Consider the following 115,343-nt stretch of genomic DNA (forward strand, 5'->3'; position numbering starts at 1 on the left):
CGCGACCACCGCCACATGGTGCCGGGGTGGCCGCCGCCCCGGCACCTGAGGGGACTCTCCGCACCGGATGCCGACCGCGCCCAGTACAGTGGGCGCGGAAGCATGCGCCCGTACGCCAAGGGCTGAGCGGCGATCTTTAGGTGGTCGTGTTTGTCGGTTCGAATCCGACCGGGCGCACCACGACCGAGGGCTCGGCTCGCATCCCGCGAGCCCAGCCCTCCGGGCGAACGCCTCAGCCCAGCAGTTCCCGCACCACCGGCACCAGCGCCCGGAACGCCCTCCCCCGGTGGCTGATCGCGTTCTTCTCCTCCGGGCTCAACTGCGCGCACGTCCGCGTCTCGCCGTCCGGCTGGAGGATCGGGTCGTAACCGAAGCCGTTCGTGCCGGCCGGGGCGTGGCGGAGGGTCCCGCGCAGGCGGCCCTCGACCACGCGTTCCGTGCCGTCGGGGAGGGCGAGGGCGGCCGCGCAGGCGAAGTGGGCGGCGCGGTGTTCCTCGGAGATGTCGGAGAGCTGGGCGAGCAGCAGTTCGAGGTTGGCCGTGTCGTCGCCGTGGGTGCCGGACCAGCGCGCGGAGAAGATGCCCGGGGCGCCGCCGAGGACGTCGACGCAGAGGCCGGAGTCGTCGGCGACGGCGGGGTGGCCGGTGGCCTGGGCGAGGGCGTGCGCCTTGAGCAGGGCGTTCTCGGCGAAGGTGACGCCGGTTTCCTTGACGTCGGGGATGTCGGGGTAGGCGTCGGCGCCGACGAGTTCGTGGCTGAGTCCGGCGTCGGCGAGGATCGCGTGGAGCTCGGTGATCTTCCCGGGGTTGCGGGTGGCGAGGATCAGGCGGGTCATGCGCCCAGTATCTCCGTGGCGGTGACGGCGCGGGCGCCGTGGGGGGTTCCCGCGGCGCCCGGGGGTCGGCGTCGGTTCAGGAGGTGCAGACCTTGCCGAGTTCGGTCGCGGCGTCGGTGACGGGCTTGATGTCGGGGGTGGCGTCGCCGTTCTCGACGGAGGTGCGGACGCTCTCGACTCCCTTGGAGAGGTCGTCGACGGCCTTGGAGAGGTCGGCGTTGTCGGTGGTGTCCTTGAGGTTGCCGAGTTCCTTGTCGATGTCGTTGAGGGCTTCGGTGAGCTGTGTCGGGTCCTCGGAGGCGGTGGAGACGGCCTGGGAGAGGCGGTCGACGCTGGTGGCTATGGCGTCGGCGGTCTTGACGCAGTCCAGGGCCTTGTCGAGGGCACCGCAGCCGACGGCTCCGGTGAGCGCGACGGCGGTGACGACGGCGAGTGCGATACGGCGGCTGCGCATGGAGCAGTCCCTCCCCTGTTCTCGGACGGGCGTACGGTTCGGCCCGTACGCCCGTACCTGCTGTGACGCCGGCAGTGGCGTTCTTGGTTGCTTCTTTACCTTCGGAGGGCGGCGGCGCCCGGGGTCACCGTCCGCGTGGGGTGCCGGCTCCCTGGCGGTGGGCGCCTCGGGGCTCGGGCCGGGCGGTGCGGCTCACTCGCCGAGTGCGGTGGCGAGGGCGGCGGTCTGGAGGGCGGCGAGGTCGGCGCAGCCGCCGGTGGCGAGGTCGAGGAGCGCGTTGAGCTCCTTGCGGTCGAAGGGTTCGGCCTCGGCGGTGCCCTGGACCTCGACGAAGCGGCCGTCGCCGGTGCAGACGACGTTCATGTCGGTCTCAGCGCGGACGTCCTCCTCGTAGCAGAGGTCGAGGAGGGGCGTGCCGTCGACGATGCCGACGGAAACGGCGGCGACGGTGCCGGTGAGGGGCTTGCGGCCGGCTTTGACGAGCTTGTGGGCCTGGGCCCAGGAGACGGCGTCGGCGAGGGCGACGTAGGCGCCGGTGATGGCGGCGGTGCGGGTGCCGCCGTCGGCCTGGAGGACGTCGCAGTCGAGGACGATGGTGTTCTCGCCGAGGGCTTTGTAGTCGATGACGGCGCGCAGGGACCGGCCGATGAGCCGGGAGATCTCGTGGGTGCGGCCGCCGATCCTGCCGCGGACGGACTCGCGGTCGCCGCGGGTGTTGGTGGAGCGCGGCAGCATGGAGTACTCGGCGGTGACCCAGCCTTCGCCGCTGCCCTTGCGCCAGCGGGGGACGCCTTCGGTGACGGAGGCGGTGCAGAAGACCTTGGTGTCGCCGAACGCGATGAGGACGGAGCCCTCTGCGTGCTTGCTCCATCCGCGTTCGATGGTGACGGGGCGGAGCTGTTCGGGGGTGCGGCCGTCGATACGAGACATGCGGTGAGCCTATCCGTACGCGCGTGAGGGGCCCGTTCCGGTGGTGAACGGGCCCCTCACGGGTGAGACCTCTCCGGGGTGGACCGGGGTCCGCGGTCAGCGGTCAGCGGTCAGCGGTCAGCGGTGCGGTCTCGCGCGGGTGGGCGGGGAGGCGGCTCGCGCGGGGGTCACATCATGTCTTCGATGTCCGCGGCGATGGGGTCGGCGTCGGTGCCGATGACGACCTGGATGGCGGTGCCCATCTTGACGACGCCGTGGGCGCCGGCGGCCTTCAGCGCGGCTTCGTCGACCTTGCCCGGGTCCACGACCTCGGTGCGGAGGCGGGTGATGCAGCCCTCGACCTCTTCGATGTTCTCGATACCGCCGAGCCCGGCGACGATCTTCTCAGCCTTGCTGGCCATGTCTTTCTCCCTGCGTTCGAGAGGCCCGTTCGGGGCGCTCAGCGCTGCCTCGGCCCACCGTCGGTCCGTTTCGTCACGGTAATGCACGGTTGGCCCATCTTCATGAGCGGGTGACCGCCACCTGCCGAATGATGACGATCACTGGTGCCCGCTTCCGTGACGGACCTCGATCGGACCACGGGGGAACCGGGCCGGACCGGGGCCGTACGAAAACTGGTCTACACCAGTCTGCAACACCTGCCAAACCAGGTGACTTCCGGGAGGACGCCGATGAGCACCGAGAGCGCGGCCGTACCGCGGCCGACGTGGCGGCACAGGTCGTTCCAGGTGCTCCAGAAGATGGGGCGCAGCCTGCAGCTCCCCATCGCCGTGCTGCCCGCGGCCGGCATCCTCAACCGCCTCGGGCAGCCGGACGTCTTCGGAGACCAGGGTCTCGGCTGGACGAACGTCGCCAAGGTGATGGACGGGGCCGGAGGGGCGCTGCTGGATTCCGGCCTCGGCCTCCCGATGCTCTTCTGCGTGGGCGTCGCGATCGGCATGGCGAAGAAGGCGGACGGCTCGACGGCGCTCGCCGCGGTGGCGGGTTTCCTCGTGTACTACGGCGTGATCCAGCAGTTCCCGGAGGAGTGCGTCGATCCCGCGACGCCGGCGGCGACCGGCTGCCGGGCCGTGGACGGTTCGATCACGGCCTTCACGTACCAGAACCCCGGTGTCTTCGGCGGGATCGTGATGGGGCTGACGACCGCCTACATCTGGCAGCGCTATCACCGTACGAAGCTGGTGGACTGGCTCGGCTTCTTCAACGGCCGCCGGTTGGTGCCGATCATCATGTCGTTCGTCGCGATCGCGTTCGCCGCGCTGTGCCTGTGGGTCTGGCCGCCGATCGGCGCGGGGCTGGAGAGCTTCAGCAACTGGCTGCAGGACCTGGGGTCGTGGGGCGCCGGCATCTTCGGGGTGGCGAACCGGGCACTGCTGGTGGTGGGGCTGCACCAGTTCCTGAACGTGCCGCTGTGGTTCCAGTTCGGCTCGTACACCAAGCCGGACGGCACGGTGGTGCACGGCGACATCAACATGTTCCTGAACGGGGACCCGAACGCGGGCCTGTTCACCACGGGCTTCTTCCCGATCATGATGTTCGCCCTGCCGGCCGCGGCGCTGGCGATCACGCACTGCGCGAAGCCGCACCGGCGTGCGGAGGTGGGCGGCCTGATGATGTCGGCGGCGCTGACGTCGTTCGTCACGGGCATCACGGAGCCGCTGGAGTACTCGTTCATGTTCGTCGCACCCGTGCTGTACGCGATCCACGCGGTGCTCACCGGTGTCTCGATGGCCGTGACCTGGGCACTGGGCGTCAAGGACGGCTTCTCCTTCTCGGCGGGCTTCATCGACTACGTGATCAACTGGGGCCTGGCGACGAGACCGTGGCTCATCGTGCCGATCGGCCTGGGCTTCGCGGCGGTGTACTACGCGATCTTCCGCTTCGCGATCACCAAGTTCGACATCAGGACGCCGGGGCGCGAGCCGGACGAGATCGGTGACGAGATGGAGCGCGAGGTCACGAAGTAGAGGTGCCGTGGACGAGCGGCGAAGCAGGTGACAAGTAACCCGCCAGGGGCGGTACCGCACCGGGCGTATCCCACTCTCGTGGGCTTCGCCTGGGCCTCCGGCACGGCGGCGTCGATGGCCGGGCCCATCTCCCAGGCCCGGCCGGGGCCACGGTCGGCGGGGGTGTGCACGTCGAGTTCGGCGCGGAGCTGGGTGACGAGCGGTTCTGCGAGCTCTGGCATGCCGCGGAAGCGATCGCGGGGGCATTGTGCGAAAGCTGTTTTGCGAGAGGTTGTGAGAACGAAGATCAGGGGCAAACCGGACACGGTCCGGCGGGGGTCTCCGTTCTCTCAGAACTACTCATTCCTGCGAACCGGACGAGCTACATCCGGGTCCGCGCGTACGCCTGCAGCGCGTCGCGGACGAACGTCGCCCCCGCGGCATCGTCGTACATGCCGGCGAAGCGAGGGTCGTCGACGTACATGTCCCCCAGACCCTTCACCATCTCGATCGAGCGCTCCCGGTCGCCCTCGGCCGTGGGGGTACCCGGGATCTGACTCAGCCACTGGACGTGCCGGGCAGCCAGTGACTGAGCGTGTTCCGAAGTCGGAGAAACCCCGGCCTTCACCGCGGCGACCCATGCGGCGACGAGGTCCTCGGTGGCCTGCTTCCAGGCCCGCTGCTGGTCAAGGGACTTGCCGTGCCACCAGTCGTTGCTCACTTGGAACGCGCGCTCGCCCCAGCGTGAGATCACCTCGTCCCTGTAGCCGTCGTTGAACCCCGCCAACATCACGTCCAGCTGCGGTTCCGCCCCCGCCTGCAGGGCCTCCAGCGTGTGACGCCCGGACCGGATCTGCCGTTCGATGCGCTCCCGCTCCTCTTCCAGCGCGGCGATATGGGCGCGGAGCCCGTCGCACCTGTCCACCTCGTCGGCCAGGACCTTGGCGATGGCCGGCAAGCCCATGCCGAGCCGACGCATGAGGAGGATCCGCTGGAGCCGGGCGACCGCGCCCGGGTCGTAGTAGCGGTACCCGTTCGCGCCGACCCGGGACGGAGCCAAGAGCCCGACGCGGTCGTAGTGACGCAGGGTGCGGCTGGTGATGCCGGCCCTCGTCGCGAGTTCCTGGATCGTCCACTCCATCGTTCCAGTGTTGCCCGCGGCGTTACCCGCGGCGGAGCGTGGCGGCGATGATCTCCGAGCTGTCGGCGTGCAGGGCCTGCGCCGCCGTCTGCCCGGTCGCCGCCAGGTAGGTGTCCACCAGCCGGTTGCCCGCGGCGTACCCGGCGCCCATCGGCAGTCCCACCGGGGCGAGGCCGAAGCGCTCGGCGCTGGGGTCGCCGTGCACCCAGGCAGTGAAGTTCTGCATGCCTGTCACGTCGAGCCCGGGGAGCACTTTGGCGAAGATCTGGTCGTCGCGCAGGTGCGGCACGCCGATGCGGGTGGGGCCGAGCTCGTCGCCGTAGAGCTGTCGGGCGAAGGCGTCGGCCAGGCCCTCGGAGACGATGTGATCGCCGACCGTGACGGTCATCGGGTCCCACACAACCCCGCCCGGGCCGAACCGCAGGTTGTGGTGGAGTTCGTGCACGGCGGTGGCCTCCAGCCGTTCCACGTTCTCGGGGAAGGGCCAGAGCGTGATCACGATGTGGCCCGGGATGCCGCCGAACCCGGTCACTCCTTGGCAAGGACCCATGAAGTGCCCGTCACCCGGATCGCCGAGCACGAACAGCACGGTGATGTCCGGGGACCCCAGCCCCGGCGTCGCCTCCAGCAGCACGGTGAGAGCGTCGTCGAGGGCGCGTTGCATTCGCTCCCAGGCCCCGGCCGCCGCCAGGGTTTCGAGCGCGTCGAGGCAACGCTCCTCGTCGCGGTCGATGGGGAACCCGGACGCTTCGAGGTGCATGGCCACCAGGTCGACCTCGCCGGGGTGGTAGCGGTACATGCCCCTGGTGGGCTCCAGCATCGAACGCAGCAGGTCAACGCGGTCCGCGACCGGGGCCAGCAGGATCCGCCTCATGGCGGAGCAGGTGTCAAGAACAGTGATCGACATGGCCCCGATGCTAGGAGTTGACGCAGCGTCAAGGTCAAACGACCGGCGCCCTTCGTCGAGGTGCGGCCGGCATGTCGTCACCCAGTTCCGTCATCACCGGCGGTTCTCCGCTGCGATGGACTCACGAGCCGCCGACCGCGGCCCAGATCAACACGATCATCCGCTCCGCACTGCACCAAGCCGACGAGCGCGCCTTCGCCGAGGTCGCCGCCCGGCTCGCGCGAGCCGAGGGCGTTCCCGCCGGCTGGACACGCTGGTCTTCACCGACCCGACCGGTGACCAGGCCATGCAGGGCGACGCGGCGGCACCAGCACACACCACTCTGCCCCCTCGCTACGCCGTCCCGGCGAGGGGGCCGATCTTCGACCTGAAAGCTACTGGCGGGTTGCCTGTCACCTGGTTCGCCGCTCGTCAACGGCACCCCAAGCAGCGGGACGCGGGGCGGAGGTCCCGGCGCGGGGCGTACCCGGGGTCGGGGCGCACCGGGGGTCGGTCGGTGCTGGACCACGCGGCTCGGGCGGGGCGACGACGGGCTCCGGCAGCGGCGGTGCCGGGGCCCGGGCGGGGGCGGCAACGCGGCGCGGCCGGGGGCGACGACGAGGTGTGCCGGCATATGACCGAGGCCTCGAAAATCGCAGGTTCCTTATCTTTCCCTCACGTGCTACAACTGGTCTACACCTCTGACTGGTGTAGACCATGCGGTCCCTACCACCGCATTCCCTGAGACGCCGCCGTCCCCCTCTTCCCCCGGCCGGGCGGCGCCTTGCCCACTGGAGGAAGTTGTGACCACGGCCACCGTCGACACGGCGCCACCCGCGAAGAAATGGGGCTCCGGCCTGTTCCAGGGCCTGCAGAAGGTGGGCCGCAGTCTGCAGCTGCCCATCGCCGTGCTGCCGGCGGCGGGCATCCTGCTGCGCCTCGGCCAGCCCGACGTCTTCGGCAAGGAGGGCCTCGGCTGGGACAAGGTCGCCTCGGTGTTCGCCACCGCCGGCGACGCCGTCTTCGCCAACCTGCCCCTGCTGTTCTGCATAGGCGTCGCGATCGGCTTCGCCAAGAAGTCGGACGGGTCCACCGCGCTCGCGGCACTGGTCGGCTTCCTCGTCTACAAGAACGTCCTCACGGCGTTCCCGGTGACCGAGGCCGTGGTCAACACCACCGCCAACAAGGGTGTCGACGTCGCCGCGACGTACAACAACCCCGGTGTCCTCGGCGGCATCGTCATGGGTCTGCTCTCCGCGGTGCTGTGGCAGCGCTACCACCGTACGAAGCTGGTGGACTGGCTCGGCTTCTTCAACGGCCGCCGGCTCGTGCCGATCATCATGGCCTTCGTCGGCGTGCTCGTCGGCGTCTTCTTCGGTCTCGTCTGGGAGCCGGTCGGCAACGTCATCTCCGACTTCGGCACCTGGATGACCGGCCTGGGCGCGGGCGGCGCCGGACTGTTCGGCCTGATCAACCGGGCGCTGATCCCGATCGGTATGCACCAGTTCGTGAACACCGTCGCCTGGTTCCAGATCGGCGACTTCACGAACGCCGCCGGCGAGGTCGTCCACGGCGACCTGCACCGCTTCTTCGCCGGTGACCCGGAGGCCGGTCTGTTCATGACGGGCTTCTTCCCGATCATGATGTTCGGTCTTCCGGCCGCCGCCCTGGCCATCGCGCACACGGCCCGCCCGGAGCGCCGCAAGGCCGTCACCGGCATGATGCTGTCGCTGGCGCTGACGTCGTTCGTCACCGGTGTGACCGAGCCGATCGAGTTCTCGTTCATGTTCATCGCGCCGCTGCTGTACGCGATCCACGCGCTCCTCACCGCCGTCTCGATGGCTGTGACCTGGGCGTTCGGCGTCCACGCGGGCTTCACCTTCTCCGCCGGCCTGATCGACCTGGGGCTGGGCTGGAACAAGGCGACGAACCCCTGGCTGATCATCCCGATCGGTCTGTGCTTCGCGGTGGTCTACTACGTGGTCTTCCGCTTCGCGATCACCAGGTTCAACCTCCCGACGCCGGGCCGCGAGTCCGACGAGGAACTGGCCGAGCTCGAGAAGGCCGAGGCCAAGTAGCAGCCACGGCCGACGCACACGCAGGCCCCCGCTCTCCTCTCCGGAGCGCGGGGGCCTGCGCCCGTTCGCCGGCTGCACGCCGACCGGCCGCCGGTACGCGGTCTGCCACCCCTGCACCCGCCCGGCCGGTTGCCCCGGCCGCCCGTACACGCCGCCCGTGGTCGGCCCGCGCACCCGTCGTCGGTCCGCGCGCTCAGTCCTCCGCCGCCGGTACGCACAGCACCGGGACCCTCGAGAGGTGCAGCAGCTTGTGCGGGGTCGAGCCGAGGAGGGCGCCGCGCAGTGGGCTCTCGCCGTAGCTGCCGACGACGATGACCCGGGCGTCGTGGCGTTCGGCGGCGTCGAGCAACGCGTCCGCCGGTTTCTGGTCGAGGATCTCGACCGCCGTGGGCACCCCCGCGTCGTCGGCCGCCGCGACCGCGTGGGCGAGAGCGGCCCTGCCGGACTGGCGGACGGCGTCCAGATGGGTCCGGTACTCCTCGCCGAGGGCGCCCGGGGGTGCCGCGCCGAAGACGAGAATCAGTGGCTCACCGAAGGCGGCGGCCACCTCGATGGCCACCCGCAGCGCCCGCACCGAGCCCGGTGACTCGTCGTATCCGAGAACGACGGCCATCTCACGGCCCTCCGGATCCGTTCGTGCGGGTACCGGGCCCTGCGCCCGCTCCGGTGCCGCGCGCCAGGTCGGGGTCGCAGACCCCCGGGCGCTCGTGCCAGAAGCGCTCGCTCGTCAGCCGGCGCGCGATCATGATCAGCAGTCCCACCACGACGATGAAGATGCCGATGACGAGCGGCGGACCGACCCCGAACCACGAGACGCCGCTGTAGGAGTTGGCCGGGTCGGACATGTCGATGACGGACTCCACCAGCAGCCACAGCAGCAGCACGGCACCGATCACCGGTCCGAGGCCGATGAGCAGGAAGTTGCGCACGCTCTCGGTGAGATGGCGCCGGTAGTAGACGGCGCAGGCGATGCCGGTGAGCGCGTAGTAGAACGCGATGAGCAGCGAGAGCGCCGTGAGCGAGTCGAGCAGGGCGTTCTCGCTGATCCGGCTGACGACGAGGTACCAGACGACGGCGACGACCGCGACGGCCCAGGTGCTGACGTGGGGCGTGCGGAAGCGCGGGTGGATCCGGGCGAAGACGGAGGGAAGCGCGCCGCGTCGGGCCATGGAGAGCCCCGTGCGGGAGGCCGGGATGATCGTGGTCTGGGTCGAGGCGAGCGCGGACGTGGAGACGGCCAGCAGGACGAGCCAGTCCCAGCCGCCGAGGACCTGCCCGGCGAGCGAGGCGAAGATGAACTCCTCCTCGGAGGCGTTCTCGGCGAGGTAGGCGGGTCCGGCGTAGGCGACGACCGCGATGGTGACCGAGAGGTACGTGCCCAGCAGGATGATCGTCGACCAGATGCCGGCCCGTCCGGGGGCGCTGGCGGAGTTCTTGACCTCCTCGGTGAGGTTGACCGCCGACTCCCAGCCCCAGTACATGAAGACGCCGAGCAGCAGGCCGGCGGTCAGTGCGGCACCGCCCGCGCCGAAGGGGTTCAGCCAGTCGAGCCGGGGCTCGACGCCGCCGAGCGAGCTGGTGCCCGTGTACACGCGCTGGACGGCCACGACGGCGAACGCCAGGAGCGACGCGACCTGGGCCAGGATGAGCACGTTCTGGACGTGTGCCGACGCCTCGGTGCCGATGACGCAGATGGCGGTCATGACGAGGATGACCACTACGGCGAGCAGTTGGCGTACGAGGTCGTTGGAGGCCAAGCTGTCGAGCCCCACGGTGAGCAGCCCGAAGCCGACGGCCACGTCGGCGAGCGATCCGACGACGAGCACGCCCGTCATCATGATCGCCCAGCCGCCGAACCAGCCGGCCCAGGGGCCCATGGCGCGGGTGACCCAGGAGAAGGTCGTCCCGCAGTCCTGGTCGACCCGGTTGAGGTAGAAGAAGGCCGATGCGATCAGCAGCATCGGCACGAAGGAGGCGAGCACCACGCCGGGCGCGAAGACGCCGACGAGCGCCACGACCGAGCCGATGACGGCGGCCAGCGAGTACGCGGGCGAGGTCGAGTTGATGCCGATGACGAGCGCGTCGAGGAAGCCGATCGCGTTGTGCTTGAGCTCTCCGGGTCCTTCCCGGCTGTGCGAGCTGGGCGGCGGAGGGAGGGTGTCCTTGACGTCATCGGCCATGTTTCCTCGCAGATCAGGACGATGTGTCGCTTTTGATGCGAGTTTAGCCGGACGGGTCACTCCCGGCCTGCGGAGTGGATCTCCCACGCCCCGGAGGGGTGCCGGCGCCGCGACCGGGTGTCAGGACCACCCGGTACGGGGCGTGGCACCGGGCCCGGAGCGCACGGCCCCGGCACCGCTCGGTACCGGGGGCCGGGACGCTCGTGCCGCGGCGCGCCTCACACCTCGTAGACCGCGCCCGGGGCCGCCAGTTCGACGGGGCCCTCGTAGACCTCGCGCGCGTCGGCGAGATTGCGCTCGGCGTCCGTCCACGGCGGGATGTGGGTCAGTACGAGCCGCCCGACCCCGGCGCGGGCGGCGTGGGCGCCTGCCTCGCGGCCGTTGAGGTGGAGGTCCGGAATGTCCTCCTTGCCGTGGGTGAAGGCCGCCTCGCAGAGGAAGAGGTCGGTCCCGTCGGCGAGATCGACCAGCGGGTCGCAGACACCGGTGTCGCCGGAGTACGTCAGGGAGCGGCCGCCGTGCTCGACCCGGATGCCGAAGGTGTCGACGGGGTGCGCGACCTTCTCGGTGCGCACGGAGAAGGGGCCGATCTCGAAGACGCCCGGCTTCAGGGTGTGGAAGTCGAAGACCTCGCTCATCGACTTGTCGGAGGGGGTGTCGGCGTAGGCGGTGGTGAGCCGCTGCTCCGCGCCCTCCGGCGCGTACACCGGGATGGCGTCGCAGCGGCCGCCGTCGTGGCGGTAGTAGCGGGCCACGAAGTACGCGCACATGTCGATGCAGTGGTCCGCATGAAGATGACTCAGGAAGATGGCGTCGAGGTCGTAGAGACCGATGTGGCGCTGCAACTCGCCGAGGGCACCGTTGCCCATGTCGAGGAGCAGCCGGAAGCCGTCGGCCTCTACGAGATAGCTCGAGCAGGCCGATTCCGCGGACGGGAACGACCCCGAGCAGCCGACGACGGTGAGCTTCATGGAGCTTGAACCTCCGTGGACGGTCGTCCGGTGGACGGGGAACGTGGGCGGGTGGCGGGGTGCCGAGGCGTGCGCAGGGGAGGTCGTGCGGTGCGTCGAGCGTAAGGCGCGAAAGGGTTGAGCGCTCCTTCGCACGTGCCCGTTGTGGGGGAACTCACCTGCCCTGTCACCGGATAGGACGACGCGTGACCGGCGGGCGCGCGGCGCGCGCGGCACGGGATGCGCGCCGGTACGGTCTGGTGTATGGACACGTCGTGGTGGCTCGCGCTGGGCGCGGTGGTGGCGGTCGCGCTGCTGGCGGCCGTGACGCGGGTGAGGCCGGCCGGCCGTACGAGGAAGCCCCGCGGGAGACCACCGGGGAGGGTGCCGGCGAGGCCGCGGGGGCGGGCCCCGGGCGGTCGGCCCGGCGGGCCGGCGGAGGGCGGCGCGCGGCCCGGTCCGGCGCGGCGGCCGCAGCCGGGCGAGATCTGGTGGGCGGACGTTCCGTTCGAGGACGGGCCCGGCTCCAAGGACCGGCCCTGCCTGGTCCTGTCCGTGCACGGGGGCGCGGCGCGCGTCGCCAAGATCTCCAGTCGCTATCACGACGAGCGGCCGGGCGTGATCCCGCTCCCGCCGGGCACGGTCGGCGACGCACACGGACGCCCGAGCTTCCTGGAGACGGACGAGCTGCGTGACGTCCGGGTACGGGACTTCCGCCGGCGGGTGGGCGTGGTGGACCCGCTGTTGTGGGACCAGCTGCGTCATCTGTGACGCGCGGTCGGGGCCGCACGACGCCGCGAGCGGAACGGCCGCGCCGTCGTCCGGGGCCCCCGCGAGGCGACCCGCCCGCGCCGCCCGGGACCGGGGGCCGGGCCCGGGTCCCGAGTCGGCGTCGGCGTCGGGGCCGTGTCCGGCGTCAGGCCCAGAGCTGTCCCTGGACGGCTTCGATCGCCGCTTCGGTGGTCGGGGCCGTGTAGACGCCCGTGGAGAGGTACTTCCAGCCGCCGTCGGCCACGATGAAGACGATGTCCGCGGACTCCCCCGCCTTCAGCGCCTTCCTGCCCACGCCGATCGCCGCGTGCAGGACCGCGCCGGTGGAGACGCCCGCGAAGATGCCCTCCTGCTGGAGGAGCTCACGGGTGCGGGTGACGGCGTCGGCCGAGCCGACCGAGAAGCGGGTCGTGAGGACGGACGCGTCGTACAGCTCGGGGACGAAGCCCTCGTCGAGGTTGCGCAGGCCGTAGACGAGATCGTCGTAACGCGGCTCGGCGGCCACGATCTTGACGTCGGGCTTGTGCTCGCGCAGGAAGCGGCCAACGCCCATGAGGGTGCCGGTCGTACCGAGGCCCGCGACGAAGTGGGTGACCGACGGAAGGTCGGCGAGGATCTCCGGGCCGGTGGTGGCGTAGTGGGCGCCCGCGTTGTCCGGGTTGCCGTACTGGTAGAGCATCACCCACGACGGGTTCTGCGCGGCGAGTTCCTTGGCCACCCGCACGGCCGTGTTGGAGCCGCCCGCCGCGGGCGACGAGACGATCTCGGCACCCCACATCGCGAGGAGCTGCCGGCGCTCCTCACTGGTGTTCTCCGGCATGACGCAGACGATCCGGTAGCCCTTGAGCCTGGCCGCCATCGCCAGCGAGATGCCGGTGTTCCCGCTGGTCGGCTCCAGGATCGTGCAGCCGGGCGTGAGCCGGCCGTCCTTCTCGGCCTGCTCGATCATGTAGAGCGCGGGGCGGTCCTTGACCGAGCCGGTCGGGTTGCGGTCCTCCAGCTTGGCCCAGATGCGGACGTCCTCGGAGGGGGACAGCCGGGGCAGCCGGACGAGGGGCGTGTTGCCGACCGCGGCGAGCGGGGAGTCGTAGCGCATGGGGTGATCCGGCCGATCAGGCCATACCGCCGGCGACGGCCGGCAGGATCGTCACGCTGTCGCCGTCGGACAGCTTGGTGGAGATGCCGTCGAGGAAGCGGACGTCCTCGTCGTTGAGGTAGACGTTCACGAAGCGGCGCAGCTGCTCGCCGTTCGCCTCGTCCACGATCCGGGCCTGGATTCCGGGGTGCCGGGTCTCGAGGTCGGCGAACAGCTCGGCGAGCGTGTCCCCGCTGCCCTCGACGGCCTTGGCGCCGTCGGTGTAGGTGCGGAGGATGGTCGGGATGCGGACCTCGATGGCCATGGCGTGGGCTCCTGTCGGGAGGGACGTAAGGGCGTTGCGTACGGGCGCGCGGCTCGGCCCCCGCGCAGGGGCTGGTGCTGGACTGCTGCGTTCGTGGGCCGTGGGCTCAGGCCGTACGGCTGTCCGCGCAGCGCGTACAGATGGCGCTGGAAAGGCGGCACAGGTCGACGTGCAGGCGCGCCACGAGCAGCGGCGTGCCCGGCGTCTTCTCGCTCACGTCGTGGGGAACCATGCGGTCATCGTAACGATTCCCCATCCGGCCCCCGGCATGTGATCTCGCATCGTGGACTCTATCCGTCCGTCTGGCGGACGGATGCCGTCAGTACGCCTCGACGACCTCGACCTCCTCCTCCGTGACCTCGCCGTCGAGGATCCGGAAGGAGCGGAACTGGAACGGGCCGGCGTCGTCGGTGTCCGCCGTGGAGACGAGCACGTAGTGGGCGCCGGGCTCGTTGGCGTACGAGATGTCGGTGCGGGAGGGGTACGCCTCGGTCGCCGTGTGGGAGTGGTAGATGATCACCGGCTCCTCGTCCCGGTCGTCCATCTCCCGGTAGAGCTTGAGCAGGTCCGACGAGTCGAACTCGTAGAACGTGGGCGAGCGGGCGGCGTTGAGCATGGGAATGAAGCGCTCGGGCCGCCCCTCGCCGACGGGCCCCGCGACCACGCCGCACGCCTCGTCGGGGTGGTCCTCGCGGGCGTGGGCGACGATCCGGTCGTACAGGGCCTGGGTGATGGTCAGCATGAGGACGAGAATAGGCGGAGGGTTCCCGGTTCTGAGATCCGGGGACCATGGGGTGAGACCGAGAGCGGGGCGCCGGTGGCGAGGCGCCGCCAGGGGGCTCCGGCACGGCGGGGAGGACCGGCGGACCCTCACCCATTTCAAGATCCCTCAGCCGAGACCTGCCTCACCCGTCCACAACCTCCCCCGACAGAACACCTAGGTCGCCGCAGGGCCGGCCGGGTCCGGCGCGGGCTCCCCGTCGGTCACGGCGAGCAGCGCGTGCACCGTGGACTCCATCGTCCGGCGGGCGGCTTCGGGGTCGAGCCCGCTGCTGCGCCAGTGGTACCAGGCGCCCCATGTGGTCACCGCGTCCAGCCCGTTGAGCAGGTCCGCCCGGCGGTTCCCGGACAGCCGGTCCAGTTCCTCGGCGAAGACCTCGGTCAGCCGACGGCGGGCGAAGTCGAGCACCTGGCGGGTGGCGAACTCGACCCGCTCGGACGGGTTGTCCAGCCGCATCATCGTCAGCCGCGCCGGAGTGATCCACTCCAGGATCCGCGCCCGCTGCTCGACGAGCGCGGCCACCCTCGACCCTCTGGGCCCTTCGGTCGGCAGGGGCCCGATCCGCGCGGCCAGCTGGTCGAGCCGCCGGGCGATGGCGGTGTCCTGGAGCTGGCCCATGTCGGCGAAGTGGTGGAACACCAGGCGCCGTGACACCCCGGCCCGCTCGGCCACCCGGTCCGCGGGGAACTGCGTCTCCCCGTCGTCGAGCAGCGAGAGCATCGCGTCGGCGATCTTCTCCCGGGTCCGGCGCCCGCGTTCGGTACGTCCGTCCTGGGCCGGTCCGCCGCCGGCGTCCGGGCGTACGCCTCCGCTTCCCGGAGCACGATCCCGCGCCTGCCGGTCCGACTGGTTCACCTGGGCTCCTCCCTCTCCGCGTTGACATTGTTGCACTCGTGATGCAACCGTGCCGCTTGCACACCGAGTGCAATAACTTGGGGCCCCATCGCGGGCCGCCGCACGAGCGGGCCCGTAGGGCCGCCGCACGAGAGGGACGGCTTCCTGATGCTCCTGGCCGTTGGGCGCTGGTGCGCCCGCAGACCGAGACGGACCGTGGCCGCCTGGCTTCTGCTGCTCGTCGCCCTGGCCTCCGCCGTGGGGGCCTTCGGGAGGGTCACCAGCGAGGCCGTGACGATCCCGGGCAGCGACAGCCAGGCGGCGCGCGACACGGCCGGGGCGTTCGACGACGCGGCCTCGGGCCGGCAGCCCGTGGTCCTGTACGCACCGGCGGGCACCGCGCCGCTCAGCTCCTCCGGGCAGCGCCGGGCCGTCGAGGAGGCGGCGCGGGCGGTCGAGGGCGTCGACCACGTCGTGGCCGTCACCACCCCGTACGAACCGGGGGGCGGCGGCCTCGGCGCCGACGGCCGCACGGGCCGGCTGACGGTCGAGCTCGACGTCGGCGGCCGGGACATCACCCCGGAGACCACCCGCGCCGTCACGGACGCGGCCGCCCCCGCCGCGCGGGCGGGGATCGAGGTGACGGCCGGGGGTGATCTCGCAGCGGCGGCCGACAAGGGCTCCACCGGGCACAGCGAGATCATCGGCCTGGCGGCGGCGTTCGTCGTCCTCGCACTGGGGTTCGGGAGTCTGGTCGCGGCCGGGGTCCCGCTGCTCACGGGAGCGGTCGGGCTGGGCGCGTCCCTCTGCCTGATCGGCCTGGCGGGCCATCTGATGGACATGCCGTCCTCCGGCGCGACCATCGCGGCGATGATCGGCCTCGGTGTCGGTATCGACTACACGCTCTTCTGTCTGACCCGGTTCCGTGAACTTCTCGCGGCCGGCGTGGGCGTCGAGGACGCGGCGGCGCGCACCACGGCCGGTTCCGGCAAGGCCGTCGTGTTCGCGGGCAGCGCGGTCGTCGCCGCGCTCGCCGGGCTCGCGCTGGGCGGACTTCCCCTGCTGCACGCGCTGGCGCTCGCGCCGGGCATCGCCGTGCTGGTCGCGATGGCGGCGACGCTCACGCTGCTGCCCGCGGTGCTGTCGTTGATCGGGCCGCGGCTCACCCCCGGGGTGCGGGCCGGACGGACGGTGCGCGCGGCACGGCGGGCGAGGGCCGAACGCAAAGCGCCGGACGACGAGGCGCCGTACGAGAAGACGCCGGGCGACGAGGCGCCGCGCACCGACGCGCCGCACCGGACGCCGGACGACGAGGCGCCCGGCGCGAACGCGCTGCCGCAAGCGGAGGATCGGGGCGAGCGGCGGGAGGGACCCGCTCCCGCCGGGTGGGGCCGGATCGCCGCGTTCGTCGCCTCCCGGCCGTGGCGCTGCCTGCTCGGCGGGCTCGTCCTGACCGGCGTGCTCGCCGCCCCGGCCACCCAGTTGACGTTCGGTCAACTGGACGCGGGCGACAAGGCCGTCGGCACGGCGAGCCGCACCGCGTACGACCGCGTGGCCGACGCCTTCGGCCCCGGCGCCAACGGTCCGCTCCAGGTCGTGTCCACGCTGCCCGCGCCCGCCTCCGGCCCGGACGACACCCGGATCACGTCCGTCACGGCCGCCCTGCGCACGACCGGCGGCGTCGCGTCCGTCGGGCCCCCCCAACTGGACGCGAGCGGCACCCGTGTGCGCTGGCAGGTCATCCCCGCCACCGCACCGGCCGACCCGGACACGGTCGCGCTGGTGCACCGGCTGCGGGACGAGACCCTGCCCGCGGCCACCGGGGGAACCGGCCTGGTGACCCATGTCGGCGGGGCCACGGCCGCCCAGGCCGATCTGAACGAACGGCTGACCGAGCGGATGCCGTTGGTCGTCGGTTTCGTGCTCGCCGTCGCCGCGCTGCTCCTGCTCGTGGCCTTCCGCTCCCCGGTCGTGGCGTTGAAGGCCGCGCTGATGAACCTGGTCTCGGTCGCCGCCTCCTACGGCGTGCTCACGGCGGTCTTCCAGTGGGGACGGGGCGCGTCGCTGATCGGGCTGGAGGGCCCGGTGCCGATCCCGGGGTACGTACCGCTGCTGATGTTCGCCGTGCTGTTCGGTCTGGCCATGGACTACGAGGTCTTCCTGCTGAGCGCCGTGCGCGCGGCGTACCTGCGCGACGGGGACAACCGGGGCGCGGTGGTCTCCGGACTCTCCGGAACGGGCCGGATCATCACCTCCGCGGCACTGATCATGGTCAGTGTCTTCCTCGGCTATCTGCTGTCCGACGACCCCGTGGTGAAGATGTTCGGCATCGGGCTGGCCACGGCGGTCGCTCTGGACGCCACCGTCGTACGCGGCGTGCTCGTGCCGTCCACGATGGTCCTGCTCGGCCGGGCGAACTGGTGGCTGCCCGGCGTCCTGGACCGGCTGCTGCCGCGGCTGGCGATCGAGGACGACGGCCACGACGGCGCCGTGCCCCCGGCTTCCCCGGCCGGCGACGCGCCCCTGGCGGACGCCCGGAGCACGTCGTGACGCGGCGCCGGGCGGACCGCGGACGGCGACTGCTGTGGAGGTGCCTGGTGGCGGCCGTGCTGCTGGTGGCCCTGCCGGCCGCCGACAGGGTCTCCGCCGCCGTCGCCGAGAAACGGCTCGCGGAGCGGATCGCCGCACGGCAGCAGGCGTTGGCGGGGGCACCGCGGGTGAGCATCGGCGGATTCCCGTTCCTGCTGAGCGCGGCGCGGGGGTCCTATCCGAGGGTCGGGGTGCGGGCGGACGCCGTGACCGAGGAGGGCAGGCCGGTGCGGGCGTCGGTGGAGCTGCGCGACGTAGCCGAGCGGGGCGGCGGGTACACGGCCGCGTCCGTGGACGCCCGCTTCACGGCACCGTTCGATTCCCTGGGAGCGGGACTCGGTGCGGGCGCGACACTCTCGGCGGACGGGACCGGTCGGCTGCGCGTCGACGGTGAGCTGCTGGGCCTGCCGCTGACCGTCGTGGCCGAGCCCCGGCTGACCGGGCGCACGATCACCGTCGTGCCCGTCGCGGCGTCGTTCGCGGGCCGCCCGGTCGATCCGTCCGGCCCTCGGATCTCGGCGGCCTTCGCCGCCAGGGAACTCGTCGTCCCGGACCTGCCCGCCGGTCTCGCGCCGACCCGGGTGTCGGTCGGCGAGGCGGGGGTGACGCTCCACGCCCGGGGGAGTGACGTCCGGCTCGTGTGAACCGGCGGCCGGTCACCGCCCGTCGGCACCCGCTCCCCCACGAGGCCGAGCGCCCGGCGCCCCGGCCGTTGGGCGTTCGTCCCGACGGCATCGGGCCGTGCCGGGCGGAAGTCGCCCGGCACGGCCCGATGACCGGTGCGGATGGAGCGTGCCCTACTTGGCCGCGTCCGCGTACTCGGCGGGACGCTCGGTGAGCTGCGGGTTGCGCTTCTTGAGGATCGCCCAGCCGACCGCCAGTCCGATGCCCCAGACCGCGCCCACGACCAGGGAGATCCGGGAATCCTTGTCGTAGGCGATCATGCCGGTCACGGCGATCAGGAAGATCAGGGCGACCCAGCTGAACTTGGCACCGCCGGGGGCCGGGAAGGACGAGGCGGGCAGGCTGCCGGCCTCGACCGCGCGGCGGTAGCGGATGTGGCTGACGAGGATCATCATCCACGTCCAGATACCGGCGGCGGTGGCCACCGAGACGACGTAGCCGAACGCCTTCTCCGGGACGACGTAGTTGAGGACGACGCCGATGCCCATGAGCGCGACGGAGACGGCGATGCCCACGGCCGGGGTCTTGCGGGCGTTCAGGCGTCCGAAGGCCTGCGGGGCCTCGCCGTTGGACGCCAGGTCGCGCAGCATGCGGCCGGTGGAGTACATGCCGGAGTTGCACGAGGAGAGCGCGGCGGTCAGCACCACGAAGTTGACGATGCCGGCGGCGAGCGGGATGCCGATCTTGTCGAAGGCGTGGACGAACGGGCTCTCACCCGCGGAGAACTCGGTCCACTTCACGACGGAGAGGATCACCACGAGGGCGCCGACGTAGAAGATGATGATGCGCCAGGGCAGCGTGTTGATGGCCTTGGGGAGCGTCTTCTCGGGGTTCTCGGACTCGCCGGCGGTGACGCCGACCAGTTCGACGGCGAGGTAGGCGAACATGACGCCCTGAAGGGTCATCAGGCTGGAGCCGATGCCGTTCGGGAAGATGCCGTCGTGCGCCCAGAGGTTGGAGGCCGCGGCGGTGTCACCGGCGTCGGAGAAGCCGAGGGTGAGCACGCCGAGACCGATCACGATCATGCCGATGATCGCGGTGACCTTGACCATCGAGAACCAGAACTCGACCTCGCCGAAGATCTTCACCGAGATCAGGTTGACGCCGAAGAGCACCACCAGGAACACCAGGGCGCTGACCCACTGCGGGATCTCCGGGAACCAGAAGTGCATGTAGATGGCGGCCGCGGTGAGTTCCGCCATGCCGGTGACGACCCACATCAGCCAGTACGTCCAGCCGGTGACGAACCCGAAGAACGGGCCGAGGAACTCGCGGGCGTACTCCGCGAAGGAGCCCGAGACGGGCCGGTACAGCAGGAGTTCGCCCAGCGCCCGCATGATGAAGAAGATCACCACGCCCGCGAGGGCGTACATCAGGATGATGCTGGGTCCGGCCTTGGCGATGTTCGCCCCGGCACCCATGAAGAGGCCCACGCCGATGGCGCCGCCGATGGCGATCATCTGGACCTGTCGGCTGCCGAGCCCTCGCTCGTAGCCTTCCTGCGGAGTGCCCCCGGCCTCGCCGGCGTGCTTGTCGACCTGCAACGAGGTCATGGTTGATGCGCCTTTCTCCATGCTGATCCGCGCCGACTGGACTCGGCTGCGGACCAGGTCCTGATCCCCCCGGATACCGATGGAGTGCCACCGGCGGTCTGCCGGTCCAAGCGCTCCCGGGGACATGGGTGGCGTCCCCGGCAGGTCGTGAAGATTTATCACGGTGGCAACGTTGATCGATCCGGGGCGATGTGGCGCACCCCACAGGGAGAAGCGGACAATTCACCCTTGTTGCGGCAAACGCGGGTGCCCGAGTGATGTGATCGTTATCCGGATTTGAGCGTCCGTTGAGCGAACATCGGGTGTCTCGAAGGGGTTCACAGCTACGGCCGGTGACGCATTTTGCGTCCTGGCGCGCCGTCCGCTACGGGCCGTGACGAGAGCGCCGCGCTCGCACGTGCGTCACCCCACGGCCGCCCGCGTCACCTCAGCGGGCCCGCGCACCCGACGCGGCAGCCGCCCCTGCGGCCGCCGCCCCTCCGGCAACCCGCCCGCGGCCGGACCGGCTACGGCATCAGGGTCTCGACCAGCGTCTCCTGCAGCGCCCCGAGCCAGAGGTACGCCATGACCATCGGTTTGCGCGGATCGGTGTCCGGCAGCCGGTACAGGTCGCCGGTCTCGTCGTCGTCGGTGACCTCGAGCCGGGTGCCGATGGTCAGCCGCAGGTCGTTGAGCGCCCCGAGCCAGTGCAGCGAGTCCTCGGGGGTGAGTTTGAGGACGGCCCCGCCCTCTCCCGTCGCGGTGAGCGCGTCGAGGTTGCGGACGACGGCGAGGGCGTCGTCGCGCTTGCGGGCGCGCAGGTCGTTCTCCGTGAAGCGGCGGAACTCGGCCGAGAACTCGCGGAGTTCCTCGTCCTCGCCCTGCTCGGTGTCCGGCTTCGCGTACGCGTCCGGGAAGAGCCGCGCGAGCGCGGGGTCGGACGGGGGCTCGCTCGGCCCCTCCGCGAAGAGCGCGGCGAGCGGGTCCGCGTCCTCGGCGGGCTCGTCACCCGGGCCGATCAGCTCCAGCAGCTGGACGGCGAGCGAGCGCAGGATGGAGATCTCGACCTCGTCGAGCGCGACGGCCGCGCCGCCGCCCGGCAGCGCCTCGAACTGTCCTGCCATCACTGACGTTCCTGGGAGAGCGTGGCCCACAGCCCGTATCCGTGCATCGCCTGCACGTCGCGTTCCATTTCCTCGCGGGTGCCGCTGGAGACGACCGCGCGCCCCTTGTGGTGGACGTCGAGCATGAGCTTGTGCGCCTTGTCCTTGGAGTAGCCGAAGTACGCCTGGAAAACGTAGGTGACGTAGCTCATCAGATTGACCGGATCGTTGTGGACGATCGTCACCCAGGGAACATCGGGTTCGGGTACGGCGAACGTCTCCTCGGCCGACCGGGTCTGCTCGATCTCTAGGGGCACAGTCACTCCACCCATGCTGCCACCCGAGGGGGCCTGTCGCACAAACGCCCCCGGCCGATCCGACGACATCTCGTCACTTTGACGAAATCTGCGCTAGCATCGCACGTATGAACACTGCGGATCTGGGTCTGCCGGTCTCCGTGCCGTCGACCGCGCTCTTCACCGACCAGTACGAGTTCACGATGCTGCAGGCGGCCCTGAAGGCGGGCACCGCGGACCGCCGGTCGGTCTTCGAGGTCTTCACCCGCCGGCTGCCCGAGGGCCGCCGGTACGGCGTGGTCGCCGGCACCGGTCGCGTCCTGGACGCCGTGGAGAACTTCCGCTTCGACGAGAGCGTGCTCGCCTTCCTCCGGGACCACGGCATCGTGGACGAGCCGACGCTCCAGTGGCTGGCCGGCTACCGCTTCGGCGGCGACATCCACGGCTACCCGGAGGGCGAGGTCTACTTCCCCGGCTCGCCGGTCCTGCGCGTGGAGGGCTCCTTCGCCGAGTGCGTGCTGCTGGAGACCGTGGTCCTGTCGGTCCTCAACCACGACTCGGCGATCGCGGCCGCCGCGTCCCGGATGTCGGCCGCCGCCGCGGGCCGCAGGCTCATCGAGATGGGTGCCCGGCGCACCCACGAGCTCGCCGCCGTCGCCTCCGCGCGCGCGGCGTACGTCGGGGGCTTCCACTCCACCTCCGACCTCGCCGCGGGCTTCCGCTACGGCATCCCCACGGTGGGCACCAGCGCGCACGCGTTCACCCTTCTGCATGACACCGAGCGGGACGCCTTCCGGGCCCAGGTCGACTCGCTGGGGCGCGGCACCACCCTGCTCGTCGACACCTACGACGTCGCCGAGGCCGTCCGTACGGCCGTGGAGATCGCCGGCACCGGCCTCGGGGCCGTGCGCATCGACTCCGGGGACCTGCTGATGGTCGCCCACCGGGTCCGCCGGCAGCTCGACGACCTCGGCGCCCGCGACACGAGGATCGTGGTGACCTCCGACCTCGACGAGTACGCCATCGCCTCGCTGGCCGCGGCACCCGTGGACGCCTACGGCGTGGGGACGCAGCTGGTCACCGGCAGCGGCCAGCCGACCTGCTCGATGGTCTACAAGCTGGTCGCCCGGGCCGAGTCGGCCGACCCGGACGCGCCGCTCGTACCGGTGGCGAAGAAGTCGACGGGCGGCAAGCTGTCCGTGGGCGGGCGCAAGTGGGCCGCCCGGCGGCGGGACGAGTACGGCGTCGCCGAGGCCGAGGTGCTCGGCACCGGCCCGGTGCCGGAGTCACTGGTCGACGGGCAGCTGCTGACGGAGCTGGTCAAGGGCGGCGAGGTGGTCGCCCGTGAGCCGTTGGACGCGGCGCGCGAGCGGCACATCGAGGCACGCGCGGCGCTGCCGATCTCCGCTACCCAGCTGTCCCGCGGTGAGCCGGTGATCCCCACGGAGTACCTCATGTGAGCCGGATGAACACGAGGAGAGCCGAGAGACGACTGCGACGGCGCTAGCAGGCAAAGGCCCTCTCCCGCAAGGCGGTTGAAGTCTCTACCCTCGGAACGTTGCCGCCCGACCGTTTCCCCCGCCCGCCGCATCCACCGAAGGACACCCGCCATGCACCGCGCATTGATCGTCGTCGACGTTCAGAACGACTTCTGCGAAGGGGGCAGCCTCGCGGTGGCCGGGGGCGCGGACGTCGCCGCCGCCATCACCGACTACATCGGCCAGGCCCAGCCCGGCTACCGCCACGTGGTGGCCACCCGCGACCACCACGTCGACCCGGGCGGCCACTTCTCCGAGCAGCCGGACTACGTCGACTCGTGGCCGGCGCACTGCGTCGCCGGGACGGAGGGCGTGGGCTTCCACCCGAACTTCGCCCCCGCGGTCGCCTGCGGATCGGTCGAGGCGGTCTTCGACAAGGGGGCCCACGAGGCCGCGTACAGCGGCTTCGAGGGCGCCGACGAGAACGGCGTGACGCTGGCGGAGTGGCTGCGCTCCCGCGACGTGACCGAGGTCGACGTCGTGGGCATCGCCACCGACCACTGCGTGCGCGCCACCTCGCTGGACGCCGTGCGCGAGGGCTTCCGCACGCATGTGCTGCTCGACCTCACCGCCGGGGTCTCGGAGGAGACGACGGACCGGGCCCTGGAGCAGATGCGGCGTGCGGGCGTGGAGCTCTCCGGCAAGCCGGTGGTCTGACGGCCTGACGGCGCTCCCCGCCTCCCTGCTGTGGCGCGGCCCCGGCACTACGCCCCGCCCGCCGGGCGCAGCAGGGCGCGGATGGGGTGCCAGAGCTCCTGGGTGAGCGGCTCGTGGGTGCGCCAGAGCAGCCCGTCCGGATGGTGCAGCACCGCCGTGATCTCGTCCGGCGTCGGTGGCTCCGCGTTACCGCGCAGATACACCGCCCGCAGCCCCAGGTTCCGCAGTCGCGTCAGGGCGCGCGCACGGTTCGCCGCGTGCACCAGCACACGCACCGTACGGCCGCCGCCTGCCGGGTCGGGCAGACCTATCGCGACCACGACACTGCCTCCTGGCAGCTTGCAGAAACCTCCGCCGGGCACGCCGCATCACTCCCCCGTGAGCTCGCTGTCAATAAGAACTTCGTCAGACGCACCTAAACACGATCGGCCGCCGCCCGCTAGAGGGCATCGGCCGATCACGCTCTGACCTGGCCTTTTAGCGATGGATCAGCGAGGAGGGACCCGCTTCCGGCTCCCCTTCGGGACATCTCGCCCACTCCGGGGTCGGGCGAGCGTCAACAAACGGCCACCCCGGCGCAACCTGCTCTCCGGACTCCGACCACCGTCGCCGGGGCCGATCACCGCGGACGGCGGGCCGCTCCGGCCGGGCGCCGGGAGCGGCCCGGCACGGCGAAGCGGGGTGCCCGCGCGACGAGCGCGCGGACACCCCGCTCCCTGTGCCGTGCTACGGCCTACTTGACCGAAGGACCGACCTGGACCGTGATCGTCTGGCCGCTCTTCGGCTCCTTGACGATCGAGATCTTGGTGTTGGTGTTCGGGACCTGAACACCGGCGGTCGGGTTCTCCTCGAACCAGTAGACGCCCTTGCGGTCGTCGAAGACCGAGTTGCCCTTGTGGGAGGCGATCCGCACGGGGACGTCCGCCTTGTGCAGGGTGAGCGCGTCCGAGCGGAAGGTGCTGAAGGTCGAGTCGAACGCCTGGATGCGGTTGCGCATCAGCGTGCCGTCGGCCCACTTGAGGGCCTTGGGGTTGGCGTCGACCGGCAGGATCAGACCCTTGCCCGGGTGCTGGCTCGTGTTGTTGTCCTTCTGGGAGGTGTCCCACAGCCAGACGAGCAGACCGTTCTGGTACGGGTAGTGCTCGACCCAGCCGTCCTTCGGCGCCTTGAAGCCGAAGTTGTACGGACCGACCTTGAGGGTCTGGTCGTACGAGACGTACTGGCGGTTCTCGGCGAGGTAGTACTGCTCGTACTCGTCCGTGAAGGACTCACCGATGCGGGAGAAGCCCTTGGCGGTCCAGCCGGCCGCCTCGGTCTCGGCGTTGTCGCTGAAGACCGGGGCGCCGTCCGCGGTGACGACGATGCCGTCCGCCGCGAAGCCCTTGCCCGCCACGCCACCGTCCGTCTGGTAGCGGAAGCGGACGTCGACCTTCTTGCCGGCGTACGCGTCGAGCGCGTACACGAGCTTCTTGTGCGCGCCCGACGGGCCGGTCAGCGCCGGCTTGTCGGAGGCGTCGCGGGTGATCGGCGCGCCGTCGGCGGTGCCTTCCACGGCCTCCCAGTTGGCGCCGCCGTCCGTCGACACCTCGGTGTAGAGGTAGTCGTAGTCGGCCTCGATGTCCCACCAGCCGGTGAGCTCCAGGGACGCCTTGGACTTGCCGGTGAGGTCGACGGAGCGGGTGAGGGTGTTCTTGAGGTCGTCACCCATGTCGCTCCACCACTGCATGGAGCCCTCGGCGGGCTTCACGATGCTGGTGGTGACCTTCTTCTTCGGCAGCTCGACGACGAGGGCCTGCGGGTTCTTGGTGTTGTACTCCGCCACGCCCAGCTTGTGGGCGGACTTCGTCGCCGCCTTGGCCTTGGTGTAGTTGAGCCAGCCGAGCTGCAGCTTGTCCCAGGCGTTCATGTCGCCCGGCAGGTCGCCGATGGCGTCCCGGCCGGTGCCGAGCCAGGAGCCGGACGACATCAGGGACCAGAACCCGGTGGAGTTCTCGCCGCCGCCGGAGGTGTCGTACAGGTCCGGCAGACCGAGGTCGTGACCGTACTCGTGGGCGAAGACGCCGAGGCCGCCGTTCTCCGGCTGCATGGTGTAGTCGCCGACCCAGATCCCGGTGCTGCCGATCTGGGTGCCGCCGGCCTTGTTGTTCGCCGGGCCGGTCTTGCCGGCGTCGGTGCCGTAGGCGTACCAGCGGTGGGCCCACAGGGCGTTCGCGCCCTCGGCGCCGCCGCCGGCCGACTCGTCCTCGCCCGCGTGGACGATCTGGAAGTGGTCGATGTAGCCGTCGGCCTCGTTGAAGTTGCCGTCGGCATCGAAGTCGTAGCGGTCCCACTGGTCGTACTGCGCCAGGTCGGCCTTGATCTGGGCGTCGGTACGGCCCTTGGCCTTCTGGTCGGCGGTCCAGGCGGTGACGCCGTCACGGACCGCGTCCCACACGTTGTTGCAGTTGGACTGGCCGCAGTAGTTGGAGCCGTAGCGGGCCTCGTTCCAGTCGACCTTGACCCAGTCCGAGACCGTGCCCTCGACCGAGTACCGGCCGGAGGAGGTGCGCTCGTAGTAGGTCTTCAGCGAGTGCTTGGGGTTCCCCTTCTTATCCTTGCCCTCGCCGAAGTACAGGTCCTGGAAGTGCTGCCGGTTGTAGTCCTTCTGCCAGGCGGTCGAGTTGTCCACCTTGCGGTCCGGCTGCGCGATCTTGTTGTGCAGCGGACCGGGGGTGCCGCCGAACTTCTGGACGGGCGGCTTGGGGCCGTCGCCGTCCGGGTCGAACATCGTGGTGTCGTCGACCTTGTCGCCGAACTCCACCAGGATCGTGAAGATCTTGTCGGTCTTCTCCCGGCCCAGCTCGACGTACTTCTTGTCGTCGAGCTTCACGACCTTGGACGCGCCGCGCTTCTGCACGGTCGCGTCCCCGGATATGACCTGCTCCAGCGCCGCTTGGCGCTGCTGCTCCTGCTGCTTGCTGAACGGACCCTCGAGATCGTGGTCCACGTGGCCCTTCTGGGCCTTGTTGTGGTCGGAGCCGGGCGCCGGATCGTGGCGCTCGACCCCGGGGGCCCCGGAGGGCCGGTTCTCGGCCTGGGCGGTGGTGAGTGCCGCGGCCGTTGCCCCTGTCGTGGCCAGTGCCACGAGCACCGCGGACGCTCTGATCGCCCGTCGCTTGCCTGTCACTTGAAGGTGTCCTCCCCCGCGCGCCGGCGTACCGCGGGTCCAAGGAATGTGGGGTGGATCCGCTCGCGGCAGCGCGTCACAAGTGACGACATTCGACCGGAGTTGACGGAGAAAAAACAGACCTTGACTTGAACAGGCCAACTGCACTATGCAGTAGTGCAGTTCCGAATAGCGGACGCACTCCACGCGTGCACGACCGGGTCCGCCGCGGCGGCCCTCCCGTGACCCGGCCGTCCGGTCAACAGGCGCATCCGCCCGGCCGGTTGCCGAGACACGTGACTCGATGCGCCCCCAGTGCACCGGTACCGTGGGTTAGGTCACGCTTACTGCCGGTTCCGCTCGGGCATCCACCCTCGTAGGGTCGCCGGACAGGGCGACCCGTTGCGACACACCACCGACATCGCCGCTTCGAGGGACGGAAACCGTCATGCCGCGTCCGACTGCCGCACAGCTCGCCTACGGTTCGGCCACCGTCGTCGTCTCGACCGTCGCCATGCTTCTCGTCTCCCGTGCGACGACGGCGCTCGAGGTCGCCGTCGTCGGGGTCACCGCCCTCGCCCTGGGCCTGCTGGTCGCCGTGAGCGTACCGGTGCCGGACAGGGCGAAGGCGGCGCGCACGGCCGGTCGAAGCCGTGCGGCCGCCGTCGAGGACCGCTCCCTGCCCGCGGAGTCCTCCTCGCGGGTGCCCGTCGCCCACGCGGCGGACCGGCACCGCGTCGGGCAGCACTCAGGACGCCGTTGACACCACCACCGTCTTGGCGGCCTTGTCGTGCAGGCCCTGCTTGTACGGCTTGTCCACCAGGATGAGGATCAGCAGGATCAGCGGCCACAGGCACGGGCAGCAGATCAGCTGCGGCAGCCAGAGCACCGCGGCGCGCGTCAGGGAGGAGCCGGTGTCCGGCGTGCTCCCGTCGTTGAGCATCGCGACCCGCATCTTCATGAGCCGCTTGCCCAGGGTCTGGCCCGACTTGCGCACCATCAGGGTGTCGTAGCCGACGTACGCGATGATCGAGATGAGCTGGAACACCCACTGTCCGCCGGTGTTGCTGTTCGCCACCCAGTCGTCGAAGTCGTCGCCCGACGCGACCCTGTTGTAGATCCCGAACGGGATGCCGATGATCAGCAGCGGGATGGCGACGATCAGCCAGTCGACGATGCGCGCGAGGATGCGCTTGCCGGAGTCGGCCAGCGGGGGCATCCCGTGCAGCGGATCGCCGCCTCCGTAGGGGTCGCCCCCGTAGGCGTGCGGATCGTACGGCGGAGGCGGCCCCCCGTAGGGCGAGCCGTACGGGGAACCGGCCCCGGGCGGCGGAGCCCCGTGCGGGCCGCCTCCGGGCGGTGGGGTGCCGTAGGGACCGCCGCCACCGGGAGGGGGCGCACCGTAGGGCCCCTCACTCGGCGGGGGACCACCGGGAGGCGGCTGCCCGCCCGGCGGTGGACCGCCCGGGGGCATGGGCTCCTGCGGCCCTTGCGGCTCCTGGGGCCTCTTGCGGAACGGATCGTCCTCGGGTGGCGGTCCGGGCGGCTGGTCGTTGCTCATGGGGGCAGTGCACCCCGCCCCGCCGGGCCCCGCAACGGCTCACGAGCCGTTCGGGGGACGGCAGGGCCGACGGGACCAACGGGCCGTCAGCCGGCCACGAAGGTGTGCGCGGCCTTGTCGTGCCAGCACTGCCGCCAGGGCCGGTCGAAGACGCACCACAGCACGTTGAGGACGCCGACGACGAGCACGCCCAGGACTCCGTGCACCAGCCAGCGCAGCAGGGCCGCCACGAACGACGGCGGCTCGTGCGACTCGATGTCCCGCACCTGGAGCCCCAGCAGCCGCTTGCCGAGCGTGCGTCCCCACCGGGCGGTGGGCAGCGCCTCGTAGAGCGTGCCGAGCACGAGCATGGTGATGAGCGAGAGCCCGAGGTGGAAGGCGGTCGTGCCGTCGATCAGCCAGACGGTGACCGTCTCCCCGGACAGCTTCGCCGCCTGGATCTTCTCGTCGATGTGCGCGAGCGCGGCGGAGACGAACGGGTACGACGCGGCGCCCACGAGCCCGCCCAGCACCGCGGTGTCGATCAGCCGGGCCCCCAAGCGCCTGCCGAGCGGCGCGGGCCGGGCCGAGGCCTGGGCCTGGGCGGCCAGCAGGAACGGATCGCTCACCGGGGGCTTCCAGGGAACGACCGGCGGCTCCTCCTCCGGTGTCTGCGCCAGCCGGTGGACCTGCTGCGCCCAGGAGGCGGACCCGCCGCCCGACCCCGCGGACACCGGCGGCTGCTGCGGCCGGCCGGCCGGCGACTGCCGGGGCGACGGTTGCTGGGGCTGCTGCGGCTGCTGCGCGGGGGGCGCCGGCTGCTGGGCCGGTACCTGCGGCTGCGGCGGCGCCTGGGCGGGGGCCTGCGCCTGGGCCGTGGGCGGCTGCGGGGAGGGCGTCATCGTACGGATCGACATCGTGCCCTCGGCGTGCGGCGTGCCGCGCTGCGGCCGCTGGTCCCGGTTCGGGACCGTGCCGGACGGCACCGGCCGCTCCGGCTCCTCGGCGGGCCCGCCGACGCTGCGCACACCCGGCAGGGCGCCACCGGTCGGGTCCGGCCCGGTGCCCGCGGACTCCGCCCGGTCCTCGTCGGCGAGGGCCGGCCTGCCGGCCGCCCGGTCGAACCGGACGCCGGAGGGTCCGCCGCCCTCGCCGGCGCCCGCTCCCGCCGGGCTCCCCGTGAACGGGTCCTGTGCCGTGGCGCCCGGCCGGTCCCAGGCCTGGCCCGCGACCGGCGCCGAGGCGTCCGCACCGGAGCCCGGCAGGCCCCCGGCACGCGGGTCCTGGGGTCCGGAACCCCAGGAGACCCGGCGGTCGCGGTCGCCGCCGAAGCCCGTCTGGCGCGAGGCGTCGGCCTGCCAGGCGGCGGACGGATCGGGGCGGCCGCCGACCGGATCCGGGTCCTCGTCCAGGAAGACGGGACCGGTCTCCTCGACTGCGGGAACGGGCGGCGGTACCGCCTGGGGCGGTACGGAGGTCGCGTGTGCGGAGGGCGGGGACGCCGGCATCGTCTCGCCGTCCTTGGGCGCCGGACGGCTCGTGCCCGGCACCCACGCCGTGCCGTTCCAGTACCGGACGTAGCCCGGAATGGACGGATCGGGGTAGTAGCCAGGCGTGGGGCTGCCGTCGCCGGTTGCCGGGGTGGGGGCGCTCATCACCGTGGTCCCGTATCTCCTGGAAGACATCGAGGGAATCGAGGGGGTCGATTCGAGGGTCCACATCTATCAGACCGCCGCGCCGTGCTGGGCCCGTCCCGGCGTAAGGCCCACTTTCCGGTAACGCTGTGCCGCACTGCCGCGACCGTGCGGCAGGAGACTGAGAAGTTGGTGGCGGAAGTCGCGTAATAGTCGGCGGGGATGGCGCTCTCTCCCTGCGTGGTCCGCTCCAGGGCCTCGTACCAGGAAAGGAAGTCGCAGTCTCATGCACACCGTGGTGGAACGCGAGCTGGAGCTCAAACTGGTCCTGTCGCCGGAGCGCAGTGTCCCCGTGCCGGCCAGGCTCACCTACCGGGGAGATGACGCGTATGCCGTGCACATCACCTTCCACATCGGGTCCGAGCAGCCCGTGCACTGGACCTTCGCCCGTGAACTCCTGGTGGAAGGGGTCTTCCGGGCGTGCGGGGAGGGGGACGTCCGGGTCTGGCCGACGAAGGACGGCGGGCGGAGCGTCATCCACATAGCGCTGAGTTCGCCGGACGGCGACGCCCTGCTGGAGGCCCCGTCCGCGCAGCTGTCGGCGTGGCTGGAGCGGACGCTGCGGGCCGTGCCGCCGGGGACGGAGTCCGAACACCTGGGGTTCGAGGCCGGGCTGGCGGAGCTGCTCGCGCCGGCCCCGGCGGACGGGCTCCACGGCCGCGACCCCTCGCCGGCTCTGGGCGGCGACGGCACCCGGCCGGCGGAGGAGTCGAAGGACGGTGAGGCGTAGCCGTGGGGCGGCCGCGCGGGGGACGGCCCGGCGGTGCCGGGAGGAGCGGGGCCCCGGACGCGCGTGACCTTCCCGGCAGACCTTCCGGTCCGGGCACCGCGACGCGTCGCGAAAGCAGCCGGGACCTTCGCCACACGCTTCAGACGTAGGTGTGGGTGATGAACTCGAGGGAATGGCCGTCGGGGTCGTCGATGTAGACCCCGCGGCCGCCGAAGTGGTGGTTGATCCGCTGCGGCTCCGCGTGTGCCGGGTCGGCCCAGTAGGGGAGCTCGCGCTCCTTGATCCGGCCGAAGATCTCGTCGAACTCCTCGTCGCTGACGAGGAAGGCGAGGTGCTGCGAGACGATCCGCGAGCCCGGCTGCTCGTCGAGGTAGTCGAGGGTGACGCCGTTGGCGAGCGGGACGCTGGCGAACGGGCCGAAGGGCTTGGGCTCGGGTGCGTCGATCAGGCCGGTGAGGAAGCGGGCGGCCGCGAATCGGTCGCGGCTGTGGACGATGGTGTGGTCAAGACGTGCGGGCACGGCTCCTCCTTCTTCATCGTGTCCCCTTCACGCTATGCGGTGTGCCGTGCCCCTTCCATCCGGCTCCGGTCCCGTTCCTCGTGGTCCTTCGGACCTAGAACAGCTTGCCGGGGTTGAGGATGCCGAGCGGGTCGAAGGCGTTCTTGATCGCCTGCTGCAACTCGACGCCGACCGGGCCGAGTTCGCGGGCGAGCCACTCCTTCTTCAGGACGCCCACGCCGTGTTCGCCGGTGATCGTGCCGCCGAGCTCCAGCCCGAGGGCCATGATCTCGTCGAACGACTCGCGGGCACGGGCGGATTCGTCCGGGTCGTGGTGGTCGAAGCAGACGACGGGGTGGGTGTTGCCGTCGCCGGCGTGGGCGCAGACGCCGATGGTGAGGTCGTACTTCTCCGCGATGGCCGCGGTGCCGTCGATCATCGCGGCGAGCCGGGAGCGCGGTACGCAGACGTCGTCGATCATCGTCGCGGTCTTGACGGCCTCCAGGGCGGTCAGGGACAGCCGGCGGGCCTGGAGCAGCAGCTCGGACTCGGCCGCGTCCTCGGCCGGGACGACCTGGGTGGCGCCCGCCGCGGCGCACAGCTCCCCGACGGCGGCGAGGTCCGGCCCGGGGTCGGGGGTGTCGAACGCGGCGAGGAGCAGCGCCTCGGTGGTGTCCGGGAGGCCCATCTGCGCCATCTCGTTGACGGCCCGGATGGTCGTACGGTCCATGATCTCCAGCAGCGACGGCGTGTGGCCGCGTTCCATGATCGCGCAGACGGCGTCGCACGCGGTGGCGGCCGAGGGGAACTCGGCGGCGAGGACGAGCTGCTGGGGCGGTTTGGGCCGGAGGGCGAGCACGGCCTTGACGACGACGCCGAGGCTCCCCTCCGAACCGACGAAGAGCCGGGTGAGGTCGTAGCCGGCGACTCCCTTGGCCGTGCGGCGGCCGGTGCTGAGGAGCCGGCCGTCGGCCAGGACGACCTCGAGACCGAGGACGTACTCGGCGGTGACGCCGTACTTCACACAGCACAGTCCGCCGGAGGCGGTGCCGATGTTGCCGCCGATGGTGCACATCTCCCAGCTGGACGGATCCGGCGGGTAGTACAGCCCGTGCTCGCCGACGGCGCGTGAGAGCACGGCGTTGACGACACCGGGCTCCACGACGGCGATCCGGTCGACCGGGCTGATCTCCAGGATGCGGTCCATCTTGACGAGGGAGAGGACGATGCAGCCGTCGGAGGCGTTGGCGGCGCCGGACAGGCCGGTGCGGGCCCCCTGCGGTACGACGGGGACGCGCAGCTCGGTCGCGGTGCGCATGACGTGCTGGACCTGCTCGACGGTGCGTGGCAGCACCACGACGGCCGGGGTGCCCGCGTCACAGAAGCTCGCCATGTCGTTGCTGTAGGAGGCCGTGACGTCGGGGTCGGTGATCAGGGCTTCGGGCGGGAGGTTCTCGCCGAGCCGGGAGAGGAGATCGTCCATGATCCCAGATTCGCACCGGGGGCCATCGGTGTGAACCCGTCCGCGATCCGCGTCGCTCCGCCGGGTGGGCACTTCGTACGGGACCGGAGGGTGGCGCACAGTGATCGCCATGAAGAAGCGATACACGCCACTTGCCAGGAATGCCGTGATCGCGTCGCTGGTAGCCGGGGCGGTCGCCACCGGGATCGTGGTCCTCGGCCCGGGCCGGGACGGCGGGCCGCCGTCGCCCGCGCCGGGTCCCGCGGCCCGGACGGTGCTGGCGGAGGGCCCCGGAGCGGCCCTGTCCGCGACTGAACTGTCGGCACTGATCGCGGGGCAGGAGCACCGGCTGGCCGGGAGCCCCGGCGACCATCTGTCGTGGGCGGTGCTGGGCTCGGCCTACCTGGCACAGGGAGCCCTCCTGGGTGACCGTACCGACTTCCGCCGGGCGGAGAAGGCACTGCGGCGTTCGCTGGAGGCGCTGCCGGGAGAGAAGGGCAACGCGGACGCCCAGCTGGGGATGGCGGCGCTGGCGAACGCGCGGCGGGACTTCGCCACGGCGAGACGCTGGGCCGAGAGCGTCCGGGCGCGGTCGCCGGAGCAGTGGACGGCGTATCCGGTGCTGATCGACGCGTACAGCGGGCTCGGCTCCTACGCGGCGGCCGCGCGGGCCCTGCACACGCTGGAGGAGCTGCGCCCCCGCACCGTGCAGACCCTGATGCGGGGCTCCCAGGTCCACCGGGACAACGGCCGGCACGAGGACGCCGAGGCGCTGGCGGACGAGGCGTCGTCCCGGGCGGGCGGCAAGGCGGAACGGGCCGCGGCGCTGTACCGGCTCGGCGAGCTGGCCTGGGAGCGGGGCGAGCCCAAGCAGGCGGCGGCGTACTTCGACACGGCGCTTCAGCTGGAGCCCGGCCACCATCCGTCCCTGGCGGGGCGGGGACGGGCCTCGGCGGCACTCGGACGCACCGACGACGCGCTGCGGGACTACCACGCGGCCATCGAGCGGGCGCCGATGCCGGAGTACGCGCTGCAGGCGGGTGAGCTGTACGAGTCGCTGGGCATGGCCGGCGAGGCGCGGGCGCACCACGAGAAGGTCCGCCGGCTGGCCGCGAAGGCCCGGAAGTACGGGGTGAGCGAGGAGGTGACGCTCGCGCGGTACGAGGCCGACCACGGGCTGGCGAAGGCCGCGGTGCAGCGCCTCGCGCAGGAGTGGAAGCGGGGACACCGCAGTGCGCACGTCTCGGACGCCCTGGGGTGGGCGCTGCACCGGGCGGGGCGGGGGAAGGAGGGGCTGAAGTACCTGAAGCGCGCGACGACGCGGGGGCTCCGCAGCGCGCTGTCCCTGTACCACCAGGGCGAGGTCGAGCGCTCCCTCGGTCAGGACGGTCCGGCGCGCCGGCACCTTCGCGAGGCGCTGCGCCTCAACCCGTACTTCTCGCCGCTGCTCGTGCCGCGGGCGAAGCGCGCGGTCTCGGTCCTGGGCAACCCGCCTCCCGGCGGCCCCGTGGACGTCGAGGGCGAGCCGTGGACGACGGACGAGGAGCTTCCGCCGGAGGACGACGGGCAGAGGGAGGAGGACGGGCCGGCGGAGGAGCGTGAGGAGGGCTCGTCCCGACGGCCGGACGGGGACGCCTCCGGCGAGCCCCGGGGCACCGGGTCCGCCCGGCCCCGCGAACGCGACTCCCGGGACCCGCGGGGGGCCGGGGAAGCGGGGGAAGCCGGGGATTCCAGGGATTCCAGGAATTCCAGGGAGGCTCAGGCCGGCGAACCGTCCGCAACGGCTTCGCGCCGTTCGTCGCCGTCCGGGGAGTGAGACCGCCCCACCGCTTCCGGACGGTCGCGTGCGGGCCGCCGGGGCACGGGCGGCGGCAGGGCCGGGGCGGGCGCAGCGGGACCGGCGGTCCCCGCCGGACGTCCGGGGGCGCGGGCCTCGGGGGGCGTCCGGGGCGGGCGAGACGGTGAGGCCCGGCAGACGATGTGCCCGTCCCGGGCGCGGGGGGATCGTCCGGGGCCAGGGGCGTCCGGGACCGACGGGCCCCGCCGGACGTCCGGGGGCGCGGGCCTCGGGGGGCGTCCAGGGGCGCGGGCCTCGGGAGGCGTCCGGGGCGGGCGAGACGGTGAGGCCCGGCAGACGATGTGCCCGTCCCGCGCGCGGGGGGATCGTCCGGGACCAGGGGCGTCCGGGGCCGGCGGGCCCCGCCGGACGTCCGGGGGCGCGGGCCTCGGGAGGCGTCCAGGGCGGGCGAGACGGTGAGGCCCGGCAGACGATGTGCCCGTCCCGCGCGCGGGGGCTCGCCCCGGGCGGGCGGTGACCGCTCGGCAGGCCCCGGGGGCCGCCCGGGCACGGGGGGTGGCGGCAGAGGGCGTGCCCGTCCCGGCGGGCCCCGCCGGACGTCCGGGGGCGCGGGCCTCGGGAGGCGTCCAGGGCGGGCGAGACGGTGAGGCCCGGCAGACGATGTGCCCGTCCCGCGCGCGCGGGGGCTCGCCCCGGGCGGGCGGTGACCGCTCGGCAGGCCCCGGGGGCCGCCCGGGCACGGGGGGTGGCGGCAGAGGGCGTGCCCGTCCCGGCGGGCGGGCGGCCCCGCGGGGAGCACCGCCCGCGACCCCGCGAGGGGCTCAGAGCACCGCCGTGCCGATCAGGGCGTTCCGCGGGATCAGACGGGCGAGGGCGGGCTCGTCGAGGCCGGAGGTGCCGGGCGGACGCATCGGGAGGACCATGTAGCGGGTCTCCGAGGTGGAGTCCCAGACCGTGACGCGGGTGGTGTCCGGGAGCCGGACCCCGAACTCCTCGAGCACCGCGCGGGGTTCGCGGACGACGCGGGAGCGGTACGCCTCGCTCTTGTACCAGCTGGGGGACGGCCCCAGCAGGCGTACGGGGTAGCAGGAGCAGAGCGTGCACACGACGACGTTGTGCGTGTCCGGCGTGTTCTCGACGACCCGCAGTCGTTGCGGCTGGACCCCGCCCGCGGACAGGCCCAGTTCGGCGACGCCGGCGGTGCCGTCGGCGAGGAGCCGGGCGCGGAAGTCCGGATCGGTCCAGGCGCGCGCGACGACCCGCGCGCCGTTCGCCGGGGAGGCACCTGACAGGAACGCGTCCAGGGTCTCGTCGAGCGCCGCGCCGGCCACGAGCCCGCGTTCCTCCAGCAGCGTCTCCAGGCGGCGTACCCGCCGGCTGATGTCGGCGTCGGTGTGCTGCCCGCCGGTCATGGCCGTCCGTCCTCTCCGCCGGCCTGCTCCCGGGGCGTCCCGGGAGTCAGGGCGGCCTCGGCCCGGTGCCCCGGGTCGTCCTCCAGATAGCTCTCGAACAGGTCCAGGACGACCTGGTGATCGCCCTCGCCCCACAGCTCGCGGGCCGGGAAGCTCACCGCGTACACCTGCTCCAGCGGCGCGTCACCACGCCCCTGTGCGTTGCGGTCCGCGAGCAGTGCCCGGCCCTCGGGCTCGACGACGGTGCCGCGCTTGCCCCGGGCGTAGCGCGGCAGGCGGGTGTGGTGCGGGGGGTCGTGGTGGACCGTGCGCACGAGTGCCCCGGCGGCGAAGCGGTCAGTCATCGAGTTCGCCCGCCTCGATCACGCCCTTGCGCTCCAGGAGCGTACGGATCGCGAAGAACCAGCGCTCGTAGTAGGACGCCGCCAGGTAGTCGGCGGGCGCCATGGACTCGATCGCGTCGCGGAACTCGTCGAGGTTGTAGACCTTGCCCGCGATCAGCGCGGAGTTCAGCGCGAAGACCCGGGCCTCCCAGTCGGCGTGGAAGGGCTCGGTGTCGTCGGCGGTGTCGACGGGCCCGAAGCCCTGCATCCCGCCGACGTCGTTGATCCTGGCCATGTGGCGACCATAGCCCCGTACCGCGGACGCCGCGCGGCCCCACGGGTCAGGTTCCGTGGGGCCGCGGGGACGGAGCCGGACTCCGTACGGGCTAGAGGTTTCCGCGCTTCTCCTGCTCGCGCTCGATCGCCTCGAAGAGCGCCTTGAAGTTGCCCTTGCCGAAGCCCATCGAACCGTGTCGTTCGATGAGTTCGAAGAAGACCGTCGGCCGGTCCTGCACGGGCTTCGTGAAGATCTGGAGCAGGTAGCCGTCCTCGTCGCGGTCCGCGAGGATCTTCAGCTCACGCAGGGTGTCGATCGGCACCCGGGTGTCGCCGACCCACTCGCCCAGCGTGTCGTAGTACGAGTCGGGGGTGTCCAGGAACCGCACCCCGGCCGCGCGCATCGTGCGCACGGTGGCGACGATGTCGTTCGTGGCGAGCGCGATGTGCTGGACGCCGGCCCCGCCGTAGAACTCGAGGTACTCGTCGATCTGCGACTTCTTCTTCGCGATCGCCGGCTCGTTGATGGGGAACTTCACCTTCAGCGTGCCGTCCGCGACGACCTTGGACATCAGCGCCGAGTACTCGGTCGCGATGTCGTCGCCGACGAACTCCTTCATGTTGGTGAAGCCCATGACGTTGTTGTAGAACGCCACCCACTCGTTCATCCGGCCGAGTTCGACGTTGCCCACGCAGTGGTCGATGGCCTGGAAGGTCCGCTTGGCCGGGGGCTGGACGATCGGGTCGGCGGGCGAGAAGCCCGGCAGGTAGGGGCCGCTGTAGCCGGACCGGTCCACGAGGGTGTGGCGGGTCTTGCCGTACGTGGCGATGGCGGCGAGGACCACCGTGCCGTGCTCGTCCTTGAGCTCGTAGGGCTCCTGGATGCCGCGGGCCCCGTGCGCGGTGGCGTAGGCGTAGGCGGCACGGGCGTCCGGCACCTCGATGGCCAGGTCGACGACCCCGTCACCGTGCTCGGCGACGTGCTCGGCGAGGAACCGGCCCCAGTCGGTGGACGCCTTGATGACGGAGGTGAACACGAAACGGGCGGCGCCGTTGGTCAGGACGTAGGAGGCGGTCTCCCGGCTGCCGGTCTCCGGCCCCGCGTAGGCGACCAGCTTCATGCCGAAGGCCGTGGAGTAGTAGTGGGCGGCCTGCTTGGCGTTGCCGACGGCGAAGACGACCGCGTCCATTCCCTTCACCGGGAAGGGGTCGGCCTGCCTGCCGGTCTCAGGGGTGTGATCCAGGGTCTCAGTCATGGCGGCAGACTCCCGCCGATCCACAAGCTGCGCAATAGTTCGTGTATCTGCTGCGCAATATGCTTAGTCGGCGTCCGGTTTGTTCGGGCGACCTGTACAGGATGACCACTCAGGAGGCTGGTGTGGCGATCGATCATCTGGACGGCCGGCTCATCGTGCTGCTCGCCCGCGAGCCGAGGATCGGGGTCCTGGAGGCGTCCCGCCGGCTGGGGGTCGCGCGGGGCACCGTCCAGGCGCGGCTGGACCGGCTCCAGTCGAACGGGGTCATCCGCGGCTTCGGCCCGGACGTCGACCCGTCCGCCCTGGGCTACCCGGTGACCGCGTTCGCGACGCTGGAGATCAAGCAGGGGCAGGGGGCCGACGTACGGGCGCATCTCGCCACGGTCCCCGAGGTGCTGGAGCTGCACACGACGACCGGCCACGGCGACATGCTGTGCCGGCTGGTCGCACGGTCCAACGCGGACCTCCAGCGGGTGATCGACCGCGTCGTCGGATTCGAGGGCATCGTGCGGGCGTCGACGGCGATCGTCATGGAGAACCCCGTACCGCTGCGGATCATCCCGCTGGTGGAGCAGGCGGCGGAGGACGCCCGCTGACGTCCGGGGCGCGGCGGGGCGCCGCGGACGGGGTGCGGTGAGGCGGGATGGGGGACGTACGCCGCGGCCGGGGCGGGACGGGGCCGAGGGCTGGGCCGTCCGATTCCCGCCGGCCCGTCAGCACTTCGGGATGTCGCCGCCCTTCTGCAGCGACTTGAGCGACGAGACAGCGTCCGTCAGCTCGGTGACGGGGATCAGCGTCATGCCCTCGGGCAGCTGCTCCTCGGCGATGGCGCACTCCGCCTTCGGTACGAGGAACACGGTCGCGCCGTCGCGCGCGGCGGCCTGGGTCTTGAGGGCGACTCCGCCGACCGCGCCGACCTTGCCGTCGGCGTCGATCGTGCCCGTACCGGCGATGTTCCGGCCGCCGGTGAGGTCTCCGCCGGCGCCGTCGCCCGCGAGCTTGTCCACGATGCCGAGGGAGAAGAGGAGCCCGGCGCTCGGGCCGCCGACGTCGGCGAGGTGCAGGGTGACCTTCACCTTCGCGGGGTCCTTCTTCAGGTGGCCCAGGGCCGCGTCGACCGCGCTGTTCTGGGACTTCCGCATCTCGGCGGTGTTGTGCTTCTGGATCTCCTCGTCGGACTGCCCGGAGGGGTACACGGAGTCGTGCGGCAGCACGGCCCGGTCCTTGCGGACCCATGCGTCCGCCACGTCGCCGAGATCGACGTCGACCGAGGGCCCGGTCGCCACGATGGTCGTCATACGCAGCTGCCCCTGGGTCGGCCGTACGGGGGCCCCGGTGATGGTGATCACGGGCTTGCCCCGGTCGGTCCCCAGCACGTTCGTGGTCTGCCCGGGCTGGGCGACGGTGAACGGCAGGGGCGCGAGCGCCGCCACCGCGAGCAGCGCGGCGACGGGCACGGCGCAGACGGCGAGGGCCCGGGGACGGGAGAGACGCGAGAGGCGAGTGAACACGCTGTCAATGTATCGGTCCGCCCGGTGCCCCCGGACCGGGGCCGGGACCGGTCCGACCGGGGACGCAGCACCACCTCGGCGCGGCGGCGCATCCTCGGCGCGGCGGCGCTTCACCGTCGCGGCGGCGCTTCACCGTCGCGGCGGGGCTCCTTGCACGACAGGGGCTCCTCGTACGACAGGGGCTCCTTGTACGACAGGGGCTCAGCGCAGCGCGTCAGCGACCTCGCGGGCCGCGTCGACCACGCGGGGGCCGACGCGTTCGGGGACCGAGTCCGCCAGCATGACGACACCGACGCTGCCCTCGATGCCGGTCACCCCGACGAGCGCCGCGGCGGCCCCGCTCGCGCCCGCCTCCAGTTCGCCGTGCGTGAGGGTGTACGCGGGCTCGGTGAGACCTCCCTGGCGGGCGGCGAGGATGGCCTTGCCCGCGGCTCCCCGGTCCAGCGGGTGGCGGAACCCCGCCCGGTACGCCACGTGGTAGTCCGTCCACGTCGGCTCGACGACCGCCACCGCGAGCGCCTCCGCCCCGTCGACCAGCGTGAGATGGGCGGTCGCGCCGATGTCCTCGGCGAGGGAGCGCAGCGCCGGCAGCGCCGCCTCCCTCACCAGCGGGTGCACCTGACGGCCGAGGCGGAGCACACCGAGTCCCACCCGGGCCCGGCCGCCCAAGTCGCGGCGGACCAGGGCGTGCTGCTCGAGCGTGGCGAGCAGACGGTAGACGACGGTCCGGTTGACGCCCAGCCGGTTGGACAACTCGGTCACGGTCAGCCCGTGGTCGGTGTCGGCGAGCAGCTTGAGGACGCGCAGTCCTCTGTCGAGCGTCTGGGAGGTCTCCGCGGTCACGACGCCCTCTCCTTCGAGGTGAGTGCGGCGACGCTCTCGCGGCCAGCGGCACCGGTCCCATTCGGCGACGCACGGAGAGGCCGCCGGCAGGCCATGGCACACCGGCTGCGCTCCGCGGCGGCGCTGCCACGGGGCGTTTCATTTGCGGGGACAGTAGCGAGCCGGTTCGCTCAGCGGAAGACCTCGTCCAGAATCCGGGCGTCGAAGACCCGTGCCGCCCGCTATCGGTACGCAAGTCGGGACGACCAGCGACTTCGACCGACACGTCCCTCTTCGGCCTCCGCCGAAGAGGGCTTTTCCCCCACCCCTCGACAGGGCGCGGACGCCCGGCCGGGGGCACCGCGGCGGACGAACTCGGCGCGTGCGGGGCGGACTTGCGGGGCGCGCGGATCGGGCGGACGGGAGCCACGGAGAGCGGGGGGAGGCCCCGGGCGGGGGAGGCTCGGGGCGGGCGTGCGGAAGGGGTGCGCTACGGCGTACGACTGCTGCACCGCCGGCGTACGCGGTGCCGCGCGCGAGGACCGCGCGGCGGACCGGCGCACGGAAGCGCGAAAGGGCCCGGGCGGTCCGCCCGAGCCCCGTCGACGCATCCGCGCGCTCACCGCGCAGCCGTCGGCGCGTCCGTGCGCCGACCACACAGCCGTCGACCCGCCCCTGCGCTCGCCACGCGGAGGACGGCCACTCCCTGCGCTCACCACACAGCGCCGGCCCACTTCTCCCTCACCACGCGGCGCCGGCCCGTCCCTGCGCTCGCCACGCGGAGGACGGCCACTCCGTACGCTCACCGCATACGCGTGGCCCACTCCTGGACCTTCTTGATCCGCTCCCGGATCTGCCCCGCCGTCGCCTCCGCGCTCGGCGGCCCCCCGCACACCCGGCGCAGCTCGGTGTGGATCACGCCGTGCGGCTTGCCGCTCTGGTGGACGTACGCGCCCACCATCGTGTTCAGCTGCTTCCGCAGCTCCAGCAGCTCCTTGTGCGAGACCACCGGGCGGCGCTCCGCGGGCAGTTCCAGCAGATCCGCCTCGGCGTCCGGCTTCTTGCGGCTGTGCGCGATCTGCCGCGCCTGCCGCTTCTGGAGCAGCAGTTGCACCTGGTCCGGCTCCAGCAGGCCCGGGATGCCCAGGTAGTCCTGCTCCTCCTCGCTGCCCGGGTGGGCCTGCATGCCGAACTCGGCGCCGTTGTACATCACCCGGTCGAAGACGGCGTCGGACTCCAGCGCCTCGAAGGGCAGCATGTCCTGCTCGCCGGTGTCCTCGTCCTGCTGCTTGTTCGCCTCGTCCATCTCCTGCTCGGACTCGGCGTAGGGGTCCTCCTCCCCTTCCTTCTTCGGCCGGTCGAGCGCGTGGTCCCGCTCGACCTCCATCTCGTTCGCGAAGCTCAGCAGCATCGGGATCGTCGGCAGGAACACCGACGCCGTCTCACCGCGTCGCCGCGACCGGACGAAACGACCCACGGCCTGGGCGAAGAAGAGGGGCGTGGAGATGGTCGTGGCGTACACGCCGACCGCGAGCCGGGGGACGTCGACGCCCTCGGACACCATCCGGACGGCGACCATCCAGCGGTCCTGGTTGTCGCTGAACTCGTCGATGCGCTTCGACGCGCCCGCGTCGTCGGACAGCACGACGGTCGCCTTCGTACCGGTGATCTCCCGGATGAGCTTTGCGTAGGCGCGCGCCGAGTCCTGGTCGGAGGCGATGACGAGACCTCCCGCGTCGGGGATGGCCTTTCTGACCTCGCCCAGCCTCTGGTCGGCGGCGCGCAGCACGTTCGGCATCCAGTCGCCGCGCGGATCGAGCGCGGTGCGCCAGGCCTGCGAGACGGCGTCCTTGGTCATCGGCTCGCCCAGCCGGGCCGCGACCTCGTCGCCGGCCTTGGTGCGCCAGCGCATGTTGCCGCTGTAGGACAGGAAGATCACGGGGCGGACGACACCGTCGGCGAGGGCGTTGCCGTAGCCGTAGGTGTAGTCCGCGGCCGAGCGGCGGATGCCGTCGTTGCCCTCCTCGTACGTGACGAAGGGGATGGGGTTGGTGTCGGAGCGGAAGGGCGTGCCGGTGAGGGCGAGGCGGCGGGTGGCCGGTTCGAACGCCTCCAGGCACGCCTCTCCCCACGACTTGGAGTCACCGGCGTGGTGGATCTCGTCGAGGATGACGAGGGTCTTGCGCTGCTCGCTGCGGTTGCGGTGCAGCATCGGGCGTACGCCTACGCCGGCGTAGGTGACGGCGACCCCGTCGTACTCCTTGCTCAGCGGGCCGGCGCTGTAGTCCGGGTCCAGCTTGATGCCTATGCGCGCGGCCGCGGCCGCCCACTGCTTCTTCAGGTGCTCGGTCGGCGCGACCACGGTGATCTGCTGCACGACGTGGTGGTGCAGCAGCCAGGAGGCGAGGGTGAGCGCGAACGTCGTCTTGCCGGCGCCGGGCGTCGCCACCGCGAGGAAGTCGCGGGGCTGTTCCTGGATGTACTTCTCCATGGCGCCCTGCTGCCAGGCGCGCAGCTTGTTGGCCGTACCCCAGGGGGCACGGCCGGGAAAGGCGGGTGAGAGGTGGTGGGAGGCGGTAGTAGACACGGTCTCCGGTTCGAGGCAGGGCTACGGCGTTACGTACGACAACCGGGCCACCCTACCGGTGCGGTCACGCCCGGGCAGGCCTCACCGGGCCGCGACGGTACGGGGTGAGACCCGCCTCACAGAACGGTCCGTGCGCCGGGACCCGTCGGACCGCCCTCGTTCACAGGGTGCGCAGCACGGCCCCGATCAGAGCCGGATCGGACATCTGGCCGGCCGCGACGGACACGACCAGGTCGTACGCCCGGTCCTGGTCGACATTGACGGGGTCGGCGCCGTTGAGGGCGAGGAAGACCGCCGTCGACAGCCACGCCGTGCGCTTGTTGCCGTCGACGAAGGGGTGGTTCGACGCGATCGCGTGGAGCAGGGCGCCTGCCTGCTCCCACAGGTCCGGGTACGCGGCCACCCCGTACATCCGGGAGCGCGGTCGGTGCACGGCGGACTCCAGGAGACCGCCCGCGCGGAGCTCCGGCGGGTGGCCGCCGAAGGCGAACCGGGCGATCGCCGTCACCTCGCTCACGGTGAGGTGACGCGTCTGGGTCGTGGTCTGGTGGGTCATTCGCCGAGCCTCCTCAGCAGGCCCGCGTGCTGCTGGGCCAGTCGCCCGGCCAGTGCGGCCAGCCGCTCGCTCTGCACCCGCAGATAGTGGTGCACCGCATCGTGCGCGAGCTCCTCCGGGGTCCGGCCCTGGGCGTCGGCGAGGTCGTGCAGTTCGTCGCGTTCCGCGTCGGTGAGGATGATCGTGAGCTCGTGCATGGCCCGATGCTAAGCGCGGCCGGTTCCGGCCGCGCGGTGAATTCCTGGCGTCCGGCGGCGCCCCGAGCGCCGCTGCCGCCCGCTCCCGTCCGCTCGTTTGCGTGCCGCTCCCGGCGGACGTCCGGGGCGCGCCGGCCCGGGGGCGGGCCCGCTGCGCCGGGGTGCGTCGAGCCGGGGACGGTCCGGTGCCGGGGCCGAGCCGGACCGGAGCCGTCCGGGACCGGCGGCGGGTCGGCCATCGGACGGAGCGGGACCGCTGGGCGTCCGAGCCGGACCGGAGCCGTCCGGGACCGGCGGCGGGTCGGCCATCGGATGGAGCGGACCGCTGCGCCGGACCGGGCGGCCGCCCAGCGCCGGCCCGGCTGCCGACCGGGCTACACGGCGTCAGGCGGGGCGGCGCTCGTGCAGCCGGGTGGCGACCCAGGCACCGAGCAGTGCGACCGCCGCCATGGGCAGGAACACCGCGGCGAAGGCGGCCGGGTGGGCGACGCTCTCCGCCCCCGCAGCCGCGACCGCACCGTGGCCGCCCGCCGCTCCCCCGCCCAGCGCGGCGAAGGCTGCGCCGCCCGCGGCCAGCAGCAGGACGTTCGACAGCCCGTCGGAGATCTGGAGCGCGGCGGAGTTCGTACCGGCTTCCGCGGGGGCGGACAGCTTCAGCAGCAGCACGCTGGTCGAGGAGATGACCAGGCCCATGCCGAAGCAGCCCCAGCCCCAGGCGACCCCGACGACCCACACCGGCACGGACGGGATCAGCACGCTCGGTGCCGCCGCGATCGCCGCCGCAACGAGCACCATGCCCGCCACGGTCAGCCGCTCCCGGTACGGCTCCAGCCTCGGCCGGGACTGGACGAACGAGCCCAGCGCCCACGTCGCCCCGCCCACCGCGAGCGACAGGCCCGCCAGCGTCGGCGACAGCCCGCGCTGGGTCACGAGCATCAGCGGTACGAAGGACTCCGCCGCGATGAACGACCCGGCGGCCACACCGCGCAGCAGCACCACCGACGGCAGCCCGCGCGCCGAGCGGAACGTGCCGCGCGGCAGCAGCCCGAGCGCGGCCGGCACGAGCAGCGCTGCACCCGCGACGGCCGGGGCGAGGGAGAGCCACCGCAGGTCCTGGGCCGCGTACTGGAGCACTCCCGCGCCCAGCGAGATTCCGAACGCCAGCCGGATCCTGCGCCGGTCCAGCGCCGGGACGGGCGCCTCCGGATCCACCGGACCCGACGCCCGCCGCCGTATCGCGGGAGCGGCGAGGGCGAGCGGGACGACGACGAGGACGGGGATGCCGACGAAGACCCAGCGCCAGCCGAGGTGTTCGGTGACCGTCCCGGCCGCGAGCGGACCGACGACGGAGGGGATCACCCAGCTCGCGGCGAACGCGGCCATGATCGTCGGCCGCAGGTGCTCGGGGTAGGCCCGGCCGACGACGACGTACAGGGCGACGATCACCAGGCCGCCGCCGAGTCCCTGGACCGCCCGGCCGGCGATGAAGTACCACATCGTGGCGGCAGTGCCGGACAGCAGCAGACCCACACCGAAGGCGGCGATCCCGGCGGTCAGCGGCCCGAGCGGCCCTCTGCGGTCGGCCCACTGCCCGGCCAGCACCATCCCGAACAGGCTGGTCGTGAAGTACGCGGAGAAGGCGAACGCGTACAGCGGCACCCCGTCCAGCTCCCGCGCGGCCACGGGCATGGCCGTACCGACGGCGGTCGCCTCGAACGCGATCAGCAGGACGACGGACACGACGCCGACGCTGAGGGCGCGCAGGCTGCTCCCGAGCACCCCGCCCGTTCCGGCCTCGTCCGTACCGGCAGCGGTGCCGGTCCCACCGAGGCCGTCGCGGGCCTGCTTGACCGCCGCGTCGCCGGTACCGGCCGCGTCACGAGGTTCGAGCGCTGTCATGCGCTCCAGAGTAAGGGGCATGGTCGGACATGGCCCCTGTCGTGGGACGGGCTTCGGATCGGCCGTTGGTCCTAGGCCTCGGCCGGGCGGGCCGGTAGCCGGGCTCGCGGGATCGCACCGGTTCCGTTCCGGTCGGGTCCCCGGCCGGGTGGGCGCGGCCGGCGGGGCAACCGGTGCGAGTACCGCGTCGCGCACCGCCCGGGCCCGGCGCCCACTCCTCCCGCGGGGCCCTTCATGAACGCCGTGTGGCAGTCGCATTGCAGCCCCCGCCCGAACCTTGAGCGCCCTCTCCTCCGCCGCCTACGGTCGACGCATCGAGGAACACAGGACCGTGTGCCCGAGTGGTTGAGGGGCTCGCCTGCAAAGCGAGTTACGTGGGTTCGAATCCCGCCACGGTCTCCACGCTTGAACGCGCGATCACGACCGCGCAGTGCCCGGAGGGCGGACGGCGCCGGCCCGGGAGTGACGAGGGCCGGCTGCGGCGCCGTCGTGGCAGGCGGCACATCCGGGTGTACTCGCCGAGCCCCGGATCACTTTCGCGCGGTCCGGGCCACAGCCTCGGATGTGATCGCAGCCCGGCCCATGGGGTCCTTGGCGACGTCGTACAAGAAGCGTGCAGCGTCGACATCGCCTGGGTGAGGGCGTCCGAGAACTCCCCGGCCGTCTTGGAGATGAATCCGCGCGAGACGCTGGCATTGACTCCGGCCCATTCGGCCCTGTCGGCCTTGGCCTTCATGTCGTCGCGCGCCCGCTTCTCCAGAGTCGTCAGGTTCTTGACGACCGTGCCCCAGTCGCCGATCGCGGTGTTCAGCTGCGACAAGTTGGCGTGGCGGAGCGCTTCGAGGTCCATCAGCGCTTCGTCCCCTCGTCAAAGCCCTTGTCGAGGGTGGCGATGCTGCTGACGGTCGACGCGATGTGGTACTCGTCGCCCGCGTGGGCCTTCTTCGTGAAGTCCATGTGGTTGGAGATGTGGGCGCAGGCGTCCAGCAGAGTGGTCAGGGACTTCTCCCACCGCTCCTGGACCGTGTCCAGATCCCCCGAGCTCGAACTCCTGCGCCTTGAGGTCCTTGGCGGCGTTCTGGCTGCTGGACCAGGCGTCACGGCCGTAGCGGCCGAGGTCCGTGAACAGTTTGAACGCGCTGTCGCCGACCGAGGCCAGGTCCTGCTGGTCGACCTTGAGATCACCCTGCTGCCCGCCGCCGGCGCCTGTCTCGTTCGGCACCTGGTTCAGTTGCATGTGCGAGGAGCTTCTGCTGCCGGCGTCGGCCTTCAGCCGCTCCCATTCGTCCCACGCCATCTGGTGGGCTCCTTCCCCCGTACGGACAAGCAAGAGGTCGACGTTCCGCCCAGGAAACCGCAAAGCGTCCCGGACACGTCAAAGGTCGAGCCTACACAAGCAGTTGGAACGGGAGATCGCGCTACTTCCGCATGGCCATCGAGCACGCCCCGCCGGTTCGAGGAGCCGCGTCGGGCACGAGCAGATCGCGAGGGCCCGCGACGTGCCGGAGCCCTCGGCGGAATCCGGGGTTCGGGCGCCGCGCGTCCGGGGCACCCGCTAACGGCGCCCCGGCCAGGCCGTGTTCAGCACGCCCACACGGCGGGACAGGCGACCGGAGCGGGCCCGGCGGCTCCTACGGCGTGGCCACCGCCGCCTGCGGGCGGATCGGGAGGCGGTTGACCGGGCGGCCCGTGGCCGCGCGGACGGCGGAGGCGACGGCTGCCGGGGAGGTGACGACCGGGACGGCGCTGGCCGCCTTCGCGCCGAAGGGGGCCACCACGTCGCGTTCCTCGACGAGTTTGACGATGCGGATGTCGGGGGCGTCGAGGGCCGTCGGCAGGGCGTAGCCCGTCAGGTCCGGGTGGCGGACCAGGCCGCGGGCCGTGCGGAGGTTCTCGGTGAGCGCGGCGCCGATGCCCTGGGTGACGCCCGCCTCGATCCGGGTGGCGAGCTGGGCGGGGTTGAGGACGCGGCCCACGTCCTGGGCGACGGCCATCTCCACGACGCGCACGGAGCCGAGTTCGATGTCGACGTCGACGACCGCGCGGATCGCGCAGAAGGCGAGACCGACGAAGGCGTCGCCCTGGCCGTGGTCGTCGAGGGGTTCGGTGGGGTGCGGTCGGCACTGGGCGGTGGCCCAGAGCTCCTTGCCGTCCATGGCCTCGGTGACGGTCGTGGACAGGACGCCGTCGTACGAGGTGATCTTGCCGTCGGTGATCTGCAGCAGCTCGGTGGACATGCCGAACTTGTGCGCCAGCGGCTGCAGCAGCTGAGTGCGCACCATCTTCGCCGCGCGCTCGACCGCGCCGCCGGAGACCCAGGTGTGCCGTCCGTGGGCGGCCGGGCCCGCCGGGGGCTGGTCGGTGTCGACGGAGGCGACGTGCACCTCCTCGATGCCGAGCGTCTCCTGCACGATCTGACGGGCGAGGGTGGAGAAGCCCTGCCCGGTCTCGACGGCCGCGCAGATGACCGTGGCCACGCCGTCCTGGACCTTCACCGTGGCCGTGGACACCTCGTCGGTGCCTTCCGCGCCGAGCATGTGGACCATGCCCAGCGCGTAGCCCACGCCGCGCCGCACCGCGCCGGGCTCGCCCGCGCCCTCGGGCCCGCCGGGCAGCAGCCATGCCTCCTCGGGGGTGTCCTTGGGCAGCGGCGGGAGCGGGAAGTCGCGGACGGCCTGCAGCAGTTCGGCGACCGGCGCTGGGCAGGTGACGGTCTGGCCGGTGGGCAGGATGTCGCCGGTGGCGAGCACGTTGCGGAGGCGGACCTCGGCCGGGTCCTGGCCCAGCTTCGCGGCCAGCTTGTCCATCTGGGCCTCGTAGGCGGCGCAGACCTGCAGCGCGCCCTCGCCGCGCACATGGCCGGAGGGCGGGTTGTTGGTGCGGACGGCCCAGCCCTCGATGAAGGCGTGCGGCACGACGTACGGGCCGCAGGCGAAGGCGACGGCGGCGGCGAGGGACTCCGAGGAGGCGTCGGCGTACGCGCCCGCGTCCAGCAGGATCTGCGCCTCGACCTTCAGCAGCTTGCCCTCGGCGTTCGCGTGGTGGCGGTAGCGCAGCAGCGTGGGGTGGCGGTGGGCGTGGCCGAGGAAGGACTCCTCGCGGGTGGCCGCGAGCTTGACCGGGCAGCCGGTGCGCAGGGCGAGCAGCCCGAGCGGGATCTGGAAGCCCGGGTCCTCCCGGTCGCCGGTCGCGCCGGGCACACCGGTGACGACGACCTTCACGCGCTCCTTGTCCAGGCCGAAGCAGGCGGCGGCGAGGTCACGGTCGGTGTGCGGGTCGGTGGAGGCGGTGTACAGCTCGACGCCGCCGTCGGGGCGCGGCACGGCGAGGCCGGCCTCGGCGCCGATGGGTGCGGGGTCCTGGCGGCCGATGCGGTAGAGCCCCTCGACGACGACGTCTCCGTTGACCTCCGGGTCGCCGTAGCTCAGCGGGATGTGGCGGATGAGATTGCCGTCGGGGTGCAGCGGTTCGGCGGCGAAGGCCTTCTCGGGGTCGGTCACCGGTTCGAGTACTTCGTACTCGACGGTGATCGCCGCCGCGGCGAGGCGGGCCGTGTCGGGGTGGTCCGCGGCGACGGCCGCGATGGCCTCACCGTGGTGGCGGACGACGTCCGAGGCGAAGACGGGCCGGTCGGCGACCCCGCGTCCGTAGGCGGCGTCGCCGGGTACGTCGGCGTGGGTGACGACGGCCCGGACGCCGGGCATCTCGGCGGCCGCCGAGGTGTCGATGGCGGTGATCCGGGCGTGGGGGTGCGGGGAGCGCAGGAGCGCCGCCCAGAGCAGGCCCTCGGCCCAGAGGTCCGCGGCGTACGGGAAGGTGCCCTCGGTCTTGGCGCGGGCGTCCGCCTGCGGGAGGGAGGCACCGATGCCGTGAGCGGGTGGTTCCTGCTCGGGACCGTCGACCGCCGGGGCCGCGATGGCCGCGTCGTTGCTCACACCATGCCTCCGTCGTGCGGGTGGGGCTGCACACTACCGGCGCCCGGAGGCGCCTGGTGCGGGATGCGGGCCCCGTCCTGGGGCCCTTCGCGGGGCTCGTCGCCCTCGGCGGCCGCGGCGGCGCTCGCCTCGCGCTCGGCGACCACCTCGCGCACGGCGTCGAGGACGCCCCGGTAGCCGGAGCAGCGGCAGAGGTTGCCGGAGAGGGCCTGGCGCGTCTCGAGCTCCGTGGGGGCGTGGTTGCCCTCGAGCAGGTCGTGCACGGTCATCGCCATGCCGGGGATGCAGAAGCCGCACTGGACGGCTCCGCACCCGGCGAGGGCACGCTGCACGTCCGAGGGCTCGCCGTCCGCGGCCAGGCCCTCGACGGTACGGACCTCGGAACCGGCCGCCGTCGCCGCCGGCACCAGGCAGGAGGCCACCAGCCGGCCGTCGACCTGGACGTTGCAGGCGCCGCACTCGCCCTGGGAGCAGCCGTCCTTGGCGCCCGCGAGGCCGAGGCGCTCGCGCAGCACGTAGAGCAGGGACTCGCCGATCCAGGCGTCGGTGACGGGCCGGTCGGCGCCGTTCACCCGCAGGACGTACGAGGAGTGCGGGTGCTCGTCGTTCGGCGTCGTGCGGGCGGCCGCGAGGGACTCGTCGGCGCCGGACGCGTCCGGGGCGGCGGCGTGCTCGTCCGCGGGCGTGCCGGGGTCCTGAGCGGCCGTGTCGGACGTGCCGGCCGCCGGGTCCCCCAGGTCCTCGGAGCCCTCGTCACGGCCTGCCGCGACGGGCCCGGTCTCGGCGGCGGCGGCCGTTTCGGGCCGGTCCTCCGAGGCCGTTCCGCCCTGCTCCGGGGCGGGCCCGCCGTCGGACTCGTCGCCCCCGGGGTGCGCCTCGTCGTCCCGCGGCCCGTGCCGCCCCTCGTCGGGCTGCTCGGCGCGGGGTTCGGCGGGGGATCCGTCCCGTTCGCCGTGGGCGGGGTATCCCTCGGTCGTCCAGGGGGCGGGCGCGCCGCCGGGGAGGGTGGCGTAGCCCGCTCCGGGCACCGGCGTACCGGCGGCGGGCGTCCCGCCGACGGGGGTGCCCTCGGCCGGCGTGCCGCCGTCGGGTGTCGTGGCCCAGGGGGCGGGGGCGCCGCCCGGCAGGGTGGCCGGCGGGGTGCGGCCGCCCCACTGGGCCGCCAGCGCGGACGTGGTGAACTCACCCGATTCCTCGGGGATGTCGCCCTGGGCGACGGGGATCGTCCACTGGCCGGTGAGGTCTCCCGTGGCCGGTGCGGCGGCGGGGCCGGGCGAGGGCTCGTCCGCCTCCGGGAACGTCCACTGTCCCGTGGCGTGCGGGTCGTGGCCCCCCTGGGGGCCGTGGCCGGGGTGCGCCTCGTGGCCGTCGTGCGGCCCGTCCTCGGCGCGCGGGTCCCGGGCGCCCTGCGGAGCGCCGTCCGGGCCCTGGGCGCCGTACGCGCCCTGCGGGCCGTACGCACCGTGCGGTCCCTGACCGCCCTGCGCACCGGGGCCGGCGTACGACTCGTGGCTGGCGTACGGCTGATGCCCGGCGTACGGCTCGTAGGGGTTCTGCGACTGCGGTGCGCCCGGCGCCGGCCAGTGCTGCGGCCCGTCGCCGTCCGACGCCTGCTGCGGGACGGTCCAGCCGCCCGCGGCAGCCGGGCCCTCCTGGGCCGCCGAGGGGATCTGCGGAGGCACGTAGCCGTGGCCGGGTGCGGCGAGCGGTGCGTCGAGCATGTCCTCGGGCGGGAGCCGGACGAAGGCCGTGGCCTCGGCGTCGTACTCGCCGCCCTGCGGGATCGGCTGCCAGCCGCCGCCGCGCGGGGCGTCGTCCCGGGTCTCGTTCTCCTCGGAGCTCACGACAGCGCCCTCCCCAGTGCTCGTCGGGCCAGCGCGGCGACCACGCGCCGCAGGTGCAGGACCGCGGGCGGCAGCTGCTCGTCGCCCTCCTGGTCCGGGATGCAGGCGGCCGCCACGTACTCGCCGAAGGCCGCCAGCGCCTCTGGGGCGAGTCCGCGCTCGCCGTCCCAGTCGATCAGCGAGGCGATCCAGCGCTCCGCCTCCAGCGGGCGGAGCGGCATGGGGGCGATCGCGCCGACCGCGCAGCGCACCCCGCGCCGCGCCGGGTCGAGGACGACGGCCACGGACGCCGTGGCCCGGCCGGGGCCGGTACGCCCGGTCGCCTTGAGGAACACCTGCGGGGCGTGCAGGAGCGGCACGCGCACGAAGCCGATCAGCTCGGCGGGGCCGAGCATCTCGCGGCCTGCCAGCAGATGGGAGACGGGGATCTCACGGGTCGCCCCGTCCGGCCCCGCGATCACCAGGTCCGCTTCCAGGGCGGCCAGCACCGGCAGGGTGTCGCCGGTGGGCGCCGCGGTGACGATGTTGCCGCCGAGGGTGCCCGCGTTGCGGATCTGCGGCGGTCCGGCGGCCCGGGCGGAGGCGGCGAGCGCCGGGATGAGGGCGGCGAAGTCGGGCCGGCCCATCCTGGAGTGGGTGAGTCCGGCGCCGAGGAGGGCATGGCCGTCCTGGTACTGCCAGCCGCGGATCTCGTTGATGCGGCCGAGGCCCACGAGGCCCGCGGGCCTGAGCCGGCCCTTGTTGACGGCCGCCATCAGGTCCGTGCCCCCGGCGACCGGCACGGCGGCGGGCATGGCGGTGAGCGCCGCCACGGCCTCGTCGAGCGAGGCCGGCAGCGTCACGGACTGCGCCGCCTGCGGTGCGTGCGTGGTCAACCCAGCTGCCCCTTCCCGGTGTCCCGGCTGTCCGCCTGTGTTGCCGTACCGTACGTGCTCACAGCCCGGACGTGGCAACTCTGGCACATTCTCCGAGCGGTCCGACGCGGGGGTCCACGAAGGATGCATCCGTCCCGGACTTCCCTTTGCGGGGGAAATGCCCGAATTGCTACGGCATTGCCGTCACAAGCGGATTGCCGGTCGAAGGCATTCCTTGTACGACTTTTCCCCGTGGGCCTCCACGGTCCCAGGGAGCCGTATCCGGAACACCCCGTTGGGGCAGGGCTCACACGTTTGGGGGCGCCCCCTCGATCGGGCGTCCGAGCACACCCGGTCGCCTCTGCCACGGCAACGGGCCCCCGGGCGGCCGGTGGTCGACGCCGAGCGCGTCAAGGCGGGCGCGGTGGACGGCCATACGCCGCTCGAAGTCGGCGAAGTCCCGGTCGGCGGGGGCGGGCAGCGCGGACCAGGCGACCTCCGCGAAGGCGGCGAGGCGGGGGAAGACCTGGTAGTCCACGCGGGAGCGGTCCTGCATCACCTCGGTCCAGACGTTGGCCTGGGCACCGAGGACACGGGCGGCCTCCGGCGTACCGGCGAGCTGGGGCGGAACGGGCTCGAAACGGAAGACGTCCTCCAGGGTGCGCACGTACCCGATGGGCATCGGCTCGTCCTCGCCGGCGGCCTGCCGGTGGTCGAGATAGACCTGCTGCTCGGGGCACATGACCACGTCGTGCCCCGCGCGGGCGGCGGCGATCCCGCCCGCGTAGCCGCGCCAGGAGGAGACCGCGGCGCCCGGGGTCAGCCCCCGCTCCACCGTGCCGCCCTCCAGGATCTCGTCCCAGCCCATGAGCCGGCGCCCCCGGTCGGCGAGCCAGCGGTCGAAGTGCCGGACGAACCAGGACTGGAGCTCGTCCTCGCCGGCGAGACCCAGCTCCGCGATGCGGGCCTGCGCGGCCGGGGACGCCTTCCACTGGTCCTTGAGGCATTCGTCGCCGCCGATGTGCACGAACGGGGAGACGGAGGCGGGGAAGAGCTCCAGCACCTCCTCGAAGACCCCTTCGTAGAAGCGGAGGGTGGCCTCGGTGGGGGCGAGGACGTTCGGGCTGACGCCCCAGCTGTCCCAGACGGACAGGGCCGTGGTGTCGACCACGTCGGTGTTCCCGAGTTCCGGGTACGCGGCGACGGCGGCCTGCGAGTGTCCGGGGACGTCGATTTCCGGAACGACGGCGATGTGCCGCTCGGCGGCGTACGCGACGATTTCGCGGATGTCGTCCTGGGTGTAGTAACCGCCGTGCGGCGTCTCGTCCCAGAGCTCGGAGGCGCGGTGTCCCCACTTCGTGCGGGAGCGCCAGCCGCCGACCTCGGTGAGGCGCGGGTGGCGCCTGATCTCGATGCGCCAGCCCTGGTCGTCGGTGAGATGGAAGTGGAACGTGTTGAGCTTGTGCGCAGCGAGCAGATCGAGCATCCGCAGGACGTCGTCCTTGGGCCGGAAGTGCCGGGCCACGTCGAGCATGAGACCGCGCCAGCGGAAGCGCGGCGCGTCGTGGATGGTGACGGCGGGTACCTCCCACTCCCGCTTCCCGGCCACGGGAGCACGCCGGAAGGCTTCCGGGCCGAGCAGTTGCCTGAACGTCTGGGCCCCCCAGAACACCCCCGCCTCGCTCGCCCCCTCGATGGCGACGACGAGACCGTCCGCCGTGAAGCGGTACGCCTCCGGGCTGCCGAGTTCTTCCGCGAGCGAGGGCACGATGCGCAGCAGGACGCGGTTCCCGCTGTCCGTGTGCGGCGGGAAGGGGTGGCCGGTGGCCGCGCCGAGGGTCGAGCGCAGCCAGCGCGCGACCCCCTCGGTGCCGGTGCGCGCCTCGATCCCGGTCTCCGCGTCGACGACGTACCCGGTGCCGCCGCCCGGCAGCGAGGCGGCCATGCGGGCCGGAGCCGGAATCAGTTCCGCTCCGGGACCCGGGAAGTGCGAACGCTCGCTCATGTCCTCAGTCCTTCACCGCGCCGCCCAGTCCGGAGACCAGACGCCGCTGTACGAGTACGAAGAAGACGAGTACCGGGACCGTCATCACGGTCGACGCCGCCATGATGCCGCCCCAGTCGTTCTCGTCCGGTTTGAAGAAGACCAGCAGTGCCATCGGCAGGGTGGACTGCGAGGTGTCGCTGATGATGAAGGACTTCGCGAACAGGAAGTCGTTCCACGTCGAGATGAACGAGAAGACGCTCGTCGCCACGAGGCCCGGGAAGACCAGCGGGAAGAGGATCTGCCAGAGGAACCGGGTACGGCTCGCGCCGTCGATGTACGCGGCCTCCTCCAGCGCGTCCGGTACCGCACTGACGAACCCGCGCAGCATCCAGATCGCGAACGGCAGCGAGAAGGCGATGTGCGGAAGGATCAGCGCGCCGAGGGTGTTGAGCTGACCGAGGTCCCGCATCAGGAAGAACAGCGGGATGGTCAGCGCCTCGATCGGCACCATCTGCGCCACCAGGAACATCACGAGCAGGGTCGTGCGGAACCGGAAGCGGAACCGGGTCACCGCGGTCGCCGCGAGAAACGCGATGAGCGCGGAGGCGATCACGACGGTACCGGCGACGAAAAGGCTGTTGAGGAAGTAGCGGCCGAATTCCTGCTGTTCGAAGACGCGGCGGAAGGAGTCCAGGGACGGTGCGAGCGTCCACGGCCGTGCCTCCGTGGACTGGATCTCACCTGCGGGTTTGAAGGCGGAGAGGACCATCCAGTAGAGCGGGAAGGCGACGGCGGCGGCGACGGTCAGGGCGGCCGCCTCCGCCGCGAGACGCCAGGGCCGGCGGATGCCTGTCCGGCAGATGCGTGCGGGACCGGTGCCCCGCGGGGACGGCGGACTCACAGTTCCTCCCCCTGACGGCGCAGCAGCCGCAGATGGATCAGCGTGACGGCGAGCAGGATCAGCAGCATCACGACGCCGATCGCCGATCCGACGCTGTACTGCGAGGACGCGAACGCCTTCTGGTAGGCGTAGACGTTGAGGACGAGATTCTGTCCGGCGATTCCGCCGCCGTTCGTCATGACGTAGATCTGGGTGAAGACCTTGAAGTCCCAGATGACGGACTGGATGGTCACCACGACCAGGATCGGGCGGAGCATCGGGGCGGTGACGGAACGCCAGGTGCGCCAGTGCGAGGCGCCGTCGAGCGAGGCCGCCTCGAGGACTTCCGAGGGGATCGCCTTGATGCCCGCGTACACGGTCACCATCACGAACGGGAACGAGCACCAGACGACTTCGAGGAGGACGAGGGCGAAGGCGCTGTACCGGCCGTAGGTCCAGGAGAAGTCGCCGAGCCCGAGCACCTTGTTGACGGGACCGAAGTCCGGGTCGAAGAGGAACACCCAGACGGTCGACCCGGTGACCGCGGGCGTCGCCCACGCCCCGAGGGCGGCGAGCATCAGCGCGAGCCGCGGCAGTGCGCGCACACGGGTGAGCAGCACGGCCAGCGCGCACCCGACGGCGAGGGTGGCGACGACGCACGCGGCGGCGAAGACGACCGTCGCGAGGAGGACCTGCCAGAACTGGCCGTCGGAGAACAGCGCCGTGTAGTTGCCGAAGCCCTGGAAGGACGTCGGTTCCCCTCCGCTGACCTGGGCCTGGGTGTACTCCAGGAACGAGATCAGACCGAGTTGGTAGATCGGGTAGACCAGCAGCCCGCCCAGCACGACGAGCGCGGGCGCGAGGTAGAGCCACGGGGTCCGGCCGCCGTGGTCCCCCGGGCCCGTCGTCCTGCGGGCGGCGGGCGGCCGCCCGTCGCCTTCGCGGACGCGGACGCGGACGCCGGCGGCACCCGGCCGCGGCGAGGGCACGCGGGCGGCCTCGGGCCCGGACCCGGCACGATGCCCCGCGGCGGCGCCGTGCGGCGCTGAGCCGCCGGCGGAGCCGGAACCGGAAGCACCGGGCCCGCCGGGGGACCCGGAACCCGGGCCCTCCGCACCGACCGGTGACCCGCCGCCCTCGGCACCGGTCCCGGACGGGCCGTCGCCGGAAGCACCGGGCCCACCGGACCACGCGGGCGCCGGGGCGGCGCCGGGCTCGGGCCCGGGCTCGGACCCGGGCTCGGACCCGCCCGCGGCGGGTTCGGGCGGCTGCGGCCCCGTCGTCGCGCGCTTCACCGGTCAGCCCGCGGACGCGAAGGCCGCGTCCATCTTCTTCGCCGCGTCGTCCGCGGCCGAGGCCACGTCCTTCTTGCCGCTGACGATCTCCTGGAACATCGTCGGCAGGACGAGCGACGCGTCGATCTGCCCCCACCCGGGCGAGGCCGGGACGAACTCGGTGCCGGCGGCGAGGGTGTCGATGAACGGCTCGACGAAGGGCTCCTTCGTCGCCGCCCGCGCCCGGACGTCCGTGTACGTCGGCAGGAAGCCCATCGCGTCGAACAGCTTGCCCTGGGTCTCCTTGCCGGTGAGCGACTTCATGAGGTCGACCGCGAGGGTGCGGTGCGAACTGCTCCTCAGCACACCGATGTTGTTGCCGCCCGCGAAGGCAGGGGCGATCGATCCTGCGGTGACGCCGGGCAGCGGGACGACCGCGTACTTGCCCTTCACCTTGCCCGCCTCGACCGCCGCGTGGCTGAAGTCGCCGCCGATCGCCATCGCCGCCTTGCCGGAGGCGAACGCGGTGACGGTCGCGTTGCCGCCCATCGAAGCGCACTTCGCGGCCGGGCAGTTGTCGTCCCCGAACAGCGAGGTGTACGCCTCGATGCCCTTGCGGGCCTGCGGGCTGTTGACGGCCGCCTTGTACGTGCCGCCGCTCTCCGTCGCCAGCTCGCCGCCGTTCGCCCAGATGAACGGCATGGCTCCGTAGGTGTACGCACCGCCGACGGCGAGTCCGTACAGCTCGGGCCGCGCCTTGCGGACCTTCTTCGCCACGGAGACGAGCTCGGCCTGCGACTTGGGCGGCCGGATGCCGAGGTCCTCGAACACGTCCGTGCGGTAGTACAGGGCGCGGACGCCGACGAAGAGCGGGGCGCCGTACACCTTGCCGTCCACCGTCACCGACTCCCTGGCGGTCGGGTCGGTGTCCTTCCTGTCCGCCCAGGCCCCGAACTCCTCGGTGATGTCGGCGAGTCCGCCGTCCCTGACGTAACCGGCCGTGTCCGTGTTGCCGTACTCGATCAGGTCGGGCGCGCTCCCCGGGTCGTTGAAGGCCGCCTTGATCCGCTGGGCGCGGGTGTCGACGGGGATGTACTCGACCTCCACCTTCGCGTCCTTGTGCTCGGCCCGGAACGCCTTGATCGCCGCGTCGACGACCTGCTCCTTCGGCTTGTTGTTGACCTCCTGGAACAGCCAGACGCGGAGCATGCCGCTCCTGTCGTCGGTCCGCGCGCCGTTGCCGGACGTCTGCGGGGCGCAGCCGGTGGCGGTGAGCCCCGCCAGGGCAAGTGCGGTGACCGGCGCGGCTATTCGGGCAGGAAGCTTCATGGCGGGGTCCCCTCCGGCAAGTTGTTGCAACATACGCAACGCACGTTTCGCGGTGCACAACACGCAGGAGGTTAGGGCTGCCCCCACGGAGCGACAAGAGGTCTCAACCACTCTGTGACCGGCGGACGCACCCCGTGCAACGGAGGCCGGGGCGGACGGGGCGGACGGGGCGAACAGGGCGGACGGGTGCCGGGAAAACACGAACGGCCCCGGGGCGCACAGTCGTGCGACCCCGGGGGCCGTTCCCGAGCCGGAGGGAAGTCCGGAGGCCGGCGGACCGGCCGTCCGGCTACTTCTTGTCCTTGCCGCCCTTGTCCTTGTCCCCGCCGGCACCCATGGACTCGTAGATCTCCTTGCACATCGGGCACACCGGGTACTTCTTGGGGTCGCGCCCCGGCACCCAGACCTTGCCGCACAGTGCCACCACGGGAGTGCCGTCGAGGGCGCTCGCCATGATCTTGTCCTTCTGGACGTAATGGGCGAAGCGCTCGTGGTCGCCGTCGCCGTGCGACACCTGGGGTGTCGGCTCCACGAGGGTGCCCGTACCTGCCCCGCGCTCGGGCTCGAGAGTGCTCATAGGTGCCAAGGGTACTCAAGCCGCGCGGATTCAGTTCAGCGACGGGTCGTCCGGATAGGTGGCCACCATCGCCAGTTCGTTGCGCTGCCGGCGGAGCACGGACCGCCACAGCGCCTCCGGCCGCGGTGAGGACACGTCGCCGGGCTCGGACTCCACGACGTACCAGGCGCCCTCGTTCAGCTCGCCCTCCAGCTGGCCCGGGCCCCAGCCCGCGTACCCCGCGAAGATCCGCAGCGAGCCGAGCGAGGAGGCGAGCAGTTCGGGCGGGGCCTCCAGGTCGACGAGGCCGATCGCCCCGTGGACCCTGCGCCAGCCGAGGGGGCCCTCGTCGCCGGGGATGACGGCGATCCCGAGCGCGGAGTCGAGGGAGACGGGGCCGCCCTGGAAGACGACGCCGGGCTCACCGGCCAGACCGGCCCACGTTTCCAGGATGTCGCCGACGCCGACGGGGGTGGGCCGGTTGAGGACCACGCCGAGGGACCCCTCCTCGTCGTGGTCGAGCAGGAGCACCACCGCGCGGTCGAAGTTCGGGTCCGCGAGGGCCGGAGTGGCGACGAGCAGCCGCCCTGTGAGCGAGGACACCTCGGTCATGGGAGACATGATCCCGCATCTTCCCCCTCCGCGGGGAGCGGGCGTCCCGGTCCGGACCGACGCAGCTCAGGGCGCACCGCGGCAGCGGGAGGGCGCGCCCGCGGAAGCCAAGCGGATGGTGACCCTCCGGAGGCGCGCCGAAACAGAATGTATTGTGCCGAATTCATTACACCTGTGGTGTGCCCTTGGCCTTACGAGACAGGGGTAGGAGGGCCTTAACCTTTTCTCTGGCCCCTGCCCGACCTCCTCCCGGCTCCACAGGGAGGACCCTCCGGAACGCGAGATTCATGACCGGCACAGACGATGTACTGCTTGTCCACGGCGGAACCCCGCTGGAGGGCGAGATCCGCGTCCGCGGCGCCAAGAACCTGGTGCCGAAGGCTATGGTCGCCGCGCTGCTCGGCAGCGAGCCGAGCCGGCTGCGCAACGTGCCCGACATCCGCGACGTGCGGGTGGTGCGCGGGCTGCTGCAGCTGCACGGTGTGACGGTGCGGCCCGGTGACGAGCCAGGCGAACTGGTGCTCGACCCGACGTACGTCGAGAGCGCGAACGTCGCGGACATCGATGCCCACGCCGGTTCCTCGCGCATCCCGATCCTGTTCTGCGGCCCGCTGCTGCACCGGCTCGGTCACGCCTTCATCCCGGGTCTGGGCGGCTGCGACATCGGCGGCCGGCCGATCGACTTCCACTTCGACGTGCTGCGGCAGTTCGGCGCGAAGATCGAGAAGCGGGCGGACGGGCAGTACCTGGAGGCCCCGCAGCGGCTTCGCGGATGCAAGATCCGCCTGCCGTACCCGTCGGTCGGCTCCACCGAGCAGGTGCTGCTGACCGCGGTGCTGGCCGAGGGCGTCACGGAGCTGTCGAACGCGGCGGTGGAGCCGGAGATCGAGGACCTGATCTGCGTCCTGCAGAAAATGGGCGCGATCATTTCGATGGACACCGACCGGACGATCCGGATCACCGGCGTCGACCGCCTCGGCGGCTACACCCACCGGGCGCTGCCGGACCGGCTGGAGGCGGCGTCCTGGGCCTCGGCGGCGCTCGCGACCGAGGGCAACATCTACGTGCGCGGTGCGCAGCAGCGCTCGATGATGACCTTCCTCAACACGTACCGGAAGGTCGGCGGCGCCTTCGAGATCGACGACGAGGGCATCCGCTTCTGGCACCCGGGCGGCTCCCTCAACGCGATCGCGCTGGAGACGGACGTGCACCCCGGCTTCCAGACGGACTGGCAGCAGCCCCTGGTGGTGGCGCTGACGCAGGCGGCGGGCCTGTCGATCGTGCACGAGACGGTGTACGAGTCGCGGCTCGGCTTCACGTCGGCGCTCAATCAGATGGGTGCGCACATCCAGCTGTACCGGGAGTGCCTGGGCGGTTCGGACTGCCGCTTCGGCCAGCGCAACTTCCTGCACTCGGCCGTCGTGTCCGGCCCGACGAAGCTCCAGGGCGCGGATCTGGTGATCCCCGACCTGCGCGGCGGCTTCTCCTACCTGATCGCGGCGCTGGCGGCGCAGGGGACGTCCCGGGTGCACGGCATCGACCTGATCAACCGCGGCTACGAGAACTTCATGGAGAAGCTCGTGGAGCTCGGCGCGAAGGTCGAGCTGCCGCGCGGCGCGGTCGTCTGATCTCACCCCCACCTCTCCGAGCGCCGGTCCGGCCGCCCTACGGCCACCGGCGCTCGGCGCGTTCCCGTACGCGACGAAGCGGGGCGCGCCGGACCCCGCACGGGGATGGCACCCGGCTTCCGCACGCGACCGCGGGCACCCGCCCCCGTGGTACCCGGCCGCAGGCACGCGCCTCCGTGTACCGCCGCACGCAGGCCCCGTCAGTACACGCGCGTGGCCCCCGGCGTACACAGCCGCAAGCACGCACCCCCTGCGCCGCACGCAGACCCTCCCCCGCACCGCCACGGACAGGCCCCGTCCGCACACGCCCGTGGCCCCCGGCGTACACACCCGGCCGCAGGCGAGCCCTCCGTACACCGACCGCCGGCACCCGTGCCCCGTGCGCGGCCGTCCACGCGCACCGACGGCCAGAAGCGGCGCCGGCCGAAAGCCCGCGACGGGTGAAAACGGCGCTCACACAGGCCGTAAGCCGCACGCCTGGGCGCGACGAGCCGCCCACGGGGGCCGTACGCCCCGCCCCGGTGGGCAACGCCGGCCCCTGCGCGGCGAGGCTCGGCGGCCCGGCGCGCGAGGCGTGACCTGGGCGACGGGGCCCGTCACGGCCCCGGACAACACAAGGGCGGCCACCCCCCGACGGGAAGTGGCCGCCCTCGCGGTCTGAGGCTTACTTGCCCTTCGCGGCTTCCTTGAGCTTGGAGCCCGCGGAGACCTTCACGCTGTAGCCGGCCGGGATCTGGATCGGGTCGCCGGTCTGCGGGTTACGAGCGGTGCGAGCGGCACGGTGGGTGCGCTCGAAGGTCAGGAAACCGGGGATGGTGACCTTCTCGTCGCCCTTGGCGACGATCTCGCCGACGACCTCGGCGAAAGCGGCCAGCACAGCGTCGGCGTCCTTGCGGGTCACCTCGGCACGGTCGGCCAGCGCGGCCACCAGCTCACTGCGGTTCATGTTCTTACTCCCGTGTTCTTCTTGCCTGTGAGGCGTGAGATCGAAGCCGATGCTGCCAGGGCCCTCGGACAGTTCCCCGGACCCGGGTCTGCTGTCAGACCCTCGCGCCCAATTGAGCATCCTGCCCCCACCAGCGGCGGGAAAGCCAATCCGGCACCCTCCGGAGTCACACGAAAAGCGCCACTGGCTCGTTCCGGTGACGTTCCGTCGACTCCGTGCGGACTCCACGGAGCCGAAACGGTCCGGAGGAGCCTCCGGAGGACCGGCCTCCGGAGTCGTGCGGCCCGTCGCGGGCTCATGGTCCGCCACCCTAAGGGCGGATTTCCGGGCCCGCGACTCGCGACGCGCCGGACTCAGGACGGGGTGGGGCCCGTCACGGCCGCGCCGGCAGCCCTCGCGGCGTCCCGGACGGCCCCGGCGACCGCTCCCGCGACCTTGTCGTTGAAGACGGACGGGATGATGTAGTTCGGGTTGAGCTCGTCCTCGGTGACGACGCCCGCCAGTGCCGTGGCCGCGGCGAGCATCATCTCCGTGTTGACCGTGCGCGACTGCGCGTCCAGGAGGCCGCGGAAGACACCCGGGAAGACCAGCACGTTGTTGATCTGGTTCGGGAAGTCGCTGCGGCCGGTGGCCACAACTGCCGCGGTCTGGCGGGCGATTGCCGGGTCCACCTCGGGGTCGGGATTCGCGAGCGCGAACACGATCGCGTCGTCCGCCATCCCCGCGACGTCCTCCGCCCCGAGCACGTTCGGGGCGGAGACGCCGATGAACACGTCGGCACCGCGCACCGCTTCCTTCAGCGTGCCCGTGACGCCCTCGGGGTTGGTGTTGTCGGCGATCCAGCGCAGCGCCGACCCGGGGGCGGCGTCCACGAGGTCCTCGCGGCCGGCGTGCACGACACCGTGGATGTCGGCCACGACGGCGTGCTTGACGCCCGCCGCGATGAGCAGCTTCAGGATGGCCGTACCGGCAGCGCCGGCGCCGGACATGACGACCCTGACGTCCCCGACCGCCTTGCCGACCACGCGCAGTGCGTTGGTGAGGGCCGCGAGCACGACGATCGCGGTGCCGTGCTGGTCGTCGTGGAAGACGGGGATGTCGAGGGCCTCGCGCAGCCGTGCCTCGATCTCGAAGCAGCGGGGAGCGGAGATGTCCTCCAGGTTGATGCCGGCGAAGCCGGGGGCGATGGCCTTGACGATCTCGACGATGGCGTCGGTGTCCTGGGTGTCCAGGCAGATCGGCCACGCGTCGATGCCGGCGAAGCGCTTGAAGAGGGCCGCCTTGCCCTCCATGACGGGCAGGGCGGCCTTCGGGCCGATGTTGCCGAGACCGAGGACGGCGGAGCCGTCCGTCACGACTGCGACGGAGTTGCGCTTGATCGTGAGGCGGCGGGCGTCCTCGGGATTCTCGGCGATGGCCATGCAGACGCGGGCCACACCCGGGGTGTAGACCATGGAGAGGTCGTCACGGTTGCGGATGGGGTGCTTCGACTGCATCTCGATCTTGCCGCCGAGGTGCATGAGGAAGGTCCGGTCGGACACCTTGCCCAGGGTGACGCCCTCGATACCGCGCAGCTTCTCGACGATCTCGTCCGCGTGCGTCGTCGAGGTCGCCGCGATGGTGACGTCGATCCGGAGCTTCTCGTGGCCGGACGCGGTGACGTCGAGACCGGTGACCGATCCGCCGGAGGACTCGACGGCCGTGGTGAGCTGCGAGACTGCGGTTCCGCTCGCGGGCACCTCCAGCCGGACCGTCATCGAGTACGAGACGCTGGGCGCCGTTGCCATGGCCGAGTTCCTCTGCTTTCCCTAGCTTCGTTGCCGCACCGCCCGGTGGTGGCCGGGCGGGGCCATCCGATGGTCGCACCTACCTGCCAGTAGCAGGTAATACTGGTCGTTTTGGTTTCGGAAAACTTTTTCCACCATACGAGAAGCTATGGAAAAACAGAAGAACGGATGAGCGGCGCAGGAAAGAGCGCCGAACGGAAGAGGTCCGCGTCACCGTGGCGACGCGGACCTCTTGCCGATGCTCTGGTGACACCGACCCGCCATGCTCGCCTCGCGGCAAGTGGTCCCTCTGAGGGACGAAGGTTGGGCCCGGGGGCTTGGATCGAGCCGGTGCCACACACAGGCTAACAAAGAGTCCCAGAAGGTGATTCCCCGCTCGGCGAGTTGACCCCCGTTCGGTCGCTCGCCCCACCTCGTCCGGCCCCGCGTTCCGTCAACCGGCCCGCAGTCCGTCAACGGATCCGGGCGGCCCCCCGTTCCCTCGACAGGAAGGGCGGCCTGCGGTTCCGCGACATGTCGGCTGGTTCCTCAACACGTCGGGGCGGGCCCTCAGTCCCTCAGCAGGTCCGGGACCCCGTCCGCGTCCGGCTCGTCGCGCCGGCCCGAGACCACGGTGAGCTGCTGGGTGGCACGGGTGAGCGCCACGTACAGCACCCGCAGGCCGGCCGGCGACTCGTCGGCGATCTCGGCGGGCGAGACGACCACCGTCGCGTCGTACTCCAGGCCCTTCGCCTCCAGCGAACCGAGGGCGACCGCGCGGTCGCCGAGGCCCTCGAGCCAGCGGGCGGCCTCCGCGCGCCGGTCCATCGCGACCACGACACCGACGGTGCCGTCGACCTCGTCCAGGAGGCGCTCGGTCTCCTGCCGCACGGTCCGCTCGAGGTCGTCACGGGCCACCGCGAACCGGGGCCGCAGGCCCGTCGAGCGGACGGCGCGGGGCGCCACCATCCCCGGCATGGCCAGCGTCAGCACCCGGGCGGCGAGCTCGGCGACCTCGGAGGGGTTGCGGTAGTTCACGGTGAGTTCGAAACGGCGGCGCGGCCGGGTGCCGAGGGCGTCGTCGCGGGCCTCGGCGGCCTCGTCCGGGTCGGACCAGGACGACTGGGCGGGGTCGCCCACGATCGTCCAGGTGGCGTGCCGGCCGCGGCGGCCGACCATCCGCCACTGCATGGGCGTGAGGTCCTGGGCCTCGTCGACGATGACGTGGGCGTACTCGGTGCGCTCCGCCGCCAGCCGCTCGGCCCGCTCGCGCTGGGACTCCTCGCGCTGCGGCATCAGCTCCTCCAGCCCGGTGAGCTGGTCGAGAGGATCGGCCTCGCGCTTCTTCTTCGGGCGGACGGGGGTGCCGAGGATCGCCTGCAGTTCGTCGAGGACCGCCACGTCGTGCACGGACCGTCCCTCGCGTCTCAGGCTGCGGGCGAGTCTTCGCACCTCGCCGGGGTTGAGGACCCGGCGTGACCAGCGGCCGAGACGGCGCTCGTCGGCCATCGCCGCGAGCACCCCGAGCGGCGTCAGCTCGGGCCACCAGGCGTCCAGGAAGTCGAGGAACGAGTCCTCCGTGCTGACGTCGTCGTCGAAGGAGGAGCGCAGCTCGGCGGCGAGCTCCGGGTCGGTGTGCCGGCCGGCGGCGCCCGACTTCGCGTACAGGGCGTCCAGCAGCAGTCTGCGGGCGCGCGGCCGCAGCAGGTTCACGGGCGCGGTGCCGCCGAGGACGTTGTGGCGGATGCGCTGGAGCTCGTCGGACTCCAGTTCCAGCCGGCGGCCGAAGGCCACCACCCGCAGCCGGTCGGGGGTGTCGCCGAGCTCCAGGGCGCCGCGGGCCGCCTTGCGCAGCACCTTCAGCATCCGCAGGGAGCCCTTGACGCGGGCGACGGCCGGATCGTCGTACGTGGTGGCCTCGGCGCCGTCCACGAGGGAGCCGACCGCCCTGATCGCCACCTGCCCCTCCTCGCCCAGCGAGGGCAGCACGCCCTCGGTGTAGGCGACCAGCAGCGGGGTGGGCGAGACGACGAGGATGCCGCCCGCGTACCGGCGCCGGTCCTGGTAGAGCAGGTACGCGGCGCGGTGCAGCGCGACGGCCGTCTTGCCGGTGCCGGGGCCGCCCGAGACCTCCGTGACCGAGGCGGCGGGTGCCCTGATCACCAGGTCCTGCTCGGCCTGGATGGAGGACACGATGTCGCGCATGGTGTGGGTGCGGGCCTGGCCGAGCGCCGCCATCAGGGCGCCGTCGCCGATCACGGGAAGTACGGCGCCGCCGAGGCGGGCTGTCAGCTCGGGGCGCATCAGGTCGTCCTCGACCCCGAGGACCCGGCGGCCCTTGGAGCGGATGACCCGCCGGCGCACCACGCGGCCGGGGTCGACCGGCGTGGAGCGGTAGAAGGGCGCGGCGGCCGGGGCGCGCCAGTCGATGACCAGGGGCGCGTAGTCGGCGTCGAGCACGCCGATGCGGCCGATGTGCAGGGTCTCGGCGATGTCGGCGTACTGCTCCGCCCCGTCCGCCCGTACGGCGTCCTCGGCCGGCTCGACGGAGGTGTACGCCCCGTCGGGCCCCTTCTTGCCGTCCTTGCCGCGCAGCAGGTCGATCCTGCCGAACAGGAAGTCCTCGAACTCGCTGTTGAGCCGGTTGAGGTGGATCCCGGCGCGGAACACCTGGGCGTCCCGCTCGGCGAACGCGCCGGGCGTGCCGACCTGGCCGCGTTTGGCGGCGTCGTCCATCAGGAACTCCGCCTCGTGGATCTTCTCCTCGAGGCGGCGGTACACCTGGTCCAGATGCTCCTGTTCGACAAGGATCTCGCGGTCCCGGACCGAGTCGACAGCGGCTTCCTGCGCGGCCACCGTGGCCCCCTTCTGACGTGCACTGGGCAGCCGTCAACCGTACGCGAAGGGGGGCCGTTGTGTCAGGCCGAAGGTCCGCTGTCGCGGTCCGGGTGTCCGCGGCTCAGGCGCCGACCTCCACCAGGCGCTCGCCGTCGAAGGTACGGACCTCGAAGTGGTCGATCTCGTTGCGGTCCATCGCGGCACCGCCGTGGATGTACAGGGGCTTCTTGGCCTCTTTGTTCGTACTGTCCGCGATGCCGTACCCGCGCTCGGGGACGGACCAGGAGGTCACGACCTCCTCCTCGCCGCTCTTGGAGACGGCGATGAGGTTGCACTTCAGCGGGCCCTTGACGTTCTTGAGCTCCAGGACCGCGTGGGTGCCCCAGCCCTTCTCCTCCAGGCCGACGGTGGCGGTGACCTTGGTGGTCGCGTCCGTCGCCTCGACCTTCTCCTTCATGCCGTCGAAGAACTCGGTCTCCGCGGGGCTGGTCGGATGGGGCCCCGCGACGTTCCCCGCGGTGGCGTCGTCCTGGGTGACCACCACGGCCACGGCGGGACCGCCGAGGATCAGCACCGCCGATGCGGCGATCATGTACATGCTGCGGCGGCGCTTCCGGGAGCGCTTCACCGCGACCTCGTCCACGAGCCGGTCCAGCAGCTGCGGGCTCGGCGCCGTCGGGACCGTGGCGGTGGGCCGGGGCGGCGGCTGCATGATCCTGCTGTCGAAGGGCAGCGCGGTCGGCTGCCGTGGCACGGCCGGCTGCGCGGGGGCCTCGGCGAGCATCGCCAGCATCGGCTCCATGCCCGCGAACTCCTCGAGGTGGGCGGCACAGATGTCGCAGCCGGCGAGATGCGCCTCGAACGCGGTGGCTTCCGCGTCGTCGAGGATGCCGAGGACGTACGCCCCGACCGTCTCGTGGACCGACCCCTCTTCGGACTGTCCGAACTGCCCGAACTGGTCCTGCCTGTTCATGCCGTGACCCCCCTCTCCTCCAGAGCGAGCTTCATGGAACGCAGTGCGTAGAACACACGGGACCGCACGGTCCCGCTGGGTATGCCGAGCTTCTCGGCCGCCTCATTGACCGTACGCCCTTTGAAATACGTCTCGACGAGTACTTCCCTGTGAGCAGGGGTCAAATCATCGAGCGCATCGGATAGCGTCATCAGCCACAACGCCTTGTCGATCTCGTCCTCCGCGGGCATGACCTCCAGCGGCGACGGATCGACCTCCTGCGGCCGGGCCTGCCGGCTGCGGTGACCGTCGATGACGATACGCCGTGCGACCGTCACCAGCCAGGGTCGGACAGAGCCGGTGGCCCGATTGAGCTGACCGGCGTTCTTCCAGGCACGGATGAGCGTCTCCTGTACCACGTCCTCGGCGCGCTGGCGGTCGCCGGCCACGAGGCGGAGCACATAGGCAAGGAGGGGTCCGGCGTGCTCCTGATACAGCACGCGCATCAGCTCCTCGTCAGGGACGGATGTGCTGGTGCGCGACGAGTCGGCGCGATGCCGGGCCCTGCCTGAACGGTCATCGGCCACGGCGGCATCCTTGCGCACCTGAACCTCCCGGTCGAGACCCTGTCTGATGTCTGACTGCTTGTCTGTCGTCCATCACTACGGAGGGCCCCGCCGATCCACTCAACGCGACGGAGAAAAACTTTCAAGATCTTTTGGCGCTCCGTCGCCGGGCGCGGCGAAGTGGCCGGCAATCCCGGCCATAACGCTGTGAAATGACCGCCTGTCAGGCTCGGGAGAGCGCCGTGCGACGCCGATGCCGCGCCACGCGCTCCCGGTTGCCGCACACCTCGCTGGAGCACCAGCGACGACGCCGGCCCCGGGATGTGTCGAGATACACACGGCGGCAGTTGTCGCCCTCGCAACGGCGGAGCCGTGCGCGGGCCACGGGATCGGTGAGCAGGTCCACGGCGTCGCGGGCGACGGCGGCGAGCAGTGCGGCGCACTCGGGGTGGGCGAGCGGGGCCCGGACGAGTTCGCCCTCGTCGTCGCGCACGGCGGTGACGGCGGGCGGGGCGGAGGCGGAGGCGAACGCGTTGAGCCGGGCGAGGGCGCCGTCCGGACCGTCGTGGCGCCCGGGAGCGGGTGCGGGTGCGGGTGCGGGTGCGCCCGGGCGGTGGTCGATCCGGGCGTCCACCAGACCCTGCACACAGGCACGGAGTTCGCGGAACGGGCGCACCCAGTGCACGGTCACCGCGCCCAGTGGAGTGCCCGGCGGCAGCAGGCCGGCGGCCATGAGCCACCGTCCGAGTGCTTCGGGGCCCACCGGCCCCGCCGCCACGAGATCCAGGCAGACGCGCCCGGAGTCGAACCGCCCGTCGTACGAGCCGATGCCCATGGACTCAGGGTGCCCCCGCGAGCGCGCCCCGGGAACCCCCCGGGCGCGCCCCCTCGCGCGGCAGACCGGATCGTCGCGCACGGGAGCGGGGGCCATCGCGCCGTACGGGCCGGGCGTCCCGTGGCGCGGGCCCGTCCCGTACAAGCCGGTCAGGAGTCCGCGTACTTGGTGTCGACCGCGGGGTCGAGTGCCAGGCGGTAGCCGCGCTTCACCACGGTCTGGATGAGGTTGGGGACGCCGAGCGCCGAACGCAGTCGGGCCATGGCGGTCTCCACGGCGTGCTCGTCACGGCCGGCACCGGGCAGGGCGCGCAGCAGTTCGGCGCGGGAGACGACCCAGCCGGGGCGGCGGGCCAGCGTGTTGAGCAGCGACATCCCGGCGGGTGGCACCGGGCGGACGTCCCCGTCCACGAGGACGGCGTGGCCGCGGATCTCGACCTGGCGGCCCGCCACCGGCAGGGCCCGGGCCCGCGAGGGAAGTTCGACGCAGAGCAGCTGGACGAGCGGGCCCAGCCGGAAGCGGTCGGGCTGGACCGTGTCCAGCCCTCGTGCCTGGAGCGGAAGGGCCGTGACCGGTCCCACGCACGCCGGCAGCACGTCGTGGGCGAGCGCGTCGAGCAGCTCCGGCAGCATCCCCCGGTCCTCGGCGCGGGAGAACAGCGACGCCGCGGCCGGGGCGCTGGTGAACGTCACGGCGTCCAGCGAGCGCCCCACCGTCGCGTCGAGCAGCCGGTCCAGCGGCGCCAGGTCCTCCGGCGGCATCCACCGGTAGACGGGGACGACGACGACCTCGGCGCCCCCGGCCCGCAGGGCCTCCACGAACCCGGGCAGCGGCTCGCCGTGCAACTGCAGTGCCACCCGCCGGTCCGCGACGCCCTCGTCGAGGAGCCGGTCGAGGACCTCGGCCATCGACTCTGACGTGGGCGACCACTCCTCCGTCAGCCCGGCCGCCCGGATCGCGCCCTTCACCTTCGGGCCGCGGGCGAGGAGTTCGACACCGCGCAGGCAGGCGAGCAGTTCCTCCCCGAAGCCCCAGCCGTCGGCGGCCTCCACCCAGCCCCGGAATCCGATCGCGGTGGTGGCGACCACCACGTCCGGGGCGTTGTCGATGAGCTCCTTGGTGGCGGCGAGCAACTCGCCGTCGTCCGCGAGCGGCACGATCCGCAGGGCGGGTGCGTGGAGCACCGTCGCCCCGCGGCGCTGCAGCAGCGCGCCCAGTTCGTCCGCGCGCCGGGCCGCCGTGACTCCGACCGTGAAGCCCGAGAGCGGGGCGACCGCGGGAGCGCCGTGCTGTTCGTGGTACATGCCGGCCGAGCCTGGCAAGAGAGCGTGACAGGCTCGGTTCGGCTGCGTTTCCCCGTGGTTACGAGGCACTCCTGCTCACACCTCGGCGTAGCTGAGCTGCGGCTTCGTCTCGGTCGTGGCGGCCGGCGCGGCGGTGCGGGCGGGCCTGCGAAGGTATACCGCCCAGGTGACCGTGAAGCACACCGCGTAGCAGGCGAGGAAGGCGACGAAGGCACCCGTCCCCGTCCCGGCCGTGAGGAACGACTGCCGGAAGGCCAGGTTGATCGCGAGTCCGCCGAGCGCGCCCACCGCACCGATGAGCCCCATCGACGCCCCGGACAGCCGGCGCCCGTACGCCTCGGCCGCCTCTCCCGTCATGCCCTTGGCCAGCGCCTTGGCCTGGAAGATGCCGGGGATCATCTTGTACGTGGAGCCGTTGCCGAGCCCGCTGAGGACGAACAGGGCGATGAAGCCGACCAGGAAGACCGGCAGCGACTCGGACACGGAGGCGAATACGACGACGCCGGTGGCCGCGGCCATCGCGGCGAAGGTCCACAGGGTGATCCTGGCCCCGCCGAAGCGGTCGGCGAGCGAGCCGCCGACGGGCCGGATGAGGGAGCCGAGCAGCGGTCCGACGAAGGTGAGCGACGCCGCCTGGAGCGGGGTGCGCCCGAACTGGGTCTGGAGCACGAGGCCGAAGGCGAAGCTGTAGCCGATGAAGGAGCCGAACGTCCCGATGTAGAGGAACGACATGATCCAGGTGTGCGGGTCCCGGACCGCCTCCTTCGCGGCGCCGGTGTCGTTCTTCACGGGGGCCAGGTTGTCCATGAACAGCGCGGCGCACAGCGCGGAGACCACAATCAGCGGGATGTAGACGCCGAGCACGATCCTGGGATGGGCGGCGCCCGCCACCCCGATGACGAGCAGCCCGACGAGCTGGACCACCGGCACGCCGATGTTGCCGCCGCCCGCGTTCAGCCCGAGCGCCCAGCCCTTCTTCCGCAGCGGGAAGAAGGAGTTGATGTTGGTCATCGAGGAGGCGAAGTTGCCGCCGCCGACGCCGGTGAGGGCGGCCACCGCGAGGAACGTCCCGTACGACGTCCCCGGCTCCATCACCAGGAACGCGGCCCCGGTCGGCAGCAGCAGCATCAGCGCGCTGAACACCGTCCAGTTGCGGCCGCCGAAGCGGGCGACGGCGAAGGTGTACGGCACCCGGATCACGGCCCCGACCAGGGTCGCGGTCGCGATCAGGAAGAACTTTCCGGCCGGGTCGACCCCGTACTCGGGCCCCATGAACAGGACCATCACGGACCACAGCGTCCAGATGGAGAAGCCGATGTGCTCGGACAGGACGGAGAAGAGGAGGTTACGCCGGGCGATCCCCTCCCCCTTCTCCCTCCAGAAGGTCTCGTCCTCCGGGTCCCACTGCTCGATCCACCTGCCGGCCATGGTCTGCCTCCACTGCTGCTCCGGGTAGTGGAGGCGACGTTAGGCACGGCGGGTTTCAGTCCCGTGGCACGAGATGACCGGTGTGGAACCTTGCTCTCACCCGGTGCTCAGGCGCGGTGTGAGCGCCCCCGTCCGCGCGCCGCCCTGGCCCGCGACGCCTTCTCGGGCGTCGTGCCGTTGGGCCAGAGCCGGGGCCGGCGCTTGGCGGCGACGTCCTCCAGCCACCCGACGGCCATGATCATCAGACCGATCAGCGGAAAGACGACGATCAGCATGAGCACGGGGTACGCACGCTCCAGGTAGCCCGAGTACGTCGGCCAGACGCCCGGGATCCTCCACAGCAGGTCGATGACCGGGATCGTCGCCATGATCAGCAGGTTGTGCCAGAGGTAGATCGTCACCGCGCGGTTGTTGGACAGGGTGATCAGGCTGTCGAAGTGCGCGAGCTTCCCCGGGAGCCGCTGCCAGGACGGCGAGTACGCGAGCAGGATCACGCAGAAACCGAACGACCAGGTGGCCTGGGCGAGCGGGATGTCGTTGAGGTCCCAGCCGTCCGGCCCCAGATGCCACGACGCCCACCACAGGCCGAAGGCCATGATCAGCGAGGACACGGACACGAAGACGTACCGCGGGAGCTTCTCGAACACGCCCTCCTGGTGGGCGAAGCCGAGCACCCAGCAGGATCCGTAGGTGGCGAAGTCGGTGATGACGTTGCCCGTCTCGCCGGGGATCTTGAACAGCCCGGAGCCGACGACCGCCGTGAGCGCGAGGGGGCCGAAGAGCGTCGCCCACGGCAGCCTGCGGAAGGCCCACAGGAGCAGCGGCGAGGCGATGACGAACCACAGATAGGCCCGGATGTACCAGAGCGGACCCGCCGCCTGGACCGCCCAGGTGTCCTCGAGCAGGCCAGAGGCGTCACCGCTGTGCCAGGGGTACGGCGGCGCGCCGACCGGGACGATGTACCAGGCCAGCTTGACGAACCACCAGATCCCCTCCTCCTTCACCGGCTTCCAGCCGAAGTAGAAGATCACGGGCAGAACGAAGGCCGAGAACGCCCACATCGGCGGCAGCAGCCGCCGGACGCGGCCGCGGATGACGCCCCACGCGGGCCGCGCCAGCGAGCGCGCCATCAGCGAGCCGGCGAGCGCGAACATCACGCCCATCGACGGGAAGAGCACCGTCAGCCAGGCCCAGCCGAAGATGTGGTAGACGATCACGCGGAGCAGGGCGATGGAGCGCAGCAGGTCGAGATAGCGGTCCCGGCCGGGCCGCTTCGGCGCGGCGGCGGGAGCCGCCGTCGCCGTCGTGTCGGCACGGTACCGGGCCCCGGCACGGGGAGCGCCGCCCGTGTCGAGCGAGGGCGAGGTCATCCGACCGGCCTCCGCTCGTCACTGCCCTGGCGCTGGGTCGGTATCGAGCCCGGCGCCTCCACCACTCCGGTGCGCCGCAGCTTCTGCCAGCGGAGCCGGCCGCCGGTGAGGGCGGTGATCCAGGACTGCAGCAGCACGACGTACATGAGCTGCCGGTACAGCAGCTGCTGGAGGGGCAGGGAGATCAGGTGCACCATGCGTTCCTTGTCGAGGCGGAACGCGTATGCGGCGCACACGGCCTGGATGGCGAGGACGCCGAGCCAGGCGACGACCGTCTTCTGCGTGGGGCCGAAGACGAGTCCGTAGAGCAGGAAGACGTCGATCAGCGGGGCGAGCAGCGGGAACAGCACCATGAACAGGGAGACGAGCGGCAGGCCGACCCGGCCGAAGCGGCCGGAGGGACCGCTGTCGATCACGGAGCGGCGGTGCTTCCAGATCGCCTGCATCGTGCCGTACGACCACCGGTAGCGCTGGGACCACAGCTGCTGCACCGACTCCGGGGCCTCGGTCCACGCCCGGGCCCGCTCGGCGTACACCACGCGCCAGCCGTCGCGGTGGATGGCCATGGTGATGTCGGTGTCCTCGGCGAGGGTGTCGTCGCTCATGCCGCCGACCCGCTCCAGGGCCTGGCGGCGGAAGGCGCCGACCGCGCCGGGGATCGTGGGCATGCACCGCAGCACGTCGTACATGCGGCGGTCGAGGTTGAAGCCCATGACGTACTCGATGTGCTGCCAGGCACCGATCAGGCTGTCCCGGTTGCCGACCTTGGCGTTGCCCGCGACGGCGCCGACGCGCGGGTCGCCGAAGGGCTGGACGAGTTCGCGGACGGTGGACGGCTCGAAGACGGTGTCCCCGTCCATCATCACGATGATGTCGTGGCGGGCGTTGCGGATGCCGTTGTTGAGGGCTTCCGGCTTGCCCGCGTTGGCCTGTCGGACGACCCTGACGTTGGGCAGCCACATGTCGTCGACGATGTCGGCGGTGCCGTCCGACGACCCGTCGTCGATGACGATGACCTCGATCGGGTGGTCGCTCTCCATCAGCGAGCGCACCGTGTTCTCGATGCACTCCTTCTCGTTGTACGCCGGGACCAGCACCGTCACGGGTTCGGTGACGGCGGGACCCCAGCGGAAACGGCGGCGGCGCACCTTGCGGGCGTGGCCGAAGGAGAGCAGCAGCATGAGCCCGAAGCGGAGGAAGACCAGGACACCGATGACGGCGAGGCCGACGGTCAGGGCCGAGGTGGTCTTCTCGGAGACGGCGACGGCGCCGACCCACGCCTTGCCCTTCCACAGGTCCGGTCCCGTGACCGGTGTGTGGGCGCTGGGCGCGCCGAGGGCCTCGGTGAGGTTGGCGAACCGGTAGCCGCGCTCCTTCATGTCGGGCAGGAAGCGGCTCAGGGCGGCCACGGTCTGGGAGCGGTCACCGCCGGAGTCGTGCATCAGCACGATGGAGCCCTTGGTGCCCTTGGGGGTGGCGCGCTTGATGATCGCCTCGACGCCCGGGCGCTTCCAGTCCTCGCTGTCGGTGTCGTTGAAGGCGGTGATGTAGCCGCGGCTGCCGATGTACTCGGTGACCGGCCAGGACTTGTCGTCCAGGGCGGCCGAGAACGACGAGTACGGCGGCCGGAACAGCGAGGTGCGGATGCCGGCGGCGCCGGCGAGCGCCAGCTGGTTCTGGGAGAGCTCCCAGTCGATCCGGCTCTGCGTCTGGAGGGCCAGGTCCGGGTGGTTGAAGGTGTGCAGGCCGAGCTCGTGGCCCTCCGCGACCATCCGCTGCACCAGCTCCGGGTGGCGGGAGGCCATGGTGCCGGTCACGAAGAACACCGCGTGGGCGTCGTACTGCTTCAGCTTGTCGAGGACCTTCGGCGTCCACACCGGGTCGGGGCCGTCGTCGAAGGTCAGCACCAGGTTCTTGTCCGGGACCCTGAGCGCCTTGGGCGCGCCCGGGGTGCGGGCGTCGATGACCGGACCGCCGTTCAGGACGTCCTTGGGCACCTGGCCGCTGGAGGCCGGGGGGCGTACGCGGTGGTCGGCGAGGATCTCGCTGTGCACGTAGCCGCGCAGCATGAGCATCGCGAGGAGCGCGACGAGGAAGAGCGTGGGCAGCAGATAGCGCATGGGCAGCCTGCGCCGAATCGCGGACCGCCTGACGCTCTTCTGGCGTCGGGCCGCCCGCCTGCCGGAGGCGGTCATCTAGCGGGCACCTTCCCCGGCCAGTTGCCGGCCCTGCGCCACCGGCTCGCCGGTGGGTTCCTCCGTCGCGGTCTCGGTGGGAGTCGTCGGATCGACCGGGTCCGGCGGCGGCTCCTCGCCGCCCGTGCCGCCGGCGCCACCGGGCGGCGTGGACACGGTGGGCTTCGGGTCGGCCGTCGCACCGCCGGCGCCACCGGCACCGCCGGTGGTGGTGGCCGCGCCCGTGCCGGAGGCGCCGGCCGGGCCGCTGCTCCGGTCGCCGCCCGGCTCGCCGGCGGACCCGGCGGGCTGCCGCGGCACGGCGGCCGGGCTGCCGGAGGGCGAGGGGACGCCGGCGACGACCTCGGCGCCGGCGGGCGCGGGGGCGGACGGGGCGTCGGAGGGCCCGGGGGTCTCCTCGGCGGTGTCCGCCTTGTCGTCGGCGGGCCCCGGTATGAGAAGCGACGGCGCGTTGGAGTTGCCGCCGATGAGGGCGACCACGAGGGTCACCGCGTAGCCGGCGCAGACCAGCGCCAGCACCCATCCGATACGGCGGAACTTCTTGCTGCGACGGCCGCTCTCGTCGACGAACACCGGTCCGTCGGCGCTTTCCCGAGGGGCCTCAGGGGTCATCTGGGCAGCCTGGAGTCGTCTGAACTCCACGCTGTCGATCTGGATGGTGACCTCGTTGGGGTCATGGGTGTGCCCTATTCGGGACTTTTCTCGCCTGTTTTCCACTGCTGTACGCTCTTCCCCCACTGAACGGAGAGGTGGGAGCGCCGGCGGAACCGGACGCCTGCCGTCGGACCGAGCCCCCTAAACCCGGACCGAGCACCCCCTACCACGTTGCACCCGGACCATGAATGTAGCGCACGCCGGGGACGGCCGGGCCGCGGAGTCAGGTGTTCCGCGCCATAGCGGCACGGTCCTCGTCCGGCAGCCAGCCGTCCGGCGGCACGTCCAGCCACCCCTCCGACGCGGCGAGTTCGGCCATGACGGAACGCAGGACGCCGAGGCCGGGGTGGCTCAGGCCCCGCCGCCAGACGAGCGAGACCGGGGACAGCGGCACGGGGTCGACGAGCGGCCGGACGACCATGCCCGGCACGGGGAGGAACTCGGTGCTCGCCAGCACCGACCAGCCCTGCTTGCGCACCACCCGGACGAACTCCTCCTGCCCGGCGATCTCGGGGAAGGGGGCGGCCATGCGGATTCCGCGGCCGGCGAAGAGCCGGCCGGCGAGGTCGGTCCACTCCGCGGTGGCCGCGTTGCCCGCGCCCGCGTAAAGGGTCTCCCCCGCCAGTGCGTCCAACGGCACCTCGGGGAGCTCCGCGAGGGGATGGCCGTCGCGGAGCAGTACGGCCATCCGCTCGTACCGCACCGGCTCGTGGGCCAGTTCGGAGCGCAGGGCCGGGTCGATCCCGGCGATCCTGCCGGAGGAGACGTCGAGCCGGCCGGCGACGATCTCCGCCGCCGCACCCGTGAGTCCGCTCAGGTAGCGGGCCACGAACTCCAGGCCGGGGGCCGCGCGGCGGGCCTCGTCGAGCATCCGGTAGGCCGTGCCCACCGGGGCGCCCACGTCGACGAGCAGCGGCCGCTCCGTGTCGGCGAGGGCCGAGGCCAGCGCATCGTGGGCGTCCATCACCCGCCGCGCGTACGGCAGCAGCCGCTCGCCCTCGGCGGTGAGCCGCACCTGCCGGGTGGTCCGGACGAACAGCTCCGACCCCAACGTCCGCTCCAGCCGCCGGATGTCGCGGCTGAGCGCCTGCTGGGCCACGTACAGCCGGGCCGCGGCCCTGGTGAAGTGCAGTTCGGCCGCGACGGCGAGGAAGGCGCGGAGCAGACGGGGTTCGAGGTCCTGGGGCACCCCGAGAACTTACAACAGGAGTGCGTCAATGAGCCTCGAACAGGTGTTGGACCCCCGAGGGCCCCCGCCGCGACCCTTGATCCATGCCGCAATCGACTTCTCCCCAGATGACCACGTCCGGCGGGACGCTGGTCCTGGCGCCCCGGGACCGGGAGCCGGGACCCTCCCGTCCGCCGGGCCCCTACCGCCGGCTCTTCGCCGTCCCCGGGGCACGTGCCTTCACCGCGGGGAACCTCCTCGCCCGGCTGCCCATGGGCATGTTCAGCGTCAGCGCCGTGATCATGATCGCCGGGCAGCGCGGTTCGTACGCCCTCGCGGGCGCCGTCACGGCGACCGGCCTGGCCGCCACCGCGATCGTCGCCCCCTGGACCGCACGGCTCGTCGACCGGTACGGCCAGGCCCGCGTCGCCGTCCCGGCGACCGCGCTGGCCGTGCTGGGCTCACTCGCCCTGGTGCTGTGCGTCCGTCACGGCGCCCCCGACTGGACGCTCTTCGCCGCGTACGCCGCGACCGCGACGACGCCCAACACGGGCGGGATGTCACGCGCCCGCTGGGCACATCTGCTGAAGGGCGACGCGGCCGCCCGGCACACCGCGAACTCCTTCGAACAGGCCGCCGACGAGCTGTGCTTCATGCTCGGACCGGTCCTCGCCGCCTGGCTCTGCGCGGGGCTCTTCCCGGAGGCCGGGACCCTCGTCGGCGCGGGGCTGCTGCTCACGGGCGTGGTCCTGTTCGCGGCCCAGCGGTCCACCGAGCCGCCGGTCTCCGGCGGGACCGCGGGGCGCCGCTCCCCGCTGCGCACGCCCGGCATGGTCCCGATGCTCGCCGTCTTCCTCGCCACGGGAGCCGTCTTCGGTGCGATGGAGGTCGTCACGATCGCCTTCGCGGACGGCCCGGCGGCGGGTGCGGTGCTGGCCCTCCAGGCCGCCGGCTCGTGTCTCGCGGGCCTGGCGTACGGCCGGGCCCGCCGTACCGCCCGGCTGCGGACCTGCCTGGCCGCGATGACGGTCCTCATGGCCCTGCCGCTGCTCGCCGCGGCGGGCACGGGCTCCCTGCTCGCCGTCGCGGGCGCGCTCCTGGTCGCCGGGATGGCGACGGCGCCCACGATGGTGACCGGCATGACCGCGATCCAGCGCCTCACCCCGGAGGGGCAGCTGAACGAGGGCATGACCCTGGCCGTGACGGCGCTGCTCGGCGGCATCGCCGCCGGTTCGGCGGCGGGCGGCTGGACGGTGGAGCACGCCGGCGCCTCCCACGGCTACGCGATCCCGGTCACGGCGGCGGCCCTGGCACTGGCGCTGTCGCTGCTGCCGGCACGTACGACGAAGGCCCGGCTGTCATGACAGCCGGGCCTCGCCCACATGGGGTGCGGTGCCTGGGGGCGGTGCCCCCAGATCGTCCACTGGTGGAGATGGCGGGAATCGAACCCGCGTCCAACGGTGCGGAATCAGGGCTTCTCCGTGTGCAGTCCGCTGCGATTTTCTCGGCCCCGGAGATCACGCGGACAAGTCTCCGACGGGCTCAGTCACTGTTTGATTTCCCTCCAGACCCCGTGACCGGGTCTAGAGGTTTAGTCCCCTAGCTGATGCCAGGATCCGGGTCGGGAACAGCCCCGGGCTGACACTTCGCAAGTCGCTACTTAGGCAGCGAGGGCGAAGGAATCGCGCTTGGTGTTGGCGATTATTGGTTGCGACATATGGTTTACGAGATCATTGCCGCTTCCTCGACACGCTTCCCCTGCTTCGACAGCCGCTGTCGAAACCGATCATCCCCATGTTGATTTTTCAAACCTGCCCCCTCGGGGAGGGCAGGAGCCATCGTACGTGACCAACGCACGACCGTGCCAGCGTATTCCGCGCGGACGGCTCAGGCCCGCTGCCAGCCGCCGCGCCGCGCCCGGCTCAGGCCCGCTGCCGCCGCCGCGCCGCGGACATCGCCCGGTCCGCCTCGCGGCGGTCCTGCTTCTCCCGCAGGGTCTGCCGCTTGTCGTACTCCTTCTTGCCCTTCGCCAGGGCGATCTCGACCTTGGCCCGGCCGTCCTTGAAGTACAGGGCCAGCGGCACGATCGTGTGGCCCGTCTCCTGGGACTTCGACTCGAGCTTGTCGATCTCCACCCGGTGCAGCAGCAGCTTCCGCTTCCGCCGGGCGCTGTGGTTGGTCCAGGTGCCCTGGCTGTACTCCGGCACGTGGACGTTGTGCAGCCACGCCTCGTGGTCGTCGATCTGGACGAACCCGTCCGCCAGCGAGGCCCGCCCCTGACGCAGCGACTTCACCTCGGTACCCGTCAGCACGAGACCGCACTCGTAGGTGTCGAGGATGTGGTAGTCGTGCCGCGCCTTCTTGTTCTGCGCGATCAGCTTGCGCCCTTTTTCCTTAGCCATAGTGCGGTCATTTTCGCACTACGACCCCGCCCCGAGGCCACTCAATACCGTCTGCGCCCGTTCCTCGGCCCGCTCGCTCACGGCGAGGTCCGGGGTGATGCCCCGGCCGTCGACGTCGTGACCGGACGGAGTGCGGTAGTGGCCGACGGTGAGCTCCGCCACGGACCCGTCGGGCAGCCGCTCGGGCATCTGCACCGAGCCCTTGCCGAAGGTGCGGGCACCGACCGTGACGGCCCGGCCGCGGTCCTTGAGGGCGCCAGTGACCAGCTCCGCCGCGCTCATCGTCCCGCCGTCCACCAGTGCCACGACCGGCCGCTCGGTGTCCCCGCCCGGCCGGGCGTACAGGGCCTTCTGCTCACCGCGGACGTCGTACGTGGCGACCAGCCCGCCGTCCAGGAAGGCGGACGCCGCCGTGACGGCCTCGGAGACCAGTCCGCCGCTGTTGCCCCGCAGGTCCAGCAGGACGCCGGCACCCTCGGGCGCCGACCTCACCGCCTGCCGCACCCGCTCGCCGGCGCCCTTGGTGAAGGCGGCGACCTTGATCAGCACGGCCTGGCCGTCGAGCCTGCGGACCGTGACCGCCTCGGTGGCGAGCCGGGCCCGCTGCAGCGTCCGGCTCCAGGCGTGGTCGCCGCGCTGGAGGCCCAGCACGACGGACGAGCCGGCCCCGGCGCTCCTGCCGTCGCCGCGCAGCAGCCGGACGACCTCGCTGACGGGACGCCCGTCTATGCGGGCCCCGTCGACCGTGCGCAGCTGGTCGCCGACGCGGATGCCGGCCCTGTCGGCGGGACCGCCGCGCTGCAGGCGGGCGACCTCGACCCGGCCGTCGGCCCCGCGTCTGGCCCACAGGCCGACCCCGGTGTACGAACCGTCGAGGGCACGCGCGAACTCCTCGTACTCGCCCTTGTCGTACACGGCGCCCCAGCGGTCCCCGCTGCGGCTCACGACCTCTTCGGCGGCCTTGGCGCCGGACTTGCCGTCCGCGGCGGCCTCGGCGGCGGCCCGTGCGATCTCGTCGCGGTCGACCGTGGCGGCGGCGGCCCGCACGCGGGGCTCGGGCGGTTCGCCCTCGCCGCTGGGCAGCAGGCCCGTCGCGGAACCGGTGACGAGGGCGCCAGCGAACACCAGCGTCAGGACCGCCCCGTGACGCAGGCCACGGGGCACCTTGGGTGATTCGGGGCCCAACATGGCGCCCACTCTAGGACAAGCGAAGGGCGCCGTAGGGTCGTTGACCCGTACGGCGCCCGGGGCGCTCGTCACACCTTCAGGTACTTGCGCAACGCGATGAAAGCGGCCATGGAGGGCATCAGCAGCCCGATCACGAGGACGAGCGGGAGTACCGCTATCACGGCGTCCCAGCCGATGAAGTTGACCAGCGGCATCTTCTCGGAGAGCGCCAGGCCGCCGTCGATGAGGAAGTACCGGCCGACCAGGAGCATCACACAGGCGACCAGGCCGCCGAGGAGTCCCGCGAAGGCGGCCTCCATGATGAACGGCATCTGGATGTAGAAGCTGGACGCCCCGACGAGCCGCATGATCCCCGTCTCACGCCGACGGCTGAACGCGGACACCCGCACGGTGTTGACGATCAGCATCAGCGCGATGACGAGCATCAGTCCCATGATGAAGAGGGCAGCGACGTTCATGCCCCGCATCATGTTGAAGAGGTTCTCCAGGATGCCGCGCTGGTCCTGGATCGACTGGACCCCGTCCCGGCCGGCGAAGGCGGTGGCCACGACCTTGTACTTCTCCGGGTCCTTCAGCTTGACCCGGAACGACTCCTGCATCTGGTCGGGCGTGATGACCGTGGCGATGGCGGTGTCGCTGTACTGCTCGCGGTAGTGCTTGTAGGCCTCGTCGGCGGACTCGTGGTGGACCGTCTCGACGATGCTCATGTCTTCGAGGTCGGACTTGATCTGGTCCCGCTGCTCGGCGGTGACGGCACCCTTCGAGCACTTCTCGTCCGTCTCCGCGTCGTTCTTGTTGCAGAGGTAGATGGAGACGTTGACCTTGTCGTACCAGAAGTCCTTCATGGTGCTGACCTGTTCACGCATGAGCAGGGCGCCACCGAAGAGGGCGAGCGACAGGGCCACGGAGACGATCACCGCGAAGGTCATCGTCAGATTGCGGCGGAGACCGACGCCGATCTCCGACAGTACGAACTGGGCGCGCATGGCGAGTGTTTCAGCCTTTCCTCTACCTGCTCAGTGCCTGCTCAGTGCTGGTAGCCGTAGACACCGCGTGCCTGGTCGCGTACGAGCCGGCCCTGTTCGAGCTCGATGACGCGCTTGCGCATCTGGTCGACGATGTTCTGGTCGTGGGTCGCCATCACCACCGTGGTGCCGGTCCTGTTGATCCGGTCCAGCAGCTTCATGATGCCGACGGAGGTCTGGGGGTCGAGGTTTCCGGTCGGCTCGTCCGCGATCAGCAGCATGGGGCGGTTGACGAAGGCGCGGGCGATGGCCACGCGCTGCTGCTCACCGCCGGAGAGCTCACCGGGCATCCGGTCCTCCTTGCCGCCGAGACCGACGAGGTCGAGGACCTGGGGAACGGCCTTGCGGATCTCGCCGCGCGGCTTGCCGATGACCTCCTGCGCGAAGGCCACGTTCTCGGCGACGGTCTTGTTCGGCAGCAGACGGAAGTCCTGGAAGACGGTGCCCAGCTGCCGGCGCATGTGGGGCACCTTCCAGTTGGACAGGCGCGCCAGGTCCTTGCCGAGGACGTGCACCTGGCCGTGGCTGGTGCGCTCCTCGCGGAGGATCAGCCGCAGGAAGGTCGACTTGCCGGAACCGGACGACCCCACGAGGAAGACGAACTCCCCCTTTTCGATCTCCAGGGAGACGTCGCGCAGGGCTGGGCGGTTCTGCTTGGGGTAGCTCTTGGAGACGTTGTCGAATCGGATCACGAGTGCACCACGGTCGGCCGGGAGTATGTGTGCGTGACCATACGCGAACGAGGATGGCGCGTGCAGTCACCGCCCGGAGTTGCGCGATTTGTCGGATAGACACCCCTCGCTTGCCCGTCCCTCAAGCCTCCCGGAACGGGTGTAATCCGACGGGGCGCGCCGAATCGCTCGCGAGCTGGCACAGTGGTACCGGGAACGGATGCGGTTCCCGGAGCGTTGCGCGGAGAGACACGCGGAGAACCACCGAGGAACGCCGAGAGTACGGACTCCGCGGGCGGCTCCGCCGCGCGGGAGGAGGAGAGCGCATGACCTACGACCGACTGGTGTGCGCCAACTGCGCATCGCCCGTCGCGGAGGGCCGCTGCCCCGTCTGCCGGGCGAGCCGCGAGCGCCTGCAGCAGGAGGGCCCCTTCGCGGGCCTGAACCCTGCGGCGCTGCTGGCGCTGCTGGTGGTCCTCGTGGCGGCGCTGGCCCTCCTGGCGCACCAGACCGCCTGACGGACCGGCCGGAGCCGGACACAGGCGCCCCGAAACCCCACGGGATCGCACGGGAACGCACAGGGGCCCGGAGAGCTTCACGGCTCCCCGGGCCCCTGTCGCATGCTGTGACGAACCGCTACCGCGGGTCACATCCGATCAGGCGGACCGGACGGGACAGGGCGATCAGGCGGCGGTGCGGCCGCTGACGAGGCGGGGCAGCATCCGGAAGCCGATGCCGCCGGCGATCATCGTCGCGGCACCGACCAGCAGGAACGTGGTCTCGGCGGCGCCGGTCTCGGCCAGCTCCTCCTTGGCCTTGCCCTGCTCGACCGGCTGCGAGCCGGCGGAGTCGGTGTCGGTGTTGTCGACGCACTCGGCACCCTCGACGTTCACGGTGCAGCCGTCGGAACCGCCGTCTCCGCCACCGGTCGCGGCGGAACCGCCGGTGGTGGAGGAGCCGCCGGTGGAGCCGCCCTGGTCACCGCCGGTGGCGTTGCCACCGGAGTTGCCGTTGCCGCCGTTGTTGCCGTTGCCACCCGAGTTGCCGTTACCGCCCGAGTTGCCGTTACCGCCGGAGTTGCCGTTACCGCCGGAGTTGCCGTTGCCCCCGTCGGTCGTGCCACCGTCAGTGGTACCGCCATCGATCCCGCCGCCGATGGTCACGCCACCGTCGGTGGTACCGCCGTCGGTCGTGCCGCCGTCGGTGGTGCCACCGTCCGTGGTACCGCCATCGATCCCGCCGCCGATGGTCACGCCACCGTCGGTGGTACCGCCGTCGGTCGTGCCGCCGTCGGTGGTGCCACCGTCAGTGGTCCCGCCATCGGTCGTGCCGCCGTCGGTCGACCCGAGGATGGTGTTGCCCTCGGTGTCCTCGCCGTCACGAATACCGAGACCGACATCGACGCCACTCTCATCGACCTCAGCGCTGGCACTCAGGCCACCGACGCCGACATCGATGCCCACGGCCTGGGCTGCGCCCGCGGCGGTCAGGGAAGCACCGGCGGCGATCACCGCGCCGGCGGCTATCCGCGCGACACGGACACGCGTCTTCTTGGTCATCTGCTGCTACCCCCAGTAGCTCATTCGTTTGTAGGGCAGCGTCAGGGGCGGCGACCGCTCGGGGCTGCGCTTCCACTTCCCCGCTCACACCCGTCCCACATGTACGCATGCCGCGCGCCAGCCTTCCCACTTTCCGCGGACGCGTCAAGTTTCATTGCGCGTGCGATGCCCGAAATAAGGGCAGTTGCCCATGGTGAGAGCACATAACTGTGACGTAAGAAGTGAACTGCCGCCTGACCGAAGGCAGTTCCCTTGTCGACAAAGCGAGTTGACCTGGCGCTTTCCGCTTCCCGGCAGCGAATCGCGGCTACGGGCGCCGAGTTCAGGATCGGTCGAGCGGGTGCGCCTTGAGGGCACTGACGAAGGCCGTCCAGGCCGCCGGGCCGAAGACGAGGGCGGGGCCGTGGGGGTTCTTGCTGTCCCGGACGGGGACGCGGGCGGCGTTGGAGTCGTTCACTTCGAGGCACTCGCCGCTGCTTCCGCCGCTGTAGCTGGACTTGCGCCAGATGGGGGTGGTGTCGGGCACGACGTGCTCACTGCTGCGCATGCTCGTATTCCTCCGCGACGGACCTGATCAGAGCCAGGGACTCGCGGTGCGAGAGCGCGTCCCCCAGGGCGTGATCGTAGACCGCCTGGCACTCGCGCACCACGGACGGGACTTCGAGCACCCGGCCGGTCTTCAAGGCTTCGACGTAGGCAACGGGGGGCAGGTCGTCGAACCACATGAGCGAGACGAATCCCTCCAAGAGCGAGTGCAGGCCGACAGAGAACGGCAGGACGTGCACGCGGATCCGATGGGACTCGCCCAAGTCCACGACATGCCTGAGCTGGTCGCACATGATCTCCGGACGACCAACCGCTCGACGCAGCACCGCTTCGTCGAGCAGTGCCCAGAACACCGGAGAGTGGAAGTCGTCGAGAATGCGCGCGCGTTCGAGCCGTGCCCCGAGCAGCCTGTCGCGCTCCTCGGCCGTCTTGGCCGGGAAACCGGAGCCGAGGACCTCCCGGGCGTACGCGGCCGTCTGAAGGACGCCCGGGACCAGCTTCGGCGCGTACTCGCGGATCACCTTCGCCCGGCGCTCCAGCTCCAGCGCCTCCGCGAAGTGCTCCGCTACCTTGCCCTCCTTCAGCGACGGCAGGAACCGCTCGAAGAACCCGCCGCTGTCCAGCACGCCGTCCAGCCGCCGCGCGTCCTCCACGTCCGGCCTGCGCCTGCCCGCCTCGATGTGCGCGATGTGGGTCCGCGACATGACCACGCGCCGACTCAGCTCCTCCTGCGTGAGACCGGCGGCCTCCCGGCGCCGCCTGAGCTCCATCCCGTACGTCTCGCGGGACTGCGGGTTGTCCTCGATCGCCATGCCCAACTCCCCCGGTAGGCGGCCGCCGTTCCGAGGCTGCCGCTACCGAGCGTAGCCAGTGCTGTGTCGCCGTGTGACCGGAACGGCGCACGGAACCACCCGGCGGGACTCACCTCGGCGTCGTCGGCGTGACACTGCCACCCGCGCCTCCACCTCGCTCCTCCGCATCCGCTTCCACGACCTCGGCTCTGCCACCCTGCTCCTGGAGCAAGTGCGTCGACCCCCGAGCCACGCCCTCGGCCAGGTCAACGACAGAGCCGCTCAGGGCCTGTACTCGAGCATGGCGGGAAGTCCCACGTGGTCGGTCCACGACTCCATGGTCATGACGACCCGCTTTCCGCATGCGTTGCCCATTCTCCTCATGAAGCTCTCGACTGCGGCGAAACCGGATTCGTCCACGACATCCCGCGGATCGAAGGTGAATTCAATCTCCGACGGGTCGAAGAAGTACGACGTGAACCAGATGTCGCCGATACGGACAGCCAGCGTCGCGAATCCGACACCGTGTGGGGCCGCGGGTCGGGGCAGCGCTCCGGCACCCTCGACTGCGCCCTGTTCTGTCGCCCCTGCCAGGGACGCGGCGCCACCCTCCTGCCCCACGGAACCCCGCTCCCCTGCACCACGTGCGACGGCACCGGACAGGCCCGGCCACTACCCCGCCTCGCCGTCGCCCGGCACGTGCGGCAGATGATCCGCACCTGCTGGGAGCTGGGCAAGCTGCCGGAGTTCGCCGACCTCAAGCTCTGGAAGTGGGCACACGTGCTCGGCTTCCGGGGCCACTTCTCCACCAAGTCCCGCAGCTACTCCACCACCCTCGGCGCGCTGCGCGCTGCCCGCCGCGCCTGGCGCACCGAACAGGCCCACGCCCACGCCGGCCTGCCCGATCCCGACTCGGACACCACGCTCATCGTCGGCCAGTGGGACTACCTCAGCACCGGCTACAGCCCCGGCGCCGCGCTCCTCGCCGCCCACGTCTGGCACCGTAGGGAACTGGAACGGCAGTTCGCAGCCGAAGGGGGCTGCTAATGGCCTCGGCCCCAGCCACCGTCCCCTGTGCGGAGGCGGCACCGGGCTCGATCTGCTCACGGTCCCCCAAGGTGATGGCCCGCCTCCAGCTCGGCCGCTCCGCCGTCTACGACCTGCTCCGCACCCGCCAGCCAGCCTCGATCACCCTCGGCCGCGCCCGCCGCATCCCCACCCACGCCCTCATCGACTTCATCCGCACCCGCCTCGACCAGGAAGCCGTCGCCTGATGACCACACCCCGCGACAACCCCGCCTCCCGCCGCAGCCGTGCGAACGGCGACGGAACCGTCTACCAGCGCAAGGACAGCCGTTGGGAGGCCGCTGGATACGTCCTCGCCCCCGGTAACACTCGCAAGCGCATCCGCGTCTACGGCAGCACCGCAAGGAAGCGCTGGCCAAGCTCACCGAGAAGATCGCCGCCAGCAACCGCGGACTCCCCGTCCCCTCCGCCCAGGGCAGCCTGGCCGCATACCTGACGTACTGGCTGGAGAACGGCGCCGTACACCACCTCCGCGAGAACACCCACACCCGCTACACCACCTGCGTCAACCGCTACCTCGACCCCGGCCTCGGCAAGAAGAAGCTCACCAAGCTCACCGCCAAGGACGTCAACCAGCTCCGCACCACATGCCAGTGCTGCACCCGCCGCATCGACGCCCGACGCGACCAGCCCCGCTGCTGCGCCACAAGGGCCTGCTGCCGCAAGCTGCTGTCCCCGCTGACGCTGACCTACATCCACCCCGTGCTCAAGTCCCCCTGGAGCACGCCGTCCGTGAGGAGGAGATCCCACGCAACGTCGCGCGCAACGTCCGCACCGGCACCCCACGGCCTCGACGCTTCGAACCCCTCACCGCCGACGAAGCCCCCCGATTCCTCACAGCCGCGCGTGGACACCGGCTCCATGCCCTGTTCGAACTCGCGCTCCACACCGGACTCCGCAAAGGCGAACTCCTCGGCCTCTTCTGGGAAGACCTCGACCTCGACCGGAGCACGGCTGCCATCCGCCGCACCTTGCAGCGCACCAGCACAGGCGGACTCACCACGCTGCCCACCAAGACCCGGGCCTCCGAGCGCCGCATCGCCCTCCCCGCCGGCTGCCTCCAGTCGCTGAAGCACCATCATGAGGAGCAGCAGCGCGACCGTCATATGGCAGGCGCCGAGTGGCAGCACAGCGGGTACGTGTTCACCACACCGCAGGGCAGGCCGATCGACCCGACCAACCTCACCCGCACCTTCACTACGCTCCTCTGCAAGGCTGGCCTCCGCCGCATCCGCTTCCACGGCCTCGGCTCTGCCACCCTGCTCCTGGAACAGGGCGTCGAACTCGTCGTGATCAAGGAACTCCTCGGCCACGCCCACATCGGCGTCACCGCTACCGTCTACGCCCACGTCCGCCTCCGACTCCAGCGAGACGCCATCGACACCCTCAGCACCGCGCTCAGCAGTGGTGGGATCACCGATACGGCCAGCTCCGATGGCGACGAACCGCCGCCTTGCACCGTCCTCGTCCACTGACGTTGCCGTCAACTACTGCCGTCAGGCGGTCTCACTGGGCACCACCCACCAAGTGGCGATTCGCGAGTGAAATCAAGGTCGCGGGCTATAGGAAGAGGGGGCAGGTCATCAACCTGCCCCCTCTCGTGATTTACCGCACCCGGCCGCGGAGGTTATTCACCCACCGCGAATCGCCAATCCCACAGAGGTTCCCTCTGGAACCGCGCTAGAACCTCTCCATATTCGATGAGTTCGCCGTAATTCGTATCCAGCAAGCCCGATAGCCCCTGGATTACTTCACCCAGGAGATCGCGAATGCAAGACACTCCCGAGTACTCAAGCGTGATCGCCTGAAACTCGCCGATCTTCTGGCGAATCTCATCCATTTCTTCCTGATCGAATTCGTCGAGGACATCCCCGGAGGCGTCTACGCCGAAGCTGCATTCTCCTCGATCTAGCCGATCAAAGATTTCACCCTCACTGTACGCGCCAGCCTGCTGCAGACGGGCCACGATGCGCTGATGACTCCCTTGGGGACTGAGGAGAACGATGGTAGGCCGCATGGATCTTCCTGTCGTGACGGGCGCTTATGCCGCATCTTGGACTACGGAGCCAAGACATCCAGCAGGACATTCTTGTCGCGAGTGACCATGATGCCGGCCTGCTCAAGACTCTTGATCACACTTCCTCGCCCTTGCGGGAGGTAAACGATGACCGGGTAATCCGTCAGACTCTGAGTTCTCAAAGCCTGTTTCAGCGCTCCCTTACCCGAGCCCGTCTTGACCTGAACCACGGCGTTCCTGGTCACGATGTCGAAATCCGTGAGCACTTGGCCGTCTGCGCCCACGATGTCGACTCCCTGCGCCCGGACATGCCCCGGATAACGTGCGTTGATGTCGTCAACCAGTTCGGGAACGAGGGGATCGTCTCCCTTTCCGATCACGTGCGTCGGACACCCATTACTGTTGTGAACGAGTACTGGGGTAGCCCCCGCCAGCACATAGTACGTATGGATGTCATCGACCGTCAGGTTGTACGTGCGAGCATGCTTGGTGAAGGCACGGTTCGCCTGTACGGATACGGTGTCGCCGTCCGCCGTGAGGAGCGTCATGCCGAGGCTCAGCTCGCTGGCCTCGACCCAGCGCTGCTCCGAGGGGGACCAGAACGGGTGCTCATGGGTGGCCACGAGCTTCTCGGATCCGTCTCCGGTCTTGATGGTCAGTTCATTGAAGTGCTTGTCGTCCTCGGTCCGGATCAAGCGCGTGACCTTGCGAGGACCTCTTTCACCGGTCTCGGGGTCGGTGGCAAGGACTTCGTCGCCGATCTCGACGTCTTCGATGTCCTTCGTCGAGCCATCCGCCATCAGGACGTCCGTGCCGGCCAGGAAGCATTTGCAGCCGGGCAGCAGGAGCTTAACCAGGGCTCCCTCGCTGGCCGCTGAGGCGCCAGCAGCACGCGTGCCTGCGGCGGCCCTTGCGGCAATACCGGAAGCCGTCTTGCCCAGCCCCCACGTCACCAGAGTGATGACGTCCGACACGAGTGCCTCTACGCAGTCGCCCTTGCCCGTGATGCAGTTGATGTTGGCCTTGACGCCCCAGGGATCCTTTCCGATCTCGAGCAGTCCGGCCTCATCCGCAGCATCGCAGAACTTCTTCGTACTCCCTTGCCAACCTCCGATACCGAAGCACTTGTGCCTCACGAACTTCTGGGCAAGCTCCTGGTACGTGTCGCCCGGCCATGCATAAGGCTGGGCGCGCATTTCTTCCTCGGTCAGCAACTCGATGCCGTGGATGACGGGCTTCGCGGTGCTCGAGGTCGAACCGGTACTCGTGGTCGGTGCTGTGCCGCCGCCCCCGGTGTTGCTGCCGGCTGCAGGATCGTTCTCGGGCTTGTAGTCGTCGTACGTTCCGTTGCTGCCACTGCAGAAGTTGGGATAGCAGCTTTCGAGCCCTGTGGGGTCCGAGGAGGTGACCGGGGTGTTGTTGGCGTAGCTGTAGCCGTTCAGGGACTGGTGCTGGTCGAGCGTCAGCATGGGGTCGACGCTGATGAACTGGCCGATCTTCGGGTCGTACTCGCGCGCCCCGATGTGCGTCAACCCGGTCGACTTGTCCACCGGCTTGCCCAGGAACTGCTTGTCGTCCGGCCATGTGCCGACCGCCCCGGTGCGTGGGGCTCCGAACGGGGTCGTGAAGCGCTTCGTGACCGCCTGGGTCGTCGCATCCACGGCGAGACTGCTCGTGCCGTGGTGGTCGCCGGCGAGGAAGGAGAGCTTCGACGTGCCCGACTCGTTCGTGCGGAGAGCGATCGCGGAGCTTCCCGCCGAGTACGTGCGCGTTGCCCACGTCGTCTTCGTCGTGCCCGTGACCTTGTGGTGGACCTCCGTGGCACCGAGGTAGAGCACGGACTCGCCGTCGCCGGCCGCACGGCGGATCAGCAGCGTGCCTTCGGCGTCGTAGAGGTAGGTCGTCTTCTTCGTGCCCTCGGTGAGCGAGGAGATCTTTCCTTCGACGTTCCACGAAAGCGTCTGTCCCGGCCCGGTCGGCCCCGGGCGCTCCGTGGTGTTTCCCGTTTTGTCGTAGCTGAAGGACGCCGGTACACCCGTGCAGTCCGCATTCTTCGTCGTGGCCGTCAGCGTGTGGCGCTGAGAGGGGACGACATAGCAGTAGTTGGTCGTGGTCGCCGCGCCGGACACCGGGGTCTCCGTCTCGGAGGCCCGCTGACCGGACGCGTTGTAGGTGTACTCCGTCCGGTACGGCGCGGCGCCACCCAGCGTCCTGCTGGTGCAGTCGTCGGTCGAAGGGGTCCACGCTTCCTGTAGACGTCGGTGGCCGTCATACGTGAAGCACTGGACATCCGGTTTGAGCGTCGGGTCGGGGTTCGGGCTGTCGGCGATCCTGGTGACGTTCCCCGCGTCGTCGTACGAGTAGTGCAGGTCCTGAGGCTTGTACGGCGCCGTCTGCGTGGTCACGAACGACTGCGTGACACGGTCGGTACCGGCTTCGAAGCGATGGTCGAGGTAGGTCCTCTTCGCCTCCGTCGCGCCGGAGACGGCGAGAGTCAACTGCTGCGGCAGCCCGAGCTGGTTGTAGCTCGCCCCCTGGAGATAGCCCGACGTGCCGGAGGAAAGGGAGGTGGGCTGTCCGGTCGGTGTGTAGCGGAAGGTGAGCGACTCCCTGGGGAGACCCCCCGCGGCCGGCTCGGTGGAGAACTGCAGCGTGCCGTCGAGATTGAAGTCGCTCTCGAACGCGTACGTCTTCTGTGCCGCTCCGGCGACCACCAGCGGATCATTGGCGTCGAGCACCAGCTCGCTCTTGGTGGGCCGGTAGAGAGCGTCGTACATGGCGACGTTCTTCGTGTAGGTCTTGCCGCCCACTCCGCCGTCGTAGCGGATGGAACTGTCCTGGTACCCCTTGGCCTGGGAGTCGAAGGTCCAGGCGGCCAGCTTGTTCGCGTCGGTCCGCGAGGCCGACCAGAGGGCAGTGCGCCGCCCCACCTCGTCGTATCCGTACAGCAGGTGGTTGCCTTCGGAATCCTTGGTCCAGTCGGTCTGGTCCAGAACCGTGTATCCGGTGGTCGAGGTGCCCTTGTCGGGATCCGTGGCCGAGACTCTGCGTCCGAAGAGGTCGTACTCGTACGACCACTTCGCATCGTCCGGCCCGGTGATGGTCTTCTGATCGCCGTCACGTGTGTAGGTGAAGGACGTCGTCGTGTAGGAGGCGCCGAGGCCGCCGCCGTACTCCGCGTCCGCGGTGCCGGGACCGGCGTACTCACGACGCTGCGTGGTCCGGCCCAGTGCGTCGGAGATGATGCGCGTCCCCTGCCCACCGGCCACCGCACTCGTGGCGGTGGAGTCGCCCGTGTACTGCGTCGTCGTCGTCCACTTCTTCACGCCGTAGACATGGAAGCTGCTGCTGGTGGGACGGCCGGCGCCGTCGAAGACCGTGGCGGTCTGCTTGGGGGCTCCGCCGTATTCCGCCCGGCTGTACGTGCCGTTCGGCGGAGCGCTCGAGTCGAAGACGTCGGCGAAGGACTCGTAGACCAGACCGCGGGTGCTGTACCGCGTGTCCGTGAGCAGACGACCGCCGAGGGGGGTGGGGGTCTGCGTCTGCAGCGGACGCAGCAGAGAGTCGAAGATCTCGTAGGATGTCGTGACCGATTCCGACGACTTGATCGTGGACGTGGAGATGGACGGCGCGACTCCGCGCTTGAGGACGTACGCGTAAGTCATGGAGGCGGATTGGCCGCCGTCCTTGTTTCGGTTGGGCAGCCACACTCCGGTAAGCCGTCCGAGAGCGTCATACGTCTGCTCGGTCTTCTTCAGGTTGGCGTCGTACGTGCGCAGGGGCAGACCGCGCTTGCCGTCCAGGAAGATGCTGACCTTGTGGCCCTTGGTATTCGTGACCACGGTCTTGGTCGGCGTTCCGGCTCCGACGGGGGTGTATTCCGTCGTGGTGGTCTTCTGTGCCGCGTCGGTGAGGGTGCGCAGGCGGCCGAGCGTGTCGTACGTGCTCGTACCCTTCGTCTGCCAGGCGGAGGGGTGGCGTTCGCCGCCGGTGGCAACGGCCGGGTACGCGGAGGCCCGGCCGGTCCAGGTCACCTCGCCCTTCGTGGGCACCTGGGCGGCGGACCAGGTGCCGGCGTTGGCGTTGTCGTAGACGGTCGCCGTGTCGCCGAGCACATCACCGGGCGAGGCGGTCGTCGACGGCAGGGAGAGGTCTGCCTCGGCGGTGGCACAGGAGCGGCCGATGATGCGAGTGCGGGAGACCAGGCTGTTGATGCCCTTGCTGTCGTTCCGGGCGTACCAGGTCCGGCTGCAGGTCTCATCCCCGGTCTTGGCCGTGTCACCAGCGTTGTCGGCCTTGGCAGCCATGCCGTAACCGTCGTAGGTGAAGGCCATGCTCGCGCTGCGCCAGGTCCTGGGCACCGTCAGGTAGGTGTGCGTGAAGACCCTGCCGGTTCGCACGTAGTACGCCTCGGTGTCGGCGTACGACTTGTGCTGAATGGCGGTCCTAACCGACCAGGGATCGTTGACCGTGACGCTGACCGGGGTACCACCGTCATAGGTGATCTGCTGGCGTTGGAATCCGGCGTACTGATCGGCGTCGACGGCGTCGGGGACGTCGAGTGCGGAGAAGTCGATGCCGGGCACGTTGACGCTGCGGGTGCCGCCTGCCTTCAGCCGGTCACCGTGCATGCCCTGGAGATAGCTGGTGACGGTCCGCGAGCGGATCTCGTTCGCCGAGCCCGTCTGCACGGTGACCTTCTGGTATCCCCGCCAGACGGACCACGTACGCTCGTCGCCCGGCACGAACGGGCTGTCGTTGTAGCGCCAGGCGGGCTTCTCATAGGTGTAGGCGTATTCTGCGGCCCCGTGGCCCACGGGGTCGGCGTTGTTCACGGCGACGACCCGGTACTTGTGGAACCAGTCGATGCTCGCTTCCTGGGCTCCGTTGATGTGCCAGTACTGCGGGTAGCACGCCTCCGCGTTGTTGTCCTCCGCCGCGGGCATCCGCGAACCGCGCACGCATTCCGGAGCGCTGTAGGTCACGGTCGTGATCGCACCGGTTTCCGAGGTGACGCTCTCGATGCGCGGGCGGGTGAGAGGAAGGATGTTGCCGCCACCGGGCTGGGTGCCGCCGGCGACACGGTTCGGCAGCTTGGTGTAGGTGAAGTCGATCGGGTCGAGCGACACCGGGGTGCCCGTGTGACCTGTGCGCCGGATGCTGTCCAGAGTCAGCGTGTGGTCGGTGGAATTGTCGATGTCACCGCCATCCAGGAATTTCTGGCTGAACGCCCAGGAGTCGATCGGCGTGTACGCGGTACCGGAGAGCACACTGGTTTCGATGCCGGTGAGTCGCTTGCGGGAGAAGAACGCCGGGCTCTCCGCGAGGCAGTCGGTGTCGTTCGCCCCGGAGGCACAGATGGCGTCGAACGGCACGTCGGGCCACTTCTCGGCCGTGTCCTCGCCCAGCGGTGAGCAGTTGGCGACCGTGCACCTCGGAGCGTGGGTGAAACTCACCTTCGCCGGTGCTTCCACGCTGAAGAGGGTGTCCCTGCGCTGCCCGTAGAGGATTCTGTCCAGGTACCCGCCGGGAGTGTAGGCGGCAGTGGCTGTGGACGCCTCGTTCTTGCGGTAGTGGTTCGACTCAGCCGTATACCAGTACGACATCGCGTTCTCGTGCGTGTCCTCGACGTAGTCGAGATTCCATCGCCAAGCCTGCTGGAGCCAGCGGTCCGCGAACGTGTCACCCTTGTTGTACCCGGGCTCGCCCGCATCGTCGCCGAAGACCGGGGCGGTCCATACCGAGTTGGTGCGCTCGGCGCCTGCTCCCGGCAGCTTGTTCAGGCCGAACACGTACTTCGTCCCGTCGCCGGTGGTGACGGTCCAGTGCTCGCCGTTGTCGTCGCCGTTGGCGGCGCCGGTCGCGTAGGTGACGGTGGAGGCGTCGTCGTTCTTGAGGCGCCACTTCCCGTCCTCGTCGTCCTTGACGAGTTCGGTCGACTTGCCGTTGAGGACGAGTGAGGCGTTCTCGTACTTCCAGCACAGGTCGTACTGTTCGTCGTGACCGTCCCGGTCGCAGGAGTCGTAGCTCCGCTCGATGTACGACAGGGCGGAGAGACCGAACCCCTCGCCGACCGTCGTGCCCTGGTTGTTGGTCGCCGCCGTACGGCCGTCGATGCTTCCCGAGTCGTACGCGAGGTTCAGTGACGGCGACGGCCCTGCGGCCGGTTTGGGAGCGCTCATCGGGTAGGACCAGGTGAAGGATCCCGATGACCCGCCGGCCTCCCAGGAGGAGGACGCCGCGAGCGGCGTGGCGGAATAGTCGCCCGCGCCCGACGGTGACTGGCCCGGGGACGCGGCCGCCACGGCGAACACCACGGGGGCTTTCGAGGCGGCGAAGTCCACATCGGCGGTGAGCCGCTGCGCCGTGACGTCGTTGCGCGATGCGAGCGGCGTCAGCGTCCGGCATCGCGCGAGTTGCGGCGTGGCCAGCGCGCACGCCGGCAGCTGCGACAGACGGAGCCGACCGGACCAGTCGCCGCCGATGGCCGAGGCGAAGGAGGCGTAGTCGACGCCCAGCTCGGCCTTGCCGGGCCTGTCCGCCCGGGCGGTGAGGAGGACGCCGCTGATCCCGAGGCTCTTGGTGGTCTTCCGGTCGACCACGGTGACGGTGGCCTGGCCGGGCGTCCGTGTGACTCCCTTGAGGGTCACCGGCAGCCCTCCGGCTGCGGCTCGTCTGCCCGAGGCGGTGAGGGGAACGGTGGCACTGCCCGGCTTGGGCCACTGGGCGGCGTTCTGCTGATGGGCAGCGCGGGCCGCGTCTGCCGCGTTGGCCGCCTCGGACGCGCTGACACGCTCACGTGCCTTCCGCGCGCCATCGGCCTTCACCGCCATGACCTTGCTCGAACGAGGCTTGGGCACGGCCGGGCGGCCGGGACCGCCGTCTGTGTCGACAGCTTGCGCCACGGGCGTCAGGCCTGCCGGCACAGCGAGTACCGCTGCGAGTGCAGGGATCATCCAGGGGCGCACTCCGGTGAACCCACGTCTTTTCGTCGATCTTCTGCCCATGACCCAACCCCCCACGATGGGCCCGAACGCAGTGGTCCCTCGGCCCGCATCTGAAAATGCTCAGATCCCTGAAAGCTTCGTTCGATGGCCCTTCGGGTGGGGCCGGATGCCGGAACCAGCCCCACCCGAAGGCGTTTCTCAACCGCCGACCACGGTTTCGAGTTGGTCCCTGCCGTTCACGGCACCCGCCCAGAGCCGTACCTCACGGACGTGTCCGGGCAGGAAGTGACCCCAGTTGGTCGCACTGAACCCTTTGCCGATCGCGAAGTTGTCTGCTCCGACGAGTGCGGTGTAGGACTTGTCATCGTCGTTCTGGGAGAGCCCCACGTAGAGACGAATGACCGGCCCGGCCTCGGAAAGCGCGTCGAAAACGCCGGTCAACCGGACTGGAGCACCCAGAACCGCCTCTTCGTCGGAACTGGCCCAGGTGGTCGTGCCGTCCTTGTTGACACGTCCGAACTTCCAGAATCCGACGGGCACGATGCGCTCGTTCCCGTCGTCGTCCAGCTCCGTCCTCGTACCCGTGAGCTGGAACCACAGGCCCCAGGAGGAGCCGTCGACCGTGCGCTGACCGGTGACCTGGGCCACGTAACCCGACGGCTTCGTCAGCAACTTCGCCGGGTCCAACTGAACGCCGGTCGTGACGGTGAACGAGCCGCTGTCGTCGACCACAGGGCCGGCCGTCGTGGCGGCGTCGTCCGAACCGTCGAGGACGATGGCTTCCCCGTCGAGAGCCGCCCCTCCGGCCAGGGACAGAGCGCGTCCGTATCCGGAAGCTGTGTCGGCGATGGTGGTACCGGTTGCACCTTCGGCGTTCCAGTTGGCAACCAGCTCGACGCTCTCAAGGCCAGTGGCGGCGGACAGGGTGCGGGCCTCCTTGGCCACTTCAGCTGGTTGGAGGGCACGCTGCCAGACTGCGACCTCGTCGAGGCTGCCGTCGAGGTTGAACCGCGAGGATCCAGATTCCTGCGAGCGGCCAAACTGCATCGGGCCTTTCGCCGACCATGCAGACGTCTGCGTTGAAGTGCCGTGCAGCACGCCGTTGACATACAGACACAGGCGCTTGGCGACTGGGTCGTAGCTACCGGCCACATGCGTCCACACGCCTACCTGCGCCGGAACCTTTGACTTGTTCCCCCAGTACATCGTGCCGTCGTCCGCATCTGTCGTTTTCACGCCGAAGTACCAGCTGTCGAGGTCCTTCGAATACGACAGCCAGAATGGACTGTTCCTTGTCCCGTCCTGCGATACCAGAGCCATATGACGGCTCTTGCTGTCCAGTCGCACCCAAGCCGCAACCGTGTAGGCGGAGCGTGTCTCAAGTACGGGCCCGGCCGTGGCGGCATAGCCCGACGTACCGTTCAGCTTCAGGCCCTTGTCCGTTCTGGGTTCGACGAGCGGCTCCCCCAGATCGTCGTGCCAGACTTCCCCCCGGCGCCCACGATCGTCCCGCACCGCTCCTGCCGAGAGCGTCGCGCTGTCCTGGTTCTGCGCGACGGTCGTCGACGAGTCGACCGCCACACCGCTGTCCTCGTCGAAGTGCCACCGCCCCACAGGCCCGTCGCCCTCCTTGACCAGGAAGCTCACGATCTGCGAGGCACCAGGTCGTCCAGCCGTGTCCGTGGCGCGCACCTCGAGGTAGTACGTGCCGGCCTCCGGTGGGGCGATCTCCACCGACGTCTTCGTACTCGCGGATGACCAGCTCTTGTCCGTGGACCACTTGTACTGGTACGTCGCAATATTCGTGTCGCCGGCGGCCGGGGCGAACGTGAAGGTGCCCTTGACGCCGGGGCCGCCTGCGGGGGTGCAGGTCGCTGCACACAGGGTGTAGACGGAGGCGGCGTTCACGGTCGGAGGCTTCGGCGCGGTCTTGTCGACCTTGAAGTAGCACACCACGCTGCCCGGAGAGGTCAGCCAGTTGCTGAAGTCGGGCCAGTACGAGCGCGTCCATGCCTGGATGCGGTAGAGCGGCCCCTCCTCCAGGGTGTGCGGTACCGAAGCCGGCGCCACCCCGCCCGTACCGAGGTGCCCTGCCGTGGGGTACACGAAGTCCGGCAGCGCGCTCCAGGTCGAGCCGGTCTGCTTCTCCACCTTGAATCTGGCCCGGAGCTTCGCGCCCGGTGAGCCACCGACCATGGTGCGAACAGTCGCCGACGCCTGTGGCGTGGGGTCCGTCACGATGCCAGGAGCGCCGATCTCGGTCGAGCAGGACAGACCCTTGCCCGTGAGGAAGCCGAACGGCGTCGGGTAGTTCGGCTTTCCGATGTAGTCGACCACGAGTGTGCCGTCGTTCTTGAACCGCTTCCACGCGCTCGGGTCGCCCTCGTCGTGGGCACGCAGCATCAGCGTGAGGCGGTCGAACCTGCCCGCCGCGAAGTTGCGTACCGTCGCCGTGAGATTCTCGTTCGACTCCTCCGGGTTGTCGGTGAAGTCAATTGGCGCATCCGGGGAGTCCGGGTCGCACAGCGAGCCGCGGCCCGCGGAGATGTTGCGGTCGACCATCAGATCCAGTTCGCCGGGCCGACTGGACCACGTGGTGGACGACGAGATGGGGTTGGTGCGCACCAGATCGACCCAGCGTGGGTCGCACTGGAAGGCCCAGGGCTCGGTCACCCGGAACGTCGCGCCCAGGATGTGTTTGCCTACGAGATTGTTGGGCGCGAACTCGTAGTACAGCCTCTGCACATAACCAGGCCCGCAGTAGTAGCCGCCCCAGGTGCCGCACTTGCCGACGCCTTTGCCGCGCTCACCGCCGTCATCGTCCTGGTTGTCGAAGTTGTAGAGGCGGTAGCCGTCCGAGCGCAGAAGGATTCGTTCCGCCTCGCCCCAGGAGACCTCGGGATCGATGAAGAGCGGGAAGTCGGAAGCGTCGGCCTCCTTGAGCATCTCCTCGTCGGGGACCAGACTGATCGCGCTCTTGCCCACGTGAATGGGCAGTGCGGCGGTCTCGTCCCCCGGGCGCGGCTCATCGGGATTACCGACGTCCGGTTCGGCCACGTGCCGCGCAGCGCCCGACTCCACTCGGCCGGTCTTCGAGCCCGTCGCCTGCCCTGCCCTGGCCCCACCTGCCGCGCCTCCGGAAGAGTTCCACATCAGCGCCGGCGGAGCCGCGAACACCTCCGTCGCGTTGGTGTCCACAGCCGAGATGCCTCCGCCGTCGGTCGGCGACACCTTGAGCCCTTCGGCCTTCACCGCGAAGGTGATCTTCCTGAGTTCCGGTGCCGCGGCGGCCTCCGGCGTCTTCACCACGAGCACCTCGCGGAAGCCCTCCACGGTGGCCGTCATCCGCAGATCGACGTCAGGAAGGACGTTCGGGTACGTCACGCTGTCGCCGTCGAGAGTGGGTCGGGGCAGTGGGCCGGGCCAGCCGAGGGCCAGGGAGCGACCCTCCCGCGCGATCTTCACGAGCCCTGCCCCGTCGCCACCGTTGGAGAACGTCAGGGCGACGGCCGCGGCTTTCGGCGCGATCGTTCCGTCGGGCCGCTTCTCCAGGGTGGCGTCCGGCTCGACCCAGGCGCCGTCGCGGGACTTCACACGGACGGGAACGACCGAATGCTCCAGTCGGAAGGTGGCGCCATCGGGGTTCGCGTAGGTGGTCCCGAACTCCGTCCGGTCCCCGGCGATCTCGACACGCTTGCCGGTCCTCGCAGCTTGAGCGAGCGCCCGCTCCGCCTCACTGCTGGGCGAGGGGGCGGCGGCCTGCGCGGAGTTCTCCGCAGCCAGTGCCGGCACTCCGGTACACGCCAGCACCGTCGCCAGAGTGAGCACCATGGATCTTCGGCGCCATCGGCGCATGCGGAATACGGACACTGCTCGCCACCCCCCGGGAGAACACATGTTCTTAAGCGGTCCGCATGCTTTCGGTTACTACGCGTACGCGTCAACGGATTTGAGGCGGTTGAGGTCTGCGCGTCGTGAGGGAGTGGCTGATTCTCCCTGGAGGCACCCGTGTGATCACTGGGCAATCGGCGCAACTGCGCTTTCCGGAATGGCCGAAACTGATCGGGGTCTCGGAGCGGAGAACACAACGGCGCCGCGCCCCAAGGGACGCGGCGCCGTCACGAACGAACGGGTGGTTACTTCTCCTGCTGCTTCCGCCAGCGGATGCCCGCCTCCAGGAAGCCGTCGATCTCGCCGTCGAGCACCGACTGCGGGTTGCCGACCTCGAACTCCGTCCGCAGGTCCTTGACCATCTGGTACGGGTGGAGGACGTACGACCGCATCTGGTTGCCCCAGGAGTTGCCGCCGTCGCCCTTGAGGGCGTCCATCTTGGCCTGCTCCTCCTGGCGGCGGCGCTCGAGGAGCTTCGCCTGGAGGACGTTCATCGCGCTCGCCTTGTTCTGGATCTGGGAGCGCTCGTTCTGGCAGGAGACCACGATGCCGGTCGGGATGTGGGTGATGCGGACCGCGGAGTCCGTCGTGTTGACGCCCTGGCCGCCCGGGCCGGAGGCGCGGTAGACGTCCACGCGCAGCTCGGACTCGTCGATCTCGACGTGGTCGGACTGCTCGACGACGGGAAGGACCTCGACGCCCGCGAAGGACGTCTGACGGCGGCCCTGGTTGTCGAACGGGGAGATGCGGACCAGGCGGTGCGTGCCCTGCTCGACCGACAGCGTGCCGTAGGCGTACGGCGCCTTCACCACGAAGGTGGTCGACTTGATGCCGGCCTCCTCCGCGTACGAGGTCTCGTAGACCTCCGTGCCGTAGCCGTGGCGCTCGGCCCAGCGCATGTACATGCGCTGGAGCTGCTCGGCGAAGTCGGCGGCGTCCACGCCACCGGCCTCGGCCCGGATGTTGACGAGCGCCTCGCGCTCGTCGTACTCGCCGGAGAGGAGCGTGCGGACCTCCATCTCGTCCAGCGCCTTGCGGACGGCCTCCAGCTCGGCCTCGGCCTCCGCGCGGGTGTCCGGGTCGTCCTCGGTCTCGGCGAGCTCGAAGAGCACCTCGAGGTCGTCGATCCGCCCGCGGAGCGCCTCCGCCTTGCGGACCTCGGCCTGCAGGTGCGAGAGCTTGCTGGTGATCTTCTGCGCCGCCTCGGGGTCGTCCCAGAGGGACGGCGCCGCCGCCTGCTCCTCGAGCACGGCGATGTCTGCCCTCATCCTGTCGAGGTCCAGGACGGCCTCGATCGACCCCATGGTCGAGGAGAGGGACTTCAGCTCTTCGGATACATCGACGACTGCCACGCGTCCAAGGGTAACGGCATCGCGCGACACGCCCGCCGCGCCCGTGGACGTCCGGCCGTCCGGCGGCGCCCTCCGGCCCCGGGGAAGGGGGTTCTAGGGGTGGGCCGGGGCCGACTGCTTCGAGTCCTCTGGGGGTGCGGAGGTGTCGTCCCCGCTCGTCGCGAGCCAGCCGCCGACACCGGCCGCCGCGGCCAGCACCAGGGCCGCGACGCCCAGCGTGATCCGGCGTCTGCGGACGGCCTCCGCCTTGTGCCGGGCGGAGCCGGGGCGGCGCTGGCCCGGTGTGCGCGGGGCGCGGGCCGTGCCGCGTGCGCCGCCCGCCAGCTCGTCGGGGCCGGGGACGCGCATGGACGTGTGGGTGTCACGGTTGGAGTCCGTGGCCGAGCCGCGGACCAGCGGGACGGCCCCGCGGCGGCGCGGTTCGGCCGGGTGCGCCGCGTACTCGGGCTCCTCGTACGACTCGGCCGGCTCGACGTCCGGCTCGTCCACGTCCAGCGGGGCCATTCCCGCCAGCAGGGGCAGCAGGTCGTGCAGCCGCGCCGCCAGCTCGGAGGCGCGCAGCCGGGAGGCCGGGGCCTTGGCCAGGCACTGGACGATCAGCTGCCACAGCTCGTCCGGGATGCCGGGGAGCGGGACGACGGTCTCCGTGACATGGCGGCGCAGCACGGCGCCCGGGTGCCCGCCGCCGAACGGGGTGAAGCCGGCGAGCAGCTCGTACAGCACGGTCGCGAGGGCGTAGATGTCCACGGCGGCGCGCGGCGGCAGGCCCTCGACGATCTCCGGGGCCAGGTAGTCCGGCGTGCCGATGATCTTGGTGGCCTTGGTGCGGCGGGGCGTGTCGATGAGCTTGGCGACGCCGAAGTCGGTGAGCAGGGCGGGGTGGGCCCCGCCGGGGCCGAGCGGGCCCTCCATGTCCAGCAGGATGTTCTCCGGCTTGACGTCCCGGTGGACGACGCCGGCCGCATGGGCGGCTGCCAGTCCCTCGGCGACGTCCGCGACGATCGCGACGGCGGCCGCGGGGGCGAGGCGGCGCTCCCGGTCGAGCCGGGTCCGCAGATCGGTGCCGCGGACCAGGTCCATGACGAGGGCCAGGTCGTTGCCGTCGACGACGAGGTCGCGCACGCCGACGACGCGGGGGTGGTCGAGTCCGAGGAGGGCCGTGCGCTCCTGGACGAAGCGCCCGACCAGTTCCTGGTCGGAGGCGAGGTCCTCGCGCAACAGCTTGACGGCGACGGGGCCCTCGGGCCCCTCGCCGAGCCACACCGTGCCCGCACTGCCCCGGCCCAGGATCTGATGGGCCGTGTACCGGCTGCCGATATTCCGTGCCAAGACTGCTCCCTCAGCGGCTGGCGTTGCCCATCAAACTACGCGGGTGTCGGGGTGCCTCGTGCCCCGGATGGCGCCAACCGTCACTTCTGCGGGGCTTTTTCCCCCGCAGAAGTCGACATAACGACAGAGTGATCGCGCGCTGCGGGCGCTACTGGCCCGCGCCGGCTCCCGATCCGGTTCCGGTTCCGGGGTCGGGCGTGCTGCCGCCCAGTTCCGAGATCCAGTCCGACACGCTCGACACGGCGTCGCCGATGGCCTGCCAGTAGCTCTTGCCCTGGGCGATCCAGTCCTGGAGCGGCGTCAGCTCCCAGATCAGCCAGCCCGCCACGAAGAACAGGACCAGCGTGAACAGGCAGCCCTTGAGGCAGCCGAGGCCCGGGATGCGCATCGGGTTGGAGCTCCGCTGCCGGGGCGGGCGGGGCTCGCGCGGCGGGCGCTGGGCCGGCTGCCGGGGCGGCGGCTGCTGTGGCGGCGCGTTCCGGCGCTGGGGCTGCGGCGCGTACTGCTGCTGCGGCGGAGGGGCGTACGGCTGCGGCTGCTGCGGACGCCTGCCCTGCTGCTGGTAGGGCTGGGGCTGTTGCTGCTGCGGCGCCGGGCGGCGCTGCGGACGGCGGCGCAGGGGGTCCTGGCTCGGGTCGAGGTACTGGACCTGGGTCTGCTCGTTGCGGTCCCGGGCCGCCTGCAGCTGGGACTGCCACGGGTGCGGTCCGTCGGCCTGCGGAGGGCCGTCGGGGCGCGGGGGCACGGGCGGCATCATGGCGGTCGGGTCCCCCGCCGCGCCGCGCGGCAGCACGCTGGTCGGGTCCGCGGCACCCGCGGGGCCGGACGGCAGCACGCTGGTCGCGGCGTTCGGGTCGTACGAGCCGTCGCCCTGGCGGAAGGAGGCGGCGTTGCTCGGCAGCACCTGGGTGGGGTCGGCCGCTCCCGGCATGCCGGGGACGGTGGCCGGCGAGGGATCGGGCGCGAGCAGGGCGCCCACGCCCTCCGCCGCCTCGATCTGCGCGGGCGTGGAGTGCACTCCGATGCCCGCGGCGACGACGCGCAGGCCGCGGGCCAGGTTCTCGGCGCTGGGCCGCTCGCCCGGCTCCTTGCGCAGACAGCGCTCGATGACCGTCCACAGCGGGCCGGGGACGGTGGAGGGGCGCCGGGGCTCCTCGCTGAGGTGGCGGTGGAGCACCTCGAGCGCGGTGCCGCCGGCGAACGGCGGGCGGCCGGTGACCAGCTCGTACAGCATGATCCCGGCACCGTAGACGTCCACGGCGGACGTCTGCGGGCGGCCCTCGGCGGACTCGGGCGCGACGTACGCGGGGGTGCCGACGAACTCGTGGGTGCGGGTCAGGCCCGGGGAGTCGGCGAGGCGTGCGATGCCGAAGTCGGTGAGCATCGGGTGCATCTCGCCGTTGCGCTCCGCGAGCAGCACGTTGGCCGGCTTGAGGTCGCGGTGGACCACGCCGTCGTCGTGGCTGGAGGCGAGCGCGTCCGCGATCTGGGCGGTGAGCAGGGAGGCCGCGACCGGGCTGAACGGCCCGTTGTCGCGGATGTAGCGGTGGAGGTCGGGGCCGTCGACGAGATCCATGACCAGCGCCAGGACGTCGCCCTCCACGACCAGGTCGCGGGTGCGCACGATGTTCGGGTGCGTGAGCCGGAGGAGGACGGACCGCTCGCGCAGGAAGCGCATGACGACGTCCGCGTCGTTCGCGAGCTCCTCCTTGAGGACCTTGATCGCGACGGTCTCTCCGGGCTGGCCGGGCACGGCCGCCTCGGCGCCCGCGGTCTCGCGCTGGCGGGCTCGCCAGACGGTGCCCGTGGCGCCGCGGCCGAGCGGCTCCTCGAGCAGGTACTTGCTCCCTACCGGCCGCACGTCACTCCCTGCTGATCGTCGGTGGAACGTCGTTCCTCATGGTTCCGCTTCCCCGGTCCATGGTTGGCTCCGTCCGGGTGTCCGACCCACTGTAGTGCCGCCGATCGGGTCACCGGAGTGATCAGCGGATCGGCGGTTAAGACGCCCGGAACGCCCCCATGGTTGCCGAACGGCCGCGCGCCGGGCGGCAGAGGCGATCCCAAGCAGGAACTTTTGGGTCCAGAGCCGACCAATCAAGATCACTTGGGGGTGGGCCCCGGGCGCGTCGTCCGTGACGGATGCGAGGATGCCTCCAGCACGCAGCCGTGGGCCGGGAGAGCCCCCGGCCGTGCCGACCTGCCGGGTGGGGGGAATCACAGGGCGGCTCCCCTGCCGGGCACCCCGCGCAGAAGGGACCGCTGACGGCGATGCAGATCCGGCTGACCGTCCTCGCGCCGCGCAGCGGCCAGTCCTCGCAGGTCGCCCCGCGCGCCTGCGACGTGCTCGTCACGGCCCCCGCGGGTACGGCGCTGGCGGCGGTCGCCTCGGCGCTGGCCGCGACCGTTTCGGGGCCGGAGGCGCCGTCGTCCGGGACGGTCGTGCTCTACGCGGGCCGGGAGCGGCTCGACGCCCAGCGGTGCGCGCTCGGCGAGCCGCCGCTCGTCGACGGGGCGGTGCTGTCGCTCCAGACACCGGGCGAGGACGAGGCGGCGGACCACGAGGGGGCTGCGGCGCGGACGCAGCTCCATGTGATCGCCGGGCCGGACGCGGGCGGCGTCCATCTGCTGCACGAGGGCCGCATCCGGATCGGGCGCTCGGCGGAGGCCGACGTGCCGCTCGACGACCCGGACGTCTCGCGGCTGCACTGCGAGGTCACGGTCGCGGAGGACGGCGGCGTCACGGTGGCGGACCTCGGTTCCACGAACGGCACGACCCTGGACGGCACGGACGTCGGCCGGCGGCCGGTCCGGCTGGGCCCGGGCGCGCTGCTGCGCATCGGCGAGTCCACGCTCCGGCTGGCGGCCACGCCGACTGCCGTGAGTTCCGCCTCCCCCGTTTCCCCCGTCCCCGGTTCCGTTTCCGGCCCGTCGGCCCATGGTTCCGGCCCCGCGGCTGCCGGGTCCCCCGCTCAGGGCGCCCCGGTCCGGGCCCGTCCGACGACGGCGCCGGACGGGGAGGGCCACCTGCGGGTGCGCCGTCCCGCGCCCGATCCCGGTCCTGCCGGTGACCGCGCGGACCGGGTCCCGTCCTGGGCCCGTGAGCGTGAGGCGCCCGAGGACCGGGAGCAGGCTCGCGGGGCGGCCCGGCCGCCGGCCCCGCCCCACGACGAGGACCCCCTCTTCCACGGGCGGGCGGACGGGCGGGGACCGGCGTCCACGGCCGGGGCCCGGGGCGGTCACGGCGGTACCGGAGGGTGGCCGGTGATCCCGGACCCGCGTGGTGCGGGGGTTGCCGGCCGCCCCGCGGGCGCCTCGCCCACCGCGTACGCGCCCGGCGCCACCGGTCCGGGCGGCCCGGGTACGGGCGACGCACGGCGGGACCGCACCGGACCGCGCGGCGGGCACGCGCCGGCGGACCCGGCCACCGCCGAGGGCGGCGCCCACGGCCGCGTCGGCACGTCTCCGTACGGCGGACCTCCGGCGACGGACGCCGGTGGCGGCTCCGGCGACGGCCGCTTCGGCGCCGGGGGCCGGGACCCGTACGGCGTCGAACGGACGGGACACGGCGGGCACGGCGCGGACGCCCACGACTCCGCCACCCGAGGCACCACGGACAGCACCGACCCCGCGCACGAACCCCGCAACGGGGCCCGGGCCTTCGCACGCGACCGGGAAGGTGCACGGTCGGGTGGCTCCGCCGCCGGCCGTCCGCGCGTCGCCGACGGGGCCACCACGCACGGCACGGGAGTGGCGGACGGCCTCGGGCCGGCCGTGGGCGGTGCCGAGGACGCGGACGCGGGGCGGGGAGGGCGGCGCAGGCGCGGGATAGGCGCCTGGGCGAGGCGGCTCGCCGGGGGCCGGGAGGAGCCCGGCGCCCCGGAGGAGGGCGACGAGACCCCGGCCGGACCCACCGAGCCCACCGCCGAGACCTGGCCCGATCCCGCCGCCGTACTGCTCACCGCCCTCGGGCCGGGACCGCGGCTGTGGGAGCGCGACGCCGGCCATCCCGAATCCCTCGTCGTCCGCCTCGGCACGGCCGACCGCGCGGACACGTCCGCCGTGCCCGTCACCGTCGGCCTGCGCGAGGCGGGGTCCCTCGGGCTCGCCGGGCCACGGGCCCGGCTCATGGGGCTCGCCCGCTCCGTCGTCGCCCAGGCCGCCGCGCTCCATGCGCCCGCGGACCTGGAGATCGTGCTGATCAGCACCGACCGTGCCAGACCGCTGGAGGAGCGCCGGGAGTCGTGGAGCTGGCTCGGCTGGCTCCCGCATCTGCGGCCCGGGCACGGCCAGGACTGCCGGCTGCTCCTGGCCTACGACCGCGACCAGGCCACCGCCAGAACCGCCGAGCTGACCCGGCGGCTGGACGACGGGCCGCTCGGCACCGGCTGGCCGAGCGCGGAGCGCCGCGCGGTCGAACAGGCGGCGGCCCGCTACACGGGACCGCGCACGCTCGTCGTGCTCGACGGCGACCCCGGTTCCGCCGCTCTGCGCGAGACCACGGCACGCCTCGCGGGAGGCGGCGCGGCCGCCGGCATCCATCTGGTCTGCCTCGCCGAGACCCCGCCCGCCTCCCCGCTGTCCCCGGTGGCGGCGACGTACGAGGAGGCCTGCGCAGCGTCGCCGGCCTTCCGGGAGTGCGGTGCCGTCGGACTGCTCAGCGGCGATGTGGCGACGGCGCTGCGGCTGCTGCGCACGGCCGGGGGGCACCCGGCGGGCCATGGCACGGTCGCGGCGGTGGACGCGGTGTCGGCTGCCTGGGCCGAGCGGTTCGGCCGCGCCCTGGCTCCGCTGCTGGCCGACGGGGACGCCCCGGTGCACGGCCGGGCGGTGGCGGCGCCGCTGCCGCGGTCGGCGCGGCTGCTGGACGAGCTCGGCCTCGCCCGGGCCACCCCGGCGTCGCTGATGGCACGCTGGGCGTCGGCCGGCCCCGGTACGGCAGTGCTGGGCGCAGGCCCCCGGGGACCGGTCGCCGTCGACCTCGTCTCGGAGGACCCGCACCTGATCGTCGAAGGCCCGGCGGGCAGCGGACGCACGGAACTGCTCCGCGCGATCGCGGCCTCGCTGGCGGCGGGCGGACGGCCGGACCGGCTCGGGCTGCTGCTGGTGGACGGCGCGGGCGGCGAGCGGGGTGAGGGCCTGGGGGCGCTCACCGACCTTCCCCATGTCACCGAGCACCTCGTCGCCTCCGACCCCCTGCGGATGCGTGAGTTCGCCCAGGCGCTCGGCGCGGAGCTCAAGCGGCGGGCGGAGCTGCTGGGCCGGGAGGCGTTCGAGGAGTGGCACACGCGCCGCGAGGTCTCCGAGCGGCTGGTCGGCCAGCGCCCGCCGAGCGCCGCGGAGTCCCGGCCGGACGGGCGGGGCGATCTGGAGTCGCCGCCCAGCGGCACGCTCAGACTCCGCCCCTCCGGCGGCCGTGCGAGGGCGGAGGCCGTGGAGGCGGAGGCGCCCGGCCCGCTCCCCCGGCTCGTCGTCCTCGTCGACGACTACGACGCCCTGGTCGCCCCCGCGCTCGGCAGCCCGGGCCGCCCCGCGGCGGGCTCCGTCGTCAGGGCTCTGGAGGCGGTGGCCCGCGACGGGCAGCGCCTCGGCGTCCATCTGGTCGCGACGTCCGCCCGACCGGACCGCACGGCGGACACGGAGCTGGCCCGCAGCACCCGGCTGAGGGTGGTGCTGGACGCGCCGCCCGTGGCGCCCGGCCCGGAGGACCCGGCGCCCGGGCGCGGCAGGCTCGGACATCCGGACGGGAGGGTGACGCCCTTCCAGAGCGGCCGGGTGACGGGCCGTATCCCGCGGACGGCGACGCTGCGGCCCACGGTCGTGGAGCTGGCGTGGGAGCGGATGGGCGACCCGCCGGCCCGCCGGCCCGTGCGCGAACTGGGCAACGGGCCCACGGACCTGGCCCTGCTCGCCAGCGCCCTGGACCGTGCCGCCCGCTCCGTCGACGCCGTGCCGGTCCCGCCGCTCACCCCCGCCCGCCCCTGACTCCGGTGGCCCGCGGGGCGGGGCGAGGGGCACCACAACGGTCCTGACAGCACGTCACGACGCCATCACGATCACCCAGTTGACGGCGGAGGCGGTATTGCCTCGCTCCGCCCCCGGGCGTAGACCTGAGCGCACGGACGGAACGGGCGTGGCCTGCGTCACAGCTGCGCCCCTTCGCAGGCGCGGGAGAGACGGGGCAGTGATGCGCACAACTCGCACAGCTCGTACGGCTCGGACGACTCGCGGCTCCGCCGTGGCGGCCCTGGCCGCCCTGGGCGCCCTCACCCTGGCCGGCTGCGGCGGTGACGGCAAGGACGGGGGCCCGGCGGACGCGACCCCGGGCGCCGAGTCCTCGGCCACCGTCGAGCTGCCGAAGCTGGACGGCCAGAAGATCGAGGTGGCGGCGGTCTGGACGGGTCCGGAGCAGGAGAACTTCACCAAGGTCCTCAAGGAGTTCGAGAAACGCACCGGGGCGACGGTCACCTTCGTCCCCGCGCAGGACCCGATCGTGAACTTCCTCGGCACGAAGATCGCCGGTGGCAGCCCGCCGGACGTCGCGATGCTGCCCCAGGTGGGTGCCATCAAGCAGGCCGTGGACCAGAAGTGGGCCAAGCCCCTGGGCCCGGAGGCCAAGGCGCAGCTCGCCAGGAACTACGCCAAGGGCTGGCAGGACCTGGGGTCCGTGGACGGCACTCCGTACGGTGTGTACTTCAAGGCCGCCAACAAGTCGCTGGTCTGGTACAACAACGCGGTCTTCGAGAACGCCGGCGCCTCCGTGCCGAAGACCTGGAAGGACTTCCTGACGACGGCCGAGACGATCTCCGCGTCCGGCGTCACACCGGTCTCGGTCGGCGGCGCGGACGGCTGGACGCTCACCGACTGGTTCGAGAACGTGTACCTCTCACAGGCCGGTCCGGAGAAGTACGACCAGCTGGCCAGGCACGAGATCAAGTGGACCGACCCCTCCGTCGCGCAGGCCCTGACGACGCTCGGCGAGCTGTTCGGCAAGCCGGAGCTGATCGCGGGCGGGGCGAACGGCGCACTGCAGACGGAGTTCCCGAAGTCGGTCACCCAGACCTTCACCGGCGGCGACCAGCCCAAGGCGGCGATGGTGTTCGAGGGCGACTTCGTGACCGTCAACATCGCGCAGACCGAGGCGAAGATCGGTACGGACGCCAAGGTGTTCCCGTTCCCGGCGGTCGGCGGGCAGCCGCCGGTGGTGACCGGCGGCGACGCGGCGGTGGCGCTGAAGGACACCAAGGGCGCCCAGGCACTCCTGACGTTCCTGGCCTCGCCCGACGCGGCGAGGATCTGGGCCGGGGCCGGCGGTTTCATCTCGCCGAACAAGTCGCTGGACGCCGCCGCGTACCCGAACGACGTGCAGCGGGACATCGCCAAGGCGCTCATCGCCGCGGGCGACGACTTCCGCTTCGACATGTCGGACCAGATGCCGCAGTCGTTCGGCGGCACGCCCGGCAAGGGCGAGTGGAAGGCCCTCCAGGACTTCCTGAAGAACCCCGAGGACGTCGCCGGCACGCAAGCGCGGCTGGAGGCCGACGCGGCCAAGGCGTACAAGAGCTGACGCCGCCATGACGTCCCCCGAGACGTCCGCCGGGAAGGCGGAGGGCCCCGCTGTGCCCTCCGCCGCCGGGGGCGGCGTGCGCAGGAGCGTGACCGGCACCAGGGGTCTCGTCGCGGCCGGCTTTCTGCTGCCCGCGCTGGTGCTGCTCGGAGCGCTCGTGGTCTACCCGATCGGGTACTCGGTGTACCGGTCCTTCTTCGACCGGTCCGGCGACGGCTTCGCCGGCCTCGGCAACTACGTCGAGATCTTCACCGACGACACCATCCTCACCGCCGTCAAGAACAACGCGATCTGGGTGGCCGTGGCACCGACCGTGGCGACGGCGCTCGGACTGATGTTCGCGGTGCTGACCGAGCGGATCCGCTGGGGCACGGCGTTCAAGCTGGTCGTCTTCATGCCGATGGCGATCTCGATGCTGGCCGCGGGCATCATCTTCCGGCTGGTGTACGAGCAGGACCCGGAGCGCGGCGTCGCCAACGCGGTCTGGGTGGGCGTGCACGACACCTTCTCCGAGTCGGCGAGCTTCCCCAAGGCCCGCCCGGGACCCGCCCACCCGCTGAAGCCCGCCGGGGGCGGGGCGTTCGTCACCGAGCAGCCGGTCCGTGCCGGCAGTCCGGTGGAGCTGCCGCTGGTGGGCGTCCCGCCCGACAGGATGCCCTCCGACGCACGGCCGGCGAAGGAGGCGCGGGCCGCGGACGACGGCCGGATCACCGGAACCGCGTGGCTCGACTTCACGCGGGGCGGCGGCGGCACGGTGAACGCCGTCGACGCCGCTGAACGGGGCCTGAAGGGCATCGCGATCGAGGCGGTCAGGGACGGCCGGGTCGTCGCCACGACCACCGCGGCGGCCGACGGCACGTTCTCGCTGCCGAAGGAGGCGGACGGTGCCGTCCTCCGGCTGCCCGGGAGCAACTTCCGGGAGCCGTACGACGGCGTCGACTGGCTGGGCCCGTCCCTCGTCACCCCGGCCATCATCGGCAGCTACCTCTGGATGTGGGCGGGCTTCGCCATGGTGCTGATCGCGGCCGGACTGGCCGCGGTGCCACGTGAACTCCTGGAGGCGGCGCGGGTGGACGGCGCCAACGAGTGGCAGGTCTTCCGGAGGGTGACCGTGCCGCTGCTCGCACCGGTCCTGGCGGTCGTGCTCGTCACCCTGATGATCAATGTGCTGAAGATCTTCGACCTGGTGTTCATCATCGCGCCCGGCTCGGCGCAGGACGACGCCAACGTACTGGCGCTCCAGCTGTACCGCTCGTCGTTCGGCACGGACGCGCACCTGGGCGTCGGCAGCGCCATCGCCGTACTCCTCCTGCTGCTGGTGATCCCGGTGATGGCTTTCAACATCCGCCGGATCCGAAGGGAGACGCGCCGATGAGCGCCGACAGCGCGGACACGCCCGTCACCGCCGGACCTTCCGGTTCCGCCGGCGCCGGCGGAACCGGACCCGTCAGGGCCAGGGCCTCGGTCGCCTCCCGGATCGCCGCCCGAACGGGCGGCGGGGTGATGCGGGTCGTCCTCGTCCTGGTGGGCCTGTTCTGGCTGATGCCGACCGTGGGGCTGCTGCTCTCCTCGCTGCGTTCGCCCGCCGACATCAACGCGAGCGGCTGGTGGGAGGTGTTCACGGCACCGGCGCAGCTCACCACCGAGAACTACGCGCGGTTGCTGCAGAACGAGACCATCACGGACTCCCTGCTCTCCACGATCATGATCACCGTGCCGGCGACGGTGCTGGTCGTGGTGGTCGGATCGCTCGCCGGGTACGCGTTCGCCTGGATGGAGTTCCCGGGCCGCGACTGGTGGTTCCTCGCCGTGGTCGGGCTGCTCGTCGTCCCCGTGCAGGTGGCGCTCGTACCCGTGTCGAAACTGTTCGGCACGATCGGCATCTTCGAGACGACGACGGGTGTGGTGCTGTTCCACGTCGCCTTCGGGCTGCCGTTCGCGATCTTCCTGCTGAGGAACTTCTTCGCGGAGATCCCGCGGGAGCTGCTGGAGGCGGCGCGGCTGGACGGCGCCGGTGAGATCCGGCTGTTCACCCGGGTCGTCCTGCCGCTCGGCGGGCCGGCGATCGCCTCGCTGGGCATCTTCCAGTTCCTGTGGGTGTGGAACGACATGCTGATCGCGCTGATCTTCGCCGACTCCGAGTCGCCGCCGATCACGGTGGCGCTGCAGCAGCAGGTGCGGCAGTTCGGCAACAACATCGACGTCCTGGCACCGGGGGCGTTCGTGTCCATGCTCATTCCGCTCGCGGTGTTCTTCGCCTTCCAGCGCCAGTTCGTGTCGGGGGTGATGGCGGGCGCGGTGAAGTGACCGCACCCGGACGACACGAACGCGCACGTACCGGCGCACTCTCCGGCACAAGGGCCCGTACGCACGGTCGGCGCGTCGACCGGGTGTGCGGGCCCTTGCGCGCGTGCCGCCCGCACCACATCCACGCCCCACCCGCTCCACATCTGCCGGCAAGCGCGCCGACACCTTCGGGCACTAGGACCGGGGTGGCAGCCTTCGTCGTCCCGAAAGAGAAGACACTCATGTCACAGACGAGCGCACAGGTGCAGTCCCCCGACCGGTCCGCCCCCGCCGGGGACGAACTGCCCCGGCCCGCCCGGCTCGACGAGGTGAAGGGGTGGTTCCGTCCGGTCGACCAGCTGCTCTTCGACTGGTTCCTGTCGCACCAGCGCGACCGCGAGCAGGCGGGCGATCTGCTGGAACTCGGCGCCTACCTGGGCAAGAGCGCGATCTTCATGGGCTCCTATCTGCGGCCCGGCGAGGAGTTCACGGTCTGCGACCTCTGGGACTCGCCTGCGCCGGACGCGTCCAACAGCGCCGAGATGAACCGCTCGTACGCCACGCTCACCCGGCGCGCCTTCGAGGCCAACTACCTCTCCTTCCACGACGAGTTGCCGAGCCTCGTCCAGGCACCCACCTCGGCGATCACCACACGGGTCCGCCCGGGCAGCTGCCGCTTCGTCCACGTCGACGCCTCGCACCTGTACGAGCACGTCCACGGCGACATCCGGGCCGCCGAACGGCTCCTCACCCCCGAGGGCGTCGTGGTCTTCGACGACTTCCGGGCCGAGCACTGTCCCGGGGTCGCGGCCGCGGTCTGGGGCGCGGTGGCGACCGCCGGGCTCACGCCGCTGTGCATCACCGGGACCAAGCTGTACGGCACCTGGGGCGACCCGGAGGCGGTGCGCGGCGAACTGCTCGGCTGGCTGGAGACCCGGACGGACCTCTGGCACGGGGTGGAGGAGGTCGCCGGTGCTCCGCTGATCCGCATCGACGGCCGCAGGGCCGAGGCCCCGGCGCATCCGCGCTCCCGTCACCGGGCGGAGCCGGTCACCGACGCCCCGGCCGGCGGCCCGGCGCCCCACCCCGCACCCGCACCCGCACCCGCCGCGAGTCCGGCGACCGCCGCCCCGGGCCGCCGGGCCGGCTCCCCGCGCATCCGCAGGCTCGTCCGCGATCTGCTGCCACCGCTGCTGACCCGCGCGCTGGTACGGGTGTTCCGCAGGCGCGGATCGTCGCACTGAGCACCGGTACCGGGCGGCGCCTCGTCGTCGGTGGGCGGCCACTCCGGGCACCGGGCATCCTGACGGGACCGACCGGCGCGACCGAAGTGCGCCGCCCGCGCGCCGGACGGCCCGACCCGGACGGGGAACCACCACGGTTTCGGCGCCCCGGAGAAGGACCGGCCGGCGCGACGGAAGCGCGGGGCCTACGAGCGTCCGGCGCGGCGCGGTCCGACGGGGGTGACGGCGACGACGAGTCCGTCGGTGCCGTCGGGGCCCACGTCCAGCCGGTACGGGCGCAGCCCCCGCAGACCGTGGGCCTGCCGGGGCACGGTCCCGGATGCCACGGCGGCGGAGTGCTCGGTACCGAGCAGCGCGGTGCTCAGCCCGATCCGCGTACGGCCCGGCGGGAACGCCTCGGCGGGGATCCGCACCTCGATGTCCGTACCGGCTCCGTCGGAGGCCGGCCGCAGCAGGATGCGGCCGGCCTCCGGGCAGCCGGTGAGCCGGACCGGGCCCGTGCCGTGGGCCCCGAGGTGCGGCAGCGGGGTCCGGGCGGTGACGACGAGCGTGTGACGGGCGGGTCCGGTGCGCCGCCAGTCCGCGGAGACGAGGTCGGTGCGCAGGGGCGGTACGCCGTGCCCGGCCTCGTACCGGAGCACCGCGACCAGCCCGGCCTCGTCACCCGCGCGCACGTACGAGAACCGGAGCCGGAGTCCCGGTCGCAGCCCGGCGAGCAGGGCGTCCTTGAGATGGTCGGCGACCAGCCGGCGAACCCCGGCGAACACCCGGCGGCGTACCGGTTCCGGCGCCCTGAGGAAGGCGGGGCCGGTCAGGACGTCACCCTCGTGGGCGAAGTGCCGGAGGTGGAAGCCGTCGCCGAGCGGGCCGCCGCCGGTGAACCGGGCGGTGACGGCCATCGCCGCGGCCGTACCGCGCAGCAGGTCCTCCAGGCCGCCCGGCTCCCCCGCGGCGGCCGCCAGGGCAGCGGAGGAGTTCCGCGCGCCCGGGCCGGAACGGCGGCCGGGGCCCGGTCCCGCGTCCCCGGCGAAGCGGTAGTCGTAGTCGGCCAGCACGGCGACACCGCGCGACCGGAAGAGCGCCTCGAGAGTGAAGGCCTGCTCGGCGAGACCGGCCGGCACGTCCTCGGCGAACCGCAGCCCGTGACGCAGCAGCGGCTCCCGGCGGAACAGCTTGGCGGCGGACAGCTCCCACGGCAGCCCGGGTTCGTCGAGGGGGACGCCGTGACGCGTACGGGCGAAGATCGCGGCGCCCGAGGCCGCGGTCTTGGCGCAGACGACGTCGGAGCCCCGGCTGTCGGCGGCGTCGACGAGCCGCGAGAGTGCTTCCCGGCCGAGGAGGTCGCCCGCGTCGAGGAAGAACACGTACCGGCCGCGCGCGTGTGCCAGGGCCTGGTTGAGAGTGTCGGTGCGCCCGACGGAGAGCGGTGGCGCGGGCAGCCCGTACGCGCCGGCCGGCGACGGCCTGCGCTCCCCGTCCGCCGGCAACCCGTACACGCCGGCGGCCGACGGCCGTGCCCCGTCCGCCGTGGAGCGTTCCGACCCACCGGCCACCAGCACCTCGATGCGTGCCGTGCCGATGGTCTGGCCCGCGAGGGAGTCCAGGCACCGGCCGAGACACCGCCGGCCGTCCTCGCGGACGGCGACGACGACGGTGACGTCGGGTGCGCCCGAACCGTCCGGGTCCCCGTCGACGACCGCGATCCCGGCCGTACTCGCTGAGTTCATGGCGCGTCCTCCACACCCGCGGGCACCTCGGACGCCCGCCCGCCACAGCAACGACCCTCTCCCGGGGAGGGCTACGCACCGCGGGGCCGATCACCCACCCGGTGGAGCGCGTGCTCCGGCGTACGGCGGGCGAGGTACGCGAGCCCCGGCGTACGGCGGGCGAGGTACGCGAGCCCTGGCGCGCGCCGGGCCGGTCGCGGCAGGCGGGGTACGCGCCAAGCCGGACGCCGGCGGGCGACCTCCACGCGGGACCGACCACCACGGACGCGCGCCGACCCGGCCCACGTGCGGCTCGCGACGCACAGCCGGAAGCGGTGGCCGACGGCCCACACGCCATACCGCCGGGCCCGCGGGCCACGCGTGGTCGGAACCGACCACCGCGGAAGCCCCGCACACCGGACCGCCGCGCGGCCGACGGCGCCGCCGCGACGCGTCAGTCGCGGGTGAGCGCCGCGACGACCGAGGCGGCCAGATCGTCCAGGTACCCCTTCGGCAGATCGCCGCGCACGACCACGAGGCGCCAGTACAGCGGGCCGAGGATCAGGTCCAGGGCGCGGTCGGGGTCGGCCGTCCCCGGGAGCTCGCCCCTCGCCACGGCGTCCCCGACGATGAGCGCGGCGACACCCTGCTGGCTGTCGAACAGCGCGGACTTGATCGTGTCGGCGATCTCCGGGTTGCGGGCCGCCTCGACCAGCAGGTCGGGGATGACCTGGGAGGCGACGGGGTGGCGCAGCGCGTGCGACGCCACTTCGAGGAGCGCGCGGACGTCCCCGTGCAGCGAGCCCGTGGCGGGGGCGGGAAGGCCCTGGGCGGCGAAGGCCGAGACCAGGTCGAGGACGAGGGAGAGCTTGGACTTCCAGCGCCGGTAGACGGCGGTCTTCCCGACCCCGGCCCGGCGGGCGATGCCCTCGATCGACATCCGGGCGAAGCCGACCGCGGCGAGTTCCTCGAAGACGGCGGCGCGGATCGCCTCGGTCACGTCCTCCCGGAGCACTGCGGCTCCCGCGGGGGCGCGTCGGGTGCGGGGGTCCGTGGTCATGGCCAGGAGCATACCCGTGACGACGAGACGGTTGCGTTGCGACGTAGATCGTCCTAGTCTCGCCGTAGCGACGATACGGGACCGTCCCAACGTCAGCGTTTCGACCGCACCCTCCCCGGCCCCGGCGAAAGCGAGCGAGTGACCAGCGTGAGCAGCCTGACGACCACCCCGCCGAAAGCACCACCGGCGGACTCCCTCAGCCTCGGCGAACTCGCCGCCCGGCACGGGCTGACCGTGAGCGGCGCGCGGCCGCCGCTCGGCACGTACATCGCCCAGCTCTGGTCCCGGCGGCACTTCATCACCGCCTTCGCCACCGCGCGGCTCACCGCCCAGTACAGCCAGGCGAAGCTCGGGCAGGTCTGGCAGCTGATGACCCCGCTGCTCAACGCGACCGTCTACTACTTCATCTTCGGCGTCCTCATGGACACCGCGAAGCACGTCCCGGACTTCGTGCCGTTCCTGGTGA

Annotated in this window: 94 protein-coding genes, 2 tRNA genes, 1 other RNA gene and 2 pseudogenes (2 of these 99 running past the window's edge); 26 read left to right on the plus strand and 73 right to left on the minus strand. The window is 71.7% G+C overall.

Features of this window, described 5'->3' with window-relative positions:
• Both QRN89_RS12995 and QRN89_RS13000 read left to right on the plus strand, forming a co-directional pair.
• A protein-coding gene (locus tag QRN89_RS12995; protein WP_356948625.1) for an HNH endonuclease signature motif containing protein crosses the window boundary here: on the plus strand, positions 1–49 show its final stretch. Its footprint begins 485 nt before the window's first position; the window shows 49 of its 534 coding nt (coding positions 486–534); the start codon falls outside the window, past its left edge; it ends in the stop codon at positions 47–49.
• A 55-nt stretch (positions 50–104) separates the two neighbouring features.
• Positions 105–180, plus strand: a tRNA-Leu gene (locus QRN89_RS13000).
• Positions 181–232: 52 nt separating this feature from the next.
• On the opposite strand, the gene rdgB is transcribed toward QRN89_RS13000, so the two are convergent.
• The 4 genes from rdgB to QRN89_RS13020 all read right to left on the minus strand — a co-directional run bounded on the left by rdgB (position 233) and on the right by QRN89_RS13020 (position 2,620).
• A complete protein-coding gene (gene rdgB, locus QRN89_RS13005; protein ID WP_290349521.1) occupies positions 233–835 on the minus strand; it encodes an RdgB/HAM1 family non-canonical purine NTP pyrophosphatase in 603 nt (200 codons plus the stop codon).
• Between the two features lie 76 nt (positions 836–911).
• Positions 912–1,289 (minus strand): hypothetical protein, encoded by a 378-nt coding sequence (locus QRN89_RS13010; RefSeq protein WP_290349522.1) that lies wholly within the window; start codon positions 1,287–1,289, stop codon positions 912–914.
• 192 nt (positions 1,290–1,481) lie between these two features.
• Entirely contained in the window at positions 1,482–2,219 is a 738-nt protein-coding gene (rph, locus tag QRN89_RS13015) for a ribonuclease PH (RefSeq protein WP_290349523.1), read from the minus strand.
• Between the two features lie 167 nt (positions 2,220–2,386).
• On the minus strand, positions 2,387–2,620 hold the full coding sequence (locus QRN89_RS13020; protein WP_290349524.1) for a PTS sugar transporter subunit IIB: 234 nt from the start codon (positions 2,618–2,620) through the stop codon (positions 2,387–2,389).
• Positions 2,621–2,890: 270 nt separating this feature from the next.
• On the opposite strand from QRN89_RS13020, the gene QRN89_RS13025 reads away from it, so the two are divergent.
• On the plus strand, positions 2,891–4,186 hold the full coding sequence (locus QRN89_RS13025; protein ID WP_290349525.1) for a PTS transporter subunit EIIC: 1,296 nt from the start codon (positions 2,891–2,893) through the stop codon (positions 4,184–4,186).
• A gap of 361 nt (positions 4,187–4,547) precedes the next feature.
• Here QRN89_RS13025 and QRN89_RS13030 read toward each other — a convergent pair whose 3' ends face one another.
• Positions 4,548–5,306, minus strand: a complete 759-nt coding sequence (locus QRN89_RS13030; RefSeq protein WP_290349526.1) for a MerR family transcriptional regulator — start codon at positions 5,304–5,306, stop codon at positions 4,548–4,550.
• 22 nt (positions 5,307–5,328) lie between these two features.
• Positions 5,329–6,213 carry a DUF2268 domain-containing putative Zn-dependent protease gene (locus tag QRN89_RS13035; protein WP_290349527.1) on the minus strand — a complete coding sequence of 295 codons (885 nt, stop codon included), beginning with the start codon at positions 6,211–6,213 and terminating at the stop codon, positions 5,329–5,331.
• A 782-nt stretch (positions 6,214–6,995) separates the two neighbouring features.
• Here QRN89_RS13035 and QRN89_RS13040 point away from each other — a divergent pair.
• On the plus strand, positions 6,996–8,270 hold the full coding sequence (locus QRN89_RS13040) for a PTS transporter subunit EIIC (RefSeq protein WP_290349528.1): 1,275 nt from the start codon (positions 6,996–6,998) through the stop codon (positions 8,268–8,270).
• 193 nt (positions 8,271–8,463) lie between these two features.
• On the opposite strand, the gene QRN89_RS13045 is transcribed toward QRN89_RS13040, so the two are convergent.
• From QRN89_RS13045 to QRN89_RS13055, 3 genes are all read right to left on the minus strand, one after another.
• On the minus strand, positions 8,464–8,883 hold the full coding sequence (locus tag QRN89_RS13045; RefSeq protein WP_290349529.1) for a universal stress protein: 420 nt from the start codon (positions 8,881–8,883) through the stop codon (positions 8,464–8,466).
• Position 8,884: 1 nt separating this feature from the next.
• Positions 8,885–10,450 (minus strand): APC family permease, encoded by a 1,566-nt coding sequence (locus tag QRN89_RS13050; RefSeq protein ID WP_290349530.1) that lies wholly within the window; start codon positions 10,448–10,450, stop codon positions 8,885–8,887.
• Between the two features lie 218 nt (positions 10,451–10,668).
• Positions 10,669–11,421 (minus strand): MBL fold metallo-hydrolase, encoded by a 753-nt coding sequence (locus QRN89_RS13055; protein ID WP_290349532.1) that lies wholly within the window; start codon positions 11,419–11,421, stop codon positions 10,669–10,671.
• A gap of 243 nt (positions 11,422–11,664) precedes the next feature.
• Here QRN89_RS13055 and QRN89_RS13060 point away from each other — a divergent pair, with 243 nt between their 5' ends.
• Positions 11,665–12,171, plus strand: a complete 507-nt coding sequence (locus tag QRN89_RS13060; RefSeq protein ID WP_290349533.1) for a type II toxin-antitoxin system PemK/MazF family toxin — start codon at positions 11,665–11,667, stop codon at positions 12,169–12,171.
• Between the two features lie 145 nt (positions 12,172–12,316).
• Here QRN89_RS13060 and QRN89_RS13065 read toward each other — a convergent pair whose 3' ends face one another.
• From QRN89_RS13065 to QRN89_RS13085, 5 genes are all read right to left on the minus strand, one after another.
• Positions 12,317–13,267, minus strand: coding sequence for a PLP-dependent cysteine synthase family protein (locus tag QRN89_RS13065; RefSeq protein WP_290349534.1), 951 nt, complete (start codon positions 13,265–13,267; stop codon positions 12,317–12,319).
• A gap of 16 nt (positions 13,268–13,283) precedes the next feature.
• Positions 13,284–13,571 carry a MoaD/ThiS family protein gene (locus QRN89_RS13070; protein ID WP_123187913.1) on the minus strand — a complete coding sequence of 96 codons (288 nt, stop codon included), beginning with the start codon at positions 13,569–13,571 and terminating at the stop codon, positions 13,284–13,286.
• 106 nt (positions 13,572–13,677) lie between these two features.
• Positions 13,678–13,803 (minus strand): putative leader peptide, encoded by a 126-nt coding sequence (locus QRN89_RS13075; RefSeq protein WP_290353981.1) that lies wholly within the window; start codon positions 13,801–13,803, stop codon positions 13,678–13,680.
• Positions 13,804–13,890: 87 nt separating this feature from the next.
• Entirely contained in the window at positions 13,891–14,313 is a 423-nt protein-coding gene (locus tag QRN89_RS13080; protein WP_290349535.1) for a M67 family metallopeptidase, read from the minus strand.
• A 195-nt stretch (positions 14,314–14,508) separates the two neighbouring features.
• Positions 14,509–15,207 carry a TetR/AcrR family transcriptional regulator gene (locus tag QRN89_RS13085; protein WP_290349536.1) on the minus strand — a complete coding sequence of 233 codons (699 nt, stop codon included), beginning with the start codon at positions 15,205–15,207 and terminating at the stop codon, positions 14,509–14,511.
• Between the two features lie 195 nt (positions 15,208–15,402).
• On the opposite strand from QRN89_RS13085, the gene QRN89_RS13090 reads away from it, so the two are divergent.
• Together QRN89_RS13090 and QRN89_RS13095 are read left to right on the plus strand one after the other, a co-directional pair.
• Complete coding sequence (locus tag QRN89_RS13090; RefSeq protein WP_290349538.1) at positions 15,403–17,736, plus strand: MMPL family transporter; 2,334 nt, start codon at positions 15,403–15,405, stop codon at positions 17,734–17,736.
• 47 nt (positions 17,737–17,783) lie between these two features.
• Positions 17,784–18,419 (plus strand): LmeA family phospholipid-binding protein, encoded by a 636-nt coding sequence (locus QRN89_RS13095; RefSeq protein ID WP_290349539.1) that lies wholly within the window; start codon positions 17,784–17,786, stop codon positions 18,417–18,419.
• A gap of 153 nt (positions 18,420–18,572) precedes the next feature.
• Here QRN89_RS13095 and QRN89_RS13100 read toward each other — a convergent pair whose 3' ends face one another.
• From QRN89_RS13100 to clpS, 3 genes are all read right to left on the minus strand, one after another.
• Complete coding sequence (locus QRN89_RS13100) at positions 18,573–20,012, minus strand: amino acid permease (RefSeq protein ID WP_290349540.1); 1,440 nt, start codon at positions 20,010–20,012, stop codon at positions 18,573–18,575.
• Between the two features lie 506 nt (positions 20,013–20,518).
• Complete coding sequence (locus QRN89_RS13105) at positions 20,519–21,115, minus strand: DUF2017 domain-containing protein (protein WP_290349542.1); 597 nt, start codon at positions 21,113–21,115, stop codon at positions 20,519–20,521.
• On the minus strand, positions 21,115–21,426 hold the full coding sequence (clpS, locus tag QRN89_RS13110) for an ATP-dependent Clp protease adapter ClpS (RefSeq protein ID WP_109293855.1): 312 nt from the start codon (positions 21,424–21,426) through the stop codon (positions 21,115–21,117). The genes QRN89_RS13105 and clpS overlap by 1 nt, the downstream gene beginning before the upstream one ends.
• A gap of 92 nt (positions 21,427–21,518) precedes the next feature.
• Between clpS and QRN89_RS13115 the strand changes: the two genes are divergently transcribed.
• Together QRN89_RS13115 and QRN89_RS13120 are read left to right on the plus strand one after the other, a co-directional pair.
• Positions 21,519–22,850 (plus strand): nicotinate phosphoribosyltransferase, encoded by a 1,332-nt coding sequence (locus tag QRN89_RS13115; protein WP_290349544.1) that lies wholly within the window; start codon positions 21,519–21,521, stop codon positions 22,848–22,850.
• Positions 22,851–23,000: 150 nt separating this feature from the next.
• Positions 23,001–23,585, plus strand: a complete 585-nt coding sequence (locus QRN89_RS13120; protein ID WP_290349545.1) for an isochorismatase family protein — start codon at positions 23,001–23,003, stop codon at positions 23,583–23,585.
• 47 nt (positions 23,586–23,632) lie between these two features.
• On the opposite strand, the gene QRN89_RS13125 is transcribed toward QRN89_RS13120, so the two are convergent.
• Both QRN89_RS13125 and QRN89_RS13130 read right to left on the minus strand, forming a co-directional pair.
• Positions 23,633–23,947: a hypothetical protein gene (locus tag QRN89_RS13125; RefSeq protein WP_290349546.1), complete on the minus strand. Its 315-nt coding sequence runs from the start codon at positions 23,945–23,947 to the stop codon at positions 23,633–23,635.
• 371 nt (positions 23,948–24,318) lie between these two features.
• Positions 24,319–26,751 (minus strand): immune inhibitor A domain-containing protein, encoded by a 2,433-nt coding sequence (locus QRN89_RS13130; protein ID WP_290349548.1) that lies wholly within the window; start codon positions 26,749–26,751, stop codon positions 24,319–24,321.
• 427 nt (positions 26,752–27,178) lie between these two features.
• On the opposite strand from QRN89_RS13130, the gene QRN89_RS13135 reads away from it, so the two are divergent.
• Positions 27,179–27,493 (plus strand): hypothetical protein, encoded by a 315-nt coding sequence (locus tag QRN89_RS13135; RefSeq protein ID WP_290349549.1) that lies wholly within the window; start codon positions 27,179–27,181, stop codon positions 27,491–27,493.
• Here the strand turns inward: QRN89_RS13135 and QRN89_RS13140 are convergent.
• Both QRN89_RS13140 and QRN89_RS13145 read right to left on the minus strand, forming a co-directional pair.
• A complete protein-coding gene (locus tag QRN89_RS13140) occupies positions 27,479–28,291 on the minus strand; it encodes an RDD family protein (RefSeq protein ID WP_290349551.1) in 813 nt (270 codons plus the stop codon). The genes QRN89_RS13135 and QRN89_RS13140 overlap by 15 nt on opposite strands.
• Positions 28,292–28,377: 86 nt before the next feature.
• Positions 28,378–29,925, minus strand: coding sequence for an RDD family protein (locus QRN89_RS13145; RefSeq protein ID WP_290353687.1), 1,548 nt, complete (start codon positions 29,923–29,925; stop codon positions 28,378–28,380).
• A 265-nt stretch (positions 29,926–30,190) separates the two neighbouring features.
• Between QRN89_RS13145 and QRN89_RS13150 the strand changes: the two genes are divergently transcribed.
• A complete protein-coding gene (locus QRN89_RS13150; protein WP_290349552.1) occupies positions 30,191–30,694 on the plus strand; it encodes an SsgA family sporulation/cell division regulator in 504 nt (167 codons plus the stop codon).
• A 139-nt stretch (positions 30,695–30,833) separates the two neighbouring features.
• Here QRN89_RS13150 and QRN89_RS13155 read toward each other — a convergent pair whose 3' ends face one another.
• Positions 30,834–31,214: a VOC family protein gene (locus tag QRN89_RS13155; protein ID WP_290349554.1), complete on the minus strand. Its 381-nt coding sequence runs from the start codon at positions 31,212–31,214 to the stop codon at positions 30,834–30,836.
• 94 nt (positions 31,215–31,308) lie between these two features.
• Positions 31,309–32,676: an FAD-binding oxidoreductase gene (locus QRN89_RS13160; protein WP_290349555.1), complete on the minus strand. Its 1,368-nt coding sequence runs from the start codon at positions 32,674–32,676 to the stop codon at positions 31,309–31,311.
• A gap of 109 nt (positions 32,677–32,785) precedes the next feature.
• Between QRN89_RS13160 and QRN89_RS13165 the strand changes: the two genes are divergently transcribed.
• Positions 32,786–34,471: a tetratricopeptide repeat protein gene (locus QRN89_RS13165; protein WP_290349556.1), complete on the plus strand. Its 1,686-nt coding sequence runs from the start codon at positions 32,786–32,788 to the stop codon at positions 34,469–34,471.
• A gap of 803 nt (positions 34,472–35,274) precedes the next feature.
• On the opposite strand, the gene nthA is transcribed toward QRN89_RS13165, so the two are convergent.
• The 4 genes from nthA to hppD all read right to left on the minus strand — a co-directional run bounded on the left by nthA (position 35,275) and on the right by hppD (position 37,720).
• Complete coding sequence (gene nthA, locus QRN89_RS13170) at positions 35,275–35,865, minus strand: nitrile hydratase subunit alpha (RefSeq protein ID WP_290349557.1); 591 nt, start codon at positions 35,863–35,865, stop codon at positions 35,275–35,277.
• Positions 35,862–36,209: an SH3-like domain-containing protein gene (locus tag QRN89_RS35585; RefSeq protein ID WP_356948627.1), complete on the minus strand. Its 348-nt coding sequence runs from the start codon at positions 36,207–36,209 to the stop codon at positions 35,862–35,864. The genes nthA and QRN89_RS35585 overlap by 4 nt, the downstream gene beginning before the upstream one ends.
• The gene (locus tag QRN89_RS35590) at positions 36,202–36,483 is read right to left on the minus strand and encodes a hypothetical protein (RefSeq protein ID WP_356948628.1); all 282 of its coding nucleotides are present in this window, start codon (positions 36,481–36,483) and stop codon (positions 36,202–36,204) included. The genes QRN89_RS35585 and QRN89_RS35590 overlap by 8 nt, the downstream gene beginning before the upstream one ends.
• A 91-nt stretch (positions 36,484–36,574) precedes the next feature.
• Positions 36,575–37,720, minus strand: coding sequence for a 4-hydroxyphenylpyruvate dioxygenase (hppD, locus tag QRN89_RS13180; RefSeq protein WP_290349558.1), 1,146 nt, complete (start codon positions 37,718–37,720; stop codon positions 36,575–36,577).
• A gap of 122 nt (positions 37,721–37,842) precedes the next feature.
• Here hppD and QRN89_RS13185 point away from each other — a divergent pair, with 122 nt between their 5' ends.
• A complete protein-coding gene (locus tag QRN89_RS13185; RefSeq protein WP_283298399.1) occupies positions 37,843–38,316 on the plus strand; it encodes an Lrp/AsnC family transcriptional regulator in 474 nt (157 codons plus the stop codon).
• Between the two features lie 117 nt (positions 38,317–38,433).
• Here QRN89_RS13185 and QRN89_RS13190 read toward each other — a convergent pair whose 3' ends face one another.
• From QRN89_RS13190 to QRN89_RS13215, 6 genes are all read right to left on the minus strand, one after another.
• Positions 38,434–39,231, minus strand: coding sequence for a S16 family serine protease (locus QRN89_RS13190; RefSeq protein WP_290349562.1), 798 nt, complete (start codon positions 39,229–39,231; stop codon positions 38,434–38,436).
• A gap of 201 nt (positions 39,232–39,432) precedes the next feature.
• Positions 39,433–40,074, minus strand: a complete 642-nt coding sequence (locus QRN89_RS13195; RefSeq protein WP_138054972.1) for an IclR family transcriptional regulator — start codon at positions 40,072–40,074, stop codon at positions 39,433–39,435.
• Positions 40,075–40,855: 781 nt separating this feature from the next.
• A complete protein-coding gene (locus QRN89_RS13200; protein WP_290349564.1) occupies positions 40,856–42,640 on the minus strand; it encodes a DEAD/DEAH box helicase in 1,785 nt (594 codons plus the stop codon).
• Between the two features lie 160 nt (positions 42,641–42,800).
• Positions 42,801–43,196 carry a type II toxin-antitoxin system death-on-curing family toxin gene (locus QRN89_RS13205; protein WP_290349566.1) on the minus strand — a complete coding sequence of 132 codons (396 nt, stop codon included), beginning with the start codon at positions 43,194–43,196 and terminating at the stop codon, positions 42,801–42,803.
• Positions 43,193–43,393 (minus strand): hypothetical protein, encoded by a 201-nt coding sequence (locus QRN89_RS13210; RefSeq protein WP_290349567.1) that lies wholly within the window; start codon positions 43,391–43,393, stop codon positions 43,193–43,195. The genes QRN89_RS13205 and QRN89_RS13210 overlap by 4 nt, the downstream gene beginning before the upstream one ends.
• Positions 43,394–43,777: 384 nt before the next feature.
• Positions 43,778–45,292 (minus strand): MFS transporter, encoded by a 1,515-nt coding sequence (locus QRN89_RS13215; RefSeq protein WP_290349568.1) that lies wholly within the window; start codon positions 45,290–45,292, stop codon positions 43,778–43,780.
• A gap of 327 nt (positions 45,293–45,619) precedes the next feature.
• Between QRN89_RS13215 and QRN89_RS13220 the strand changes: the two genes are divergently transcribed.
• Positions 45,620–45,694: transfer RNA gene (locus tag QRN89_RS13220), tRNA-Cys, on the plus strand.
• Here QRN89_RS13220 and QRN89_RS13225 read toward each other — a convergent pair.
• The 11 genes and pseudogenes from QRN89_RS13225 to QRN89_RS13275 form a co-directional block, all read right to left on the minus strand.
• On the minus strand, positions 45,663–46,142 hold the full coding sequence (locus QRN89_RS13225) for a hypothetical protein (RefSeq protein WP_290349569.1): 480 nt from the start codon (positions 46,140–46,142) through the stop codon (positions 45,663–45,665). The genes QRN89_RS13220 and QRN89_RS13225 overlap by 32 nt on opposite strands.
• A pseudogene (locus QRN89_RS13230) lies at positions 46,142–46,589 on the minus strand (hypothetical protein). Before QRN89_RS13230 ends, QRN89_RS13225 begins: the two are co-directional and overlap by 1 nt.
• Positions 46,590–46,923: 334 nt before the next feature.
• Positions 46,924–49,227, minus strand: a complete 2,304-nt coding sequence (locus tag QRN89_RS13235) for a xanthine dehydrogenase family protein molybdopterin-binding subunit (protein WP_290349570.1) — start codon at positions 49,225–49,227, stop codon at positions 46,924–46,926.
• A complete protein-coding gene (locus QRN89_RS13240) occupies positions 49,224–51,071 on the minus strand; it encodes a 2Fe-2S iron-sulfur cluster-binding protein (RefSeq protein WP_290349571.1) in 1,848 nt (615 codons plus the stop codon). The genes QRN89_RS13235 and QRN89_RS13240 overlap by 4 nt, the downstream gene beginning before the upstream one ends.
• On the minus strand, positions 51,068–51,946 hold the full coding sequence (locus QRN89_RS13245; protein WP_290349572.1) for an FAD binding domain-containing protein: 879 nt from the start codon (positions 51,944–51,946) through the stop codon (positions 51,068–51,070). Before QRN89_RS13245 ends, QRN89_RS13240 begins: the two co-directional genes overlap by 4 nt.
• Positions 51,947–52,232: 286 nt before the next feature.
• Positions 52,233–53,930, minus strand: a complete 1,698-nt coding sequence (locus QRN89_RS13250) for a beta-N-acetylhexosaminidase (protein WP_290349573.1) — start codon at positions 53,928–53,930, stop codon at positions 52,233–52,235.
• Positions 53,931–53,934: 4 nt separating this feature from the next.
• Complete coding sequence (locus QRN89_RS13255; protein ID WP_290349574.1) at positions 53,935–54,813, minus strand: carbohydrate ABC transporter permease; 879 nt, start codon at positions 54,811–54,813, stop codon at positions 53,935–53,937.
• Positions 54,810–55,781, minus strand: coding sequence for a carbohydrate ABC transporter permease (locus QRN89_RS13260; RefSeq protein ID WP_290349575.1), 972 nt, complete (start codon positions 55,779–55,781; stop codon positions 54,810–54,812). Before QRN89_RS13260 ends, QRN89_RS13255 begins: the two co-directional genes overlap by 4 nt.
• A gap of 309 nt (positions 55,782–56,090) precedes the next feature.
• On the minus strand, positions 56,091–57,395 hold the full coding sequence (locus tag QRN89_RS13265) for an extracellular solute-binding protein (RefSeq protein WP_290349576.1): 1,305 nt from the start codon (positions 57,393–57,395) through the stop codon (positions 56,091–56,093).
• Positions 57,396–57,684: 289 nt separating this feature from the next.
• Positions 57,685–57,972 carry a DUF3039 domain-containing protein gene (locus tag QRN89_RS13270; RefSeq protein ID WP_063835429.1) on the minus strand — a complete coding sequence of 96 codons (288 nt, stop codon included), beginning with the start codon at positions 57,970–57,972 and terminating at the stop codon, positions 57,685–57,687.
• A 30-nt stretch (positions 57,973–58,002) separates the two neighbouring features.
• Positions 58,003–58,563 carry a YqgE/AlgH family protein gene (locus QRN89_RS13275; protein WP_290349577.1) on the minus strand — a complete coding sequence of 187 codons (561 nt, stop codon included), beginning with the start codon at positions 58,561–58,563 and terminating at the stop codon, positions 58,003–58,005.
• Positions 58,564–58,850: 287 nt separating this feature from the next.
• Here QRN89_RS13275 and murA point away from each other — a divergent pair, with 287 nt between their 5' ends.
• Positions 58,851–60,191 carry a UDP-N-acetylglucosamine 1-carboxyvinyltransferase gene (gene murA / locus QRN89_RS13280; protein WP_290349579.1) on the plus strand — a complete coding sequence of 447 codons (1,341 nt, stop codon included), beginning with the start codon at positions 58,851–58,853 and terminating at the stop codon, positions 60,189–60,191.
• A gap of 664 nt (positions 60,192–60,855) precedes the next feature.
• On the opposite strand, the gene QRN89_RS13285 is transcribed toward murA, so the two are convergent.
• From QRN89_RS13285 to QRN89_RS13340, 12 genes are all read right to left on the minus strand, one after another.
• A complete protein-coding gene (locus QRN89_RS13285; protein WP_017947975.1) occupies positions 60,856–61,137 on the minus strand; it encodes an HU family DNA-binding protein in 282 nt (93 codons plus the stop codon).
• A 353-nt stretch (positions 61,138–61,490) separates the two neighbouring features.
• Positions 61,491–62,924, minus strand: a complete 1,434-nt coding sequence (locus QRN89_RS13290; protein WP_290349580.1) for an NAD-dependent malic enzyme — start codon at positions 62,922–62,924, stop codon at positions 61,491–61,493.
• Between the two features lie 549 nt (positions 62,925–63,473).
• Positions 63,474–65,759, minus strand: coding sequence for a HelD family protein (locus QRN89_RS13295; protein WP_290349581.1), 2,286 nt, complete (start codon positions 65,757–65,759; stop codon positions 63,474–63,476).
• A 103-nt stretch (positions 65,760–65,862) separates the two neighbouring features.
• On the minus strand, positions 65,863–66,714 hold the full coding sequence (locus QRN89_RS13300) for an anti-sigma factor family protein (RefSeq protein WP_290349582.1): 852 nt from the start codon (positions 66,712–66,714) through the stop codon (positions 65,863–65,865).
• Positions 66,711–67,298: a sigma-70 family RNA polymerase sigma factor gene (locus QRN89_RS13305; RefSeq protein WP_026165301.1), complete on the minus strand. Its 588-nt coding sequence runs from the start codon at positions 67,296–67,298 to the stop codon at positions 66,711–66,713. The genes QRN89_RS13300 and QRN89_RS13305 overlap by 4 nt, the downstream gene beginning before the upstream one ends.
• Positions 67,299–67,482: 184 nt before the next feature.
• On the minus strand, positions 67,483–68,094 hold the full coding sequence (locus QRN89_RS13310) for a CGNR zinc finger domain-containing protein (protein WP_290349583.1): 612 nt from the start codon (positions 68,092–68,094) through the stop codon (positions 67,483–67,485).
• 149 nt (positions 68,095–68,243) lie between these two features.
• On the minus strand, positions 68,244–69,398 hold the full coding sequence (locus QRN89_RS13315) for a uroporphyrinogen-III synthase (protein WP_290349584.1): 1,155 nt from the start codon (positions 69,396–69,398) through the stop codon (positions 68,244–68,246).
• 75 nt (positions 69,399–69,473) lie between these two features.
• A complete protein-coding gene (locus tag QRN89_RS13320; protein WP_290349585.1) occupies positions 69,474–70,826 on the minus strand; it encodes a nitrate/nitrite transporter in 1,353 nt (450 codons plus the stop codon).
• A gap of 107 nt (positions 70,827–70,933) precedes the next feature.
• Entirely contained in the window at positions 70,934–72,196 is a 1,263-nt protein-coding gene (locus tag QRN89_RS13325) for an acyltransferase family protein (RefSeq protein ID WP_290349586.1), read from the minus strand.
• Entirely contained in the window at positions 72,193–74,316 is a 2,124-nt protein-coding gene (locus QRN89_RS13330) for a bifunctional polysaccharide deacetylase/glycosyltransferase family 2 protein (RefSeq protein ID WP_290353688.1), read from the minus strand. Before QRN89_RS13330 ends, QRN89_RS13325 begins: the two co-directional genes overlap by 4 nt.
• A gap of 75 nt (positions 74,317–74,391) precedes the next feature.
• Complete coding sequence (locus QRN89_RS13335; RefSeq protein ID WP_290349588.1) at positions 74,392–75,108, minus strand: hypothetical protein; 717 nt, start codon at positions 75,106–75,108, stop codon at positions 74,392–74,394.
• Between the two features lie 160 nt (positions 75,109–75,268).
• Positions 75,269–76,234 carry a LysR family transcriptional regulator gene (locus QRN89_RS13340; RefSeq protein WP_290349589.1) on the minus strand — a complete coding sequence of 322 codons (966 nt, stop codon included), beginning with the start codon at positions 76,232–76,234 and terminating at the stop codon, positions 75,269–75,271.
• Between the two features lie 83 nt (positions 76,235–76,317).
• On the opposite strand from QRN89_RS13340, the gene QRN89_RS13345 reads away from it, so the two are divergent.
• A complete protein-coding gene (locus QRN89_RS13345) occupies positions 76,318–77,577 on the plus strand; it encodes an MFS transporter (RefSeq protein WP_390701716.1) in 1,260 nt (419 codons plus the stop codon).
• Positions 77,578–77,637: 60 nt separating this feature from the next.
• Here the strand turns inward: QRN89_RS13345 and ssrA are convergent.
• The 5 genes from ssrA to ftsE form a co-directional block, all read right to left on the minus strand.
• Positions 77,638–78,007, minus strand: a transfer-messenger RNA (tmRNA) gene (gene ssrA, locus QRN89_RS13350).
• Between the two features lie 128 nt (positions 78,008–78,135).
• Complete coding sequence (gene smpB / locus QRN89_RS13355) at positions 78,136–78,615, minus strand: SsrA-binding protein SmpB (RefSeq protein WP_290349590.1); 480 nt, start codon at positions 78,613–78,615, stop codon at positions 78,136–78,138.
• Positions 78,616–78,633: 18 nt separating this feature from the next.
• Complete coding sequence (locus tag QRN89_RS13360; RefSeq protein WP_290349591.1) at positions 78,634–79,803, minus strand: S41 family peptidase; 1,170 nt, start codon at positions 79,801–79,803, stop codon at positions 78,634–78,636.
• 68 nt (positions 79,804–79,871) lie between these two features.
• Entirely contained in the window at positions 79,872–80,789 is a 918-nt protein-coding gene (gene ftsX, locus QRN89_RS13365; RefSeq protein ID WP_290349593.1) for a permease-like cell division protein FtsX, read from the minus strand.
• A 41-nt stretch (positions 80,790–80,830) separates the two neighbouring features.
• Positions 80,831–81,520: a cell division ATP-binding protein FtsE gene (ftsE, locus tag QRN89_RS13370; protein WP_093660379.1), complete on the minus strand. Its 690-nt coding sequence runs from the start codon at positions 81,518–81,520 to the stop codon at positions 80,831–80,833.
• Between the two features lie 305 nt (positions 81,521–81,825).
• Here ftsE and QRN89_RS13375 point away from each other — a divergent pair, with 305 nt between their 5' ends.
• Positions 81,826–82,017 (plus strand): hypothetical protein, encoded by a 192-nt coding sequence (locus tag QRN89_RS13375; protein ID WP_290349595.1) that lies wholly within the window; start codon positions 81,826–81,828, stop codon positions 82,015–82,017.
• 165 nt (positions 82,018–82,182) lie between these two features.
• Here QRN89_RS13375 and QRN89_RS13380 read toward each other — a convergent pair whose 3' ends face one another.
• From QRN89_RS13380 to QRN89_RS13395, 4 genes are all read right to left on the minus strand, one after another.
• Positions 82,183–83,058, minus strand: a complete 876-nt coding sequence (locus QRN89_RS13380) for an LPXTG cell wall anchor domain-containing protein (protein ID WP_290349596.1) — start codon at positions 83,056–83,058, stop codon at positions 82,183–82,185.
• A 322-nt stretch (positions 83,059–83,380) separates the two neighbouring features.
• Positions 83,381–83,605: a DUF397 domain-containing protein gene (locus QRN89_RS13385; protein ID WP_290349597.1), complete on the minus strand. Its 225-nt coding sequence runs from the start codon at positions 83,603–83,605 to the stop codon at positions 83,381–83,383.
• Complete coding sequence (locus QRN89_RS13390) at positions 83,592–84,416, minus strand: helix-turn-helix domain-containing protein (RefSeq protein ID WP_290349598.1); 825 nt, start codon at positions 84,414–84,416, stop codon at positions 83,592–83,594. The genes QRN89_RS13385 and QRN89_RS13390 overlap by 14 nt, the downstream gene beginning before the upstream one ends.
• A 261-nt stretch (positions 84,417–84,677) precedes the next feature.
• The gene (locus tag QRN89_RS13395) at positions 84,678–85,016 is read right to left on the minus strand and encodes a hypothetical protein (protein ID WP_290353982.1); all 339 of its coding nucleotides are present in this window, start codon (positions 85,014–85,016) and stop codon (positions 84,678–84,680) included.
• Positions 85,017–85,103: 87 nt separating this feature from the next.
• Here QRN89_RS13395 and QRN89_RS13400 point away from each other — a divergent pair, with 87 nt between their 5' ends.
• The 3 genes and pseudogenes from QRN89_RS13400 (at position 85,104) to QRN89_RS13410 (ending at position 86,956) form a co-directional block, all read left to right on the plus strand.
• Positions 85,104–85,442 carry a replication initiator gene (locus tag QRN89_RS13400; RefSeq protein WP_390701718.1) on the plus strand — a complete coding sequence of 113 codons (339 nt, stop codon included), beginning with the start codon at positions 85,104–85,106 and terminating at the stop codon, positions 85,440–85,442.
• Positions 85,442–85,669 (plus strand): helix-turn-helix domain-containing protein, encoded by a 228-nt coding sequence (locus QRN89_RS13405; RefSeq protein WP_390701719.1) that lies wholly within the window; start codon positions 85,442–85,444, stop codon positions 85,667–85,669. Before QRN89_RS13400 ends, QRN89_RS13405 begins: the two co-directional genes overlap by 1 nt.
• A pseudogene (locus QRN89_RS13410) lies at positions 85,669–86,956 on the plus strand (tyrosine-type recombinase/integrase). Before QRN89_RS13405 ends, QRN89_RS13410 begins: the two are co-directional and overlap by 1 nt.
• A gap of 152 nt (positions 86,957–87,108) precedes the next feature.
• Here the strand turns inward: QRN89_RS13410 and QRN89_RS13415 are convergent.
• The 6 genes from QRN89_RS13415 to QRN89_RS13440 form a co-directional block, all read right to left on the minus strand.
• Complete coding sequence (locus QRN89_RS13415; RefSeq protein ID WP_290349599.1) at positions 87,109–87,447, minus strand: hypothetical protein; 339 nt, start codon at positions 87,445–87,447, stop codon at positions 87,109–87,111.
• A 92-nt stretch (positions 87,448–87,539) separates the two neighbouring features.
• Positions 87,540–94,325 (minus strand): polymorphic toxin-type HINT domain-containing protein, encoded by a 6,786-nt coding sequence (locus QRN89_RS13420; protein WP_435833251.1) that lies wholly within the window; start codon positions 94,323–94,325, stop codon positions 87,540–87,542.
• A gap of 318 nt (positions 94,326–94,643) precedes the next feature.
• The gene (locus QRN89_RS13425; RefSeq protein ID WP_290349600.1) at positions 94,644–98,276 is read right to left on the minus strand and encodes a laminin G domain-containing protein; all 3,633 of its coding nucleotides are present in this window, start codon (positions 98,274–98,276) and stop codon (positions 94,644–94,646) included.
• Positions 98,277–98,581: 305 nt separating this feature from the next.
• Positions 98,582–99,688: a peptide chain release factor 2 gene (prfB, locus tag QRN89_RS13430; protein ID WP_290349601.1), complete on the minus strand. Its 1,107-nt coding sequence runs from the start codon at positions 99,686–99,688 to the stop codon at positions 98,582–98,584.
• A gap of 93 nt (positions 99,689–99,781) precedes the next feature.
• The gene (locus tag QRN89_RS13435; RefSeq protein WP_290349602.1) at positions 99,782–101,017 is read right to left on the minus strand and encodes a serine/threonine-protein kinase; all 1,236 of its coding nucleotides are present in this window, start codon (positions 101,015–101,017) and stop codon (positions 99,782–99,784) included.
• A 148-nt stretch (positions 101,018–101,165) separates the two neighbouring features.
• Complete coding sequence (locus QRN89_RS13440; RefSeq protein WP_290349603.1) at positions 101,166–102,878, minus strand: serine/threonine-protein kinase; 1,713 nt, start codon at positions 102,876–102,878, stop codon at positions 101,166–101,168.
• A gap of 407 nt (positions 102,879–103,285) precedes the next feature.
• Between QRN89_RS13440 and QRN89_RS13445 the strand changes: the two genes are divergently transcribed.
• The 5 genes from QRN89_RS13445 (at position 103,286) to QRN89_RS13465 (ending at position 112,111) form a co-directional block, all read left to right on the plus strand.
• On the plus strand, positions 103,286–106,999 hold the full coding sequence (locus QRN89_RS13445) for an FHA domain-containing protein (RefSeq protein ID WP_290349604.1): 3,714 nt from the start codon (positions 103,286–103,288) through the stop codon (positions 106,997–106,999).
• Between the two features lie 202 nt (positions 107,000–107,201).
• A complete protein-coding gene (locus QRN89_RS13450; RefSeq protein WP_290349605.1) occupies positions 107,202–108,581 on the plus strand; it encodes an ABC transporter substrate-binding protein in 1,380 nt (459 codons plus the stop codon).
• 7 nt (positions 108,582–108,588) lie between these two features.
• Positions 108,589–109,956, plus strand: coding sequence for a carbohydrate ABC transporter permease (locus QRN89_RS13455; RefSeq protein WP_290349606.1), 1,368 nt, complete (start codon positions 108,589–108,591; stop codon positions 109,954–109,956).
• A complete protein-coding gene (locus tag QRN89_RS13460; protein WP_390702745.1) occupies positions 109,953–110,888 on the plus strand; it encodes a carbohydrate ABC transporter permease in 936 nt (311 codons plus the stop codon). Before QRN89_RS13455 ends, QRN89_RS13460 begins: the two co-directional genes overlap by 4 nt.
• Before the next feature lie 221 nt (positions 110,889–111,109).
• Positions 111,110–112,111 (plus strand): class I SAM-dependent methyltransferase, encoded by a 1,002-nt coding sequence (locus QRN89_RS13465; protein ID WP_290349607.1) that lies wholly within the window; start codon positions 111,110–111,112, stop codon positions 112,109–112,111.
• A gap of 185 nt (positions 112,112–112,296) precedes the next feature.
• Here QRN89_RS13465 and QRN89_RS13470 read toward each other — a convergent pair whose 3' ends face one another.
• Both QRN89_RS13470 and QRN89_RS13475 read right to left on the minus strand, forming a co-directional pair.
• On the minus strand, positions 112,297–113,838 hold the full coding sequence (locus QRN89_RS13470) for a glycosyltransferase family 2 protein (RefSeq protein WP_290349608.1): 1,542 nt from the start codon (positions 113,836–113,838) through the stop codon (positions 112,297–112,299).
• A gap of 433 nt (positions 113,839–114,271) precedes the next feature.
• Complete coding sequence (locus QRN89_RS13475; protein WP_290349610.1) at positions 114,272–114,889, minus strand: TetR/AcrR family transcriptional regulator; 618 nt, start codon at positions 114,887–114,889, stop codon at positions 114,272–114,274.
• 144 nt (positions 114,890–115,033) lie between these two features.
• Between QRN89_RS13475 and QRN89_RS13480 the strand changes: the two genes are divergently transcribed.
• A protein-coding gene (locus QRN89_RS13480) for an ABC transporter permease (RefSeq protein ID WP_290353693.1) crosses the window boundary here: on the plus strand, positions 115,034–115,343 show its 5' end (the start). Its footprint extends 596 nt past the window's final position; the window shows 310 of its 906 coding nt (coding positions 1–310); its start codon is at positions 115,034–115,036; its stop codon lies beyond the right edge, outside the window.

This window comes from Streptomyces sp. HUAS CB01 (assembly GCF_030406905.1).
Classification (GTDB): domain Bacteria; phylum Actinomycetota; class Actinomycetes; order Streptomycetales; family Streptomycetaceae; genus Streptomyces; species Streptomyces chengbuensis.

Bases quoted from the DNA above. Each gene is read 5' to 3' on its own strand.
- rdgB (WP_290349521.1), bottom strand. From the start codon at position 835: ATGACCCGCCTGATCCTCGCCACCCGCAACCCCGGGAAGATCACCGAG.
- QRN89_RS13010 (WP_290349522.1), bottom strand. From the start codon at position 1,289: ATGCGCAGCCGCCGTATCGCACTCGCCGTCGTCACCGCCGTCGCGCTC.
- rph (WP_290349523.1), bottom strand. From the start codon at position 2,219: ATGTCTCGTATCGACGGCCGCACCCCCGAACAGCTCCGCCCCGTCACC.
- QRN89_RS13020 (WP_290349524.1), bottom strand. From the start codon at position 2,620: ATGGCCAGCAAGGCTGAGAAGATCGTCGCCGGGCTCGGCGGTATCGAG.
- QRN89_RS13025 (WP_290349525.1), top strand. From the start codon at position 2,891: ATGAGCACCGAGAGCGCGGCCGTACCGCGGCCGACGTGGCGGCACAGG.
- QRN89_RS13030 (WP_290349526.1), bottom strand. From the start codon at position 5,306: ATGGAGTGGACGATCCAGGAACTCGCGACGAGGGCCGGCATCACCAGC.
- QRN89_RS13035 (WP_290349527.1), bottom strand. From the start codon at position 6,213: ATGTCGATCACTGTTCTTGACACCTGCTCCGCCATGAGGCGGATCCTG.
- QRN89_RS13045 (WP_290349529.1), bottom strand. From the start codon at position 8,883: ATGGCCGTCGTTCTCGGATACGACGAGTCACCGGGCTCGGTGCGGGCG.
- QRN89_RS13050 (WP_290349530.1), bottom strand. From the start codon at position 10,450: ATGGCCGATGACGTCAAGGACACCCTCCCTCCGCCGCCCAGCTCGCAC.
- QRN89_RS13055 (WP_290349532.1), bottom strand. From the start codon at position 11,421: ATGAAGCTCACCGTCGTCGGCTGCTCGGGGTCGTTCCCGTCCGCGGAA.
- QRN89_RS13060 (WP_290349533.1), top strand. From the start codon at position 11,665: ATGGACACGTCGTGGTGGCTCGCGCTGGGCGCGGTGGTGGCGGTCGCG.
- QRN89_RS13065 (WP_290349534.1), bottom strand. From the start codon at position 13,267: ATGCGCTACGACTCCCCGCTCGCCGCGGTCGGCAACACGCCCCTCGTC.
- QRN89_RS13070 (WP_123187913.1), bottom strand. From the start codon at position 13,571: ATGGCCATCGAGGTCCGCATCCCGACCATCCTCCGCACCTACACCGAC.
- QRN89_RS13075 (WP_290353981.1), bottom strand. From the start codon at position 13,803: ATGGTTCCCCACGACGTGAGCGAGAAGACGCCGGGCACGCCGCTGCTC.
- QRN89_RS13080 (WP_290349535.1), bottom strand. From the start codon at position 14,313: ATGCTGACCATCACCCAGGCCCTGTACGACCGGATCGTCGCCCACGCC.
- QRN89_RS13100 (WP_290349540.1), bottom strand. From the start codon at position 20,012: ATGACCTCGTTGCAGGTCGACAAGCACGCCGGCGAGGCCGGGGGCACT.
- QRN89_RS13105 (WP_290349542.1), bottom strand. From the start codon at position 21,115: ATGGCAGGACAGTTCGAGGCGCTGCCGGGCGGCGGCGCGGCCGTCGCG.
- clpS (WP_109293855.1), bottom strand. From the start codon at position 21,426: ATGGGTGGAGTGACTGTGCCCCTAGAGATCGAGCAGACCCGGTCGGCC.
- QRN89_RS13115 (WP_290349544.1), top strand. From the start codon at position 21,519: ATGAACACTGCGGATCTGGGTCTGCCGGTCTCCGTGCCGTCGACCGCG.
- QRN89_RS13120 (WP_290349545.1), top strand. From the start codon at position 23,001: ATGCACCGCGCATTGATCGTCGTCGACGTTCAGAACGACTTCTGCGAA.
- QRN89_RS13135 (WP_290349549.1), top strand. From the start codon at position 27,179: ATGCCGCGTCCGACTGCCGCACAGCTCGCCTACGGTTCGGCCACCGTC.
- QRN89_RS13140 (WP_290349551.1), bottom strand. From the start codon at position 28,291: ATGAGCAACGACCAGCCGCCCGGACCGCCACCCGAGGACGATCCGTTC.
- QRN89_RS13145 (WP_290353687.1), bottom strand. From the start codon at position 29,925: ATGAGCGCCCCCACCCCGGCAACCGGCGACGGCAGCCCCACGCCTGGC.
- QRN89_RS13150 (WP_290349552.1), top strand. From the start codon at position 30,191: ATGCACACCGTGGTGGAACGCGAGCTGGAGCTCAAACTGGTCCTGTCG.
- QRN89_RS13160 (WP_290349555.1), bottom strand. From the start codon at position 32,676: ATGGACGATCTCCTCTCCCGGCTCGGCGAGAACCTCCCGCCCGAAGCC.
- QRN89_RS13165 (WP_290349556.1), top strand. From the start codon at position 32,786: ATGAAGAAGCGATACACGCCACTTGCCAGGAATGCCGTGATCGCGTCG.
- nthA (WP_290349557.1), bottom strand. From the start codon at position 35,865: ATGACCGGCGGGCAGCACACCGACGCCGACATCAGCCGGCGGGTACGC.
- QRN89_RS35585 (WP_356948627.1), bottom strand. From the start codon at position 36,209: ATGACTGACCGCTTCGCCGCCGGGGCACTCGTGCGCACGGTCCACCAC.
- QRN89_RS35590 (WP_356948628.1), bottom strand. From the start codon at position 36,483: ATGGCCAGGATCAACGACGTCGGCGGGATGCAGGGCTTCGGGCCCGTC.
- hppD (WP_290349558.1), bottom strand. From the start codon at position 37,720: ATGACTGAGACCCTGGATCACACCCCTGAGACCGGCAGGCAGGCCGAC.
- QRN89_RS13205 (WP_290349566.1), bottom strand. From the start codon at position 43,196: ATGACCCACCAGACCACGACCCAGACGCGTCACCTCACCGTGAGCGAG.
- QRN89_RS13210 (WP_290349567.1), bottom strand. From the start codon at position 43,393: ATGCACGAGCTCACGATCATCCTCACCGACGCGGAACGCGACGAACTG.
- QRN89_RS13215 (WP_290349568.1), bottom strand. From the start codon at position 45,292: ATGACAGCGCTCGAACCTCGTGACGCGGCCGGTACCGGCGACGCGGCG.
- QRN89_RS13225 (WP_290349569.1), bottom strand. From the start codon at position 46,142: ATGGACCTCGAAGCGCTCCGCCACGCCAACTTGTCGCAGCTGAACACC.
- QRN89_RS13250 (WP_290349573.1), bottom strand. From the start codon at position 53,930: ATGAGCGAGCGTTCGCACTTCCCGGGTCCCGGAGCGGAACTGATTCCG.
- QRN89_RS13265 (WP_290349576.1), bottom strand. From the start codon at position 57,395: ATGAAGCTTCCTGCCCGAATAGCCGCGCCGGTCACCGCACTTGCCCTG.
- QRN89_RS13270 (WP_063835429.1), bottom strand. From the start codon at position 57,972: ATGAGCACTCTCGAGCCCGAGCGCGGGGCAGGTACGGGCACCCTCGTG.
- QRN89_RS13275 (WP_290349577.1), bottom strand. From the start codon at position 58,563: ATGACCGAGGTGTCCTCGCTCACAGGGCGGCTGCTCGTCGCCACTCCG.
- murA (WP_290349579.1), top strand. From the start codon at position 58,851: ATGACCGGCACAGACGATGTACTGCTTGTCCACGGCGGAACCCCGCTG.
- QRN89_RS13285 (WP_017947975.1), bottom strand. From the start codon at position 61,137: ATGAACCGCAGTGAGCTGGTGGCCGCGCTGGCCGACCGTGCCGAGGTG.
- QRN89_RS13290 (WP_290349580.1), bottom strand. From the start codon at position 62,924: ATGGCAACGGCGCCCAGCGTCTCGTACTCGATGACGGTCCGGCTGGAG.
- QRN89_RS13300 (WP_290349582.1), bottom strand. From the start codon at position 66,714: ATGAACAGGCAGGACCAGTTCGGGCAGTTCGGACAGTCCGAAGAGGGG.
- QRN89_RS13310 (WP_290349583.1), bottom strand. From the start codon at position 68,094: ATGGGCATCGGCTCGTACGACGGGCGGTTCGACTCCGGGCGCGTCTGC.
- QRN89_RS13315 (WP_290349584.1), bottom strand. From the start codon at position 69,398: ATGTACCACGAACAGCACGGCGCTCCCGCGGTCGCCCCGCTCTCGGGC.
- QRN89_RS13320 (WP_290349585.1), bottom strand. From the start codon at position 70,826: ATGGCCGGCAGGTGGATCGAGCAGTGGGACCCGGAGGACGAGACCTTC.
- QRN89_RS13325 (WP_290349586.1), bottom strand. From the start codon at position 72,196: ATGACCTCGCCCTCGCTCGACACGGGCGGCGCTCCCCGTGCCGGGGCC.
- QRN89_RS13330 (WP_290353688.1), bottom strand. From the start codon at position 74,316: ATGCGCTATCTGCTGCCCACGCTCTTCCTCGTCGCGCTCCTCGCGATG.
- QRN89_RS13345 (WP_390701716.1), top strand. From the start codon at position 76,318: ATGCCGCAATCGACTTCTCCCCAGATGACCACGTCCGGCGGGACGCTG.
- smpB (WP_290349590.1), bottom strand. From the start codon at position 78,615: ATGGCTAAGGAAAAAGGGCGCAAGCTGATCGCGCAGAACAAGAAGGCG.
- QRN89_RS13360 (WP_290349591.1), bottom strand. From the start codon at position 79,803: ATGTTGGGCCCCGAATCACCCAAGGTGCCCCGTGGCCTGCGTCACGGG.
- ftsX (WP_290349593.1), bottom strand. From the start codon at position 80,789: ATGCGCGCCCAGTTCGTACTGTCGGAGATCGGCGTCGGTCTCCGCCGC.
- QRN89_RS13375 (WP_290349595.1), top strand. From the start codon at position 81,826: ATGACCTACGACCGACTGGTGTGCGCCAACTGCGCATCGCCCGTCGCG.
- QRN89_RS13380 (WP_290349596.1), bottom strand. From the start codon at position 83,058: ATGACCAAGAAGACGCGTGTCCGTGTCGCGCGGATAGCCGCCGGCGCG.
- QRN89_RS13385 (WP_290349597.1), bottom strand. From the start codon at position 83,605: ATGCGCAGCAGTGAGCACGTCGTGCCCGACACCACCCCCATCTGGCGC.
- QRN89_RS13390 (WP_290349598.1), bottom strand. From the start codon at position 84,416: ATGGCGATCGAGGACAACCCGCAGTCCCGCGAGACGTACGGGATGGAG.
- QRN89_RS13400 (WP_390701718.1), top strand. From the start codon at position 85,104: ATGATCCGCACCTGCTGGGAGCTGGGCAAGCTGCCGGAGTTCGCCGAC.
- QRN89_RS13405 (WP_390701719.1), top strand. From the start codon at position 85,442: ATGGCCTCGGCCCCAGCCACCGTCCCCTGTGCGGAGGCGGCACCGGGC.
- QRN89_RS13425 (WP_290349600.1), bottom strand. From the start codon at position 98,276: ATGGTGCTCACTCTGGCGACGGTGCTGGCGTGTACCGGAGTGCCGGCA.
- QRN89_RS13445 (WP_290349604.1), top strand. From the start codon at position 103,286: ATGCAGATCCGGCTGACCGTCCTCGCGCCGCGCAGCGGCCAGTCCTCG.
- QRN89_RS13450 (WP_290349605.1), top strand. From the start codon at position 107,202: ATGCGCACAACTCGCACAGCTCGTACGGCTCGGACGACTCGCGGCTCC.
- QRN89_RS13455 (WP_290349606.1), top strand. From the start codon at position 108,589: ATGACGTCCCCCGAGACGTCCGCCGGGAAGGCGGAGGGCCCCGCTGTG.
- QRN89_RS13460 (WP_390702745.1), top strand. From the start codon at position 109,953: ATGAGCGCCGACAGCGCGGACACGCCCGTCACCGCCGGACCTTCCGGT.
- QRN89_RS13465 (WP_290349607.1), top strand. From the start codon at position 111,110: ATGTCACAGACGAGCGCACAGGTGCAGTCCCCCGACCGGTCCGCCCCC.
- QRN89_RS13470 (WP_290349608.1), bottom strand. From the start codon at position 113,838: ATGAACTCAGCGAGTACGGCCGGGATCGCGGTCGTCGACGGGGACCCG.
- QRN89_RS13475 (WP_290349610.1), bottom strand. From the start codon at position 114,889: ATGCTCCTGGCCATGACCACGGACCCCCGCACCCGACGCGCCCCCGCG.